The organism is Micromonospora sp. NPDC050784 (assembly GCF_044456765.1).
In the GTDB taxonomy this organism is placed as follows: Bacteria; Actinomycetota; Actinomycetes; order Mycobacteriales; family Micromonosporaceae; genus Micromonospora; species Micromonospora foliorum.
This window is the reverse complement of record NZ_JBITGG010000022.1, coordinates 1-112,599: the sequence shown is the minus strand read 5'-3', so window position 1 is coordinate 112,599 and position 112,599 is coordinate 1. Positions and strand designations below refer to the sequence as shown.

Sequence of the window (112,599 nt, the reverse complement as noted above, 5' to 3'; positions counted from 1 at the left end):
GGTCCGCGGCGACCCGCATCAGCGCGTCCGCGATGAGGGTGCGTCGCTCCTGGTGATCGACCTTCTTGGGCATGGCCTCGATCGTTTCACAGTGGGTGGCCCGGACAACTCCGCCAGCGGCGGCGGTTACCGGCTGACGGTGTGGGCCACGGGAGTGCCCCGCGCGCTGCGCAACAGGCCGTCCGGGTCGTCGGCGTACAGTCGCAGCTCGTTCATCGGCGTCGACCCGGTCTTCGGCAGGTCGAAGGTCAGCGGCCGGCGTAGCAGGACGTCGATGCTGGTCTGGCTGCCGACCGCGATGGACACCACCCGCCGGTCGCCCTCCTGCTCGACCTGCACCGATTTGCTCGACGGCAGCGAACGGTAGCGCTTGCGCAGGGCCTCGACGTCCGTCCACGGGATCCAGATGTCGATGCCCCAGCTGAGCCGCACCCGCAGGCCCCGGTCGCCCACGACGTGGGGATGGATCGTCATGCTGGCGAACAGGCCGATCATCCAGAGCAGACCCCAGATGCCGAGGCCCAGCACGATCCAGCGGGCCGGCCGCCACGGCACCACGTGGGTGACCACGATGTCGAAGATCGGGATCTCCACGACCGACAGGCCGATGAAGATGCCCAGGATCGGCTTGACCACGCCGAGGTAGCCGAACGGCTCGTCGCCGGGATCCAGCGGCAGTGGGCGGCGGCGGGCCCACACGTACAGGCTGCGCCACGTCGCGGCCTCGGCCTCGGCCGCCCGACGCAGCAGCGGGCCCACCCGCGCCCTGGTCGGCGTCCTGGTGTCGGTCATGGTCGTCCTCTCGCTCGGGGGGCCGACGGTCAGTGCAGCGTGACGGTTCCGGCGCCGCCGTCCACGGTGACGAGCTGGCCCGTGGCGATGGTCCGGGTGGCGTCCGGCACGCAGATGACGGCGGGAATGCCGTACTCACGGGCCACCGTCGGGCCGTGCGCCATGATCGCGCCGGTCTCGGTGACCAGCGCCGCCGCGGTGAGGAACAGCGGGGTCCAGCCGGGGTCGGTGGTCGCGGCCACCAGGACGTCGCCGGGCTCGACGTGGGCGGTGGCCGGGTCGTGGACGACCCGGGCGGGGCCGGTCACCCGGCCCGCCGACGCACCCACGCCGGCGAGCGTCCCGTCGCCGGACGGCGCCGCCGACAGGACCGCCTCGACATCGGTGCCGTCGGAGAGCAGCGCCACCGGCACCGTCCGACGCCGCAGCTCGCGGCGGTGCACCGCCCGTCGGGCGGTGACGGTGTCGCGCAGATCAACACCCTGGTGTACGGCGGTGTGCACCTCGTCGAGGGTCAGGAACATGATGTCGTCGGGCTGGTCCAGCAACCCGGCTCCGTGCAGGTCGGCGCCGATGAGCAACAGCTGGCGGCGCGTCTCCCGCAGCGGGTACAGCCCGGCGAACTTGCCGGCCTCGCGCAGGCCGGCCAACGAACGCGCCCGGCCCAACAGGAAACCGGCCACCCTGCCGCGCACCGGCCGCCGACGGCGCGCTCGGGCGACCAGCTCGCGCAGCGCTGTCTCCGCCGCCGACGCGGCCCGCTGGAAGCGCTGGTCGGGGTCCTGCTGCGGATCGGTGACCCGCAGGTAGTTGGCGACCGCGGCGAAGACCGGCGTGGGGTCCTCCGCCCAGCGCGGCACCCCGAGGTCGACTTCGGCGACGCCCCGGTGACCGTAGACGTCCAGGAAGGCCGCCATGCCGATGTCGGGCAGCGTGCCGCGTAGGTAGCGCGCCGCCAACTCGGTCGGTGGGGTGTCGAGGAGGAGCTGGCGGTGCTCGCCCACGCCCTGGGCGAGCCGCCACAGGGCCAGGTCCATCTCGATGGTGACGTTGTGCGGCATGCCGCCCAGCACGGTGTGGATCTCGTCCGGGCCGGCGACACCCTTGAGGAGGGCGGTCGGCAGCGCGGCGGCGAGCATCCCGGCGACGATCGGCCACATGATCGCGTCGGCGCTGTCGTCGGCGTCGGCGTCCTGGGCCTGCACGAAGCGCAGCCGGTCGGCGGCGCTACGCAGGTCGGCGGGGGCGGCTGAGCGTACTCTCAGCTGCTCGATCGCCTCGAACATCCGGGTCCGCGCGGCCTCGGGACGGGCCAGCGCCCGCAGGATCCCCACCACCGCGCGGCCGGCCGTCCGCAGCGACGCGGCCCCCGATGCCCCGCCGCGCCGGGCGCCGCCGCTGGTCGGGGCGAACCGGGGATCCGCCAGCACGTGCTGCATCACCGCCTGGGCGCGCGGCCCGAAGTCGACCGCCAGGAGCTTCACCAGTCGCTTGCGGGACGACCGGTCGCGCGCGAGGTCGGTCAGGTCGCCGTAGAGGCGACCACCGATGTCGACGATCTCGACCCGCACACCGAGCGCGGCGAGCATGGCGGCGATCTGTGTCCGCAGGGTCGACATGCCCATCGGGGTGACCGGTTGCAGCATGCCCTGGACGTGCCCGAACTCCAGGTAGACGCGGGGGAGGGGCTTCCCGCTGCGCGGTGGGGCGGGGAACAGGCTGGTGATCGGCCGGGACTGGAGGAGCCACAGCACGTCGTCCGCGTCGATCGCCCACTCGACATCCTGTGGGCAGCCGAAGTGGGCCTGCAACCGCTCGCCGGTCGCGTGGAGGCGGGCCAGCTGCGCGGAGGTGAGGCATCCGGCGTCGGTACGCGGGACATCGTCGAGGACGTAGTGGTCGACGGCCGTCGCGCCGTCCACCACTGACGTGCCCAGGCCGGGTGCGGCGTCGACGGCCATCTCGTCGCGGCGCCCGGTCAGCGGGTTCGCGGTGAACAGCACCCCCGCCACCGCGGGTGTGACCATGCGCTGCACGACGACGGCCATCCGCACCGCCCGGTGGTCGATCTGGCGGGCGTCGCGGTACGCGGTCGCGCGGTCGCTGTGCAGCGAAGCCCAGCACTTCTCGATGGCGGCGATCAGCTCGACAGAGCCGGTGACGTTGAGGACGGTGTCCTGCTGTCCGGCGAAGCTCGCGTCCGGCAGGTCCTCGGCCGTGGCGCTGGAGCGGACCGCCACCGGGCCCGCGCCGAGCCGCTCGTACGCGGCGACGACCTCGGCGCTGGGGATGACGCCGAGCCGGTGCGCCTCGGTGGTGACGCAGAAACCGTCGGGGACCTGCTCGCCGTGCCGGATCAGCTCGCCCAGCCCGGCCGCCTTGCCGCCGACCAGGGCGGTCATGGCGGCGGTCACCTCGGACAACGCGATCACGTGCATGGCAACCCACTCTCTTTGCAATACAACTGCATTGGATTATGACCGTACCTCCTTCACGATGCGACTGCAATGTCACCGCTGCGGGGTGCGACCTCGGGGCCGGGGTGTTGCCGGGATCTGCCATGCTCGGGCCGGTGACGACCGGCCGCCCGACCACAGCCCGTTCCCACCGCCGCCCTCGAAGCCGAGCCATCCGCGTCGTCCTCGCGCTCGTCGCGGTGGCGGCCGTTTTGGGCATCGCGGTGGTCGTGGTGCCGCTGCTGCGACCGGCGGGGCCGCGCCCGCTCTTCCAGATGCCGGTGACCTGCGGCGAGACGTGGCAGCTCAGCACCTACCCCGGTCACGACGACTACGACGTGGACTTCTTCCCGACCGAGGGCGAGACGTGGGGGCGGCCGGTGCTCGCCTCGGCCGCCGGCACGGTCACCGTGGCGGGCATCAACGGGTCGCTGGGCGGCCGCACCCCGGAGAATCCGGACGGTCCACGGGGGCGCGGCGGCGGCTACTGGGTGAAGATCGACCACGGTGGCAAGTGGGAGACGCAGTACCTGCACATGCTCGAACCGCCGCTGGTCACGGTCGGCCAGAAGGTCGCCCAGGGTGACCAGATCGGGCGGCTCGGCAGCACCGGCAACTCCGGCGCGCCGCACCTGCACTACGAGCAGCGCCGCGGCTGGGAGAAGGTCGAGACCCACTTCGACGGTACGCCGTCGGGCATCACCACCGACGAACGCGAACAGATCCTCCGGCGGGTGAGCAACAACTGCCCGGCTGTCTCCTGAGGACCGCAGCAGTTTGCCCGGCGCGGCTCGGGGGCACTGATTGGGGGGACAGTTCAGACGCAGGGAGGAGCCGGCCATGGCCAAGGGTGATGTCGACACGTACCACGAGGACGGGCAGTGGAAGAACAAGCCGGAGGGCCACGAGCGGGCCAGCAGCACGCATGACGTGAAGGCCGACGCGCAGGCCCAGGGTCGCGAGATGGCGGCCGACCGCGGCGTCGAACACGTGATCAAGAAGCAGGACGGCACGATCGGGGAGAAGAACACCTACCCCCGCAGCCGTGACCCGCGGGACATCGAGGGCTGACAGTCTTCCGCGGACTGACCTCCTCGGCCGCGCGCCGACGAGGTCAGTCCGCGTCAGCCCACGCGGCGACCTGGCGTGAATGGTGTCCGTTGTCGTCGGGCGAGATACCAGCCGACCAGCACGAGCAGCACCAGCAGTGCCACGATGCCGGTCGCGTAGGCGAGCCAGACGGCTCTCGGGGACTTCTCCACCGCCATCGGCGCCGCAACGGGCAGGGTGATACGCCCCTCCGCCTTCCGTTCCACCAGCCCACTGGCGAGAAGCACCTGCACGTCCCAGACGCCCGCGGGCAGGGCCTGGTTGACCGCGATGCGGACCTTGCCGCTCTGGCCCGGCAGGATCGTCACGCCGTTGGTGACCTTGAACGGCCCGGCCTCGACCGCTCCCTTGCTCAACATGAGACGTCCGGTCATGTCCAGCGCCCGTTCGCCCGTGTTGGTGACGATCGCGGTGACCACCGGAAAGTCACCGATTCCGCGCTCGGCTGCCAGTTCGCCGATGCGGAAGTCCGTTGGCGGCTCGCCGCCCGGCCCGACGTCGAGGTAGACGCGGATACCCACTCGGTGAACCTGCACCACGTTGCCGCTCTGCTTCGACCCGCTGGTCACCTGCGCCCAGATGGCGGCGTACCGCTCGCCCTTGGAGGCCTTCTCCGGGACGGCGATGTCCACCTCGACCGAGTCGCGTTCGCCCGGCGCGAGCTCGATGGCGGCCGTCTTCAGCTTGATCCAGCCGCTGAGTTCGTTGCCCGTGCGGTCATCGGGCACGGTGAAGGCGTCGTTCTCGACCGAGGCCGCTCCGGCGTAGAGCTCGATCTTCTGCGTTGCCGGGGAATCGTTGCGCACCTCGACCCGGCGGCTGATCGTCGCGCCTGGCTTGAGGTGGTCGATGATGTAGACCCGGGCGCGGGGATCCTCGGCCCGGGCGGCGGGGATGTCCAGCAGTCGGAGATTGATCGCGGCGGGATCGTCCCCAGGTTCGTATCGCTGCTCCCGCGCGGCAACGGCTGGTGCCGCCGACGCCCCGACCGCTACGAGAGCGACCGAGGCCAGCAGCACCAGCCGGCCGAGCGGCTCAGACCACCGAATGTGTCACCGTCCCGGTGTAGGTGCCCTCGACGGTGCCATCCGGAATGTTCACCTGGAGCGTGGGGTTCCAGCTCGCGAAGTTGTTGCCGGTACCACCCGTGTGGCTGAACGCGGTACGCGGCACATTGATGATCACGGCCTGGGCTGCGGTCGGCTGCCCCGGCGTGAAGGTGCCGGAGCCGGCCGTCCCGGTCGCAGGGCCCGACCAGTACAGGACGTTGATGGCCGGGATCGTCTCCCCGGAGCTGCCGCCGCCGGTCACGAAGTCCGTCGAGACGACAGTGGCGGTCCAGTTCGGGGTGAGCGATCCCCGTTGGTCCAGCACGGTGACCGGGCCCAGTTGGCCGGAGACGGTGGTGCCCTCCACGCCGTTTCCGATGTTCGCCGTCGCGGGCACCGTGATCGAGAGACCACCGGCGGCGTTGACGGTAAGAGTCACGATCGTGTCGCCCGTAGTGTCCGCGGCGGCCGGCCCGGCGAGGGTCACGGCTGCGGCGATACCGGCCAGGCCGGCGGCGAGAAGTTTCCTTCGCATCAAGTCTCCTTCGTCCTGACATCCCCCGTGGGACGCACTGATGAGACTATCCGCGCGAACAACCGTATATCGGACGAAAAGGTCTTATCCCACCCAAGTGGGACACGGTTGCCTGGTCAGGCGGGGACCACGTACGGGAACTGTGCGGCGCGGGCCGCTTTGGTCACCTCCGGGGTGAGCCCGGAGGTCGTGCCAGTGTTCAACACGAGGGAGAACATCACCTCGGGCGCGTTGTCGGCCATCGTGCGGCCATTGCGGACCGCGAAGCCGAAGTTCGCGGCCGTGCCGACCTTGTAGGACAGCAGGTCGGGGTAGAGCTGTCGGGCGACGTTCCAGCCGTACGCCTGCGGGTCCGGCGCGGTGCCGTTCGCCTTGACCACCCCGGCGACCGCGTTCGCGATCTCATCGCCGCCTTCGGTGAGGTCGTTGCTGGGGTGCCGGAAGTTGGCGGGGTCCGAGAAATCGGTGTCGTGGGGCCAGAAGATCGGCCACATCATCGGGTGGCCGGCGCGGTTGATCTGGCGCCAACCGCCGGCGTCGGTGGCCAGCATGGTGCGACACCACACGCCGATCTCGGTGCCGTCGCGCAGCAGTGGCTCGTCGTGGGAGACCTCGAGGACGATCGACTCGACGGTGGTGCCGGCGAAGCTGTTCTTGGCCTGGTCGACCCGCCACGCCGAGCGGTCCACCCGCGAACCGTTCTTGACCGCGCCGTTGATGGTGGCGAGTTCGTCGAGGTCGATGAAGAAGGGGTCGGTGATACGGCCGGCCCAGATCCGGACGTTGCCGCCGGTGGTCACCTCGCCGGTTCGCCCCTCGGCGATGGGGGTGCCCATCGCGGCGTCGTCGCGGGCGTCGGCTCCGGTGAGTTCGTACAGCTGGAGGGCCTGCCGGGCGTCGCCGTCCGGTTCGCCGAAGGCGAACCGGTAGGTGAGGTCCTCCACCTCGGCGCCGTTGATATGAATCTTGATCTCGTAGCGTGCCTCGGCGTGGAAGCCGCGCTTGATGTCGGCCTTGGTCACCGAGCTGTTGACGTCCATGACGAACACCGTGGCCCGGTCACCGTTGAAGACGTACAGGTCGTCGATGTACAACTGTCCGCCCTGGGCGGCCAGCGGGGTATCGAGGTGGTGCGACATGAGCTCACTCCCGGAACTGCCGGATTTTGGACTAATCCGAACATAGTGGTCGTAAGCCCGGGCTCTCCGCCCATCGAGCCAATCCGGCCCGCGGAGGGGAACACGGCGGTGGGCCGCCCGAGTTGTCCTCGGACGGCCCACGCCTTCGTGCCCGTGTCGTCAGATGCGAGACCACTTCTGGTTGGCGGCGCCGAGGCAGTCCCACAGGTGCAGCTTGCCGCCGTTGTTGGGGTTGGCGTCCCGCACGTCCACGCACTTGTTGGCGTTGAGGTTGACCAGGTCGCCAGCGGCGTTGAGGGTGAAGCGCTGCGCGGTGTTGCCATTGCAACTGACCAGGTTGACCTCGGTGCCGTTGGCGGTGCCGGCCCATGCCGGGTCCATGCACTTGCCCATCGCGCGGATGGTTCCGTCGGAGGCGAAGGTCCAACTCTGGGCCGCCGTGGTGTTGCAGTCCCAGATCTGGAGTTTGGCGCCCTCGACCGGGTTGGCGCCGGGGATGTCGATGCAGCGACCGCTCTGCGCGCCCCTGATCCGGTTGGTTCCGGGAGTCGGTTCGCCCCCACCCCCCGAGGTGTAGCTGGACACCCGGACGTAGTCGACGAGCATCTGCTGCGGGAACTGGGTCGAGCCGTCCGGGTAGCCGGGCCAGTTACCACCGACGGCCACGTTGAGGATCATGAAGAACGGGTGGTCGAACACCCAGCGGTTGCCGCCGAGCCGAGCGGGGTCGACCCGGTGGTACTGCACCCCGTCGACGTACCACGTGATGACGTTCGGCTCCCAGTCCACCCGGAAGGTGTGGAAGGTGTCGGCGAGCGGCGCGCCGAGGGTGCGGCTGCCCGTGATGCCGCCGCCACCGGAGTAGCCGGGCCCGTGCACGGTGCCGTAGACGGTGTTGGGCTCCCGGCCGATGTTCTCCATGACGTCGATCTCGCCGGCGTCGGGCCAGCCACCGCCGGTGCCGAGCATCCAGAAGGCCGGCCAGATGCCCTGACCGCGCGGGATCTTGATCCGAGCCTCGAATCGCCCGTACGTCTGGGTGAAGGTCGCCGCCGTCAGCAACCGCGCCGACGTGTACTCGCAGCGCCCGTAGTGGCACTGGTAGTTGGCGGGGTTGTCCCGGCGGGCGGTGATGACCAGGTTGCCCTGGCCGTCGTGGACGGCGTTGCTGGTGCTGTTCGTGTAGTACTGCCGCTCGTTGTTGCCCCAACCGCTACCGCCGATGTCGAACCGCCACTTGCTCTGGTCGACTGGCGTGCCGGCGGGGGAGTTGAACTCGTCCTGCCAACTGATGGGGCCGATGGCGGCCTCGGCCCGGTCGGGATACGCCGGGACGACGAGCGCCGTCGCGGTCGCGACGAGGGCGACCGCCAGGAGTACGAGGGGGCGGAAGCGGAGGCTGGGCCGGGCTGTGAACACGGGAGGCTCCTCAGCTTGGGGGTGGTGGAGGCGGTATACGGGGATAGAGAGCGCTCTCTAAAGCGAAGCATGTCGATATCGTGACTTTCTGTCAAGAGTGTTTCCAATATCACGACCGTCCGTTACCGCCCGATGCTGACCAGTGAGCGGTGAAGCGCCGGCCCGGTCGTCACCAGGGGATCGGTCGATGCCTCCGAGATGGACGGCGCCGACTTGTCGAAGAAGTTCGGCGCCGCCTGAGGGTTACTCGATAGCGGTCGAATCGACCCTTCCTATTGCCGTGGGGCGTCCACGCGGGACAGGATGACGAGGCGTGCCGGAAACTTTCCCGTAACCTGCGCGCTGCTGGTCTCTGTCACAAGGAAGTGGGAGTCAGTCATGAGCGAGGCGTCGACGGCGCTGGGTGTGCGCCTCTACCCGGATCTGGTCGAGCGGGGTGGTCTGGCCCCCGCGCTCATCGAAACCGCTGCCCGGCACGGGCTCGATGTCGGCCGGGTGACCGCACCCGAGCAGGGGCGGGCCCGGTTCACCTGCGCCGAGCTGCACTCCGACGAGGGCGTGGTCTGCGTCGGGCTGGGATCGCAGGCCCGATACTTCATGATTGACCTGCGCGTCTCGGGCGAGGTTCTCGCGCGCGGTGACGTCATGGACCTGGTGCAGGTCGCCCAGGTGGCCGCGGCCTGGCGGGCCGGCCTGACCTTCGCCGAGCTGACCGCCCGGTTCCCGTTCATGGAGGAGATCAAGCACCGCCCGGCGCCGGTGGCCCAGGTCAGCTAGTCGGCGCGGTCGGGCAGGTCAGCAGCGCAGCCGAGGTGGCAGCGGTGACTCGGTACCGACCTCCCGATTGAGGTAGGTCGACTGGGCGAAGTCGACGAAGCGCTCCGCGTCGGTCGCCGTGGAGGCCAATCCGAACGAGACCCGGACCGCGCCGCCCGTCGGCAGACGCAGCGCCGTGAGGTACTGGTCGATCGTGTCGACCCCGGCCAACAGCCGCTGCCGCGTCGACCTCCGGCTGATGCCGAACGCGCCCTCGCCCGCGCCCGGATTGCAGAAACAGCCGGTACGCAGGGAGAAGCCCGCGGCGGCCGCCTCCCGTGCGACGAGCCGCTCGTCGACAAGCGTGCCGTCCGGGTGGCGGAGGTTGAACGTCACCGTCCCACCGCGCCCCGCACCCGTGGTCGGCCCGTACACCTGGACCAGCGGCCCGCCGGTGTCGTGCCGCAGGGTGGCCAGCCGCGCCAGCAGCCACTCGGTGAGCAGGCTGACCCGGGCGTGGACGAGGTCCACGCCGATCGAGTCGAGCCAGCGCAACCCGAACTCCACGTCCGGGATGCTCAGGAAGTTGAGCGTGCCGTCCTCGAAGGCCGACTCGTCGTCCATCGGCCGGTGCCAGTCGCCCTGCACGCTTACCGCGCGGATCGTGCCGCCGGCGAACCACGGACGGCGCAGCCGGGCCAGCGCCGTACGGCGGGCCAACAGCGCGCCGACCCCGGTGGGGTAGCCGAAGAGCTTGTACCAGCTCAGGCAGACGAAATCCGGCCGGACGACGCTGAGGTCCAGTCGGTTCGTCGGCGCGAAGGCGGCAGCGTCGAGCAGCACGTCGTAGCCCCGCTGGTGGGCCAGCTCCACCCAGCCCAGCGGGTGCTGCACCCCGGAGAAGTTGCTCTGCGCCGGAAAGGCGAACAGCCCACGGCGACCGGGCCGACCCCACCGTCGGGCCAGGCTGCCCCGGCCCGCGTCGAGCGCCGCGACCAGCTCCGACTCGGCGACCCGCAGCTCCGGTCCGCTGAGCGGCACGTAACGCACGGACGCGCGGGCCGACCGGGCGTACTCGCGGATGCCGTTGACCGAGTTGTGGTTGTCCCAGGTCAGCACCAGCGGCGCGGCCCGGCCGAAGTCGTACGCCTCGCCGACCAGTCGACAGGCGCCGCTGGCGTTCGGGGTGAAGACGACGGCGTACTCGGCCGGGTCGGCGCGGAAGAAGTCGAGCACCGCGCGTCGCGCCGACTCCACCAGCGAGCCCGCCGCCACACTCGTGGGGTTCTCCGAGTGGGGGTTGCTGTACAGGCCGGCGAGCAGCCGGTCGTGGTGGGCGCGAACCTGGGCCCGGGCCGCCACCCCGGCGCCGGCGTAGTCGAGGTACACCTGCCCGTCGGTGTCCAGGTGTCGGTACTCGGTGGCGCGCAGCTCGTCGATGCGGCCGGTGGCGGCGTACCCCGGCAGCGCCGCGGGCGAGGCGTGCGGCGTCGGGTCAGGACGCACGACGGGGATCCCGTCGGAGCAGGACCACCCAGGCCGCGCCCAGGAAGAGCAGCACGAAACCGCCGAGCACCAGCCAGTCGACCCACACCGGCCGGGAGAAGCTGTCGCCGTACGTGGCCAGCAGCGGCGGCCCGAGCGGAGAGCCGCCGTCGCGCCAGAGCCGCTCCACCCCGGCGGTGTGCCCCAAACCCTCGAACGCCCACCGGTTCGACATCGCGTAGCTGAGCCACTGCCCGCCGACCGCCATGGCCGGCACCGGCAGGATCGCGCCGACGAACAGCACCTGCGGGAAGCAGAGCATCGGCAGCATGAGCGTCGCCTGGGCCGCGTCGGACACGGCCGCCGAGCAGAGCAGACCGAGGGCGAGCGCCGCAGCCGAGGAGAGCAGCAGGGTCGCGTACAGGGCGGCGAAGTCGGCGCCGCCGACCGGCGGCAGCCGGTCCATGCCGCGCAGCACCCCGAGCAGGGCCAGGTCCACCAGGGCCAGCAGCGGCAGCAGCACCGCGACCTTCGCCAACAGGTACGGGAGCAGCCGGACACCGGCCAGCCGCTCCCGGCGCAGGATCGGGAGCTCGGTGCAGATCTGGAGGAGACCGTAGGTCAGCCCGAAGAAGAAGCCGCCGAACGCGATCCAGAACAGGATCATCACGGTCACCGTCGGGCTGGGTCTGGTCGGCTCGAACGCCCCGGGACGGAACAGCAGCGCGAACATGCCGAGCACCATCAGCGGCGAGCCGAGCAGGATCGCCAGGGTCAGCCGGTTGCGGACGACGATCTCCGCGTTGCGCGCGGTGAGGACCGCCCACTGGCGCAGCCGGCCGACGCGCCGGGGCGGCGTCGCGGCGACGTCACAGTCGTCAAAGGCACGAGGCGGCTGCTCAGCCACGCGCCGTTCGGCGAAGCGATCGGGCCACTCGCCGGGTTGCGCCGCCTCGTCGAGCCGGAGGTGCACCTCGACGAGGGACCGCAGGCCGAAGAACTCCCGGGCGGCGGCCGGGGTGCCGGTGAACGCCAGACGGCCCTGCCGGGTCAGCACGACGACCCGGTCGCAGTGGTCCACGTCGGTGACCTGGTGGGTGGTCAGCACGACGGTGGCGCCCGTGTCGGCGAGCGCGCGGAGCACCCGGAGCAGCTCCACGGCGATCGCCGGGTCCAACCCGGAGGTGGGCTCGTCCAGGAAGAACACGCCGGGTCGGGTGAGCAGCTCGACGGCGATGCTGGCGCGTTTGCGTTCACCGCCACTGAGCAGGCCGACCGGCGTGGCGGCCCGGTCGGTGAGTCGCAGCTCGGCGAGCACCTCGGCGACCCGGTCACCGATCTCGGCCGGCCCGGTGGTGGAGGGCAGGCGCAGTCGGGCGGCGTACCGCAGGGTGCGGGCCAGGGGCAGCTCGCGGTGGATGATGTCGTCCTGCGGAACGACGCCGATGGTGCCAGCCGCGGCGGCGCCGTCGTACGTCACGGTGCCCGCCGCCGGTTGCTGCACGCCGGCGAGGATCTCCAGCAGGGTGGTCTTACCGGCGCCGCTGGCACCGATGATCGCGACCAGCTCGCCCGGCGCGACGCTTAGGGAGACGTCGGCCAGGATCTGGCGACCGCTCCGGACGCTCTGGCCCAGCCCCTGAGCGGCGATGCCGACACCGGTACGCGGGGGAGACGTGGTCTGCTCGGTCGTCATGTCGAGTGCTCGATCCGGTCGGGAGTGGTCCGCCTGAATATCGTGCCCCGCCGATGCTACTGAGCGACCGCGCAGTCTGCCCGGAGTGGACGGTCAGCGACCGTCGTCCGTTCAGCCGGTGGTGGTCCGCGCCTGTGCCGGCACCTGGAGGAGGTCCAGGCAGTTGCGCCACAGCGTTTCCAGCTGGGCCGGGTCGTTGAGCAACTTCGCGAGCAGGACCCGCCCCTCGATCTGGGCGACGATCGATCGGGCGGCCTCCCGGCTGTCGACCGCCGGGCCCGCCAGGCCGCGCTCCTTCGCCTCGACGACGACCTGCTCGATGATGCTGATCTGCTCCTCGAAGATCTCCTGGAGCCGACTGCGGATCTCCTCGGCCTGGTTGCTGAGTTCGAGGGCGAGGTTGCCGAACAGGCAGCCCGCGACCACGCCAACTTTCTGCTGGCCGACGCGCTGGACCTCCTCGGTGGCCTCGAACAGGTCCCGGAGCCGCTGGAGCGGGTCGCGCTCGCTGCCGAGCAACTGCTCCCACTGGCGGCGCTGGGTGGCCCAGTGCTCGTCGATGACGGTGCGGGCGAGCGCCTGCTTGGATTCGAAGAAGTAGTAGAAGCTGCCCTTCGGCACGCCCGCCACCGCGCAGATCTCGGCCACGCCGAGCGCGGTGTAGCCGCGCTGCTCGATCAGCGTGGCGGCCGCGTCGAGGATCTTGTTCTTCGCGTCACTGGTCCGACCCATGCCTCGACGATACACGACCGGTCGGCTAGCTTTTAGTAGACCAGTCGTCTAGTGGAAGTGGTTTTCTCATGAACAGCAGTCAGGGACAGAAGGTCGTCGTGATCACCGGTGCCTCCCAGGGCATCGGCGCCGACCTCGTGGACGCCTACCGCAAGCTCGGGTACGGCGTCGTGGCGACCTCACGCTCGATCGGGGCGTCCGACGACCCGGAGATCGTCACGGTCCGGGGTGACATCGCCGAGGCCGACACCGCCGAGCGGGTGGTGCGTGCCGCACTGGATCGCTTCGGGCGGATCGACACCCTGGTGAACAACGCCGGCGTCTTCGTCGCCAAGCCGTTCACCGACTACACCGACGAGGAGTTCGACCTGGTCACCAAGGTCAACCTCGCCGGGTTCTTCCACCTCACCCAGCGCGCCATGCCGCACCTGCTGGCCAGCGGGGCTGGTCACGTCGTCAGCATCACGACCAGCTTCGTCGACCAGCCCAACTCGAACGTCCCGTCGGTGCTCGCCTCCCTTACCAAGGGCGGCCTCAGTTCGGCCACCAAGTCGCTGGCCATCGAGTACGCGGGGCGCGGTGTCCGGGTCAACGCCGTCGCGCCCGGCGTCATCAAGACCCCGATGCACCCGGTCGAGACGCACGAGACGCTCGCGGGCCTGCACCCGGTTGGCCGGATGGGCGAGACCAGCGATGTGGTCGACGCCGTGCTCTACCTCGAGTCGGCGCCGTTCGTCACCGGCGAGATCCTGCACGTCGACGGTGGCCAGAACGCCGGTCACTGACCCGCGGGCCGTCCGCACCGGTGGTGCGGATCCGGTCAGCGGCGGCCGGTGCGACACCCCGCGCGGGGGTAGGTGAGCGATATGGCCACCGCCTCGCGCGCCGATGGAGCACCGGTCGCCGCCAGCCGGCGGCGTGTCTCGGCGGAGCTGCCGGAATCTTGGCCGGCTCGGGCAGGCCGTCGGAATTCGGCCGGCTCGGCGGCTAGGCCGCCGGAACCTCGGCGAAGAACTGCCGCAGGGCGGCGGCGACCAGTGTGGGTGCCGTCATCGTCACGAAGTGCGACTGCCCCGGCCAGACCACGTAACGCGCCGCCGGAATCGTCCTTGCGAGGGTCCTCATCGTGGTGGGCATCGGCTCCCAGGTGTCCGCGCCGGCCAGCAGGAGAGTCGGCACGGCGATAGAGGACCAGCGGGTGATGTCCGTGCTGTCCTGCGCGAGGGCTTCGAGATCGTGCAGCCAGCCGACCGCCGAGCGGCGCGCCTCGACCGGGTCGGGCACCCGGTCGCCCGCGCCGGCGGCCATCGCGGCGACGATCTCGGCCGGAACACGCGTCACGCCGTTCAGGGCCGCTGCCATCGCCGCGGTGTCGTCCCGCTCGAAGGCGGCACGGTACCGGTCGAGCAGCGGCGCGATCTCCGCCCCGGCCGCGAAGAGTGGCGGCTCGAAGATGGCCAGGGAGCGTACGTCGCGCGGGTCGGTCGAGGTGGTGTGCAACGCCAGGGTCGCTCCGTAGGACGCGCCGACGAGGTGAACCGGTCGGCCCGAGGATTTCCGGGCCGCCTCGATGACGGCGAGCAGGTCGGCGGTCTCGCCCTGGAAGGACTTGGTGCCGTCCGGAACGTCGCTGGGACCGTAGCCGCGTCGGGCCGGCAGCCATACCTGGTGGCCGTTGGCGAGGCGCTCCGCGACCGCGGCCCACGAGTGCAGCCCGCCACCTGAGCCGTGCACGAGGACGACGGGGTCTCCGACGCCCAGGCGCCGTACCACCAGGCGAGTCCCGTCGGCCGACTCGACCGACTGATCGTGGTTGCTCACTGCTGCTCCCGTTTCTCGGTTGGCCAGTTACACAACGTGGTGTGCACCGCGTCGAGGATCGACTGCCACGACGCGTCGACAGCGCGGGGATGCCCGAAACCGTCGACTGTTTCGAGGCTCGCGAAGCCGTGGAAGGTGCTGCGGACGAATCGCATCGCGTCGGTCAGGGCCGGTTCGTCGAGCCCGTACCCGCGCAGCATCGCGTAGCTCAGCTCGATCATGCGGAGGTGCCCGGCCGACCGGGTGCCGACCTCGGGCGGCAGTTGAAGCTGGGTCGCCGCGTACTGCCCCGGATGCGTGACGGCGAACGCGCGCCAGGCATCGGCGAACCCGACCAGGGCCTGGCGGCCGGCCCGCCCCGCCACCGCGATCGCGAGCGCGTCGGCGAACGTGGCCGCCGCCCGGACCGCGACGTGCTCGATCAACGCGTCGCGGCTGCGGACGTGCACGTACAGGGCGGCGTCCGAGACCCCGAAGTGCCGGGCGACGGCCGCGACGGTCAACCGGGACAGACCGACCGAGTCCGCCAACTCGGCCGCGGCGGCCGAGACGCGCGCGCTGGTCAGACCCTGCCGTGGCATACCGAACCTTTGCTCAGCTAGGAAAAAACTTAGGAGCCCTAAGATAGCACCGTCGGCTCGGCCACCCGGCCGGGCAGGCATGAACGGCGCAATCGGGGGAAGACCGGCCGCTCCACCACCGAACAGGAGAGCCGGGATGAGAGCCGTCGTCTACACGGACGTCCGGACGGTCGCGGTACGGGAGGTTCCCGACCCGACACTGGAGGCGGAGACCGACGCGCTCGTGCGGATCACCTCCACCGCCCTGTGCGGCACCGACCTGCACATGTACGACGGCCGAACCAGCGCCGAACCCGGCCTGGTGCTCGGTCACGAACCGCTGGGTGTGGTGCAGGAGGTGGGCGCCGCGGTGCAGACCGTCCGGCCGGGCACGCGGGTGGTGGTCCCCACGCACCTGTTCTGCGGGACGTGTGTGATGTGTGCTCGCGGGCTCTCGGCGGCCTGTCTGCGGGCCCGGGCCGAGGGGCCGGGCGCGGCGTACGGGTACGCGGGGATGGGTCCGTACCGGGGTGCGCAGGCCGACCTGCTGCGGGTGCCGTGGGCCGACGCCAACTGCGTCCCCCTGCCCGGTGAGCCGGGGGACGCGTACGAGGACGACTTCGTGCTGCTCGCCGACGCGTTCGTCACCGGCTGGCACGCCGCGGCCACCCTCGCCGAGGTCGAGCCCGGTGACACCGTCGCGGTGTTCGGCGCCGGCACCGTCGGTCTGCTCGGCGCCTACTCGGCGCTGCTGCGAGGTGCCCGGGTGGTGTACTCCGTCGACGGTGTCGACGCCCGACTCGACAAGGCCGGTGAGCTCGGCGCCGTGCCGATCGACTTCCGCCGGGGCGACCCGGTCGAGCAGATCCGCGCCGACCGGGCCCGGACCGGGCTGCCGCTCGGCGAGGAGAAACTGGGCGGAGTCGACAAGGTCATCGACGCGGTCGGGTTCCAGGCCCGCGACCGGGAGCACCCCGACCGGGAGCGTCCGAACCAGGTCATCGCCGACGCGGCCCGGCTGGTCAACGCCGCTGGCGCGATCGCGGTCGCCGGCGTCTTCCCGGACCGGGACCCACACCCCGGCCCCGGCGCGGACGGCCAGGAGAACCTCGTCGCGCCGTGGGGAGCGCTGTTCAGCAAGGGGGTCGCGGTCCGGTTCGGTCGCACCCACGACCGTCGCTACACCGTCCTGCTGCGGGATCTGGTGGTCGCGGGCCGAGCACGCCCCAGCATGATCGTCACCCACCACGGCACCCTGGCCGACGCCCCCGAGCTGTATCGCCACTTCGACCGGCGGGAGCACGGCGTGATCAAGGCGGTGCTGCACCCCAGCTGAGCGGCCTGCCCGTCGCGGGTCCGCCGTGAACTGGGCGGTGCTGTACTCCAGCTGACCGGCCTGTCCGTCGCGGTCCGCCGTGATCAAGGCGTTGCCGCATCCTCAGCTGACGGCCTGGCGCGTCGCGGCGTGCCACCACGAACTGCGCGTAAGGGACGGCAAGGCACTGACCTGGCGTCCGGTGGCCACCGCTACAAGCTGGCGACGGTCGATGCGTCCGACCGGCAGAGGCGTGGGTCACATCAACGGCCCGAGGTTCGTTTTGGCGGCTCGCGTACGACGCCGGGCGGGTGCCCGATCGCCATCGTTCGATGGGCCGGTCTGTGCGCCGCGCCACCGGCGGCACCCTCCCTGCCGTGTCTTGCCTGGTGGGAAAGCTGCGGGTAGCGGCGGGGGTCGATCGGGGCGTTGTCGCAGGTAGGCGTCGGTGCTGCGGCCGGACGGAGGCGCCGGGAGGGGCTGCGGTGGCCGCTGTGGCAGGCGAACACTCTGCCACATCTATATTGCCGGATTGTTACTTTTTCAACAGCCCCTCGCCTTGCGGATGGCCCTCCGCCCGCAATACGTTGCCGTCAACAACAAAACCAAGTGAAGGTTCAACCTTCCGGAGGCAACCGATGACGTTGGCGAGGTGGTACGAGCGATGAGCGACGTGCCCATCCTCCTTGAGATGCGCTCCATCACCAAGGAGTTTCCCGGAGTCAAGGCCCTCTCCGACGTCAACCTGGTGGTTCGCGCCGGCGAGATCCATGCCATCTGCGGCGAGAACGGCGCGGGCAAGTCCACCCTGATGAAGGTGCTCAGCGGGGTGTACCCGCACGGCACCTACGACGGCAAGATCATTTACCAGGGGTCGGAGAGCAAGTTCTCCAACATCCGGGCCAGTGAGAACGCCGGCATCGTGATCATCCACCAGGAGCTCGCGCTCATTCCAGGGATGTCGATCGCCGAGAACATCTTCCTCGGCAACGAACCGCGCAAGCGGGGCGCGATCGACTGGAAGGCCGCGAACCGGATGGCGCTGGACCTGATGGCCCGGGTCGGTCTGGAAGAGGACCCGGACACCCTGATCAAGGACATCGGGGTCGGCAAGCAGCAGCTCGTCGAGATCGCCAAGGCGTTCGCCAAGGACGTGAAGCTGCTCATCCTCGACGAGCCCACCGCGGCTCTCAACGAGGCCGACTCCCGGCACCTGCTGGACCTGCTGCGTGGTTTCCGCTCCCGCGGCATCACCTCGATCATGATCTCGCACAAGCTGAACGAGATCGAGGCGATCGCCGACCAGATCACCATCCTGCGCGACGGCCGGACCGTGGAGACCCTCGACGTCAAGGCGGACGGGGTCGACGAGGACCGGATCGTGCGGGGCATGGTCGGCCGCGAGCTGAGCAGCCGGTTCCCGGACCACACGCCGAAGATCGGTGAGGTCTTCTTCGAGGTCCGCAACTGGAACGTCCGGCACCCGATCTCCGCCGAGCGGCAGGTCTGCAAGAACGAGAGCTTCGTGGTGCGCCGCGGCGAGATCGTCGGCTTCGCCGGTCTCATGGGCGCGGGCCGCACGGAACTCGCGATGAGTGTCTTCGGCCGCTCCTACGGGGTGTACGAGTCGGGCACGATCATCAAGGACGGCAAGGAGATCGTCCTGAAGTCGGTGGCGGATGCCATCGACAACGGGCTCGCGTACGTCAGCGAGGACCGCAAGGCGATCGGCCTCAACCTGCTCGACGACATCAAGACGTCGACGGTCGCCGCCAAGCTGTCCAAGATCTCGCACCACGGCGTCCTGGACGAGGTCGAGGAATACCAGGCGGCTGAGGCGTACCGCAAGGAGTTGCGGACCAAGGCCCCGACGGTCGACGAGAGCGTCTCCAAGCTCTCCGGCGGCAACCAGCAGAAGGTCGTCCTGGCCAAGTGGATGTTCACCGACCCGGACCTGCTGATCCTCGACGAGCCGACGCGCGGCATCGACGTGGGTGCCAAGTACGAGATCTACGGCATCATCCAGCGGCTCGCCGACCAGGGGAAGGGCGTCGTCGTCATCTCCTCGGAGCTGCCTGAGCTGATCGGGCTCTGCGACCGCATCTACACAGTGTTCGAAGGCGCCATCACGGGCGAGATCGCCCGGGCGGACGCCACCCCGGAAAACCTCATGAAGCAGATGACCTCGACGAAGAAGATGGCCACCCGATGAGCCGATTGAAGGACCTTCAGAAGAACCTGTTCGGAGGCACCACCTCCAACGCTCGCCAGTTCGGGATGATCTTCACCCTGGTGGCGATCGTCGTCCTGTTCCAGATCCTGACCGATGGCCTCACCCTGCGGTCGGACAACCTGATCGCGCTGTTCCAGCAGAACTCGTACATTCTGATTCTGGCAATCGGCATGCTCATGGTGATCGTGGCCGGGCACATCGACCTCTCGGTCGGCTCGGTCGCCGCCTTCGCGGGCATCCTGGTCGCCAAGTCGATGACCGAGTGGGACCTTCCCTGGCCCGCTGCCATCGTGTTCGGCCTCGCCATCGGCGCGGCGATCGGCGCCTGGCAGGGCTTCTGGGTGGCCTACATCGGGGTGCCGGCGTTCATCGTCACCCTGGCGGGCATGCTGCTCTTCCGGGGCGGCAACCAGTTCATCGGCAACGCGCAGAGCATCCCGGTGCCGGAGGGCTTCCGGGAGATCGGCTCCGGCTTCCTGCCCGAGTTCGGGCCGAACACCGGCTACAACAACGCCACGCTGCTGCTCGGCCTGGCCGCGGCGGTCGCCGTGGTCTGGCGTGAGATCCAGGCCCGTAAGACCCGCCGGGCCATGGACGCCGACCCGGCGCCCATGTGGATCTCGGTCCTGCGGATGGCCATCATGGTCGGCGTGATCGCCTTCGCGGCGCTGCGCTTCGCCAGCGGTCGCGTCGGCACCAGCTTCCCGATCTCCGGCATCATCCTGCTGGTCCTGGTCATCGCGTACTCCTTCTACACCCGCAACACGGCCGGTGGCCGGCACATCTACGCGGTGGGCGGCAACTCCCGGGCGGCCGAGCTGTCCGGCGTGAAGCTCAAGCGGGTCAACTTCTTCGTCATGATGAACATGTCCGTCCTGGCCGCACTGGCCGGCATGATCTTCGTGGCCCGTTCGGCGGCCTCCGGACCGCAGGACGGCAACGGCTGGGAGCTGGACGCCATCGCCGCGGTCTTCATCGGTGGCGCGGCCGTCGCCGGCGGTATCGGCACCATCAGCGGCTCCATCGTCGGTGGTCTCGTCATGGCCGTGCTCAACAACGGCCTGCAGCTGATGGGCGTCGGCACCGACCGCGTCCAGATCATCAAGGGTCTGGTCCTGTTGCTGGCCGTCGCGATCGACGTCTACAACAAGAGCCAGGGGCGCTTCTCCATCATCGGGAGCCTGATGCGGCCGTTCCGCCGCGAGGACTCCGCCCCACCCGCCTCACCGCCGGACGCGGAGCGCGAGCCCGCCAAGGCAGCGGTGTCCGGCTGACGGCCACCGACCTCTCCACCCGTCTCACACCAAGAAAGGCAAGTCCTCACCATGCGTAAATTCTTCGGCACGTCGGTGGTGGCCATCAGCGCCGCCGCCATGCTGGCCCTCGCCGGCTGCGGTTCCGGCCGCGACGGCGACAGCGGCTCCAACGGCGAGGCGGCCAAGGGCTTCGCGGCCAACTCGCTGATCGGCGTGGCCCTGCCGGCCAAGACCTCGGAGAACTGGGTCCTCGCCGGTGACCTGTTCAGCAACGGCCTCAAGGAGGCCGGTTTCCAGGCTGACGTGCAGTACGCCGGCGCGTCGACCACGGTCGCCGACCAGCAGGCCCAGATCACCGCCATGACCACCAAGGGCGCCAAGGTCATCGTCATCGGCGCGACCGACGCCGCGCAGCTGTCGACCCAGGTCGCCGCGGCGCACGCCGCCGGTGCCAAGGTGATCGCGTACGACCGTCTGATCAAGAACACGCCGGACCTCGACTACTACGTCGCGTTCGACAACTTCAAGGTCGGCCAGCTCCAGGGCCAGGCCCTGCTGGACGGCATGAAGGCCAAGAAGCCGAACGGCCCGTACAACATCGAGCTGTTCTCCGGCTCGCCGGACGACAACAACGCCGGTGTCTTCTTCGACGGCGCGATGAGCGTGCTCAAGCCGGAGATCGACAAGGGCACCGTCGTCGTCGCCTCGGGTCAGAAGGACGTCAAGCAGACCGCCATCCAGGGCTGGAAGGCCGAGGGTGCGCAGGCCCGCATGGACCAGCTGCTGACCTCGACCTACGGCAGCAAGGAGCTGGACGGCGTCCTCTCTCCGAACGACACGCTGGCCCGCGCCATCCTGACCTCGGTCAAGGGTGCTGGCAAGCCGACCCCGATCGTCACCGGTCAGGACTCCGAGGTTGAGTCGGTCAAGTCGATCGTCGCTGGCGAGCAGTACATGACGATCAACAAGGACACCCGCAACCTGGTGAAGGAGACCATCAACATGGTCAAGGCTCTCCAGGCCGGCGACAAGCCGCAGGTGAACGACACCAAGTCCTACAACAACGGCAGCAAGGTCGTCGACACGTACCTGCTCCCGCCGGTCGCCGTCACCAAGGCGAACGCGGCTGAGGCGTACGCCAGCGACCCGAAGCTCGCGCCGCTCACCAAGTAATCAGCGCACGGTAGGTAGTAACGCCGATGGGTCCCGGGTCTCCTCTACCGGGACCCATCGTCGTCCCTGCACCCCCGCACCAACCGGCATCGACCCGGAAGGAGGTCTGACCGTGGCGACACCAGTACGGTCCAGACCAGCCGGCGTCGGCCGCAACGCCGAGTCCCCGCTGCCGCCGGTCCCCGGCGCCAGCCAGGAGGAGATCCGGCGGCAGAACCTCGGCGCTGTGCTGCGCTACGTCCACCTGCACGGACCGACGTCCCGGGCCGAACTGACCAGCCGGCTCGGTCTGAACCGAAGCACCATCGGCGCCCTCGCGGCCGACCTGGTCACCAGCGGTCTGGTCAGCGAGGAGGCACCCACCACGGCCCGCCGCGCCGGCCGGCCCTCACTGGTGGTCAGTCCCCGCTCCGACCGGGTCTACGCACACGCGCTGAGCATCGACGCGGACCGGCTGCGTGCCGCCCGGGTCGGCCTCGGCGGGCAGATCCTCGATCTGCGGGAGATCCCCCGACCCAGCGGCATGTCCGCGATCGACGCCGTCGGGCCCCTCGCCGAACTGGTCCGCGACATGGAACGTTCGGTGGCCGGCGACGCGCTGCTGGTCGGCGGCGCCGCCGCGGTCACCGACACCACCCGCGACCCGGACGGCAGGATCCGGATCGCCAGCATCGACGAGACGCTCGGCGCCGCGTTGGAGGCGGAGTTCAGCTCCGGCCCGGGGTTCGTGGCCGGTGACCTGGCGGACATCGCCGGCCTGGCCGAGCACGTCCGGGGCGTCGCGGCCGGCATCGACGACGTCATCTACCTGCACGGCGACCTGGGCATCAGCGCCGGCATCATCGTCGGTGGACGATTGGTGGTCGGCCACCGGGGCCACAGTGGCAAGGTCGGCCACATGGTCGTCAACCCCAACGGCCTGCCCTGCGGCTGCGGGTCACGCGGCTGCTGGGAGACCGAGATCTCCGAAGCCGCGCTGTTGCGGCACGCCGGCCGTGACCCGAGCGACCGCGCGGCGGTGGCCGAGGTGCTGCGCGCGGCCGCGGACGGCGACCGGACCGCCCGTGCGGCGGTCGAGCAGGTGGCGGACTGGCTCGGCTTCGGCGTGGCGAATCTGGTCAACGTGGTCAACCCGGACGCCGTGGTCTTCGGTGGCTCGCTGCGCGACATCTTCACCGCCGGGGCGGACGTGGTCCGGGACCGGCTGGACACCATGCCACTGCCCGCCTCCCGGGAGCACCTGCGGCTGCGCGCGGCGGCACTCGGCCGCGACGCGGTGCTGATCGGCGCCGCCGAGTTGGCGTTCGACAAACTCCTGGCCGACCCGCTGAACGTCGGCGTCGCGGGCCAGGTCGGGACCGCCGAGCCCGGGTAGCCGCGACTGTCCGCCGGCGCCGCCCGGCTCCGCAAGTGACCCGACATCGGCCGCGACCCCGTGGGCAGACGGCCGTGGTGGCCGTGCAGACCCGAGGTTCGGCTCTCTGGGCCCGGTCGGTGTCGGTGGTCGTCGTTAGGCTCACCGGCGTGGATGTGCACCGACTCGATCGGGCCCAGGCGCGGCGGATCGCCATCCGGGCCCAGCTGCTGGCCGATCCGCACCCGACCGACCTGCTGACCGTGGTCCGCCAGTTGACCCTGGTGCAGATCGACCCGACCGCCGCCGTCGCGCCCAGCGCCGACCTCGTCTGCTGGAGCCGGCTCGGCTCGTCGTACCAGCCCGTTCAGATGCGCGAGGCCCTCGAACGGGACCGGACGCTCTTCGAGCACCAGGCGATGGTGCGACCGATGGACGACCTGGGGCTCTTCCTCGCGGCGATGGCGGCGTCGCCCGGTCATGAGCGCCACCGCGAGTGGCTGCGCACCAACGACTCGTTCCGGCGAAACGTCCTCGACCTGCTCGGCCGCTCCGGTCCGCTGCTCTCCCGAGACATCCCCGACACGAGCGCCGTGCCCTGGCCGTCGTCCGGCTGGACCAACAACCGCAACGTCACCCAGATGCTGGAGTTCCTGGTCCTGCGCGGCGAGGTCGCGATCGCCGGCCGCCAGGGCCGACAGCGGCTCTGGGACGTGGCCGAGCGGGTCTACCCGGCCGACGTGCCCGTCATCGAGCTGGAGCAGGCGCGCCGGCTCCGCAACGAGCGTCGGCTGCGGGCGCTGGGCATCGCCCGCGAGAAGGCGGTGGTCGTGCCCGGCGAGCCGGCTGAGGTCGGCGACGCCGGCGAGCCAGCGATCATCGAGGGCGTCGCGGGGGAGTGGCGGGTGGACCCGGCCGCGCTCGGTCAGCCCTTCACCGGGCGTACGGCGCTGTTGTCGCCGTTCGACCGGCTGGTGCACGACCGGGTCCGTCTCGCCGACCTCTTCGAGTACGAGTACGTGCTGGAGATGTACAAGCCCAAGGCGAGTCGACGGTGGGGCTACTTCGCGCTGCCGATCCTGCACGGCGATCGGCTGGTCGGAAAGGTGGACGCCACGGCCGAGCGCCGGCGCGGCACGCTCACCGTGCACGCCATCCACGAGGACGTGCCCTTCACCCCCGAGGTGACCCGGGCCGTGCACGAGGAGCTGCACGACCTGGCGTCCTGGCTGTCGTTGACCGTCGAGGGTCTGCGCTGACGGGTGATCGCCGAGGCCCCCGCTCCCCGACGAGCACCCGTCACCCGGCTAGGCGATCCGGCGGATCCGGCGCACCGCGAGGTAGAGCAGGAGCACGGCGAGGGCGACGAAGATGCCCGTCTCGATGCTCTGGAACAGCCAGAACCGGTCCGCCGGCTGGTACAGCTGCCAGTTGTACGCGCCCGGTTCGAGACCCAACTCGGCGCCGCAGACCCGACCGTCCGGCCCCTTCCCGCCCGGTGGGCACTGGATCCGGGTGTCCTCCGCGATCATCGTGCCGTCGGGGTTCTTGATGCCCTGGGTGAGGATCCAGTCTCCCCGGCTGATCTCCGGTGGCCCTTCCCCCTCGATCGGGAAGGTCTGGGTGCGGGCCGGCTGGTAGTGCGGTCGGGCCAGGATCTCCACCGCCGCCCGTACGCCGATGAACCCGGCGAGGGTGATGCCCATGGCCGGCAGCATCCGCTTCCAGACGGTGCCGGCGAAGACGCCGAGCGCGACAGCGAAGAGGGTGTAGCCGATCGGGGCGATGCCCTGAAGGTCGAAGACGATCATGCCGAGCCGGCCCTCGTACGCGGCCTGGGTGAGCGGGTCGACCCACCACGACATGCCCAGCCCGTAGACCGCCGCGAGGATCACGACGGCCCCTCCCACCAGCCCGAACTTCACCAGGGCCCAGCGGGTCCGGCCGACGCCCTGGGTCCAGACGAACCGGTGCGTGCCGTGCTCCACCTCGCGGGCGACCAGCGGTGCACCCCAGAACAGGCCGACCAGAGCCGGCAGGGTGATCAGTAGTACGGCCACCAGATTCAGGCTGCTGTACTGGTTGCCGAAGCGGCGGAAGCCCGCGTCGCACGCCTCCCGGGTCGCCGCCGCCACGTTGGTGTCCGCGAGTTGGCGTGCGCAGTCCGCCAGCCCGAGGTCGGAGAAGGTGTGCCGCATCGACAGGCCGATCGGCACCAGCAGGGCGGCCATCGCCGCGAGCCCCAACAGGGTGTAGAACGCCTGCTTGCGGTGTTGCCGCCAGGTCAACCAGATCATGCTGCTACCCCCCACTCGCTGTGACTGGTCTGCGTGGTGCCGTCGGCCAAATAGGCCAGCACGACGTCCTCGAGGCTCACCTCCCGGACCGTCCAGGCCGGATCGGTGACCGGCCCGTCCGTGCGGACCAGCAGGGTGGACTGCCGGTCGGTGTGGCTGGCCCGGACCACTGCGGCGACGCCCCCGATAGCGCCGCCGTCGTGCCGAGGGCCGACCAGTTGGCGGTGCTCGGCGACCAGGTCGTCGACCGCGCCGGTGAGTTGCACCTGGGAGGCGTTCAGCACGATCAGGTAGTCGCAGACCCGTTCCAGGTCGGCCAGCAGGTGCGAGGAGAGCAGGACCGTGGTGCCGGACTCCGCGACGCTGCCCATCAACGACTGGAGGAACTCCCGTCGGGCCAGGGGGTCGAGGCTGGCGACCGGTTCGTCGAGCAGTAGCAGCCGCGGCCGCTTGGCCAGCGCGAGGGCAAGCGCGACCTGGGCCCGTTGCCCGCCGGAGAGCTTGCCGACCGGCTTGTCCGGTGGAATGCCGAGCTGCGCCAGCCGCCGGCGGGCCAACGCCGCGTCCCACCGCTTGTTCAACTTGCCGCCGGCGATGACCAGTTCGGCGGCGGTGAAGTCCCGGTACAGCGGGGTGTCCTGGGCGACGAACCCGATGTCGGCGAGGCCCTCCGTGTCGCCGTACGGGGACCGGCCGAACACCCGGACCGTGCCGGCGTCGGGCTTGAGCAGCCCGACGGCCAGGTGCAGCAGCGTGCTCTTACCCGCGCCGTTCGGCCCGACCAGCGCGGCGATCCGGCCGGCCGGCAGATGCAGCGAGCAGTCCCGCAAGGCCCAGGTGCTGCCGTACCGCTTGCCGAGCCGGTCTGCTTCCAAGACCATGTCCATCCCTTGTCCTCTCGTTCCGCTCACGCGGGCTCCTTCTGTGGGGCGTCGTCGGCGAGGGTGGCGCGCAGCGTCGTCTCCACCAGGGCGATGACGTCCTCGGCCGTGAGGCCGGCGGCTTGCGCCCGGTGTAGCCAGGCGACCAGGTCATCGCGCAGCTCGGCCTGATTCGGCAGGGACGCGCCGGCCAGGGTGCGCTGGACGAAGGTGCCCACCCCGGGTCGGCCGCCGACCAGACCCTCGATCTCCAACTCCCGGTACGCCTTCAGCACCGTGTTCGGGTTGATCGCCAGGGATTGCGCGACGTCCCGGACCTTCGGCAACTGGTCGCCCGGTGTCAGCAGACCCACTCGCAGCGCCTGTTTCACCTGCTGCACGAGCTGCATGTAGGTGTTCACCTTCGACCGGCTGTCCAGTACGAACTCGATCACTCCCGATGATCCTTCCTGTTGTCCTACGACAGTAGGACTAATAGACAGCTTCATCGGTGACCAACCGGCTGTCAAGTCCGGCGCGGCAGGTTCTGCGCACGCCCGGCGCGTCCGGTTCGGCGCGCCGCGGTCCGTCCGGCGTGGTCCTTCCGGCGCGCCGTGCCCTGCGGCGGCGCGGTGGGCCGGCCCTGGTGGCACCGGCAGGCCAGCGGTTGGCACCGACGGGTCAACCCGAGGGGAAGGGACCGGCAGCGATCCGCGTGGAAGGGGAGGTGTTCGATGGTCACCAACGAACTGACGACGTCACGGGCGACTCCGCTGCAGGCCGCTCGCGCCCGGGGCCGCGTACGCGGGCGGTTGATCCTGCTCGGCCCGGCGTTCGTCGCCGCCGTCGCCTACGTCGACCCCGGCAACTTCGCCACCAACTCCGCCGCCGGTGCCCGCTACGGCTACCTGCTGGTCTGGGTCGTGGTGGTGGCCAACCTGATGGCGATGTTGGTGCAGACGCTCACCGCGAAGCTGGGCCTGGCCACCGGGCGCAGCCTGCCCGAGCTGTGCCGGGAGCGCCTACCCCGGCCGGTGAACCGGGTCATGTGGGTGCAGGCCGAGTTGGTCGCCATGGCCACCGACCTGGCCGAGGTGATCGGTGGCGCGGTCGCCCTGTACCTGCTCTTCGGTATCCCCCTGCTGCCCGGCGGGATCATCATCGGCACGGCCGCGTTCGCCGTGCTCGCGCTGCGCTCACGCGGGTACCGCGCCTTCGAGGTCGCCATCGCCGTTCTGCTCGGGGTGATCGTGCTGGCCTTCGCCGCCAACCTGCTCGCCTCCGGATCCGATCCCGGCTCGGCCATGGCCGGTCTGGTGCCGCGCCTGCAGGGCACGGACAGCGTGCTGCTGGCCGCCGGCATCCTCGGTGCGACCGTCATGCCGCACGTCATCTACGTGCACTCGGCCCTCACCCGCGACCGCATTCCCGCCGCCGACGACGCGGAGCGCCGGATCCTGTTCCGGGGTCAGCGCACCGACGTGCTGCTCGCCCTGAGTGCGGCCGGCGCGGTCAACCTCGCCATGCTGCTGATCGCCGCGGCCAGCTTCCGGGGCGGTGGTCCGGGTGGTGCGGACAGCCTGGAAGGGGTGCACGCCGGCCTCGGCCAGACCATCGGGACCGCCGCCGCGTTCGGGTTCGCCGTCGCGTTGCTGGTCTCGGGGCTCGCCTCCACGAGCGTCGGCACCTACGCCGGAGAGGTGATCATGCAGGGCTTCCTGCGGCGGCGGGTTCCGCTGCTGCTGCGTCGGCTGGTGACCCTGCTGCCCGCGCTGGCCGTACTCGGCATCGGCCTCGACCCGACCCGGGCGCTCGTGCTGTCCCAGGTCATCCTCAGCTTCGGCATCCCGTTCGCGCTGATCCCGGTGGTCGCCTTCACCCGCCGGCGCGACCTGATGGGCAACCTCGTCAACCACCCGCTCACCACCGCCGCCGCGTCCCTCGTGGCCGTGCTGGTGGTCGCGCTCAACGCGTTCCTCCTCTGGCAGGTCGTCGCCGGCTAGCCGGCCAGTCAGCGTCGCGGGCCGCGCTGGCTGGCCGGCGCTGCCGGTTGAGCCCGCTGGGCAGCGTCGCGGTCTGAGCCTGTTGGTCCGCGTCGCGGGCTGGGCCTGCTGGTCAGCGCTGCCGGCGGCCCGAGCCGGGCACCACCAAGAGCGTTATACCTGTGAGTCATAAATATGGCTCACAGGTATAACGCCGTTGGGACCATGTCCGGCCAGACACCGCTTGGGTGGCCTGGCGTGGGTGGCCGGGCCTGGCGTGGGTGGCCGTGCCGGCGGGAGTGGCTGTCAGGTGCGGCGCCCCTCGTCGCGAGTCGGGATTTCCTGGCGCTGTTCGAGGGCGTCCGCCGGGTTGGCGTCGGCCGGCAGCGACGTGACCTCCTCGAGCGTGCCCGCCGGGAGGGCGCCCTGCTCGGCCAGGTCGGCCTCGGTCGCCTCCGGTTCCACGTCACCCGACACCCGGTCCGGCGGCCCGACGTCGAACGCGTCCTGTCGTTGCTCAAGGGCGTCCGCCTCCGGCGGAGGGAAAGTGCCGCCCTGTTCGTCCCGGTACGTGCTCATCGGAGCCTCCCACCCGGCGGGTGTCGACATGCCGCCGGGCCGCTGCCTACCCGCCACCGCCGTACTCAGGCCGCCACGCGCCGGTCAGGATCTGGGCAGTCTCCGGGACGGTGCTGCCCCCGCGGCGGCGGAAGCACACCATCCCGGTAGTTGCGCGAATCTGGGGAGGGGCTGGCGTCACGCCCGGCGGCAGTGGCCTGCGACCGGCTCTCGCACCGTGGTGGGTGCCCTGAGGTCGACCGGGGCCGGGCCGCCCGAGCAGGCCAGCGCGCCCACCTGGCCGCCGGCCAGGATGGGCGCCGATGCGGTACCGGTCAGCGCCAGCCGCCCGGCCACCCGCGCCCCCACCAGCGTGACGTGGTCGGTGGTGCCGGTCAGCGTCACCGCGCCGCGTACCTCGGTGTTCAGCAACTCGACGGCGGCGGCGCGGGAGGCCACCAGGTTTCCGGCGATCGCGGAGCCCTGGGCGACCAGGGCGGCGCCGGGCGCGACGGTGACCGGGCCGGTCACGGTGGCCGTGCGCAGGCAGGTGACACCGGCGGTGACGGTCAGCGGGCCGGCGTGTCGGCCGGTGACCACGGTGGTGCAGGCCGGTGGTGGCGGGATCAGCGTGGCCGTGAACGTACGGGCAGGCCCGATGTTGCCGACGGCGTCGATGCCCCGGTACTCGATGCTGTGCCGGCCGTAGCCGGGGGACCGCTCGGCGAACGGGGACACGGACAGGCCGCCCGAGCCGAGGTTGCCGTAGACCAGGCCGTCCACGTCGGTGCCGGTGGCGGTGAACAGGAACGGCGACCGGGCGTCGGTGGGCCAGCCGTAGTAGTTGTGCCACCCGTCGCCGTCGAGCCGGAACTCCGAGGTGACCTGGCCGGTGCCGTCGTCGGTGCCGGTCAGCCCCATGGTGAACGGGCCGTTGTACACGTACTCCGTGGGTCGACCGGGCCGGGTGACGGTGAGCAGCGGCTCGGAGAGCGCGTACGCCACCTCGGGCCGCGTCGCGTCGACCGTCCAGGTGCGGGTCACCGACTTCCCGGTGCCCAGGTCGCTGACCCGGGCGGTCAGCCGGTGGGTGCCCCGCGACAGGCCCAGGGCGCCCAGGTCCACGTCCCGGTCGGTGCCGGTGTCGGCCACCGGCCGGCCGTCGAGCGTCCAGCGCACCCGCGGCGCCCGATCGGTGGGCTGGCTGGTCCGCACGTACACCACGTCGTGCGCACCGACCGGCCGGTCGGTCGCGGTGGACGCGGTGATCGCGACCGGCGCCTCCACCGCGGGGGTACGCAGCGCGGTGTCCACGGTCCACGTGCGGGTCTGGGTCAGCGCCGGTGAGTTGCGGACCGCCGGGTCGCGGACGAACTCCGTCGGGTCGGTCACCGTTGCGGTCACCGTGTGCCGGCCGGGGGAGAGCCGTAGTTTCCGCAGGACCAGGTGGCGGGCGTTGCCGGTGCGCGGCACCGCCCTGCCGTCCACCGACCACGTCACGGTCAGCGCGTGGCTCACCGGGTGCAGGGTGTCCACCCAGAGCAGACGGTCCGCGCCGACCGCCGCACCGGTGGCCGTACCGCCCTGCACGATGCCGACCCGGGCGGCGATCCGTTCGGTCATCCGCTCCCGGCCGACCTGGTCGAAGTAGAAGCCCAACGACTTCATCATCGAGTGTCGGCTCGGTCGCCACACCCCGCGCTGGAGGTACAGGCCGCCCTCGTAGCGGCCGATCGTCCCGCCCGCCTCGCTCGGCTCGCCCAGCCAGCGCCACCACTTGGCCCGGGTGTCGCGCATCTGCCGCTCGGTCAGCACGGTGTGGTGCACCGAGTCGGGTTCCGGCCCGCTGTAGGTGTCGCCGGGCACCCCGCGGCCGTAGTAGTCGTACTCGTCCTGCAAGCCACCGAGCGAGTGCCCCAGCTCGTGCGGGCTGATCAGCGCGGAGAGCGCGTTGCCGCCGGAGGCGGTGGCGTTGCTGCCGCCGGCCCCACCGTACGTGCCGCTGTTGGCCAGCGCGATCAGCTGCCGGTTGCCGGGGTTGGTGCCGACGGCCAGGTCGGCGTACGCGTTCGCGGCGGTGCCGTCGACCGTGAGCAGGCGTTGCACGCTCGCCGGGTTGCAACCACCCCAGAAGCCCATGCCCAGCGCGGTGTCGCGTCGCGGCGCGGACAGGCCGGGGTCGCAGTCCACCCCGGACTCCGCCGAGACGATCTCGACGGCGTAGACGTTGAAGTAGCTGCGGTAGGACTTGAACGGCTCGATCGTCCACAGGGTGTTGAGGTGCCGGTCCACGTGTGCTCGGAAGGTGGGCTGGTCGGCCTCGGTGTAACCGTCGCCCAGCAGCACCAGGTTGAACCGCGTCGCCGGGTCACCGGTGACCTGAATCGGCACCACGGTGGCGCCGGCCACCGGGGCGGCGGCCGGTGTGGCGGTGGCCGGTGTGGCGACCGTCAGTCCCGCCGCGACGAGCGCCGCGACGCACAACCCCGCTCTGATCCGCACCCTGCGCCCCTTCCCTGTGCCGGTCGGCCTGGTGTTGCCGGGCGGCGGGCCCGACGGGGGCGCCGTCGTCCGGGTCTGCCGCGACCGTGGACATCTCGGACCGTACCGGTCTGCGGACCGACAGGTAACCCTCGAGGCTCCTCGGTGGACGCCGAGGCCCGTCAAAGCGGGACCGCTCGGCGCAGGCAGCACGGCGTTCGGCTCGCGTCCGTGCCGGAATCGGTCCAGCCACTCCGGCCATCGCTCATCATCAATGAATCTGTCCGGTTGTGGACGTCGTTTTCGGCGGACGGCGTACCACCGACGGTCCCGGACGACAGTCGAGGAGAGGGATCAACCATGCGATGGAACGCACGACGGGCCGCCGCCGGGGCCTTCGGGCTCGTCCTCGGCGCCGTGCTGGCGCTGGCCCAGGTCGCACCCGCCGAGGCCGAGTCGAACGGTGGCGTACGCGTGATGCCACTCGGCGACTCGATCACCGACGGCTTTAACGTGCCCGGCGGGTACCGGATCAACCTGTGGCAGCGGCTGGCCGCCGGTGGCTACACAGTCGACTTCGTCGGCTCGGGGTTCAACGGGCCGGCCAGCCTCGGTGACCACGACCACGAGGGCCACTCCGGCTGGCGCATCGACCAGCTCGACGCGAACATCGTCACCTGGCTGCGGGCCACCGACCCGCGTACGGTGCTGCTGCACATCGGCACCAATGACGTGAACCAGAACTACAACCTCGCCAGCGCTCCGGCCCGGCTCTCCGGTCTCATCGACAAGATCAGGTCGACGGCTCCGGGCGCGGATGTCTTCGTCGCCACCATCACCCCGGAGTCCGACCCGAACCTGGAGGCCCGGGTGCAGGCGTACAACGCGGCGATCCCCGGGATCGTGGCGCAGAAGGGCAGCCAGGTGCACCTGGTCGACATGCACGCCGCGCTCACCACCGCCGACCTCGCCGACGGCGTCCACCCCAACGCCGGCGGGTACGACAAGATGGCGGCCCGCTGGTACGCCGCGCTGCAGTCGGTGCCCGGCAGCCTCGTTCCGGCGGGCGGACCGCCGGTGGGCACCGCCGTCGGCCTGGTCAACCCCGCCTCCGGGCGTTGCCTGGACGTGAACGGCGCCAGCACCACCGCCGGCGCCGCCACGATCATCTGGGACTGCCACGGGGGCGCCAACCAGCGCTGGACCCGCACCGCCGTCGGGGAGCTGCGGGTCTACGGCGATCGGTGCCTGGACGTGAACGGCGGGGCCAGCGCCGACGGCACGAGGGTGCAGATCTGGACCTGCAACGGCACCGCCGCGCAGCGCTTCACGTTCCGCACCGACGGCACGATCGTGCTGACCTCCGCCGGCAAGTGCGTGAGCGTGACGTCGGCCGGCACGGCCAACGGCACGACCACGCAGCTCGGGACGTGCAACGGCAGCGGCGCGCAGCGCTGGTCCGTCCGCTAGCGAACGCCCAGGGCCGGTCCACGTCGTACCCGACGGGGCCGGCCCCGGGCGGGCCGGGACCGGTCCGACGGCGGTCAGTCGACCGGCGTCTCGGGTGTGGGGCCCCGGCGGGCTCCGACGGCCAGCCCCAGCGCCAGCAGCACGCACACCGCGCCGACCACGAAGAGCAGCGAGGCGGCCGGCTGGCCCAGCCACTCCCAGTACGGGTGCCAGGCCGGGTGTGGCTCGCCGAGGTGGTGGTGCAGCAGCTGCGGTGCGGCCAGCGACACCGGCAGCCACCACAGCACCACGGCCACCCCGGCCAGGACGTTCACCGTGCCGCGTCGACGGCGTCCCTCGGTGCGTCGGCTGGCCCAGCCGAAGACCACCCAACCGGCCACCGCGCCCAGCACCGTGCCGAGCACTCCGGCGGGGACCACCAGGGGCGGCGGCGCGCGGTGCAGCTCGACCGAGAGGTAGGAGGCGTCGACGGCTGTCTGCGAGGAGATCGAGGCGTTCAGGATGGTGTCGCCACGGCGGGCGGTCAGCGCGGTGGTGGTGATCGCCCGCGGGGTGGCGCACATCTTGTCCGCGCAGCTGACGCCCCCGGACACCTGTGGGTCGTACACCCGCCAGCCGGCATCGGCCAGGCGCTCCCGGGCCACCGTGACGATCTGCTCGGCGGGCACCGGTGGCGCGCCGAGGGCGGTGGCGCCGGTGGCGCCCTCCTGATACTCCCCGCCGTCACCGAGCAACAGGGTCTTGACGGTGCCCAGGCGCAGCGCGTGCCCGTAGACGACGAAGAGCGCCGGCGGAGTGTCGATCTCGTCGAGGTCGTGGCCGGGAAAGACCTCGGTCAGGACGGCGGCGGCCTCGGCCCGGTCGGGTTGCGGTCGGGACGTCTCCCAGGCGGCCCGGCTGGCCAACGCGCCGGTGAAGAGGCCACAGATGACCGCTACGAGCGGCACCCACACCACGGCGGCGCCACCGGCGGGGCGGCCGAGGCGGCGCAGCAGCCGCCGTCCGGACGGGTCGGCCGGCGCGGTGTCGCTCTCCGACATGGTCACCCTCCAGCTCCAGAATCAGGCCGAGCGACAGTACATCGACCTGGGGCCCGGGCGCGTCCCCCCGATGACCGCCGCCGTTGGCCGCGATCGGCCAGGATGGGCGGGTGGCCGGTCACGGCCGCGACGAGGAGGGTGGGCGATGCGGGTACGCGGACGGTTGACCTGGGGGCGGCGTGCTCGTGCGGGGGCGGTGCTGACCGCGTTGCTGGCCGGCGTGGTGCCGTCGGCAGTGGCGCTGGTGCCGGGCGCCGCCACGGCGGGCGCGGCGGCGGGGACGCCCGTCTGCCAGGTGCGCGACGACCGGCTGCGCGAGATCTCCGGCATGGTCGCCACCGACGACGGGTACGTGGTGATCAACGACGGGGCCGATGACGAGGCCCGCCGTCGGATCTTCTTCCTCAACCAGCGCTGCGCGGTGGTGCGGACCGTCTCCTTCCCGTCCCGGCCCCGCGACACCGAGGACCTGGCCATCGGCCGGGACGGCACCATCTGGGTCGCCGACATCGGCGACAACGACCGCTCCCGGCCGACGGTCGGCGTGTGGCGGCTCGCGCCGGGGGCGAAGCAGCCGGTGCTGCACCGGATGAGCTATCCGGACCGTCCGCACGACGCCGAGGCGCTGCTGCTCGACGCGTCCGGTCGGCCGCTGATCGTCACCAAGGGCGGCAGTGGCACCGTCTTCCTGTACGCGCCGGCCACCGCGCTGCGGCCGGACGCGACGACGCCGCTGACCGCGCTCGGTCAGGTGACCCTGCCGTCGACCACGACCAGCAACCCGTTCTCGTTCCTGGGGCGCGGGGTGATCACCGGCGCGGCGAACGCACCGGACGGACGGCGGGTGGTGCTGCGCAGCTACGCCGACGCCTTCGAGTACGACGTGCCCGACGGCGACGTGGTCCGCGCGTTGACCACCGGCACCCCGCGGACCACCCCGTTGCCGGACGAGCCCCAGGGCGAGTCGATCACCTACAGCCGAGACGGCCGCTCGTTGCTCACCGTCTCCGAGTCCGCCGATCAACCAGCCGGCACCCGCTCGACGATCCTGCGCTACCCGGCCACGGCCACCACGGCCACCTCCGCGGCCCCGACGGAGTCCGTCGACCCGGTGGCGTCCACGGCGGTCCGTCCGGCCGCCGGGCAGGTCGGCGGCGGGGGTGGGCGGACGTGGCCGCTGGCGGTCGGCGCCGGGACACTGCTGGTCCTGATCGGGCTGGCCGGCGTACTGCGGTGGAGGCACACCGCGCGCCGGTGAGCGGACCGGGCCTGCGGCAGGATGGGGGGATGCCCGTCCTGTCCACGTTGCGCCATCCGATCATCGCCGCCCCGATGGCCGGCGGACCGTCCACGCCCGCGCTGGTGGCCGCCGTGTCCGCAGCGGGTGGGCTGGGCTTCCTCGCCGCCGGGATGATCGACACCGGCCGGCTGGTCGCCGACGTCGCCGACGTCCGCGCGCGTACCGATCGGCCGTTCGGTGTCAACCTCTTCCTGCCCGATCCCGGCGGCGTCGACGAGGCCGCCATCCAGGCGTACGCCGAACGGCTCGGCCCGCAGGCCGCGCGGCGCGGGGTGAGCCTGGGCGAGCCGGTGGGCGGCGACGACGCGTACCCGGAGAAGCTGGCCGCGCTGCTCGCGGACCCGGTCCCGGTGGTGTCCTTCGTGTTCGGGCTGCCCGACCGGGCGGCGGTGACCGCCCTGCGCGAGCGGGGCACCGAGGTGTGGGCCACCGTCACCCGCCCGGACGCCGCGACCGCCGCCGCCGACCTGGGCGTGGACGCGGTGGTGGTGCAGGGCACCGAGGCCGGTGGGCATCGCGGCGGGCTACCGGACGACGACGACTACGGGCTGTTGCCGCTGCTGCGGCTGACCGCCGCCCGCTGTGACCGGCCACTGGTGGCCGCGGGTGGCCTCGTCGACGGCCCTTCGGTGGCCGCCGTGCTGGCTGCCGGCGCCGCCGCCGCGCAACTCGGCACGGCCTTCCTGCGCTGCCCGGAGGCGGGCAGCTCGCCGATGCACCGGGCGGCGGTGGCCAGTGCCACGCCTACCGCGTTGACCCGGTCGTACACCGGTAAGCGGGCCCGTGGCGTGGCCAACGACTTCCTGCGCCAGCACGACGCGGTGGCACCGCGCGGTTACCCCCAGGTGCTGCACCTGACGCGTCCGCTGCTCGCCGCCGCCCGGCGGGACGAAGACGCGTCGGTGGCCAACCTGTGGGCCGGGCAGGCGCACCCGCTGGCTCGGGACCTGCCTGCGGCGCAGGTGGTCGCCGAGGTGAGTGCCGGCGCCCGGGCCGCGCTGGCCACAGTGGCCGAGCGGTCCAGCCGCTGGGGTTGAGCAAGACGCCGGCAACCGGCTCGGGCGGGTGGGACAGGCCGGCCGGGCAACCCGTTAGAGTCTCGCCGTGATCGAGATCGGTGCGCAGGTCGAGCTGTCCCACCCGGCTGAGCGGGTCTGGCGCGCCCTGACCGATCGGGAGTTGCTCGGCCGGTGGTTCGCCGAGGCCGAGATGGTCGAGGGCGTACCGGACCGGATGCTGCTGCACACGGGCGGCCTGCCCGGCTTCGAGGCCGACGTCGAGGTCGAGGTGACCGAACGGCAGGAGCCGGACCTGCTCGTGCTGGCCTGCGACGAGGCCGGCCGGCTCAGCGAGCTGACCTGCACGGTCACCGCCACGAAACAGGGCTGCCGGCTGGAGCTACGGGAGGCCAGCACGCACGGCGCGTGGTCCGCCGAGCAGCACGAGCCGCGCGAGCAACAGCTGCGGCAGGCGTTGACCGTACGGCTGCCGGCCATCCTCGACTGGATCGCCTTCCAGCAGGTCGACCTGCGCCGCGCCGACGGTGGGATGACCACGGAACTGCCGCTGATCGGCGTACGCGGCGGGGCCGGCCGTAACCCCCGACGGCGTCGCACGCTGGTGGCCGTGGTCGCGGGGGCCGTGCTGGTGGCGGGGACGGCGGCATGGGTGACGTTGCCGCCCGACGCGAAGCCGGCCGCCGCGCCTGCGCCGACAGCGACCGCGTCGCCGACCGTGACGGCCGGCCGGGCCACCGCCACGCCCACGGCGATCCCCTCGACGCGCCCCACGCGGACCACCGCGTCGGCCTCCACCCGCCCGAGCCGGACCCCGTCGGCGAAGCCCTCGCGGACGCCCGTGTCGGCCGCGCCGCCCCCGCCGCCGGCGCCCATGGTGGCCCGCTACGAGACCGACTCCAGCCGCCTGTTCGGCTACACCGGCGAGATCGTGGTCGGCAACCCCGGCGGCGCACCGGTGGCGGACTGGGCCGTGGTGGTCACCCTCGCCGAGGGCACCACCGTCGACGACGTCGACGGCGCGAACTGGCGACAGGACGGACGGGCGATCACCTTCACCGGCGCCGCCGTGGCCGCCGGGGGATCCCGGACGATCAGCTTCGACGTCCGCGACAGCCGGCCGAAGGCCCGGGAACCGGAGAGCTGCACGATCGGCGGGCAACCCTGCGCGGGCCTCTGACTAGGCTTCCGGCATGGCACTGCTGCACAGGGCGACCCTGCGCCCCACGAAGTTGGACCTGCTCGCGACCTGGCTGCCCGACCGACAGTGGTTCGCCGGACCGGCCGGCGTCGAGGTGGTGAGCCGGGGCGCCTACCGCTTCGACGACCCGGCCGGCGAGGTCGGCATCGAGACGATGCTTGTCGCTGCCGCCGACGGGCCGGTCCACCATGTTCCGCTCACCTACCGTGCCGCGCCCCTCGACGGTGCGGAGAGCTGGCTGGTCGGCACCACCGAGCACTCGGTGCTCGGCCGACGCTGGGTGTACGACGGCTGCGTCGACCCGGTGTACGCCGCCGCGCTCGCCCACGCCATCCTCACCGGCAGCGGCCAGGCCGAGCAGTACTTCGAGGTCGACGGCCGACGCGAGGTGCGGGAGCCTACGGTGACGGTCGTCGTCGACACCGCCGCCGACGCCCCGGTACCGGCCGTCGGCGCGGTGCGCCGGGTGGTCGACGAGGACCGCACGCTCATCGACACCGACACCGTCGAGCTGGTCGTCGTACGCCGGCCGGGGGCCGGGGTCGCCGGGTCGGCCGGGGGCACCCTGAGCGGCAGGTGGGACGGTCAGCCGACGACCGTGCCGCTGGCGTACGCCAGGCCGCGCTGATCTGTGCACGGTGGGCGGCCCGATCGCTCGGGCCGCCCACCGCTCTCACCACTGCGCCGGAGGCGGGGGCGGCGACACGGGGGGCCGGTCGTCGCAGGTGATGGTGTTGGGCAGCAGCCACGGCGCGAGCCACCCGCCGTCGTTGCCACCGAGGTCGGTCAGGGTGAACTCCGAACCGGCCGGGGTGAAGTGGAACGAACCGCAGTTGTTGACGCCGACCGCACCCACGTTGCGGGCGTCCACGTTGGCGAACGAGGCGGACCCGGCCGCGCGGGCGCTGACCACCGAGGTGCCGGTGCCATCGACGCGGACGTCCCGGAACCGCACGTCGGAGATCGAGTAGAGATCCTTCACCGGCCAGTCGCTGACCAGCATGATCGCGTTGTACGTGTTGTCCAGGTACGCGTCGCCGGTCACCTCGATGGGCGCCTCGATGCTGCGATCCAGGGCGAAGACCCAGATCGCGCCCAGCCCGATGTTCCAGTTCAGCTCGTACGTGCCGGCACGGGCGGTGGTGTTGTTGGTGAACCGCAGGTGCCCGGTGAACGGCTCGGCGCCGAAGCGGGCCCCGGCGTGCAGGCCGCTGCCCTCGCGGACCGGGTCGGCGACCAGGTTGTGCGAGACGGTGGTGTCGGTGCCGCCGTAGATGGCGATGCCGTTGGCCAGGGTCGGTGACTGCACGGTGTTGTGGTCGAACGTGTTCCGCGCGTTGGCCGTCTTCTCCGACCACATCGCCAGGCCGTCGTCGCCGGTGTTGCGGACGAAGTTGTGCGCCACGAGGGAGTCGGTCACGCCGGTGTGGAAGTTGAGCGCGTCGGCGATCTGGTCGACGATGACGTTGTTGGTGACCCGGACGTTGCGCATCGGGCCGTCGAACCACAGACCCGCCTTGGTGTGGTGCAGGTAGAGCCCGTCGATTGTGGAGTCGGTCATCGCCCCACCGACCGCGTTGACCTGGTCGGTGTCGATGCGCTCCCGCACGTCGCCCTCGATGGCGAAGCCGGAGAGGTGCACGTTGCGGCTGCCGCCGTCGGCGGCGTCCCGACCGTAGAACCCGACCCCGGTGTGCACCGAGCCGTCCGGCGCGGGGGTCGGCAGGGCGACCTCGCGGCCCTTGATGATGGTGTACCAGTTGCCGGCGCCCTTGATGGTCACGTCGTCGACGTTGATGTGCCGGTTGACCTGGTAGGTGCCCGGCGGGATGTACACCGTGAGGTGGGCGCGCCGAGCGAAGGCGATGGCCCGGTCCAACGCGTCGGCGGAGTCCCGCCGGCCGGTGGGGTCCGCGCCGAAGGCGAGCACGTTCGCCGCGAGCAGCCGGACGTGCGGCGGCGCGACCAGCTCGGAGTCGAGCAGGTCGATGACGGTCCAGGCGGCGGCGCTACCGGGCGGCGCGGTGAGCCGGACCTTGTCGCCGGCCCGGTAGGTACGCCCGAGCAGCAGCCGCTGCTCGTCGTAGAAGTGGGTGGGCCGGAACGGCTTGTCGATGCTCGGGTACGGCGTGGTGGCCGACGGCACGCACTGGCACTCGGTGATCCACCAGTCCGGGTGCAGCAGCCCGGCCTGCGGGTCGTTCGTGAACGGGTACTGGTTGTAGAGCCACGAGTACTGCGAGGTGAGCGTCATGGTGCGCAGGTGCTTGCCGTTGACCGCGACCCGCAGCGGGGCGGTGATCCCGCCACCCTGCGGGGCGTCCGGGATGCTGTACCGCACGGTGATCCCGTTCGCCGCGCTGGGCAGGACGAACTCCACGTACTCCCCGGGGGTGAGCCGGACCGCCCGGCGGCCGGAGGCCTCCGCGGGCAGCGTGTAGGCGGACCGGTCGGGCCCGATGATCTCGCCGTTGGTGCGGGCGTTCTCCGCTTCCTGCTCGAGGAAGTCGACGTCCGCGCCACGTCCGGCGACCAGCGCCGGATCGAGGGCGGCCCGGGTGACCACCGGCTGCGCGCCAGCTGACGCGTGTGGACTGGCGGCGGCCACGGTGGGCGCGGCGACCAGCACGGTGAGACCGGCCGCGAGTGCGACGGCGGTGCCGCTTCGCCGGCTGGGGCGTCCCCGCGCCGGCATGAGGCTGCGAAACATCGGTGACCCTCCTGGGTGGGTGGTGGTGGAGGTCCGCCCGGCGCTCCCCCGACGCCCGACATTGATCGCCATGATGCAGCACCAGACATGGCACTGCAAGACGACTATCGAACAACGAAAATAAACGACTATCAGGCCGCAAGAAATGGACGGTCGTCGAGTTGAGGTGTCGCGCGTCGCCCGCCCCGACCAGCTCATGCCGGGCGTAGGCTGGTCCGCGTGGATCAAGAAGACCGGATCGCCCTCTTCCTCGACTACGAGAACCTCGCGTTGGGCGCGCGCGACCATCGCGGCGGCGCGGCCTTCGACTTCCGGCCCATCGCCGACGCGCTGGCCGAACGAGGTCGGGTGGTGGTCCGCCGGGCGTACGCCGACTGGTCCTACTTCGACGAGGACCGCCGGATGCTCACCCGGTCCCACGTCGAGCTGATCGAGATCCCGCAGCGGATGGGTGCGTCCCGCAAGAACGCCGCCGACATCAAGATGGCCGTCGACGCCATCGAGTTGGCGTTCGAACGCGAGTACATCTCCACCTTCGTCATCTGTAGCGGTGACAGCGACTTCACCCCGCTGGTGCACAAGCTGCGGGAGCTGAACAAGCGGGTCATCGGCGTCGGGGTCGAGGGGTCCACCTCGGGGCTGCTTCCCCCGGCGTGCGACGAGTTCCTCTACTACGACCGGCTGGAGGGCGTGGACATCCCGCCGGCCCGTGGCCGGCGTGCTCGTCCCAGCACCCGGCAGGCCGGCGCGGAGCAGCGCCCACCGGAGCCGGAGCGGGAGCACGAGCCGGAGGTGGACCGCCGGCCGGCGGGGGAGGAGCCCGGCCGCGACGTCGACGCCCTCGCCGTGCTGGTCGCCCAGTCGGTCGCCGGGTTGCAGGGCAGCGCCAACGGTGAGGTCACCGCCTCCCGGCTCAAGCGCACCCTGCTGCGCAAGGACCCGACCTTCAGCGAGTCCGACTACGGCTTCCGCACCTTCGGCGAACTGCTGCGCCACCTCGCCGAGCGCAACGTGATCGAGTTGGCCGAGGGCCCGGCGAAGGGTGACCCCGAGGTCTCGCTGCCCGAGCACGGCGACCGGGAGGTGGCGTTCGGCCTGCTCCGGGGTGTCGTGGCGGACCTGGGCAGCGGCGGCAACCCGGTGGCGTTGTCCGGGTTGAAGAACCAGGTCCGCCGGGCCCGCCCGGACTTCAGCGAGAAGAAGCTCGGCTACCGCAGCTTCCTGCAGTTCTGCAAGGCCGCCGCCACCGCCGGCGTCCTGGACCTGCGCTGGAGCCCCGAAGCCGACGACTACCTGCTGACCACCCAGGGCTGACCGCCCCGCCCTTCTCGCGTTGATCAAGAGGTTGGCGTCATCGGGAACGCCATTCGTGACGCGAACCTCTTGGTCAACACAGAACGGGGTGGGGTTGCGGGTGGAGGGGGTGGGGTTCCTGATTCGCAAGTCAGGAGCGGGAGAACCGCCCGTTATGGTTTCGAACCGTCAACGGTTGGCCCGAAATGCGCCTGGATTGTCGTCCTTGCCCCGGTCCGGGCATACCTGCGCCGTACCCTCGGCGCGGGAATTGCTATACGGTCGGCGAATGAAGGTGGAGGAGCATTGGTGGAACGGAGACACGACCCCGCGCGGGCGCCGGGACGTGTACATCCGTACTGACGGGCAGGGTTGGGAGGTCCGCGCCCAGATCGGTGGGGCGTCGGGTCGTGAGCGGGTGCAGCAGTGCCCAAGCCGGGCCTCGGCGGCCATCCTCGCCGACGCCTGGCGCGGGACCCACCCATCCTGGCGTGAGCTGAAGCAGCGCTGATCCGGCACCGGGCCGGGTCGGCAACGCTCCCGGGCTCCAGCCCGGCGCGCCCGCCGACCGGCCCGGCGCTCGGTACCCCGGTCCGCCGAAAGCGCCCAGCGGTTCACCCCCGACCGCGTTCAGCCCACAGGTCACCGCCTCTGCAGCATGACGGACGCTACGTCTGCCAGAAGGGCCAACGCCCAATCCAGTTGCGGGCAGTTGTCGCACCCTTGGCACTCACGGCAGCCGCCGGCTCGCCACGGCCTGTCGAGACCCCGGATCCAGTGCGCATCCAGCACCCGTGCCTGCTCATCACCAGTGATCACGTGATGAGAAACAGGTCTCCAGAGGCGATTCAGCTACTTTTCATCACTCGATCAAGAGACAGCGGCAGAGCCTCCGTGTCTCTGCCCTCAGGTCGGGTACACGTGCGTTTGCCGGTCGCGCCCGATGGAGGTCGCCCATGTCCCAGGGTCCCGACGAGGAGAACCCCAGGATCGACGAGGAGGTCCGGGAGGCGGAACGTCGGCTCGCCGACTTCGCCACATCGTCGGACGAGGCGCGGACCGACGATGACGCCCTGACCGACGACGACGCCCGGGTGCCGGACGACGCGCCCTCCGAGCAGGACGCCGACTAGGGCCGCCCGAACCGGACCGCGTGATCCACTCGACTCTCGTGCAATCGGGTGGTCGGGGGCGGTCCGACACCGCGACGTCACGGAAGCCCAGTCGACTAACGTGCTGACCGCCCAACAGGGCCTGCCCGGCAGTCATGCCGGACAGGCCCTGGCGCCGGTCAGCGCTTGAGGGTGAAGGTGAAGTCGCCGGAGAGCTTGCCGCTCAACCGGACTCCCGAAACGATGTTCCCCTCCGTGATCTGTCGGTCGACCTCGCCCCGCGAAAGACCGCAACCCTCGGCGATCAGTCGGGTCGGCCGGACCGGGATCCGCGCCGCGTTGCGGACCGCGACGTCGATCACGTCGAGGTCCAGGTGCTCCGATCCGCCGGTGTCGAGACGCCAGGCGTCGGTCCAGTCCAGGGCGAACCGGTTTCGGTGCTGAACGCCCGGATCCCGGAGCAGTTCGGCGGTCAGGCCCGGGTCGTTGGCATGGAGCCGGTCCAGCAGTTCGGATGGGATGGAGCGCACCGTCATCCGGTCCAGGACGGTGAGCTTCGCCGTCTCCCCGCACTCGGTGCAGAGCGCGAGAAGCCAGACGTCGAGGAGCTTGTGGTTGGCGTTGACACGGAACTTGCCGCTCGCCCGAAGGCGTTGGGACGGGCACCCGTGGCAACGGCGGTCAATGATGGGCAGGCAGGTGGGCACGACGGCCCAATTTTTGAGCACAGAAGTACACCGGTCTCAGTGAGAAGTCCGCAGCAAAAAGGAGCGCGGCGCAGCTGCGCGACGCGCGACAGATCAGCTCTCGGGAGGTCTCACAGGGTGTACAACGGCACGTCCTTGCCTAGACGACCACGTTGCGCAGCACGGTAACGGCGCACGGCGGCGCCGCTCCACTGGTTTTCGCGTACGCGGCGGCCCGGCTGGCGGGAGGTGCCGACCGGTCGGGTGTCAGGCCCCGGTCAGGCGGTCGGGACCGGCAGCACCACGCCCTCGGCCGCCGACCGGTGTGCCAGCTCGATCAACTCGACGGTGTGCACCGAGTCCCGGGGATCCACCGGCATCGGGGCGCCGTCGCGCAGCGCGGCCGCCACCTGGGCGTAGAAGCTCTGGTACGCGCCGGGCTCGGTCGGCACCGGCCGCAGGTCACCGTCGACGCCGAGCAGGCCGTAGCGGTCCGGCGGGACCTCGCCCCAGCCCGGCTGGTCCGGTCGGCCGCCATCGTGCAGCGCCGCCTCCTGCACGTCCAGCCCGTAGCTGGTGTAGCCGGCCCGGTCGCCCAGCACCCGCAGGCGCGGCCCCAGTTGGGCGGTCACCGCACCCATCCACAGGTGCGAGTGGACCCCGCTGGCGTGGGTCAACGCCACGAAGGCGTCGTCGTCGACGGCCGCGCCCGCGCGGCGACGGTCCACCTCCGCGTACACGCGGTCGACCCGGCCGAACAGCTGCACCGCCTGGTCGACGAGGTGGGCGCCGAGGTCGAAGAGGGCGCCGCCGGCCTCCTCCGGACCGGCAAGCTCGCGCCAGCCCGGCTTGATCGTCGGACGGAACCGCTCGAACCGGGACTCGAAACGCAGCACCTGCCCCAACTCGCCCTGCTCGACCAGGCGGCGGACGGTCAGGAAGTCGCCGTCCCAGCGCCGGTTCTGAAAGACCGTCAGCGGCACCCCACGCTCGGTCGCCTCGTCGATCAGCACGCGGCCCTCCGCGGCGGTCGGGGAGAGGGGCTTGTCGACGACGACCGGCAGGCCGGCGGCGATCGCCGCGCGCGCCATCGGCACGTGCTGCCGGTTCGGCGTCGCCACCACGACCAGGTCCAGGGCGTCCGGGGTACGCCACAGCTCGTCGGCGTCGTCGACCAGGCGGGCGTCCGGGAAGTGCTGTCGCGCCTGCTCGCGCCGCTGCGGGTCACGGGTCACGATGGCGTCGAGCCGCAGCCCGGGGGTCGCGGCGATCAGCGGCGCGTGGAACACCCGGCCCGCCAGCCCGTACCCCAGCAGACCAACCCGCAGCGCCTTCGCCATGCCGTGCCCCCGTCTCCCTGGTCCGCGCCCTGACCTGGCGTCGGTACCGCTGGGAAGAATCTACGCCCGGGGCGGCCGGGCCCGATCTCGGCCCGTCAGCTCACCGGGTCGGCGCGCAGGTAGGTGAGGACCGCGAGCACGCGACGGTTGGTGTCGTCGCTGGGTGGCAGGTCGAGCTTCAGCAGGATGTTGCCGACGTGCTTGCCGACCGCCGCCTCGCTGACGTGCAGCCGGCCGGCGATCGAGGCGTTGGACCGACCCTCCGCGAGCAGCGCCAACACCTCGCGTTCCCGGGCGGACAGCGCGGCGAGCGGGTCGCGGGGGCGGTGCAGCAGCTGCCGGACCACGTCCGGGTCGATGGCGGTCCCGCCGCCGGCCACCCGCCGCAGAGTGTCGACGAACTCGGTGACCTCGGCGACCCGGTCCTTGAGCAGGTAGCCCACTCGTTGGCCGTCGCCGCTGTCCAGCAGCGCCGCCGCGTACCCGGTCTGCACGTACTGGCTGAGCACCACGACCGGGAGGTGAGGTCGCTCGGCGCGCAGCGCGACCGCCGCGCGCAGCCCGTCGTCGCGACGGCCCGGCGGCATCCGGATGTCGGTCAGCACCAGGTCCGGTTGGTGGTCGCGAGCCGCCGCCAGCAGTTCGGGCGCGGAGCCGACCGCCGCGCACACCGTGAAGTCGAAGCGGGTCAGCAGCGCGACCAGGCCCTCCCGCAGCAGCACCTCGTCCTCGGCGAGCACCACCCGGGTCACCGACGACATGGCAGCTCCACCCGGACCAGGGTAGGCCCGCCGGGTGGGCTGGACAGCAGCAGCCGGCCGTCCACGGCGGCGACCCGGTCGGCGAGCCCGGTCAGGCCGGTGCCCCGGCCCGGGTCGGCGCCGCCGTGGCCGTCGTCGGTCACCTCGACGACGAGGTCACCGCCGGCCCGGCTGAGGCGTACGTCGGCGCGGGTCGCCCGGGCGTGCCGGGCCACGTTGCCGAGCGCCTCGGAGACCACGAAGTAGGCGGTGGTCTCCACGATCTCCGGCAGCTCGTCGTGCGGGTCGGCGTGCACGGTGACCGGGATGGTGGCGGCGTCGGCCAGCTCGCGTACGGCGCCGGCCAGACCGAGGTCGGTGAGGCTCTGCGGGCGGATGCCGTGCACCAACTGCCGCAGCATCACCATCAGGCCCCGGGCCTGGTCGTGCGCCACGGCGAGGGGTCGGGAGGCGGGGGAATCCTCGGGTACGTCCAGCCGGGCCAGCCCCAGTTGCAGGGTGAGGCTGGTCAGCCGGGGCTGCGCGCCGTCGTGCAGGTCGCGCTCGATGCGGCGGCGTTCGGCCTCGTACGCGCCGACCAGTCGGGTGCGGGAGCGGCTGACCTCGCGCAGCGCCGCCGCGTCCATCGGCCAGGCCAGTGCCCACCGGGCCACGGCGGCCTGGACGGCGGCGAGCAGACCGGTGGCGTAGCAGAGCACCGGGATCAGCAGCACCCCCACGATCGCGTACGGAATGGCCTCTCCGGTGCTGTCGATCGGCTGCCAGATCACCACCGGCTGGTTGGCGTCGCCGGCCAGCCAGGGGCTGGAGATCATCCCGAGGTCGAGCAGCACCAGCACCAGGAACACCCAGTACGCGACCGGCGTGAACCCGCCCAGCCAGAACAGGTACGCCACCTCCCGCCAGCCGGCGAGGGTTCGGTACCGGGCGGCCAGGCCCGGCCACGGCGACGCGGGCAGCGGCCGGCCGTCCACCAGCCCGAGCCGCCACCGCTCGACGGCGGCGACCGGGAAACTCACGATCGGCGCGAGCGCCAGCAGGGCGAGGCTGCCGACCCCCAGGAACAGCATGAGCGGGATGCCCGGCGGCCGGTCGTGCAGCAACAGCCCGTTGGCGGCGGCCAGCAGGGGCGCGACGATGACGAGCAGCCCGACGCCGAGGACACCGGCGATCGGCACGGTGGTCACCAGGTAGGCCAGCGCGCGCCAGGGCCATGCGGAGATCAGCCAGCGGCGGCGGCGCAGAGCCTCGGCCAGGTGCGAAGGGTGTTCCGTGGTCATGCAGCAGACGCTAATCGCGGGCGACCCGGCGCCCCAGCCGTCCACATCCACTCTTCGGGGTATGCCCAGCACTACCGGCGATCGGGTGTGCGGGGTGGGTAATCGGGAAGAACGAGCCGTCACGCGGCCCGCGTGACCTGTGTTGGCGGCGGCTGGAGAGACATGGGTGCCAGAACCTTCGTGGTGGTCGGCGGGACCAGCGGTCTCGGCCTCGCGGTGGCCCGACTGCTCGTCGACGAGCATCACGTCGTGGTGTTCGGCAACGTGCCGGCCGAGGTCGCCGCCGTGACCGATGAGCTGGGTTGCGACGGCGCCGTCTGCGACGTCTCCTCCTACGAGCAGGTCCGCGACGGGTTCGCCGAGGTGGTCGAGCGCTACGGCACGATCGACGGGGTGGCGGCCTGCGCCTCGATGTGGGCGGGCGGCGAGCTCGGGGACCTGTCGGTGGAGCACATCCGCCGGGCCGTGGAGATCAACGTCCTGGGCATCACGTACCTGTTGCGGGAGGCGGTGCAGCACCTGCACCGGCAGGGCCACGGGAACGTCGTGTACATCGGCGCGCTGGCGCTGGCGGCCCCCCGGCCCGGCATTCCCGTCTACCGGGCCACCAAGAGCTACGGCAACAGCCTGGTCGACTCGCTGGCCGAGGCCCAGCACAGCAACCGGGTCAAGGTGATGCAACTGCACCCCGGGCCGATGCCGACGCGCCTGCAGGAACGGGTGGGCGCCGAGTTCCTGGACGAGGTGTACGCCATGCCCGAACAGGTCGCCACCGAGGTCGTCCGGCTGCTGCTGCTCGAACCCGACGACCTTTACGTCTCCGGTGAGCGCGTGCTGCGCGCGGACGGGCGGTGGTGACGGCCGCAGCCGGACCCGCCGACCGTCCGGCCTCGGCCTGGGCACCGCTGCGTACGGCGGTCTACCGCAACCTGTGGCTGGCCCTGCTCGCCGCCAACATCGGCACCTGGATGCAGACCGTCGGCGCGCAGTGGCTGCTGATCAACCACTCCAACGCCTCGACCCTTGTCGCGTTGGTGCAGACCGCCAGTCTGCTGCCGGTGCTGCTGCTGGCGTTGCCCGCCGGGGTGCTGGCCGACAGCTTCGACCGCCGGCACCTGCTGATCGCCGTGCAGCTGTTCCTGGTGGCGGTGGCGGTGGCGTTGACGCTGCTCACTGTGACCGGCCGGATGCCGCCGGCGCTGCTGCTCACCCTCACCTTCGCGTTCGGGGTCGGGCAGGCGCTGACCCTGCCGGCCTGGGCGGCGGTGATCCCGGAACTGGTGCCGCAGGACCAGCTGCGCTCGGCGTCCGCACTCGGTTCGATAAGCGTGAACGTGGCCAGGGCGGTCGGGCCCGCGGTGGCCGGCGTGCTGATCGCCCGTACCGGCGTCGCCCCGGTCTTCGGCATCAACGCCGTCGCCTTCGGGGTCTTCGCGTACGCGCTGTGGCGCTGGCGGCCCGGCAACGCCCGCGCGGTCGAGGTGCCCGAGCGGTTCGCCGCCGCGTTGCGCGCCGGCAGCCGCTACGTACGCCACTCGCCGACCGTACGCCGGCTGTTGCGCCGTGCGTTGGTCTTCGTGGTCCCGGCCAGCGCGCTGTGGGCGTTGCTGCCGTTGGTCGCGAACCGGCGGCTGGGGCTGGGCTCCGGCGGGTACGGGGTGCTGCTGGCCGCCCTCGGCGTGGGCGCCATCGCGGGTGGCGTGCTGCTGGCCGTGATCCGGACCCGGCTGTCGGCCAACCAGCTCCTGCTGATCGCCGGGGCGCTGTTCACCGTGGCGCTGACCGTGGTGGGCACCGTGCGGGTGGTGCCGCTGGTGCTTCTTGCCCTGCTGCCCGCCGGGATGGCCTGGGTGACGGTGCTGGCCAACGTCAACGCCGAGATGCAGCTCTTCCTGCCCAGTTGGGTACGGGCCCGGGGCCTGGCCGTCTACCAGGTGTGCTTCGCCGGTGGGCAGGCGGTCGGCGCGCTGCTCTGGGGGTTGGTGGCCGACATGGTCGGGCTGGCGCCGGCGTACCTGGCGGCGGCGGTGCTGATGTTTGCCGGCACCGTGACGAGTCGGATCTGGCCGTTGCCGGACCTGCGGTCGGTGAACCGGGAACCGGCGGCCTACTGGCCACAACTGCACCTGGCCCACGAGCCGGACCCGGGGGTGGGGCCGGTGCTGGTGACGGTGCAGTACACGGTCCGGCCGGAGCGGACCCAACGGTTCCTGGCGGCGATGGACCTGGTGCGTGGGGCACGGCAGCGGACCGGCGCGATGCGCTGGGGGCTGTTCCGTCCGGCCGAGACGGTGGACCGGTTCGTCGAGGTGTACCTGGTGCCCTCCTGGGACGAGCACCTACGCCAGCACGGTGGCCGGTTGACAGGTGAGGACCGCGCGGCCGAGCAACGGGCCCGGGAGCTGACCGACGGGGAGCCGGAGGTCCGACACCTGGTGCCCGCCGCCGCCGGTCCGACGCTGTCGGACGAACGCGAGGCGCTGTGACCTACGCCTCGGGGCGACCACCCGGGGGCCGGCGCCTGCGCGCGGGCGTACGGCGTACGGCCGCGTTGTTAGGATGGCCGCACCATGGCGAACGAGCGCAAGGCGACCGCGGACCCGGCCCGCAGCCTGGCCCTTCTCTGGCGCACCCGGGAGCCGACCAGCCGCAGCGCCGGTCCGGCGCTCAGCGTCGACCGGATCGTCCGGGCCGCGATCGACATCGCCGACGCCGAGGGGCTCGACGCGCTGACCATGCGCCGGGTCGGTGAGGCGTTGGGGGTCGGCACGATGTCGGTCTACACCTACGTGCCGGGCAAGGCCGAACTCGTCGCCGTCATGGTCGACACCGCGTACGGCGAGATGCCGCGCCCGGCCGTCGGGGGCGACTGGCGTACCCGGCTGGAGCGGATCGCCCGCGACAACCTGGCGCTCTACCAGCGGCATCCCTGGATGCTGCGGGCCGAGACGACCCGTCCGGTGCTCGGCCCGCACCTGATGGCGAAGTACGACTACGAGCTCCGCGCGATCGTCGACATCGGGCTCACCGACGTCGAGGTCGACGCGGTGCTCACCCTCGTGCTGGGCCACGTGAAGAGCGCCGCGCGGGCCGCCTCCGAGGTGGTCGACCTGGAGCGCGAGACCGGCATGACCGACGGCCAGTGGTGGCAGTCGCACGCGCCGTGGCTGGAGACGTTCATGGCGGCCGACGCCTACCCGACCGCCTCCCGGGTCGGCACCGCGGCCGGCCAGCAGCACGGCGCCGCGTACGGCCCGGAGTACGCGTTCGAGTTCGGGTTGCAACGCGTCCTCGACGGGATCTCGGTGGTGGTCGCCGAGCGGGCGGCCGACCGGTAGCCGGCCGGTCGGGGGCCGGCGAAGCTAGCGTGGCACTGCCCCGCGGCCCAGCCGGGCGAGCGAGCGCGCCGACGGGCTGCCCGGCTCGGCGTGATAGACGACAAGCGACTGGGTGGTGCCGCTGATCGTGAGCTTCTCGTAGCGCAGCGCCAACTCGCCCAGCTCCGGGTGCTGGAACACCCGCACCCCACCGCCCGCGCGGACGGTGACGTCGTGCCGGGCCCACAACCGCCGAAACCGCTCGCTGCCGGCGGTCAGCTCCGCCACCAGTTCGACCAGGCGGGGGTCATCCACCTCGGGGCCGACCTGTGCGCGCAGGCCAGCCACCGCGTTGGCCGCGACCGCCGTCAGAGCCGGGTAGAGCGCCGGGACGCCCGGGTCCAGGAAGACCGCGCGCAGCAGGTTCACCCCGGCGGTGAAGATCGGCGCCAGCGCGGTCGCGGCGGGGTTGGCGAAGAGCACGTCCAGGTGTCGACCGTGCACGAAGGCGGGCGTCTCGGCCCACGAACCGACCAACTGGCGGATGCCCACCGGCACCCGCTCCGACGGTCGCGCCGCACGGCGGGAGGGCACCGGCCGGGCCAGGCCGTGCAGGTGTGCCGCGGCGTCCGCGTCCAGCCTCAGCGCGCGGGCCAGGGCCTCGATCACCTGCGTCGACGGGTGCCGGTCGCGCCCCTGCTCCAACCGGAGGTAGTAGTCGGCGCTGATGCCGGCGAGCAGGGCGGCCTCCTCGCGCCGCAGGCCGGGCACCCGCCGACGGCCGTGCGCCGGCAACCCGACGTCACCCGGCCCGATCTGCTCGCGCCGGGCACGCAGGTATTCGCCGAGCGGGCCGGCCGTGCTCACCCGCCCATCGTAGGAGCCGCCACCGACCGCCAGCCTGGTCCTGCCACTACCAGGAAAAACAGGGAACCGGCTAGCCCCTGCCACCGGGGTGACAGTGTCGGGGTAAGCGTGACCGAGAGACGGGACAGTAATGACAGAGCGCATCACGACCCCCTTCGGCTTCGCCTCGACCGCCGACGAGGTCATCGCCGGGGTCGACCTGACCGGCAAGCGGGCGATCGTCACCGGCGGCGCCGCCGGTATCGGTGTGGAGACCGCCCGTTCGCTCGCCGCCGCCGGCGCCGAGGTCGTGCTCGGGGTCCGCCGGGTCGCGGCGGGTGAGCAGGCCGCCGCCGACATCGCGGCCAGCATCGGCGCGGAGCGGGTCACCGTCCGCGCGCTGGACCTGGCCGACCAGACGTCGGTACGCCAGTTCGTCGCCGGCTGGGACCAGCCGCTGCACATCCTGGTCAACAACGCGGGGATCATGGCGCTGCCCGAGCTCGAGCGCACCGCTGAGGGCTGGGAGATGCAGTTCGCCACCAACTTCATGGGGCACTTCGCGTTGACCGTAGGCCTGCACGACGCCCTCGCCGCGGCCGGCGGCGCCCGGGTGGTGTCGGTCAGTTCCAGCGGCAACCTCTTCTCCCCGGTGATCTTCGACGACCTGCACTTCGCGTTCCGGCCGTACGACCCGCTGCTGGCCTACGGGCAGTCGAAGAGCGCCGAAGCCCTGCTCGCCGTGGAAGCCACCCGCCGCTGGGCCAACGAGGGCATCCACGCCAACGCGCTGAACCCGGGCGCGATCGCCACCGGGTTGCAGAAGCACACCGGTGGGCTGAAGTCGCCCAGGGAGATGCACAAGACCCCGCAGCAGGGGGCCGCCACCTCGGTGCTACTCGCGGCCTCCCCGTTGCTGGACGGCGTCGGTGGTCGCTACTTCGAGGACTGCGCCGAGGCCCCGATAGTCACCGAGCGCCCCGCCGACTACACCGGAGTGGCGGCGTATGCCGTCGACCCAGACAACGCCGAGCGGCTCTGGGACGTGGCGACGGACCTGATCTCCCAGGGCGTCACCAAGGGCCGCTGACGACGACGGCCGGGCTCGGCGGAACCCGCCCGGGCCTGGGCGTCCGGGTGGTACGACTGGGGCGGCAGGTGACGTCCGGAAGGGGGGCGATGAGGAACGAGCTCCCCGAGCGGCTGCTCCTCCGTCGGGAGAATCCTCGCCGGACGTCGTTCCTGGAGCTCTTCGTCGACCTGGGATTCATCTTCGCGCTGACCCGGCTGTCCCGGGCGCTGCTCGACGATCCCAGCCTCAACGGCGGCCTACAGGTGTCGCTGATGTTGGCGGCGCTCTGGTGGGTATGGTTCGTGACCGCCTGGTCGGCGGACTGGTTCGACCCGAGGGCCCCGCTGATCGTCGCCCTGCTGCTGTGGGTGATGTTCGGGGGCCTCCTGATGGCCGCGGCCGTACCCAGCACGTTCGACGGGCACGCCATGGTGTTCGCCATCGCCTACGTGTCCATCCACCTGGGCAGGGCGGCAATCCTGATCCCCGCCCTGCGGGGGCATCCGCTGCAACTGCGGAGCCTGCGGGTGGCGGTCTGGTTCGCGATCTCCGGCGTGCTGTGGGTGGTCGGTGCGGCCGTCGCCCCGGCCCGGGAGGTGCTCTGGGCGCTCGCTCTGGTGCTGGAGTACTCCGTGGCACGGCTGCGCTGGCCGTTTCCGGGGCTCGGGCGTGGCACCTGGCCGGAATTCCAGGTCAACGGCAGCCACCTCTCCGAGCGGTACCAACAGATCTTCATCATTGCCCTGGGTGAGCTGATCCTGATCTCCGGCGTCGCCTACAGCAATTCCGGCCTGGACCGGGAGAGCACGGTGGCCTTCGCCCTGGCGTTCGTGACCGCGGTGGCCCTCGCCCGGCTCTATCTGGTGCCCGCCGGCGCTCGGCTGGGCGCCAGAATCGAGGCGGAGGGTCCGCCCGGCAGCAGGTTGGCCCTCCTGGCGGGCTATCTGCACCTCGTCATGATCGCCGGTGTGCTGGCCACGTCTGTCGCCATGGAGATGACGATCGACGATCCGGGGGCGCACGACGCGGGACAGTTGACCGTGGGCGTCATCGGCCCCGCGCTGTTCCTGACCGCCCGGATCTGCCTCGCGGCGGTGGTGGACGGCGGCCGGCCCTTGGCGCGCCTGATCGGTGTTCCGGCCATCATCGTGGGCGGGTTGGCAACCAGCAAGCTTTCCCAGGTCAGCAACAGCGCCGCCGTCGCCGGGGTGTTGCTGCTGATCGTCCTGGTCGACGCGATGCCGGGACTACGGCGATTCGCCCGACAGCTCGGCGGCGACGACGCCTCCGACCAGCGGCGGCATGGGTAGCGGCCCGATGCCCGAGGGAAAGCCGGACCACGGCGACCATCCGCCACGCCATGGCGTGGTGGAGTTGCGGGTGCACGGCGTGTCCGGCGCGAAACCAGCAGCCGTCCTCGACCAGGCGCAGGTCCGGCAGGTCGCCGGCGACGACAGTGGGGGCTTCCACCGCGCCGACCGGTCGGACGGCACCGACACGGACGGGGTGACGCTTGAGGCGTACCGCTGGGGTGACCTGCCGTCGGGCACGATGATCCGGACCCTCTCCATGGTCCTCCTGCTGCCGTTCATGTTCAGCAACGTGGCGGTGTGGATGCGGCCCACGGGTCGGCGCAGCGCCGCCGGGGTCACCGTGCTGTGTCGGCTCCTCGCGCTCAACCTCACCGTGCTGTACGTGGTGTCCATCGCCGGAGTCGTCCTCGACCTGCTCGCCTGGCAGTGTCTCGGCGCGATCCGGTGCCGCGCCCCTTTCGACACGATGCTCGGGCTCGACGGCCGCAACGTCGGGCAGCGGCTGGCCGTGCTGGCGCTCCTGCCGATCGCCGCCCTCGCGTTCCTCCGACTTGTCGGCGCCCGCCGGTCCGGCCCGGCCGGCACCGCGCTGTGGGCCGTGGAACCGCTGGTGCAGCGGCTGCGAGCGATCCACGTCGCGGCCGCGCTCGCCGTACTCGATCTCGTGCTGCTCCTGGCCCGTCGCGCCGGTGGCGCGACGTTCGGGACGGCGCTGCTGCTGTGGCTCAGCGTGGCGGTGCTGCTGGCCTGCGTCGGCCTGCTCGCCGCTCCGGGGCTGATCGACCGGGCCGCGACCGCGCGAACGGCCGAGCGGACCGCCCGCACCACCGGCGTCGTGGCCGTCGGCCTGAGCGTGGCGACCCTCGTCATCATCGCGCGCGACGAGCGTGGCTGGCAGTCGTCGGTCGGGCTTCCCGGCTACGGCGGGATCGCGGCCGGGGCGCTGCTCGGTCAGATGATGCTGCTGGTGCTGCTCAGCGTGCTGGTGTTGTGGGACCGCGTTCGTGCGGGCAGTCGTTCCCTGCTGTGGGGTGGACTGGGCGCGGCGGTCATCGCCGCGTTCGCGGTCGGCGTGGCCGGCGGGCTCTCCGCCGGTCTCGTCTACCAGGCGGGGGAGTTGCTCGGCGGCTACCCCAGCGACGGTGGGCCGCCCCGGGCGTACCGCTGGACGCTTCTGGCCTTCTTCCTGCACGTGGTCGCGGCGGCGCTGCTGTGCGGCGCCCTTACTTTCCTGTCGCGGCGACGCCGGTGGCGTGCGGCGGCAGCGATCACCCGTCGCGACTTCCCGGTCGTGCCGCCAGAGGCGACCGGGCAGCTGCGGCTGGCGACGAAGACCATCGCCCGGGCACGGTTCACCGAGTGGTTGGGACTGCTGGCAACCACGTACGCGGTACTCGCCGTGATCGGACTGGCCACGAGTCTGCTGGGGCTCACCGGTCGCGAACCGCAGGACCTGGCGCGGCAGGTGCTCGGGCTGCCGGCCCGAGCCGTCGAGATGGGGCTCACGGGGGGCACGTACCTGCTCGCCGTGTTGCTCCTCGTGCTGGTGTCCGGTGGCGTGTTCGCCTACCGGACCGCGTGGTTCCGCCGGCACGTCGGCATCCTGTGGGACCTGGGCACCTTCTGGCCCCGAGCCGCACACCCGTTCGCACCCCCGAGCTACGCCGACCGTGCGGTACCGGAGTTGGCCGACCGGATCATCCAACTGACCGAGCGACACAGCATGGTGCTGCTCAGCGGGCACAGCCACGGGTCCGCGCTGCTCGCTCTCACGGTGCTGCGGCTGCCCCCGCACGTCCGCCGGCGGGTCGCGCTGCTCACCTACGGGTCACCGCTGGACCGCCTGTACGCCCGGCTCTTCCCGGCCTACCTCAACGACGAGGTATTGCGTGCGGTGGGGGAGCGCGTCGAGTGGCGGTGGCTCAACCTCTGGCGGGACACCGACCCGGTCGGTGGCTGGGTCTTCGCCGCACACCGGCCCGGAGATCCACCCCCGGACCCTGCCGATCCAGCGCTTCGGGTGGACCGGCGGTTGCGGGACCCACCGGACCTGCTGTCGGCACCGGGAGAGCAATCGGCGCAGCCGCCGCTGCGGGGGCACCATCCGGGTGAAACCGACCCGGCGTTCCGGGCGGCGGTGCGCGAACTGGCCGAACGCCTCCGTGGCCCGAACTGAGTCGCCGATGCAACCGGTCAGCGGTCCTCCGCCAGCCGCTCCGACTCCGCGACGACCGAGCGGATCTTGCGACCCGGCCGCCACCACCACCGCTGACACCCAGTGTCGAATATCTTGCCGACGGTGATCAATGATGGGGCCGGGTCGCCGATCGATCAACGGTTGAGCAGGTTGCGCAGTGCCCGGAGCACCTCGGCCGGCGCCTCCTCCGCCATGAAGTGTCCGCAGGTGACCGTCTGGTGCTCCAGGTCCGGCGCCCAGGCCCGCCACACCGCGGCCGCGTCGTAGCCCAGCGCCGCGCCCCAGTCCTGCTGGAGCACCGTCACCGGCATCCGCAGCTGGTTGCCGGCGGCCCGGTCAGCGGCGTCGTGGGTCACGTCGATCCCGGCGGACGCCCGATAGTCGGCGACGATCGAGGGAACGGCGTCGCGGGACGCGCGCAGGTACGCGGCCCGCACGTCCGCCGGCAGGGCCTCCGGATCGCGGGTCCAGACGTCCAGGAAGTGACCGAAGAAGGCGTCCGGGCTGCCGGCGATCAGCTCCTCGGGCAGGCCGGGCGGCTGCGCCATCAGGTACAGGTGAAACGCCACGGCGGCGCTGACGCCGTGCAGCACGTCCCACATGTCCAGGGTGGGTAGCACGTCGAGCAGGGCGAGCTGGCTGATCGCCGCCGGATGGTCGAGGCCGGCGCGGAACGCGACCAGGGCACCCCGGTCGTGCCCGGCCAACGCGAACCGGTCGTGGCCGAGCGCGTCGGCCAGCGCCACGATGTCGGCGGCCATGGTGCGCTTGGCGTACCCGGTGCCGTCGGTGTCGAGGGGCTTGTCGCTGTCGCCGTAGCCGCGCAGGTCGGGGCAGATGACCGTGTGGTCGGCGGCCAGGTCGGCCGCGACGTGCCGCCACATGAGGTGGGTCTGCGGAAAACCGTGCAACAGCACGATCGCCGGCCCGGAACCGCCCACGGCGGCGTTCAGCGTCACACCGTCGGCGACGGTGACGCGTCGGTAGTCGAATCCGTTGATCCTGGGGTCCACGGGGAACCTTCCTGGTGAGCAGTGCCGGCGGGGGCCGTTTCCCTCGCCGTCGTGACTCGTCGAGCCTGCCCGGCGGTGATCAGTACCCGGTCAGCGTCGGATCAGTGCCGGCCGGGCCACGGCCTAGATTGGTGCCATGACCAGGCAGCTGACGGCGCCCGTCGCGGTGACCTTCGGCGTACTCGGGCCGGTGATCGCCGCGACCGAGCGCGGCCCGGTCGCCCTGCGGGGACACCGGCAGCGCCTGGTGCTGGGCCGGTTGTTGATCGCCCGCGGTCGGGTGGTGCCGGTGGATCGTCTCGTCGACGACCTGTGGGAGGTCGCACCGGACGGCGCGGTGGGCGCGATCCGAACCTTCGTCGCGGACCTGCGCCGCGCCCTGGAGCCCGATCGACCACCCCGGCAGCCACCCCGGATCCTGGTCACCGAGCCGCCCGGGTACGTGCTGAAGGCCGCCCCGGACGCGGTGGACGCCGGACAGTTCGAGGCGGCCGTCGGGGAGGCGGCCCGGCTGCTGGCGGCGGGACGTCCCGCGCCGGCCCTGGCCGCGCTGGACGCGGCGCTCGGGCTCTGGCGCGGACCCGCGTACGCCGACTGCGCCAACGAGTCCTGGGCGGTCGCGGAGATCAACCGGTTGGACGAGCTGCGGATGCTCGCCGTCGAGCGGCGGGCGGAGGCGCTCCTGGCGGTGGGCCGACCGGACGAGGCCGCCGCGGACCTGCCGGCACACCTGGCCAGCTATCCGCTGCGGGAGGACGCCTGGCGGCTGCTCGCGGTGGCCCGGTACCGCGCCGGCCGGCAGGGCGACGCGCTCGCCGCGCTGCGGGAGGCCCGTCAGGTCCTGGTGACCGAGCTGGGCGTGGACCCGGGGCCCGAGCTGCGACGGCTGGAGGCGGACATCCTGGCCCAGGCGCCGCACCTCACCCCGTCCCACGACCGGGCCGCCACCCCCGGCCTCGGCGAACCCGTTCGACAGGTCGGGGCGGGGCAGCGCCCGTTCGTCGGCCGGGACGCGGAGCTGGCGCGGCTGCGGCGCGCCGCCGAGGACGCGTCCCGACGCCACCAGCCCACGCTCGCCCTGCTCAGCGGCGACCCGGGCGCGGGCAAGACAGCGCTGGCCGAGGCCCTGACCCGGCGGCTCGCCGCCGACGGCTGGACCACGGCGTGGGGACGCAGCCCGGAGTACGAGGGCGCCCCGCCAGCGTGGCCCTGGACCCAGATCACCGACGCGCTCGCCGGGCCGGGCGCCGCGGTCGTCACCGAATCGGAAGGCGTCCCGGCTGACGGTTCGGCCGACCCGGCCGCGGTGCGGTTTCGCCGGCACCGTGCGGTGGCGTCGCTGATCTCGGCGGTCGCCGACCGGGGGCCGGTCCTGCTGGTCCTCGACGACCTGCACCGCGCCGACGGTGACACCCTGGACCTGTTGACCGCACTGCTCACCGGCCCGCAGCCGGCCAGCGGGCCGGTGCTGGTCCTCGGCACCTACCGGGCCACCGAGATCAGCCCGGAGCTGACCGCCACCCTGGCCCGCGCCGCCGGGCTGGAGCCGGTCCGGGAGTATCTCGCCGGCCTGCCCGCGTCGGCGACCGGTGAGCTGGCCGGCGCCATCGTCGGGGCGGAACTGGACCCGGCCACCGCCCGGTCGATCCACCGGCGCAGCGGCGGTAACCCGTTCTTCGTCCGCGAACTGGCCCAGCTGTACGCGGGTGCGGGGGAGGCGGGGCTGGCCGCCGTGCCGCCCGGGGTACGCGATGTGATCCGGCACCGGTTGGCGCAGCTGCCCGCCGCGACCCGTACCGTGTTGCGGCAGGCGGCCGTGCTCGGCCGGGACCTCGACCCGGACGTGCTGGGCGCGTTGGCCGGTGACCCGACGGCGGCACTGGACGCCGTGGACCGCGCACTGGCGGCCGGGTTCCTCACCGAGCGGGAGTCCGACGGGCGGCTGCGCTTCACCCACATCCTGGTCCGCGACACGCTCTACGCCGACCTGTCCGCGCCGCGCCGCGCCGCCTGGCACGCGGCCGTCGCCGAGGTGCTGCGACAGCGGGAACCCGTCGAGCCGGCGGCCCTCGCGTACCACCTGCTGCGCGCCGGTGGGCCCGCCGCCGCCGCCCAGGCGTCGACGTACGCCCGGGTGGCGGCCGAGCGGGCCGAGCGGGGCGGCAACCCCCACGAGGCGGCCCGCCTGTGGGGCCAGGCGATCGACGCGTACGACCGCGCCGGCGGGGACGAGCCGCGCGGGCGGGTGGCCGCGCTACTCGGTCTGGGGCGGGCGCTGGCCGTGACGGGCCGGCTGGCCGAGGCGCGGCGACGGCGAGCCGAGGCGATCACCGCCGCCGAGTCCACCGACGACCCGGTGCTGATCCAGGAGGCGCTGGCGGGCTTCGACGTGCCCGCCAGCTGGACGCGCAACGACGACGAGCTGCTCTCCGGGCACATCGTCCGAGCCGCCGAACACGCCCTGACCGCGCTCGGCCCGAGCCGCTCGGCGCAGCGCAGCCGGCTGCTGAGCACCCTCGCACTGGAACTGCGCGGCAGCACCACCGATCGTGGCCGCGGCGCCGCCGAGGAGGCCGAGACGATCGCCCGCGACATCGGCGATCCCGGGCTGCTGGCCTTCGCGCTCAACGCCCGCTTCATGCACGCGTTCCACCGCGTCGGTCTGGCCTCCGCACGGGCCCGCATCGGCGTCGACCTGGTCGACCTGGCCGCCCGGCACCACCTGGTGACCTTCGAGGTGCTCGGCCACCTCGTCCTGGTCCAGGCCAACTGCGCGCTGGCCGACCGGCCCGGCGCCGACGCGCACGCACGCGCCGCCGACCGCCTCGCCGAACGGTACGAGCTGCCGTTGGTCGGCGTCTTCACCCGGTGGTACGCCGCACTGCGCCTGGCACTCGACGGCGACTCGGCCGCAGCGGGGCAGGCGTACCGCTTGGCCGCCGACCGGGTGAGCGCCGACGGCATGCCGGGGCTGACCCAGGGGCTGCTTCCGCTGGCCCTGCTCGGCCTGCGGCTGGCTGACACCATCGGCGTCGACCGGCCGACCCTCGGGCCCGGCACCGCCGGCCGGCTGCTCACCGGGCTCGGCGCGCACGGCTGGGCGGACCTGGACTGGGGTCCGCACGAACCATGGGTCCTACCGTTGCTGCTGCTCGCCGCCGACGACCGGGACGCCGCCGCGGCCGCCCTGCGGGCTCTTCCCGAGGGGCCGCACGATCTGCTGCGCGAGGTACGGCTCTGCCTCGTCGGTCGGGCGGCGCGTGCCCTCGACGACCGGGCCACGATGACCCGGGTCCACGCCGAACTGCTGCCGGCCGCCGACGAGCTGACCGCGGGCAGCGGGGTGCTCACCGCTGGCCCGGTGGCCGGGCACCTCGCCGACCTGGCCGCCGCGCTGGGCCGTGCCGAGGAGGCGGCCGAACACCGTCGTACGGCCCGTGCGGTGACCGCCCGCGCCCGCGCCATTGGCTGACCCCGCACCCGCGGCCACGGCGACTTGCCGGTTTCCACCGGAACCCACCGGCGGGTGCGGTCAGATGGAACCACCGGCGCGTCCACCGTCGCCATGGTCCGAAGGGGGGTACGCGTGGAGGGGCTCATCCTGATCGTGACGCTCGGCGTCACCGTCCTCGTCGGCACCACTCTCGGCGGTCGGTACCGGGTCGCCCCGCCGGTCCTGCTCATCGCGTTCGGCGTGCTGCTCGGGCTCACGCCGCCGCTGTCCAAGGTCACCCTGGAACCGGAGCTCGTCCTGCTGATCTTCCTGCCGGCGATCCTGTACCGGGAGAGCCTCACCATCAGCCTGCGGGAGATCCGGGCCAACCTGCCGGTGATCGGGCTGCTCGCCGTGGTGCTGGTGGTGCTCACCATGGTCACGGTGTCGTTCGCCGCGCAGGCGTTCGGGGTGAACCCCGCCGCCGCCTGGGTGCTCGGCGCGGTCCTCGCGCCGACCGACGCCGCCGCGGTCACCGGCCTGGCCAAGCGGCTGCCCCGGAAGCTGCTCACCACCCTGCACGCGGAGAGCCTGATCAACGACGGCACCGCGCTGGTGGTCTTCGCGGTCACGGTGGGTCTGTTGAGCGAGAGCGCCAAGCCGGGCGTGCTGGGCATCGGCGAGGAGTTCGTCGGCGCCAGCGTCGGCGGTGTGGTCGCCGGTCTGCTGGTGGGGGCGGCCGTGGTGCTGATCCGCAAGCGGCTCGACGATCCGCTGCGCGAGGGCGCGCTCAGCGTGCTGACACCGTTCGGCGCCTTCCTGCTCGCCGACTCGGTGCACGCCAGCGGCGTGCTGGCGGTGGTGGTCGCCGGCCTGGTGCTGGCCTACGCCGGCCCACGGGTGATCCGCGCCCGGTCCAGGGTGCTGGCGTACGCCTTCTGGGACCTGTCCACCTTCCTGATCAACGGCGGGTTGTTCGTCCTGCTCGGCACGCAGATCCCCCGCGCGGTGCGGAACATCACCAGCACCTCGCCGCAGCGCGCTCTGCTGATCGTGCTGGTGGTCACAGTGGTCGTGATCGGCACCCGCCTGCTCTTCGTCTACCTGACGGCGCAGTCGGCGCGGCTGCGGCGCCGCCGGATGATGGACCCGAGCCAGGGGCCGTCCGCCTGGCGGGTGGGGACCGTCGCCGGCTGGTCCGGTTTCCGGGGCGCGGTGTCGCTCGCCGCCGCCCTGGCCGTCCCGACGGTGATGGTCAACGGTCGACCGGTGGTCGAACGCGATCTGATCATCTTCGTCACCGCGCTGGTGATCGTGCTGATCATGCTGCTCCAGGGCACCACCCTGCCGTTGGTCGTCCGCTGGGCCGGGCTGAGCGGTGACCCGGAACGCGTCGACGAGGCCCGGAACGCCCGGCGGCGGGCCACCGAGGTGGGCTTGGCCGCTCTTCCCCAGGTCGCCGCCGAGGTCGGTGCCCAGGATGACGCGGTGCGTCGGCTGGAGGCCGAGTACCAGCGGCACCTGGAGGACCTCAACGAGAGGTGTGGGAACACCGCCGAGGAACGCCGGTTGGAACGCCGACTGCGCCTCGGCGTCCTCGCCCACAAGAGGCGGGAGGTCACCCGGCTGCGCGACAACCGGGAGATCGACGACCTGGTGCTGCAGGAACTCCAGGCCGCGCTGGACAACGAGGAGATCCGGCTGCTGGGGCGCGGGCCCAACGAGTGACCGTCGGTAATCGTCCGGCCCGGGCGCGGCTCAGCGCACCTGGTCTCGGCGCACCTGGTCTCGGCGGACCTGGTCTCGGCGCACCTGTTTTCAGAGCACCTGGTCGAGGAACCGGCGAAGCCGCGGATGCTCGGCCCGCTCGAAGATCGCCTCAGGTGGGCCGGCCTCCAGCACCACGCCCCGGTCCATGAAGGCGACGGTGTCGGCGACCTGCCGGGCGAAGCCCATCTCGTGGGTCACCACCACCATGGTCATCCCGGCGGCGGACAGGTCGGCCATCACCCCGAGGACGCCCTTGACCAACTCCGGGTCAAGCGCCGAGGTCGCCTCGTCGAAGAGCATCACCTCGGGCCGCAGCGCCAGCGCGCGGGCGATCGCCACCCGCTGCTGCTGACCACCGGAGAGCTGCGCCGGTCGAGAGTTCGCCTTGCCGGCCAGCCCCACCAGCTCCAACTGGGCCCGGGCGACAGTCTCCGCCTCGTCCGCAGCGAGCTTGCGCAGCCGGCGCAGCGCCAGCGTGACGTTGCGCAGCACGCTCATGTGCGGAAAGAGGTTGAACTGCTGGAAGACCATGCCCACCCGCTGCCGCAGCGCGTCCGGGTCGTCGCCCAGCACGCTGCGCCCGTCCAGCAGCACGTCGCCCCGGTCCGGTTCGATCAGGCGGTTGATGGTGCGCAGCAGGGTGGACTTGCCCGACCCGGACGGGCCGATGACGCAGGCCGTCGCGCCCCGCGGCACCGAGAGGTCGACGCCGCGCAGCACCCGGTTCGGTCCGAAGGCGAGGTGCACGTCGCGTACGTCGAGGCTGACCGAGGTCGTCGTGGCGGTGGTCATCGCCGGTCTCCTTCCGTCACGGCGTACGACGCGGTGTCGTCGTCCTCTTCGGTCGACGCGGTGGCCGGCCGACCATTGCGCAGCCGCCTGTCGATCCAGTTGACGACGTGCGTCAGCGGGACGGTCAGCGCCAGGTAGCAGAGCCCCGCCAACAGCAGCGCGGACTCGTTGCCGGTGGTGGCCGCGTAGTCCTGCCCGATCCGGAACAGCTCCCGCTGGCTGGCCACCAGGCCGAGGAAGTAGACCAGGCTGGAGTCCTTGATCAGCGCGATGAGCTGGTTCACCCAGGCCGGCAGCACCCGCCGGATGCCCTGCGGGATGATCACCAGCCGCATCGCGTCGGCCCAGGAGAAGCCGAGGGCCCGGGCGCCCTCCAACTGGGCGGCCTCCACCGACTGGATGCCCGAACGGAAGATCTCCCCGATGTACGCGGCGGCGATGAGCGACAGCGCCAGGATGCCCAACGGGTAGGGATCGGGCCCCCAGACCTGCATGCCCAGCGGGGCCAGCCCGACGCCGATCAGCAGGATCGTCGCCGCGGCCGGCAGCCCCCGGAACACGTCGGTGTAGACCCGCGCCGGCCAGCGCAACCAGCGGCTGCGGGAGATCCCGGCGACGGCCAGCAGCAGGCCCAGGACCGAGCCGAGCAGGGCGGCGGAGACCGCCAGGATCAGCGTGTTGGGCAACCCGACGGTCAGCATCTCGGGCAGCGCCTCGCGCATCGCGTCCCAGTCGAAGAAGGTCTCCCACAGGGTGCTCAACGGATCCATCGGTCGCTCCTCCTACCGCCCCGCTCGCTCGTCACCGGTTCAGGACGCGGCCGACGCGGACGCGGACGCCGACGCCGACGCCGACGCCGACGCCGACGCCGACGCGGACGCGGACGGGACCGGCACCGTGCCGCTGCCCGGGGTGAAGTCCGCCGGGATCGGCCGGCCCGGGTAGTACTGCGCCTGCAACCGGCTCCAGGTGCCATCGGCGATGACCTCGTCGAGACCCTTGTTCAGCGCCTCGCGCAGCTTGTCGCTGCCCTTGGCCACGGCGTAGGCGGTCGGTGCCGGGCTGAGCTGCTTGGCCGCCACGGTGATCTTGCCGTTGCTGTCGGTGGCCGACTTCTCGCCGATCTCCGCCGGGGCGATCCAGGCGTCGGCGGTGCCCGCCTTGAGCTGGTTGATCGCGCCGTTGTAGTCCGGCACCCGCACCGGGTTGAGCTGCTTGCCGGTGGCGTAGTCGTCCTGGACGGTGCCCTGCACCACCACGACCCGCTTGCCGGCGAGCTGGTCGAAGCTGGTGATCGGCGAGCCGGCCGGGACGTCCAGGCCGAAGTAGCCGAAGTCGTAGCCGTTGCCGAAGTCGACGGTCTTCTTGCGTGCCTCGGTGATGGTGATCGAGGAGCTGCCGACGTCGAACTTGTGGTTGTTGACCTGGCTGAGCAGCGCGGAGAAGTCGGTGCCGACGAACTCGACGGTGAGGCCGAGCTTGCCGGCCACGGCGGTCAGCAGGTCGTTGTCGAAGCCGGTGAATTTTCCGTCCTTGAGGTACACGTTCGGCGGGGCGTCGGTCAGTGTGCCGGCGCGCAGCACGCCCGGCTGGGCCAGGCCGTACGGGTTGGCGGTGGCGTCGGACGAGCTGTCGTCGCCGCAGGCGGTGAGGGCGGTGGCGGCCAGGATCGTGGCCGCGCCCAGGGCGGCGGCGCGGGTCAGGGCAGGAAGGAATCGCACGGGCGTCTCCGAAGGGTGGTGTCTCGGCGCGCACGGGCGTGCGCCACCGACGGAACGCCCGAGGGCGTACCGGTGGAAAGGGTTTCGGGAAGGGCTGTGCTAGAGCGCGGTGCCGCGACGACAGGCGGCGCTGCACATTCGCATCATGTCCACGTGCCGTCGCCGGGTCAGGGCAGGCGAGGGTCGACCGGTGCGGGAGTCCGCGACGTCGGTCGGTGGGGCGGTGCTGAGGATGCGCATGGTTCTCCCGGGTCTGTGCTGACCTGGGTGCCAGGCCACGCTTGCACCGACGTCGTGCCGGTGCCTGGTCTTCACCCGGGGCACCCCACCGCGGAGGAGGGTTGCCGGCCAGCGAGCCGGGGCTTCGCGCTGGCACTCATGACCTGCGCCGAGGCTAGCAGCACCAACGGGTGGGTCGTCCAGTCGTTATGACCACGCTCACCGTGCGCGACGAGCTGCCCGCCCGCACGTCAGCCGGCGTGCACATGCGGTCGACGGTGCGGGTCGGGCTCCTGGCGGCGCAGGATCTCCCGGGTCACCGAGGCGATGGCGCCCTGCCCGAACGCGAGGTAGCGCAGGAAGTTGCGAACCGGGCCGCCCTCGGACCACTCGAAGTAGATGTGGGGGCGCCGACGGCTGCGGTCGCGGATCTCCAGCAGCAGGGCGGCGAGCGCGGTGGGCACCGACGAGCTGGCCAGGCTGAGCACCGGGAAGCGGCCGTCGACCACGCTGCCGCGGACCAGCAGCCCGGTCTCGAAGTCGGACGGGTCGGTGACCTTGACCTCGACGAAGATGACGTCGCCGTCGCCGGGGAAGTCGTTGTCCGCCATGGTCTGCGCCAGCTTGGCGTGGTACTCCGCCGCGTCACGCCGGTCGGGTTCGTGCGCGATGAGACGGATCCGTCGTCCGGCGCGTTCGTCGATCAGCCGGGCCGCGGTCGGGTCCAGCTCGACGTGGTCGACGCGCAGCTCGTAGGCCCGCATCAGCCGGGACAGCACCGACACCAGGATGATCCCGCCGATGAAACAGGCCGCGATCTTGACGCCGTCCGGACGCTCCACCACGTTCGCCAGCGTGGTGTAGACGAAGATCACCGCGATGACTCCGAACGCGATGGTGCGGCCGCGCTGACGCTGCCGTCGCACGGCGAGCGTCACCGCCGTCGCCGCTGAGGTGATCAACACCAGGACCCCGGTGGCGTACGCGCCGCCCTGCGCGTCGACGCTGGCCTCGAAGACGATCGTGATCAGGAACGCCACGGCGGTGAAGACCAGCACCAGCGGCCGGACGGCTCGCGCCCAGGTCGGCGCCATACCGTACCGGGGCAGATAGCGCGGCACGAGGTTGAGCAGACCGGCCATCGCCGATGCCCCGGCGAACCAGAGGATTCCGATGGTGGACAGGTCGTAGACGGTGCCGAACACCTCGCCGAGGTGGGCGTGCGCCAGGTAGGCCAGCGCCCGCCCGTTCGCCGGCCCACCCGGCTGGAAGGCCTCCGGTGGGATGAGCACGGTGGTCGTCACGCTGCTGGTGATCAAAAAGACGCTCATGATCACTGCTGCGGTGGTGAGCAGCCGGCGCGCGCCACGGATCCGCCCCAGCGGTCGGGCCTCCGAGTCCTGCGGGTCACCTCGTACGCTCGGCATGACCGCCACCCCGGTCTCGAAGCCGGACAGGCCCAACGCCAGCTTCGGGAAGACCAGCAGCGACAGCCCGACCACCAACCACGGGTCGCCGTGCCCGGTGGTCAGCATGGTGGTCCAGTCGCCGACCGCGCTCGGATGCGTCACCACCCGCCACAGCGCGTCGGCCACCACCACCGCGTTCAGCGTCAGGTAGATCGCGACCAGGACGACGGCGATCCCGATGGCCTGGGTGAATCCCTTGAGGAACACCGCGCCCAGCAGCGACACGAGCAGCAGCGTGACCAGCACCTCGTGCCCCTTGAGCCCGCTCGGCCAGAACGGGTTCTCGTCGATGTGCGCCGTCGCGTCGGCGGCCGAGAGGGTGATGGTGATGATGAAGTCGGTGGCCGCGAAACCGAGCAGCACCAGCACCAGCAGCTTGCCCGGCCAGTAGTTCAGCAGGCGTACCAGCATCGCGATGGAGCCCTCACCGTGCGGGCTCTCCACCGCCACCCGCCGGTAGACCGGCAGCGCCCCCAGCAGGGTCACCAGCACCAGCACCAGGGTCGCCACCGGTGAGAGCGCCCCGGCGGCCAGCGCCGCGATGCCCGGTTGGTAACCCAGCGTGGAGAAGTAGTCGACCCCGGTCAGGCACATCACCTTCCACCACGGGTGGTGCCGGTGCTCCGGCGGGCGCCCGTGCGGCCCCGGGTGCTGCACGGCCTGGTCCGAGCCGGCGTCGAGCAGCCACCCCCGCAACCGGCCGGCGCGTCTGTCGACAGTCACCGGCGCGTCCCCCGTCATCCCGCCCACGGTCACCGTGAGTATCCGCCCGTCGGGCCGCCCCCGTCCGCCGGTGCGCGGAACCCAGCCAAGGCCACGGCGGGTTTCAGGGCCCGGGACAGGGGGGAAGCAGCGCCCCGGGCTGGACCGGACGGCACCGGGGGAGGAGACAGGGCATGGTCGGCGGCCGTCGCTTCCGCCCGGGTGGTGGCTTTGGCCGCCAACTCGACGAGTACGAGACGAGGGTCGGTGTGCCGCCCCCCGCGGAGTCGCCCGCCACGCCCCACGGCGGTCTCGTGGACAGCGCGGTCTACCTCCGAGGGCACCGGTTCGCATCACCGTCCGGCCTCGCCGAGACGTACCGCTGCCTCCAGGAGCAGGACGGCGCGATGGCCTGGATCGGGTTGTACCGGCCCGACATCGAGCAGATCACGTCGCTGGCCCGCGAGTTTCGGCTACACGACCTGGCGGTCGAGGACGCGATCAACGCCCACCAGCGGCCCAAGCTGGAGCGGTACGCGCACACCCTGTTCGTGGTGCTGCGGGCCGCCAGCTACGACGACCTCCGGGAGGAGGTCGAGTTCTCCGAGCTGCACCTGTTCATCGGACCGGGCTTCGTGATCACCGTCCGACACGGTGAGGCGCCCGACCTGGCCGCGGTGCGGCGGCGGCTGGAGACCGAGCCGCAGATGCTGGCCCGGGGCCCGGAGGCGGTCCTGTACGCGATCCTCGACCAGGTCGTCGACGGGTACGCGCCGGTGGTGGCCGGACTGGAGAACGACATCGACGAGATCGAGACTGAGGTGTTCGGCGGCGACCCGAACGCCAGCCGGCGGATCTACGGGCTCAGCCGCGAGGTCATCCAGTTCCAGCGGGCCGCCCGCCCCCTGCTCAGCGTGCTCGACGCGCTGGCCGACGGCGCCGGCAGTGCCAGGGAGGACGAGGAACTGCGCCGTTACCTGCGCGACGTGACCGACCACCTGACCCAGGTGGTGGAGCGGGTGGACGGGTTCCGGCACCTGTTGCAGAACATCCTCACCGTCAACGCCACCCTCGTCTCGCAGCAGCAGAACGAGGAGATGCGCAGCCTCACCGCGGCCAGCTACAGCCAGAACGAGGAGCTGAAGAAGGTCTCCTCCTGGGCGGCGATCCTCTTCGCTCCCACGCTCATCGGCACCGTGTACGGCATGAACTTCGTCCACATGCCGGAGCTGAACTGGCGCTTCGGCTATCTCTTCGCGCTGCTGTTGATGCTGCTGGTCTGCGGCACCCTCTACGTGATCTTCAAGCGGCGCGGCTGGCTCTGAGCCGTGCGGCCGGAGTTCACTCGATGCCGCGCAGGATGTGCCGTTCGTCCTCGACGTCGTCGTCGCCGGCACCGATTCGGCCGAGCAGCACGGCGGCCGCCCAGATCGTCAGTGGCGTGGCCGCCCCGGTCATCCCGCCGCCGGTCCGGTCGTCCCGGGTCTGGCTCCGCTCCGTGCGCGGTGGCCTGCGCTGAGCCTGCATGGGCCCTGCCTCTCCTCGTCGAAGCCGCCGCGGGTGGCGCGGGGTGACCCCGCGCCACACCGGCCGGGCGAAACCGCCTGTGAGCAGCCCGCCACCGGTACGGCAGCCACTCGAACCTTCCCACGCCCGGCCGCATCCGCACCGCTTGTTTTCGGGTTTCCGACTGCCGCCCGCCAAACCGGACATTACGCGTCGACGGTCGAGTCACGGTCAAGGCAGCGGGTGGGCGATGCCGCGGGCGTGGTCGGTGAGCGCCGCGCCGACCACGGTCGCGGCCAGCGGTAACACCTCCAGACAGCGGCGCACCGCGGCGGCCATCAGCGTGTTCGGCACCCGCATGGAGAGCGTGCAGTGCGGCACCCAACGCCCCGGCTGGTAGTGCTCGGCGAGGGGGATGCCGGCGGCGGCGAGCCGGTCGTGGACCAGCCGGTGGTGCGCCAGCAACTCCGGGGTGGGCGCCGGGCCGAGCCAGAGCACCCGACCGACGAACTGGCCGGCGTGCTGGAAGTCGAGTCGCAGTGGTGCGGCCACCACCGTCCCCTGTAGCGCCTCGGCGACCTGCTCCGGGTCGAAACGGGGGGCCACCGCGAGCGAGACGTGCGGACGGTGGCGCTGCTCCAGCAGCGAGCGCATGCTCTGCACACCCTCGGCCTCCAGCGCGTCCCAGAGCACCCGGATCCGGCGGGTGGCGTCCGGGTCCAGGTACAACTCCACCGCGGCGACCATTTGATCACCGTAGCGGCCGAGGTTTGCGCGCCCGGTTCCGGCGGTACCTGTTGGGGGAACCGACCAGGAAGGCGCACCCATGGATGTGAGTGACCTGCTGACCGAGGCGTACGACCGACTGCCCGACCTCGTCCGCGCGGCCGTCGACGGCCTCAGCCCTGAGCAACTGCGCCAGCAGCCCGGGCCGGGCGCCAACTCGATCGGCTGGCTGGTCTGGCACCTCACCCGGGTGCAGGACCACCACGTCGCCGACCTCCTCGACGCCGACCAGATCTGGGTGAGCGGCGACTGGGCGGGTCGGTTCGGGCTCGCCGCCGACCCCGACGACACCGGCTACGGGCACTCGCCAGCTCAGGTCGCGGCGGTGCGGCCGGAGAGCGCGCAGGCGCTGGTCGACTACTACGAGGCGGTCGCGGCGCGTACCGGAAGCTTCCTGGCCGGCCTGGGCCCGGCGGACCTGGACCGCGTGGTCGACGAGGCGTGGGACCCACCGGTCACCCTCGGAGTCCGGTTGGTCAGCGTCGTCGACGACGACCTGCAACACGTGGGCCAGGCCGCCTACGTGCGCGGCCTGATCGAGGCCGGCTGACGCCGCCCCCTCACCCCATGGTCTTGGCGCCGTCGATCGACTCCCTCAGGATGTCGGCGTGCCCGGCGTGCTGGGCCGTCTCGGCGATGACGTGCAGCAGCACCCGGCGGACCGTCCAACTCGCCCCCGGCTCGAACCAGGGCGCCTGCGGCAGCGGGTGCGCCGCGTCCAGGTCGAGAGTGGCGACCAACTCGTCGGTCTGGCCGGCCACCTGCTGGAACTGCTCGACCAACCCGGCGAGGGTCTCGCCCGGTGCCATCTGGAACTGACCGACCCAGTCGACCTCCTCGCGGCCCATCGCCTCGGCGCCGCCCACCGCGAAGAGCATCCACCGGTGCTCGACGCCGGCCACGTGCTTGATCAGGCCGCCGAGGCAGAGGCCGCTGACCGTGGGGCGGCTGGCCGCCTGCTCGTCGGTGAGCCCGTCGACGGTCTGCAAGAGGAAACCGCGGTGCCTGCGGAGCGCCTGCAGGAGGTCCGTGCGCTCACCGGTGAGCTGCTCGGTGCTGCTGGTCATGCCGCCACCCTTCGTTGATGTCCACCCGGTGCCACCGTAGGGCGAGGCGCCGACAGTTTCCGGGCACGACACCGGGTCGACGCAAGACCCGCCAGCGGTTGCCGATCCGCGCCGATGGCGGTCAACTGAATGACATGGGTGTGATTAAGGTGGGCACGTCGTCCTGGGCGGACCAGTCCCTGCTGCGCTCCGGGTGGTACCCACGCTCGGCCAGCACACCGGCCCGTCGGCTGGGCTTCTACGCCAGCCAGTTCCCGTTGGTCGAGGTGGACACGTCCTACTACGCCATTCCGGTGCCGGAGACGACCCAGGGCTGGGTGGACGCCACACCTGACGACTTCACCTTCGACGTCAAGGCGTTCAGCCTCTTCACCGGGCACCCGACGCCGGTCTCCGTGCTGCCCCGGGACCTGCGTCCGGCCGCCGGCCCGAGCCGGATCCGCCGCCGTGACCTGCCGGAGCCGGCGTACGACGAGCTGTGGGCCCGGTTCCGCGCGGCCCTCGACCCGATCGCGGCGGCCGGCAAGCTCGGGGTGGTGATGTTGCAGTTCCCCCCGTGGCTGGTGCGCAGCCCCGCGGCCGAACGCCGGATCGTCGAGCTGGCGCAGCGCTGCCGACCGTGGCGGGTCGCTGTGGAGCTGCGGCACGGCTCCTGGTTGGACGACGACGCCGCCGCGGACACTCTGGACCTGCTCCGCGCCCACGACCTGTCCCTGGTCTGCGTCGACATGCCACAGGGGCACCCGTCGTCGGTGCCGCCGATCCTGACCAGGACGGCGGAGCCGGCGGTCGTCCGCTTCCACGGTCACAGCGACGCCTGGGGTGAGGGCGACAAGCAGGAGAAGTTCCGGTACGCGTACGCCGAGGACGAGCTCCGGCACTGGGCCGGACTGCTGGCCGAGTTCGCCGGTCTCCCCGACGATCTGCACGTGCTGTTCAACAACTGCTGCGCCGGGCAGGCCCAGCGCGACGCCACCCGGCTGGCGCAACTGCTCGCCGAGACGTTTGTCGCCGACCAGGCCGTCCCGGCGACCGGCTGACCGCCGCACGAGCCACCCGGTCGGGCGCGGGTCCGCTCAGGACCGTCGTCCCCGACTGCGGAGGGCGTCCTGGGTCGACTCGCCGATGTCCGCGTCGTCGGGGAAGCTCCGGCCGCTGGGGGCGGGATCGGGTGGGGCACCCGGTCCGGCCATCGTCGTACGGGTCGGCTCGACCGAGCCGAAGCCGTGTCGTCCGGCCGGGTCGGACCGGCCCGCCGGGGCACCCGCGCGCCGCTCTCCGCGCCGTCCCTCGGGCACCGCGGTCTCCTCGCTGCCCTCGTCCATCGGTGAGTCGTCGTCCGTGCCCCAGGGCGCGTCGGCGTCGAAGCCGTCGCTGGTGCCCCACGGCTTGGTCGCCTCCGGCTCCAGCCGGTCGTTGTCACCGCTGCGTCCCTTGTGCGCCGTCATGGCCACCCCGCTCGTCGGTCCGCCGCTACCGGCGGATGATGTGCCGTCCTCGGGCCGGGACCGCCCGCCCGAGGGCGGCGCTCGACATGTCGCCGGCACGCCGCCGCGCGCGCGGGACCCGTCGTCGCTCCGGTGCGCGCGTAGGGCCGGCCAGCGCCCCGCCGTCGAGGTGGCGGCGGGACGCCGGCCGGCCCGACGTTTCAGCGTCCGGCCATCGCCATCGGCCGCTTGCCGTTGCTCATTCCCGCCATCTTGATGAGGCTCTTCGAGGCACCCTTCATCCCACCGGTGCGACCGAGCATCCCGCGGAACACCTGGCCGGGCTTCTGCTGCTCACCCATGTACGCGGTGACCACGACCAGGGTTCCGGTCAGCGCCGGAATGGCCCACTGGAGCAGCTTCATCTGCCGCTGTGACGAGGCCACACTGGCCGGAGTCTGGTGGTTCGGCTCGGTGGCGCCGCTCACCGACGGGCCGCCGGCCTTCTCCAGCCGCATACCGATCAACCGGCTGTAGCCGGTGACCGCCAGCGCGCCGATGGTCAACGCGGTCTTGATCGCGCTGACCCGGGCGACGCCGGACTGGGCCGCCACCCGTGGGCTCTCGGTCACCAGCTCGCCGACGGCGCCGGCCAGGTGGGCGCCGATCGCGGCCGCGTTGACCGGGGTCCACTTGGACCATCCGGCCGAGGCGACCGGGAGCCGCTGGGTCGAGTCGCTGATTTTCGCCGCTGCGCCGTTGACGCCGAAGGCACCCATGAGGGAGCCGCCAAACCAGGCCGCCAGGCCCAGATCGTGCATCGAGCGCAGTGCGGTGTGCCGTTCGGACATGTGATCCCCTTCCGCCGTGTCGGGCGGTGCGGCTTACCCGCCGGTCGGGCGGCTAACCCCGCCCCGGGTGGACCGATCCGCGCCCTGGTGGGCAGCTAGGGGACACCCGTGCCGTCGGCGGGTCGACCTCGCCCGGGCAGGAGTCGTTCGCCCGGTGGCGGGTACATCCCGAGCGACGCCGACGAGAGGGAAACGCGATGTCACAGCCGGACGAGAGCCGGGAGAAGACCCCCAAAACAGACGCGGTGCTCATGCACCCCGACAACGACCCACACCGCAACACGTCCGAGGTCGCGCCCCGCAAGGAGCACGCGGAGATCCAGGTGGAGCGGGACGGTGAACTGGTGCCGCTGGACCAGGACGAGTAGCCGGCCGCCCCCCGCCGACCGGAGGAGTACGGCTCAGCGGGGCGGCAGGTCGCCGGCGAAACCGGCGATCCGCCGCGCCAGCGGGTCGCTGGCGCGGACCCAGGTGAAGTGGTCCAACGCGGCCCCGGCCTGCGCCACCGTGTACCGCTCCCGGGTCACCGGCGCGCCACCGAGCTTCGCGCAGAGGTGGTCCATGGTCTCGTGCGGGGTGAACTGGTCGTCGTCCACACTGACGGCCAGCACCGGGGTCCGTACCGCCTGGACCGCCGCCTCGGTGTCCGTACCGTCGAGGCGGGGGAACCGGCCGGTCCTCGCGGTGTACGCCCAGTCGCGGATCACGCCGCGCGCCTGCCGACCACCGAAGCCCCAGCCCGGCCAGACCCTGAGCAGCGCCGCCGTCGCGGCGATCCCCTGGGTGTAGGGCAGCACGCCGAGGCCGCGACGGCCCGGGTAGGTCCGCCAGTACGGGATGCCGACCGCGATCAGCGCCAACCCGTCCACCTCGTCGTCGCCGTGCAGGGCGAGGTGCAGCAGCGCGGCCTGCCCGCCGAGCGAGTGCCCGAGGAGCAGTCGGGTGCGTCCGTCCAGTCGTGGTTTGAGGGCGGCCAGGACGGCGCCGACGTCGCCGGCCAGGTCGGCGTAGCCGTGCCGGTCCGCTCGACTCGGCGCGGGCGTGCTGGCCCCGGTGCCGCGCAGGTCGGCCACGACCACGGCCAACCCGGAGGCGCGCAGCGCGGCGGCGAAGGGCCGGTAGTACCGGGCCCGGACGCCCATCGCGGGCCAGATCACGACCACCGGCGCGCCCGCCATCCCGGCGGGCTCCGGATAGACCTGCACACCCAGCCGGCCACCGTCGACGTCGACGAACTCCTGCGCGTACTCCGGATCCCCGTTCACCGGCCCAGCCTACGGCCTGACGTTACCGGCGGGTAGCAGCAGACCGCAGGGTCGACGACCGTGGTGTGCGGTTGTGCCGCGCTCGCCGAACGCGACGGAAGGCCCCGCCGGGTGGCGGGGCCCTCCGAAGGACGCTGCGGTCAGGAGACCGAGATCGCCCCGTTGCTGGCGCGGACGCAGGCCACCGAACGGGCACTGGTGGAGGCTGCTCCGCTCAGGCACTGGCCGAGCACCTGGTGCCCGGTGGCGTTCGGGTGCCACGACTCCTGGCAGGTCTGGAAGTAGGTGACGCAGGTGTTGGCGATCCGCTGGATGGCGATCTTGTCCTTGCCGGCGAGGCTGGTGACGAAGGTGCCGGTCGCGCCGTCCTGGAGCCGGATCGGAGTGGCCAGCGCGCCGCTCGGGCTGCTGGTCTGCTCGCAGAGCCGGGCACCGTTGAAGGCCTGCTGCACGTTCAGGTACACCAGGTCGTCGGCCGGGAACTCGGCGGCCAGGGTGTCCCTGGTGGACTGCACGATGCTGCCCAGACCCTGGGAGAATCGGTGCCCCGGCGCCAGGCTGGCCCGGTGGATGGGGCAACCGGCCGCGTACCGCTCGGCACCCAGGTCCCGGAACTTGTCCCGGGTGTCGTCCCGGCTGTCCTCCTCGTGGAACTGCTGGTTCAGGTCCAGCGGCAGCGGGTTCGTGTAGTCCTGGAACACCACCCGGTGCTGACCGTCCGCGTCCACCTGGTCGAGGGTGGTCAGGATCTGGCGTACGGCCGCAGTGGTCTCCGCGGTCGCGGCGCTGAGCTGCGCGGCGGTGGCCAGGTCGGCGTCGCTGCACGGCTTCTGCTCCACCGGCCCGTTCAGGTACGCCCAGAACTCCCACCAGCCCGTCCAGGCGTCGGCGATGAACCGGTTGGCGCACTTCTCCGCGACGCTGCCGAAGGTGAACGAGCTGTTGTTGGAGCCGAGGCCGACAAGCACCAGGTCGATGTCCTGGGTCTGCGCGACGGCACGAAGCTGGTCCAGCTGCGCGGCCACCGTACGACCGTTGGTCCGCGCCTGGGAGGCGTTGGCGATGTCGTGTGGCTGGCCACCGGAGCAGGCCAGGTTGAACCGGTTCTGGATGCCCGGCAGGTTGGCCTGGTTGAGCGAGGCGTTCGCCGAACGGTGACAGAAGAAGGCGTTGTTGTTCGCCGCCGTCCAACCGGGGAAGCCCTGGCTGACGCCGTTGACGTCGACCACCGGGGTGTACGCCCCGGCGCCCTCGCCACTGATGAAGCTGTCCCCGAGCGCCACCGCGGCGGTGGGCAACGCGGCGGACGCGGGTGCGGGCAGCGCGACGGCGGTCGACAACGCGGCCATGGCGATCGTTAGTCCCGCGGCGAGCGCGGTACGCCGGAACCTGGGCATGGGGCCCCCATCCATCGAAAGATGAAAGATTCTCTGAGAGCGCGATCAGATCACCCCCGTGCGACGGGCGTCAATGGCCCGTAACAGATTCGTTCGACGAAAGACACGCGTGCGTAGGCATCACGGCCTACGCGTCGAGATTGGACCCGCGCTCCGGGTCGCCGACCAACCCGCGCCCCTCGGGCGCAGGGAATCAGGGAGTCAGGGAGTCAGCGACCGGTCGGGCCGCCGCGGCGGTTCAGCACGGCCGCGCCCACGGCGTTCAGACCGACACCCCAGATCAGGAGTACGCACAGCCACTGCACCCACCGCAGCGCGCTCATCTCACCCGAGAGCAGGTTGCGCACGCCGCCCAACGGGGTGAGCCACGCCTGCGCCGGGCGGAGGGCGTCCACGGCGCCCAGCAGCGCGAACAGGCCCAGCGGCAGGATGATCGTGGCCAGGAACGCCACCACCACCGAGCGCAGCAACAGGCCCAGCCCGGTGCCCACCAGGCCGGCGACGATCTGCACCAGCACACCGCCCACCGCGACCGTCCCGGCGAACCGCCACGGCTCGTCGGCGACCTCGGCCGGGGTGAGCGCCAGCGTCGCGGCGCAGATCAGCACACCGACCACGCCGATGACGACCGCCGGCAGCCCCACCGCGAGCACGGTGGGCAGAATCGGGCCGCGGACGGGCGCCCGGCGCAGGTCACGCACCAGCAGGATGCCGAAGAGTGGGGTCGCGACCGACATCAGGCTCTGCACAGTGTCCGAGAGTTCGGCGAAGGTCAGGTCGGCGGGAGCCGCCGCCACCAGAGCCACGGCCGCCAGCGCCCCTGCCGCCAGGGTGCCCACCAGCAACCACCGTCGGGCCCACGTGCCGAGGGAGCGCCGCAGGGCGTCGCGAATCGTTCCGTCCATCTCGACCGCCTCCTGATCTTCTCGACCCGGACGGCGTGCACCCCGCGCGCAAACCGGCCGCGATCATGGGTCAGCGTACCGGTGGCGGTGTCATTGCGTGGTCCCGTGATCACCCGCAGGCTGTTCGTTGGCTCACGTCCGGAGGGCCGCGCGCGGCGGGTCGCGCGGGGCCTCCGGGAGTTGTCCTAGCCTCGGGCTAGGCTCGCTGCGGCGCGCCACGCCGGCTGATGTCGCCGGTGACCGGCAGCACACCGCCGAGACCGGGGAGTACGACCAGTTGACCGCAGAGCCTGACACCCTGTACGGGGCCGATGACCTCACCCACCTTGAGGGGCTGGACGCTGTCCGCAAGCGGCCCGGCATGTACATCGGTTCCACCGACAGCCGTGGCGTGGGTCACCTCGTCAACGAGATCCTCGACAACTCCACCGACGAGGGTGTCGCCGGTCACGCCAGCCACGTCGAGGTGATCCTGCACCCGGACGGCTCGGTGCAGGTTGACGACGACGGCCGGGGCATCCCCACCGACGTGCATGCCAAGTCCGGCATCTCCGGTGTCGAGCTGGTGCTGACCCGGCTGCACGCCGGCGGCAAGTTCGGCGGTTCCGGCTACAAGACCTCCGGCGGTCTGCACGGCGTCGGCGCGTCGGCGGTCAACGCGCTGTCCCGCCGCTTCGACGTGACCGTCCGCCGGGCCGGCAAGACCCACGCGATGTCGTTCCGGCACGGCGTCCCGGGCATCTTCGACGGCGACGGGCCGGACGCCCCCTTCACCGCCGGCCCCGGGCTCCAGGTGATCGGCGCCATGAAGCGCGGCCAACGCACCGGCACCTCGATCCGGTGGTGGCACGACGCCCGCTACTTCGAGACCGGCGCGGCGCTCGACGTCGACGCCGTCCGGATGAAGCTGCGCAACACCGCGTTCCTGGTCCCGGGCGTGACCTACCTGCTTCGCGACCTGACCGGCGAGGCGCCCGTCGAGGAGCGGTTCCACTACCCCAACGGGCTCAGCGACATGGTGGAGTTCCTCGCCCCGGCCGGCGACCGGCCGGTCTCCGGCACCCTGCTGGTCAACGGCGAGGGCACCTACCGGGAGAACGCCGCCGACGCCAACGGCGTCATGCAGTCCAACGTGCAGCGGCGCGCCGAGGTCGAGGTGGCTTTCCGGTGGGGCACCGGCTACGAGCGCACCGTCGAGTGCTTCACCAACACCATCCGCAACGCGCACGGCGGCACCCACCGCAAGGGCTTCGAGCGGGCCCTCGTCCGCTCGCTCGCCGACGCGATCCGCAACACCCGCGGTCTGCTCAAGGCCAAGGAGGAGCCGCCCACCCTGGACGACGTCCTGGAGGGGATGACCGCGGTGGTGCACGTGCGGATCCCCGAGCCGCAGTTCACCTCGCAGACCAAGGACGAGCTCTCCACCACCGGCATCACCAAGGTTCTGCAGTCCCTGGTCGACGCGCACATCAAGGCCTGGCTGGAGGACCGGCGCACCAAGGCCGAGGCGCGCACCGTCCTGCAGAAGATCGTCGACGCCGCCCGGGTGCGACTCACCCAGAAGCAACAGAAGGACGCCGCCCGGCGCAAGACCGCCCTGGAGGGCGCGTCCATGCCGCCGAAGCTTGTCGACTGCCGGGCCACCGGCATCGACCGCAGCGAGCTGTTCATCGTCGAGGGTGACAGCGCACTGGGGACGAGCCGGATGGCCCGTTCCTCGGAATACCAGGCGCTGCTGCCGATCCGGGGCAAGATCCTCAACGTGCAGAAGGCCAACCTCCAGCAGGTTCTGGACAATGCCGAGTGCGCGGCCATCGTGCAGGTCCTCGGCGCCGGCTCGGGGCGTACCTTCGACCTCGCCGCGCTGCGCTACGGCCGCGTCCTGATCATGGCCGACGCCGACGTGGACGGCGCCCACATCCGTACGCTGCTGATCACCCTGTTCGCCCGGTACATGCGTCCGCTGATCGAGGCCGGTCGGCTCTACGCCGCGATGCCGCCCCTGCACAAGATCACGACCAAGGGGCGCAACCCGCAGACCGTCTACACCTACACCCAGGCCGAGATGGAGACGACGGTCCGCAAGTTGGAGAAGGCCGGCAAGCAGATCGTCACGCCCATCCCACGGTTCAAGGGTCTCGGTGAGATGGACGCCGACGAGTTGTGGGACACCACGATGAACCCGGCCACCCGCGCCGTCCGCCGGATCACCCTCGACGACGTCGACGCCGCCGAACGCATCCTCGAACTGCTGATGGGCGAGAAGGTCGAGCCGCGCCGCAACTGGCTCATCGACTCGGCCGACCGGGTCGACCGGGATGCGATCGACGCATGAGCGAGCGAGTTCGGTGCAGCGTCCGTTCCGTTCCAGTGGAGAGCTGAGTCATGGCACGCCGTAAGGAAAACAAGGTCGACCTCTCCTCGTTCGACCAGGCCGGCGCGCGGGTCTTCGACAACCCGCTGGTCACCGAGGTCTCCGACTCCTACCTGGAGTACGCGTTCTCGGTCATCCACTCCCGTGCCCTGCCCGACGCCCGCGACGGCCTCAAGCCCGTGCACCGGCGCATCCTCTGGTCGATGTACGAGCAGGGCTACCGCCCCGACCGTGGGCATGTAAAGTCTGCCCGAATTGTCGGGGATACGATGGGAAAGTACCATCCGCACGGCGACACCGCGATCTACGACGCCATGGTCCGCCTCGCTCAGGACTTCTCCCTCAACGTGCCGCTCATCGACGGGCACGGCAACTTCGGCAGCCCCGACGACGGCCCGGCCGCCTCGCGCTACACCGAGGCCCGGATGTCCCGGGAGGCGATGCTGCTCGTCGGTGAGCTGGGCGAGGACACCGTCGATGTCGAGCCCAACTACGACGGGTCGCTGACCCAGCCGACCGTGCTGCCGGCCGCGTTCCCCAACCTGCTGGTCAACGGCGCCTCCGGGATCGCGGTCGGCATGGCCACCAACATGATCCCGCACAACCTGGCGGAGGTCGTCTCCGCGGCCCGCTGGCTGATCAACCACCCGGACGCCACTCTGGACAAACTCATGGAGTTCGTCCCCGGCCCCGACCTGCCCACCGGTGGGGTGCTGCTCGGCCTGGACGAGGTGCGCCGGGCGTACGAGACCGGGCGTGGCGTGGTGCGCATGCGCGGCAAGGTGGAGATCGGCCCGATCGAGGGCAGCCGGGGTCGTCAGGCGATCACAGTGGTCGAGCTGCCCTACGGCGTCGGCGCGGAGAAGGTCATCGCCGCGATCACCAACGAGGTCACCAAGACCAAGCGGCTGACCGGCATCGCCGACGTCAAGGACCTCACCGACCGGGAGAGCGGCACCCGGCTCGTCGTCGAGTGCAAGGTCGGCGTCAACCCGCAGGCGCTGCTCGCCGACCTCTACCGGCTGACCCCGCTGGAGCAGTCGTTCGGTGTCAACAATCTCGTCCTGGTCGACGGGCAGCCGCGCACGCTGGGCCTCAAGGCGCTGCTGGAGGTCTTCCTGGCCCACCGCTACGAGGTGGTCACCCGGCGCACCTCGTACCGCCGGCGCAAGCGTCAGGAGCGGCTGCACCTGGTCGACGGTCTGCTGATCGCGCTGCTGGACATCGACGAGGTGGTCCGGCTGATCCGGGGCAGCGACGACGCGCAGGCCGCGAAGGACGGGCTGATGAGCCGGTTCGGCCTCTCCGACATCCAGGCCACGTACATCCTGGACACTCCGTTGCGCCGGCTGACCAAGTTCGACCGCATCGAGCTGGAGGCCGAGCAGGAACGGCTGCGCGCCGAGATCGCAGAGCTGAGCAAGATCCTCGACGACGAGCGGGTGCTCAAGAAGGTGGTCTCCGACGAGCTGGCGGCCGTGGTCAAGCAGTTCGGCACGGAACGTCGTACGACGCTTGTCGACGGTGACCTGAAGGAGGTGCTGGCCGCCTCCGCGCCGGCCGGCCCCCTCGAAGTCGCCGACGACCCGTGCCAGGTGATCCTCTCCGCGACCGGGCTGGTCGCCCGGACCGCGGCCGAGTCGGAAGAGAGCTCCGAGGGGCGCCGACGCAACGGCCGGGTCAAGCACGACACGGTACGCGCGATCGTGCACTCCACCGCCCGTGGTCGGGTGCTGCTGTTGACCAGCGCCGGCCGGGCGTTCAAGGTCGATGTCCTGCCGCTGCCGGTGCTACCCGAGCAGGCGGGCACGGTGTCACTGCGGGGCGGGATGTCCGCGGCCGAGTTGGTGCCGTTGGCGGCGGGGGAGACCGTCGTCGGCCTGGCCCCGCTCGGCGGGCAGGCGGAGGGCTCACCAGGGTTGGCGTTGGGCACCCGACTGGGCGCGGTGAAGATCTGCGTGCCGGAGTGGCCGGTGCGTTCCGACGAGTTCGAGGTGATCGGTCTGCGCGACGGTGACGAGGTCGTCGGGGCGACCTGGCTGACCGACGGCACCGAGACGCTGACCTTCGTCACCTCGGAGGCGTCGCTGTTGCGCTTCCCCGCCGGGTTGGTCCGGCCGCAGGGCCTCAAGGGCGGCGGTATGGCCGGCATCAACCTGCCGGCCGGGGCGCGGGTGGCGTTCTTCGGTGCGGTGCGCACCGACGACCCGGGGCATGGCGAGCCGATGGTGGTGACCTCCACCGGCGCGACGGTCAAGGTGACGCCGTTCAAGGCGTACCCGGCGAAGGGCCGGGCGACCGGCGGCGTGCGCGCGCACCGCTTCCTCAAGGGTGAGACGGACGTGGCCGTTGCCTGGGTGGGCCCGCGACCGGTCGGCGCGACCGCCACCGGCGACCCGGTGGAGTTGCCCGCGGCGGACCCCCGCCGCGACGGCAGCGGCTTCGCGGTGATGCTCGGCCCAACGGTCGTAGGCCACCTGATCGAACGCGACTAACCCCGCCGCGTTGTCGCGACGTGCGCCCGGGCGTGCCCGGCGTGCGCGCTCGGGGTGCCCGGCGTGCGCGCTCGGGGTGCCCGGTCTCAAGATCCGCACAACTTCGGGGAAGTTGCTGCTTCCGGAATGCCGCAGGCAGCACTTTCCCTGAAGTAGTGCGGATCTTGTCGGCCGGGCCGCCGCATGATCGTGCTCGATCCTGGAGATAGTGGTTTCATCGACGCAGGGATGCCACTCGATCCTGGATCGAGCACGATCATGGGGAGTGGAGCGTCCGTCGGCGCGGTATGGTGGGGCCCTCTGTTGTCGGTGAGGGTCTGGGTGCGCCGCTAAGCACCCCTCAACATGATTTCTTCTCTGTCCGGCGGAGTCGCCGGCGCGGCGTGAGCGCCGCCATCCGGGTCCGGCCGAGGCGTGAGCTGCGCGCCGCCCGCCGTCCCCGTCCACACCGCTGTTGGGGTCACCTTGTCGCCGCCCCACTCTGGCCGATGCACGGCGCGAACCTGGGCACCCTGTTGCGTACGTGCGACGCGGTCGGTGCCTGCCTCGCCGTGCCTCCGTTCCGCTGGGTGGATGAGGCGGTGGCCCGGGGCAACACGTTGCGCCGGCCGGGCTGCATCCACCGGGTCGGCAGTCCGTTGGGCTGGCTGGCCGCCGAACGGGCGGCCGGCACGCGGATCCTCGGGGTGGAGTTGGCCGACGAGGCCGTCCGGCTCGGTGATCTGCCTGCCGCTCGGGGCCGCACCGTGGTGCTCCTGGGACACGAGGCGACCGGCATTCCACCAGAGGCGCTCGACCAGCTGGACGCGGCGGTGGAGATCCCCATGGTCGGCCATGGCCACAGCCTGAACGTCGCGGTAGCCGGCTCCCTGGTCCTCTACAAACTAGCCGGCCTCCTCTAGCCCGCGCCCCGCCCCCGCCCCGCCCGGCCTCGCCCCGCCCGGCCTCGCCGCGCCCCGCCCCCGCCCCGCCGATCTTGCACTTCCTGCACGGAGAATGCGCCTCAAAAGGGGCATATAGGCGTCCGAAAGTGCAAGATCGGCGGGGACGCGGGGCCGGGGCTCGCGGGGCGGGCGCGCGGGGCGGGCGGGGCGAGGGCGCGCGGGGCGAGGGCGAGGTGGGGTTTGGGTTAGGCGACGTTGTGGGGGCGGAACTGGACGCTCACCCGGGGGCCCACCGGGCGGGTGGTCTTGGGGATGGCGTGTTCCCAGGTGCGTTGGCAGGAGCCGCCCATCACGATCAGGTCGCCGTGGCCCACCGGGAAGCGCAGGCTCTCGCCGCCGCCGCGTGGGCGTAGCAGCAGTGGTCGGGGTGCTCCGAAGGAGACGATCGCGACGATCGTGTCGGTGTGCGCCGAGCGGCCGATGGTGTCGCCGTGCCAGGCCACGCTGTCGCGCCCGGAGCGGTAGAGGCACATGCCGGCGGTGACGAAGGGCTCGCCCAACTCGGGCGCGTAGTGCTCGGTCAGCGCGGCCCGCGCGGCGGTGAGCACGGGGTGGGGGAGTTGCCTAGCGCCGTCGTACCAGCAGAGCAGGCGGGGCACGTCGACCTCGGCGTCGTACATGCTGCGCCGTTCGGCACGCCAGGGCACCTCGGTGAGCAGGGTGTCGAGGACCGTGTCGGAGCCGCGCACCCAGCCGGGGAGGTGGTCGACCCAGGCGCCCCGGCTGAGCTGGTGCCGGCGGATCTGGCCGGGCAGCGGCCCCAGGGCCGGCCCGGCGTCGGCCAGGTCGAGCATCGACGGCTGGTAGGCGGCAGGCGTCATGCAGCCACCCTAGCAGCACTTTCGTACACCCGTGCTAGCGGTGAACCGTGCCGGTCCTCTGCTACCCGGGAAGATCGTGCTCGATCCTGGATGCAGTGGTCTCCCGCGCGGTTCGAGGGGACTACTTCCAGGATCGAGCGTGACCTTGAGCTGTTGCGGTCAGCCGGTGACGGCGGCCGGGCGTACGGCGTCGAACACCGCGTCCACGACCCGCGCTCGGCCCCGCCCGTCGACGGTGGACCAGGCGCGTGCGCCGAGCGCGGCGCGCCGCTGGGGGGAGCTGAGCAGCCCGTGCAGGGTCCGCGCCGCCGTCGCGCGGGCGGCTCGGCCGGCGACGCCGCCGGCGGTCAGCTCCGGCAGCTCGCCGAGGCCGGCGACCAGGCCGTGCCGCACCACCCGGGTGTACGACTCACGTTGGTTGTCGACCACGCAGACCAGTGCGCTGGGTGCGCCGAGGCAGCAGAGTTCCCAGGTTGACGTGCCGGCGGCGCTGACCACCAGGTCCGCTTCGGCGATCAGCGCCGGTAGCGAGGTGGTGGGCGGGACCGGTCGGATGATCTGCCCCCGGCCGGGGGTGACGTCTTCGACTTCCGCCTCGATCTCGGGTCGCCCGACGATGACCGTGAGGTCCATCGGGTGACCGGTGGCCACCAGCACCCGGGTCAGGACCGGGGCGGCGCCGACCGCGTCGGTGCCGCCGAAGAAGGCCAGCACCCGGGGGCGGCTGACCGCCGTGGCGGGCGGGACGACCGGCGGCCGGGCGTTGATCACGGTGTCGCGCAGCAGGGCGTACCCGCTCCCGGCGAGCAGCCGCCCGGGCAACCCCGCCCCGGCACCCTGCCCCGGTAGCGTCGCTGCCTCGACCAGCCCGGGCAGCTCCGCCCCGGCACCCTGCCCCGGCAGCTCCGCTGCCCCAGCAAGTCCGGGCAGCTCCGCTGCCTCGGCCAGCCCGGGCAGCTCTGCCCCGAAGTTCTGGTCGAGGTAGAGGTCCGCGACCTGGCCCCGGCTGTCGCCGTCGATGATGGCGAGGGTGTACACGCCGGCGGCCCGCAGGGCGCCCGCCCCGGCGGGGTCCAGTTCGTAGGAGTCGAGGACCAGCACGTCCAGGGCGTGTCGGCGGGCCGCTTCGACCAGTTCGGCCGCCGAGTCCGGGCCGGGCAGCAGCGGGATGCCCCGCGCGGCCAGCTCCGCGGTGGCCCAGTCGAGCCGTTCGACGGTGCCGAAGACGGTGACGTCGGCGCCCCGGGCGAGGAACTCCTCGGCGAGCGCCAGGCAGCGGACGAGGTGGCCGACGCCGCGCCGTGGCCCGGCGTCGCAGCGCAACCCGACCCTCAGGGCGCTCAGGACTCCTCCAGCTGCTTCTGTCGTACGTCGGCGTTGAGCGCGCGCAGCCGGGGCTGACCGTCGAGCCAGTCGGCGAGTTTGGCCAGCGGCACGCTGACGTCACCGAAGTGGTCGATGATCGCGCTGACCACCGCCCAGTCCTGCTCGGTGTCGAGGGTCAGCCGCAGCGCGGAGCGGTCCGGGGTGAGCGTCACCCCGAGCACCCGGAACAGCTCCGGGTGGGTGTACGCGTACGAGGTGACGTGCACCCGGTGGTGGTCGGTGGCGAGCCGGCCCAGGGTGCGCAGCGTCTCCGCTCGGATGATCTCGACGTCCAGCCCCCGGGGCAGGGTCCGGGCGATCGACGTGCTCGCGTAGTCCAGCCCGGGAGCCGCCCGGTACACCGACGCGACCAGGGTGATGATCTCCGGGTCGAGCAGCGGGCAGTCGGCGGTGAACCGCATGACGGCGTCCCCCGGGTGCGCCGCGAGGGCGCCCACGAACCGGTCCAGCACGTCGTCGACCGGTCCGCGGTGGCAGGGCACGTCCAGCCGCGCGCACTCGGCGACCACCGCGTCGTCGACCGTGTCGGTGCTGGTGGCGACCACCAGGTCGGCCAGGACGCCGCTGTCGCGGGCGGCGCGTACGACCCGGCCGAGTACGGAACGTCCGGCGAGCGGGCGGAGCACCTTGCCGGGCAGCCGGGACGAACCCATGCGCGCCTGCACGATGCCGACGATCCGTGGCCCGACGTCGGCTACGGACACCCCGGGCGTCGGTACGGCGGTCACTGCTGTTCCTCCTGCTTGGGGGCGAGCACCGCGGTGGCCCGGCGTTTGGCGGCGCGGGCGCCCCGCTTGGCCAGTCGGGCCGGGGTGATGGCGAGCCGGCCCACCCGGTAGCTGATCGACCCGCTGAGCAGGCCGATCGTGGTCTCGGCCCGGCGTAGCGCCCGTTCCCGCGAGGTGAGCAGCTCCTCGGTCCACGCGGTCAGCGCGGCCAGTCGGGTGAGTTCCTCGCGTTGGCGCAGCCACGCCTCGCGTAGTTGCTGGTAGCTGTGCCCGCCGACCGGCGGGTCGGTCGGCGCGACGGCGTGCAGTTCGGCGGCGAGGTCGACCCTGCCGCCGGCGTCCAGCCCGTGCAGCGCGGCGGCGATGGCCGCCTCGGCCTCGACCGCCTCGCTGACGGTCGCGCGGTCGAGGTTGTGGCCGGCGAGTCCGCCGAGCACCACGGTCAGGCCGGCGACGTCGAGGGTGGACGACCACGGGTGGGCGTACCCGCCGGTGAGCAGGCCCGCGGCGAAGCGCCACAGCCCGCGGGCGAGCACCACGTCGGCGGGCAGCGTGCCGGTGGCCCGCCAGCTGGGGTCGAGCACCGCGTACCGCTCGCCGTCGACCACCACGTTGTCGGTGCCGGCCAGCGCCGCCGCGCCGGCGACCCGGCCGTCGGTGTCGGCCTGGTCGGCGAGCCAGCCGGCGTACCCGTGCAGCAGCGCGCGCAGGGTGGCCAGGTCGCGGCGCAGGGCCGCGTCGAGCAGCAGGGTACGCAGCAGCCGGCCGGACGGCACCGGCCCGGACAGCGCCTCCGCGTCCCGGTACGCGGCCTCGCGGCTGGCGAACGGGGCGCCGGCCGGCGTCGTCGCCTCGGCGGCGGGGGTGAGCCCCCAGCGCCAGCCGGACGGGCCGTGCAGTACCTCCAGCACGCCGATCCCTGGGCGACCGGTCTGCACGAGCGCCACAGGCAGGTCCGGGTCGGCGGTCGGCGTGGCCGGGTCCGTGGGGTCGGCGGGCCGGTGGGCGAGCGTCAGCCAGCCCGGTGCGAGGTCGGCGGCGCGCCCGGCGTGCAGCGCGTCGACCGCCAGCCGGGCCGGGTCCTGGAGCACGGTGGCGCTGGTGAAACCCCCGGCGCAGGCGCCGTGCAGCACCGCGTCGAACAGGCCGGAGCCCGCGTCCCGGTCGAGGTGGTCGGCGTCCAGCAGCGCCGTCGGGGTGTTGACACCGGGGTACGCGGCCCAGCACGCGGCCGGCCGCAGCCCCGCCACGTCGAGCCGCTCGCGCAGCTGGTCCCGGTTGGCCGGGTGGGCGCGGTCCAGCACGCCGCCGATCACCCAGGCGGAGTCCTCCCGGCTGGCGTACCAGGGGGTGGTGTCGACCAGCCGGTGCAGGCCCAGCGGGTTGTCCAGGCGCAGCAGCAACGCGCCACCCGGTCGCACCGCGGCGACGAGTCGTGCCAGCACGCCGTTCCAGCCGAGCCGGCTGCCCTCCACCGACTCCACCGGGTCCAGCCCGGCGGCCGCGATCACCACGTCGTACGTCTCGTCGTCGGGCAGCCCGGCTGGGCCACCCACCACCACGCGGGCGGCCCGGGGCGCCAGCGCCACCGCGTCCGGGTGGCTGCGCAGCAGACAGGTCACCTCGGCGTGGGCGAGCTGGTCGAGCAGCGCCGGGTCGTGTGGACCGGCCAGCAGGACCCGGGCGCCGGACGGCACCAGCCGGGCGGCCAGCGCGGCGAGCGGCCCACCGTCGGCCAGCCGTTCCTGCGGCAGGTCCGACCAGGCCAGCATCTCGCCGCCCGGCAGGGTGATCCGGTCGGCGGGTGCCGTCTCAGTCGTCACGGTCTTCCTCTTCCTCCTGGAGGTTCGCCCAGCCGAGCAGCTCGCGGAGCTCAGCCGGCGTGCAGCGGTGGTCGGTACCCAGCTCGGCGCGGGCGATCTCGACCGCGGTGGGCAGGTCGACCGTGGTGCCGTGCAGTTGCGGCCACTGCCGCCGGATCCGGGCGGTGCCGCCGAAGGTCGGGTCCTCGTTGGACAGGATCATCGGGTCGCCGTAGACCGCCGGCTCGCACCCCGCCGCGATGCCGTAGAAGATCGCGCTGGTCAGTCGATTGGATGCTACCCGGCGGTGACGCCGCAGCTCGGTGAGCTGCCGGTCGAGGAACTCCGGGTCGGTGTCCTTCCACCAGTGTCCCCGGTAGCCGTGGCAGATCACCCGGAACCCGGCGCGCTCGTAGAGCCGGCGCACGTTGCGCATCCGGTACTCGTGCCAGTAGAGGCAGACGGTGACCGGGCCGGGCTCGGTGTCCTGGATGAGGGCGATCAGTTTGCGGTGGTCGCCCTTGACGTGTTGCCCCTCCCAGCCGTGGAACGGGTACCAGATGGTGCCCTCCCGCTCCTCGGCCGGTGGTTCCTCGGGTCGCATGGCCAGCAGGTAGCTGAACGGCGCGCCGATGACGACGACGTTGCGTCGCCCCACCGACCAGGCCCGGCGGCGGGTCTGCTCGGACCAGAGCAGGCTGGGGGTGCGCTCGGCGTACGGGTGCCCGGGGGCCAGGCCGTCACCGATGTTCCAGCCGTGCTGCACGTACCCGTTGATCCGTGGTGGGTGCCGGTCACCGAGGCCGGCGTAGCGGGCCAGCACGTGCGCGTGGCCGTAGAAGTGGTTGGCGTGGTGCATCAGGTTCCCATCAGGCGGCGGGACGCACCGAGCCGACCCGCAGCGCGGCGGTCAGCGCGTCGATGACGCGGTCCTGGTCGGCGTCGCTGAGCCCCGGGTAGAGCGGCAGCGACAGCTGTTGGGAGTAGAACGACTCGGCCACCGGGCAGGACCCGCGCCGGTACCCCAGGTCGGCGAAGGCCGGGTGCCAGTGCACCGGGATGTAGTTGACCTGGACCCCGATGCCGGCGGCGCGCATCCGGTCGTACACCTCGCGGCGACGACCGTCGAGCACCCGGATCGGGTAGAGGTGCCAGGCCGGGTCGGCCCACGACTTGCGGGTCGGCAGCAGTACGCCGTCCAGGTCGGCCAGCGCCTCGTCGTAGCGGGCGACCAGGGCACTGCGGCGGGCCGTGAACTCGCCGAGTCGACGCAGTTGGCTGCGGCCCAGGGCGCAGAGCACGTCGGGCAGCCGGTAGTTCAGCCCGAACTCGTGCACCTCCTGGTGCCAGCCACCCTCGTCCGGAAACCGCAGCTCGTCGCGGTCGCGGACCACGCCGACGCCACGGAACCGGCGGGCACGCTTCAGGATCTCCGGGTCCAGCGCCGCGACGCCGCCACCCTCGGCGGTGGTCAGGTTCTTCGTGGGGAAGAACGAGAACGTGGTCAGGTCGGCGAGCGAACCGACCGGCCGGCCGTGGTACGTCCCGCCGATCGAGTGCGCCGCGTCGGCGAGGAGCAGCGCGTCGCTGCCCTCGACCGACTTGCGCAGCGCGTCGTAGTCGGCGGGGTGGCCGGCGTAGTCGACCGCGGCGACGACCTTCGTCCGCGAGGTGACCGCGGCGGCGGCCGCCGCCGGGTCGAGGCAGAACGTCTCGTCGTCGACGTCGGCGAACACGATCTTCGCGCCGAGGGCGACCGCGCTGCTGGCGGTCGCCACGAACGTCATCGGCGGGACGACCACCTCGTCGCCCGGTCCCACCCCGGCCGCCGCGTACGCCACGTGCAGCGCGGCGGTGCCGTTGGAGACGGCGGCGACACCGACTCCGCCGGTCCACCGGGCGAGGTCGGCCTCGAAGGCGTCGACCTGGGGACCGGTGGTGAGCCAGTCGCCGCGCAGGACGTCGGCGACGGCCGCGATGTCGTCCTCGTTGATCGACTGCCGGCCGTACGGGAGCATCCCCGTCATCCGTTGATGCCGAGCATGTCGCGCAACTGCTCGACGGTGAGCCACTCGTCGTTGGTGTCCGACTGGTAGGCGAAGCCGTCCGGCACCGGGTCGCAGCCCACCGGAGCCTGGTAGCCCCAGGTGGCGATGGTCGGCTGGACGATGAATCGGCCGTCGGCGCGCAGCGTCCGCCGGCTGTCGTCGGGCGCGATCATCTCCTCGTGCAGCTTCTCGCCCGGCCGGATCCCGATCTCGTGCGTGGTGGCGTCCGGGGCCACCGCCTCGACCAGGTCGAGGATGCGCATGCTCGGGATACGCGGCACGAACAGCTCGCCGCCCTGCATCTGGTCGAACGAGTCCATGACGAATTGCACGGCCTGGTCGAGGGTGATCCAGAAGCGGGTCATCCGCTTGTCGGTGATCGGCAGGCTCTTGCCCTCGGCGGCCAGCCGGCGGAACAGCGGGACGACCGAGCCGCGGCTGCCCACCACGTTGCCGTAGCGCACCACGGCGAAGCGGGTGGGGTGCTGGGCGGCGTAGTGGTTGGCCGAGACGAACAGCTTGTCGCCGACCAGCTTCGTCGCGCCGTACAGGTTGATCGGGCTGGACGCCTTGTCCGTGGAGAGCGCGATGACCTTCTTGACGCCGGCCTCGATCGCCGCGTCGACGACGTGCTGCGAGCCGGTGATGTTGGTGGCGATGTACTCCGACGGGTTGTACTCCGCGGTGTCCACCTGCTTCAGCGCGGCGGCGTGCACCACGTGGTCCACGCCGTGCATCGCCCGGGTGAGGCGGTGCCGGTCCCGGATGTCGCCGATGAACCAGCGCAGCCGCGGGTCGTCGCCGAGTTGCTGGCGCAGCTCGTACTGCTTGAGCTCGTCGCGGGAGAACACCACCACGCGGGCGGGGTCGGCCTCGTTGAGGATGTGCCGGAGGAACGTCCTGCCGAAGGAACCAGTTCCCCCGGTGATCAGAATGGACGATCCATTCAACTCACTCAATGTGGTGCTCCCGTGTTCGTGGATGAACGAGCGGCCCTGGGCCGGCCGACCGGGGTGACACGCTAGCCATGGCGGGTTAACTCCCCGGCGCTCGCGGGTGAACCGCAACCCCTGCTCCCGTGAATGCCGGACACCGCGTAGGCGAACACTTCCGACCGTCCGGGATGTGGGCTGACCTGGCCGGATCGGGCCGTTACAGTGACCGCGCGAACGACCGGCGGCCCTGCGCGCAGCCGAGTTCCGCGTTCACCTGACATCCACACCAGCTCGGCGCGAGCGGGCCACCCGGGCGTCACCGACGCCGGCCGACGAGCCCGTCGGATCGGCGCGGGCCCGGTCCGGCCGGCAATTCTGGAGGCGTTGATGGCACCCGGTAGTGACGTGATCGAACGGCCGGTGGCGGTGGCCGAGACGCCGAGTGACCCGCCCGCCCGGCGTTGGCTGGTGCCGCTGCTGCTGGTCGTCGGTTGGGTGCTCAGCGTGGCCTGGCGGATGTGGTGGTCCCGGCACATCGTGCTGCCGATCGCGCACACCGACGAGGACAGCTACCTGAACACCGCCCGCGCGCTGGCCGGCGGCCCGGGGGGCTTCAGCAGCGAGAACGACCTGCTGCGCCGGGTCGGCTACCCGATGCTGATCTCGCCGGCGTTCCTCGGGGACCGGGACTTCACCGACAGCTACCGGATCGTCCAGCTGATCAACGCGATGGTGAACTCGGCGCTGCTGCCGCTGGCGTACCTCTTCGGTCGCCGGGTGTTCCAGCTGCGCCGCTCGTACGCGCTGCTCGGCGCGGTCGTGGCGGCGACCCTGCCGGCCACCGCCTTCTACGCGGGTGTCGCCATGATCGACGCGGTGATGGCGCCGCTCGTGGTCGCCTGGCTGCTCGCCGTGCACCGCTGGATCGCCCGGCCCGGCCCGCTCGCGGCCGCCACCGTCGGCCTGCTGGTGGGTGGGTTCCACCTGCTGCACTCCCGCGGGCTGGTGATCGTGGCCGTGCACGCCGGGCTGGTTCTGCTGCTGTTCGTCCGCCGTCGGATCAGCCCGCCCGTGGTGCTCGCGGCGCTGCTGCCGGTGCTCGCCATGGCGCTCGTCAACGCGGCCGCCATCCGCTACCTCGGCGGCAAGGTCTACCTGCTCGGCAGCACCCCGGACGGCGGCACGTTCGAGGCGATCGCCTCCGCCCGGGGTGTGGTCCGGGTCGGTGCGGCGGTCACCACCCAGCTCTGGTACCTCGTGGTGATCACGTTCGGGTTGGCCGGGGTGGCCTGGGCCGGCGCCGTGCGCGAGCTGTGGCGTCCACGGCACGGCGACGCGGTCCGCTGGACGATGGGCGTGGCGCTGGTGGTGACCGTCGGGGTGGCCGGCGGCGCGTCGGTGATCCTGTCCGGCATCACCGGCAAGCCGCTGGACGCGATCTACGGCCGCTACGTGCAGATGCTGGCGCCGTTCTGGCTGCTGGTCGGGCTGGGGGTGTTGTTCACCACCGAGTGGCGGGTGGTGCTGCGCCGGGTGGCCGTCGCGGTGGCGCTGCTGGTCGGCGGCGGCGCGCTGGTCGCCGCCCGACTCGCGTACGTGGCCAGCCAGGGCCACGAGCTGCGCTACGGCGGTTTCAGCGCGCCGGACCTGGTGGCGTTGACCGGTGGCCTGCGGGAGCTGCGACCGGTGGTCGGGTCCCTGGTCGGCATCGCCGGCTGCGTGCTGCTCGTCGCCACGGTCCGGGTGCCCCGCCTGCGGCTGCCGATCCTCGGCGCCCTCGTCGTGGTCAACCTCGTCACGATGCAGGTGATCGACCAACGGATCGTGCGACCGACCGCGGCGAGCACCGCGCCGACGCCCCGGGTGGCGGACGTCGGCGTACGCCCCGGCGAGCGGGTCTGGGCCTCGACCGGCGTGCACTACGTCCTCCGGTTCAACCTCAGCCACCAGGTGACCTGGACCGACGTGCGGTGGTTCGGCGTCAAGCAGCCGCCGGCGGCGGCGCAGGTGGTGTTCGCCCGCTGGGCACCCGGGCAGGCCGACGACTGGGACGGCACCGCGTACGGCTTCGTCCGACTCGGCGGCAACCCGGAGCAGCACTGGGCGGCCTGGCGGCGGGCCTGAACCGCCACGCCCCGGTGGGCACCGCTATTCGTGAACGGCGGATGTCCACCGGGAGCACGGTCGGTTAATGGTTCCGGTCCATTACGGGAAAGTGTCCGACAATCAGCGCTGGCGGCGGTCCGCCCGAGCCAGGGAAATCGGGATGACGGTGATTTCCCGGCCGTCGGACAGCTCCTGTCGCGGGGTGCCCTCGACGAATCGGAAACGTCGGTTCATCTGCCGTACGACGGTATTGTGGCCGAGCACCTCGCCGTCGAGCCGGTCCAGGTGCAGCCCGTCGAAGGCGTACTCGACGGCCTCCCGCATGACCCCCAGCCAGGCGGGCAGGGTCTCGCCCCGTCCGTCCAGCCCGTCGGCGTCCAGATAGAAGCCCCACGCGCCGGTGCGGGGGCCATCCAATCGCAGGTCGAAGAAGGTGACCACCCCGCAGGGCACCTCGTCGCGGACGTACACCAGAACCCGCCGGGACGGGTCGTCGCGGACCGCCGACCACCACCGGGCGTGTTCCTCGGCGGTGATCTCGTGACTGGTCTTGCTGACCTGTCGATTGGTTTCCTGATTACGCCAGGACAACATCAGATGAACGTCGTCCGCCGTCGCTTCGCGCAGCACCTGCGTCTCGCTTTCCTAGCCGTTCACGTCGGGTTGAGGCACCTTACCCGGGCCTACCGGGAAATCAGATATCCATTCGTTGGGTTGTAGACTGCGGCGCATGAACGAATTGAGTCGCGCGCAGATCCGCGACCTCATGGCTCAGGTGCTGAAGAACCAGGACAAGGAGCTGCCCGCGGACGACGCGGCGCAGTTGCGGGAGATCGGCTTCCGGTCGCTCGACTTCTCCGAGCTGGCCCTGCGGGTGGAGGACGAGACGGGGGAGGAGCTCAACTTCGACGCCCCCGGGCTGCGTCGCATCGCCACCGTCGGGGACGTCCTCGACTTCCTCGTCGAGCTTCAACACCAGTGACCGTCGCGACGTCGCGCCAATCTGCCCCCGCGCACCCGGAGCCGGCCGGTGTCGACAACCGGCTCGTCGTCGGTGGCGCCGCGCTGACCTGGCGTTCGCTGCCGACGCCCACCCTGCCCGACCCGGCGGCGGTGCTCGCCCACTCGGCCGTGCACGCGCTCACCGCGGCGCGGCAGCACGCCGTGCACGGCACCGAGCTGTTGCTCAGCACCGCGAGTCGGGTCGACGAGGTGCTGCGCACCGAGCTGCTGGAGGCCGGGTTCACCGTCAGCGTCCTCGACGACGACGGCGTGCACCCGAGCGCACCGGCCCGACCGCGCGTCGCCGAGCCCGGTCGGCTCTGGCTGTTGACCTCGGGCTCCACCGGGCGGCCGAAGCGGGTCGGGCACACCCTCGACACGCTGACCACCGTGCGGGCCTACCAGCCCGACCGGACCTGGCTCTGCCCGTACGCCCCCGGCACGTACGCCTGGTGGCAGGTGGTCACGCTGTCGCTGACCCAGCCCGGCCAGCACGTGGTGGTGGTCGAGCCCGACGAGTTGGACGACTGGCCCTCGGTCGCGGCCGCGCACGGGGTCGACGCGGCCTCCGGTACCCCGACGTTCTGGCGCCGCACCCTCTACCGCGACGCCGACGCGCTGGCCCGGGTGCCGCTGCGCCAGGTCACCCTCGGCGGGGAGCCGGTGGACCAGGCGATCCTGGACCAGCTGCGGGAGGTCTTCCCGGCGGCCCGGATCTCCTGGATCTACGCGTCCTCCGAGGTGGGGGCGTCCATTGTGGTGCACGACGGGCGGGCCGGGTTCCCGGCCGAGTGGCTGGACCGGGAGACCCCGGGCCGACCGACGCTCTTCGTCCGCGACGACGAGTTGGTCGTCACCTCCCCGTACCACGGGGCCGGTCTCGCCGGCCCGGTCCGCACCGGTGACCGGGTGCAGGTGCTCGACGGCCGGGTGCTGATCACCGGCCGACTGGACTCCGACGAGATCAACGTCGGTGGCAACAAGGTCTCCGCCGGCGTGGTCCGCGGCGTGCTGGCCGGGCACCCGGCGGTGGCCTGGGCCCGGGTGACCGGCCGCCGCGCCCCGGTGCTCGGGCGGATGGTGGTCGCCGAGGTGGTCCTGGCCCCCACCGACCCGGCCACCGTCGACAGTGGTGTGCCGGACGAGGCGGCGCTGGTCCGCTGGTGCGCCGACCGGCTTCCCGAACACGCGGTGCCGCGCCGCATTCGCGTCCTGAGCGACATTCCCGTCAAGGAGACCCTGAAGAGCGATGTCTGAGCCCGCCGACACCCAGCTCGTTCCGCCCAGCTCCGTGGTCCTCGTCTCCGGCGGTTCCCGCGGCCTGGGCCTGGCCATCGTCACCGACCTGCTCGACGCGGGCGTACGCGTGGCCGCGTTCGCCCGCACCATCACCCCGGAGTTGGAGAAGCTCGCCGTCGAGCACCCCGACCGGTTGCACGTCGGCTCGGTGGACGTCACCGACCTGCGCGCCGCACAGAGCTTCGTCCGCGAGGTGGAGCAGCGCCTCGGCCCGATCGACGGCATCGTCAACAACGCCGCCATGGGGCAGGACTCCCTGCACGCGCACACCGCCACCGAGGACATCGCCCGGATCATCGAGACCAACCTGACGGCCCCGCTACAGCTGACCCGGCTGGTGATCCGCCGGATGCTCGCCAAGGGGCTGCGCGGGCGGATCGTCAACATCACCTCGATCTGCGGGCAGCGCGGTTTCCCCGGCCTCGTCGCGTACTCGGCCACCAAGGGCGGCATGGACGCCGCCACCCGCTCGCTCGCCCGCGAGCTGGGCGGCCGGATGCTGGTCAACTCGGTCGCGCCCGGCTTCTTCGCCTCGGAGATGTCCGCCGTGCTCGGTCCGACCCAGCTCGACCAGATCGTGCGCCGCACCCCGACCGGTCATCTGACCGAGCCGGTGGAGGTCACGCCGGTCGTGCGGATGCTGCTGCGCGAACACACCAACATCAACGGCCAGGTCATCGTGGTGGACGGTGCCGCCTCCATCTGACCTGCGGCCGGCTGTCCTCCCGGTGCAACCAGCGCGGCACGGCGTCGCCGCCGTGCCGCGTCCGGTGCCGGGGCTGCTCGCCGCCGCCGAGCGGCACCTACGCATCGGGTCGCCGACCGCGATGGCCGACGCGGTGACCCGCAGTCACCTCGACGACGGCCGGTGCGTCGGCTGGTACGGCCCACCGGCGCCCGGCTGGCGGGTGGCCATCGACGCGGAGCGCGCCGACGCCCCGGTGCCCCCGGCGCTGGCCCGCCGGTTCGGCGCGGGCGACTTCTGGGCCCGGTGGACCCGGGCCGAGTGCTGCTGCAAGCTGGCCGACGTGCCGGTGGCGGTCTGGTGGCGGCGCCACGGCCTGGGTACGCCGGCCGACGGATCGGCGGTCTGGCGGACCCTCGCGGTGGCCGACCTGGTGGTCACCGTCGGCTTCGCCCCCATCGACCGGGCCGCCGCAGTCGGCGGCTGCTCCCGGTAGAGCCGCCCCCCGCCCCCGCCCCCCGCCCCCGCCCCCCGCCCCGCGCCCCCCGGTCGATCATGGAGTTGTGGTGCTTCACAAAGCAGGCACCGGGGGTCTAAACGGCCACCACAAGTCCATGATCGACACGGCTGGCCCGGGCGGGGGTGGGGCGGTGCGCGTACCGGTCAGATCAGGTCCCAGCTCAGGGGGGTGCCTCGGGGGACGTCGGTGGTGAAGGTGCGGCCCAGGACCCGGTCGATCTCCACGGGGGCCAGCCCGCCGGCCGGCCGGATCGAGCGGACGTTGTGCGCGGTCACCGGGTCGCCGGCCCGGACGTCCTCGACCACGAAGAGCGAGCGGCGGAACCGCAGCCCCTCCCGCTCGGCGGGGGTGGGGCCGATCGCGGTGCCGCCCAGCGCCGCGTACGCCCGGCCGGACTCGGCGACCAGGGCCGTGAGTTCCGCCGGGTTCAGGGAGAAGTCCGAGTCCACGCCGCCGTCGGCCCGGTCCAGCGTCACGTGCTTCTCGATGAAGCAGGCGCCGAGCGCCACCGAGGCGACCGCCACCCCGATGCCGGGCGTGTGGTCGGAGAGCCCGACCGGCACGTCGAACGCACCGGCCAGCACCGGCAGCCGGCGCAGGTTGCTGTCGGCCGGCGGCGCCGGGTAGGACGCGGTGCAGGCCAGCAGGACGATGCCCGCCGCGCCGCCGTCCCGGGCGGTGCGCACGGCGGCGTCGATCTCGGCGACCGTCGCCATTCCGGTGGAGATCACCATCGGCTTGCCGGTGCTGGCCACCAGCCGGATCAGCGGCAGGTCGACCAGCTCCGACGAAGCGATCTTGTACGCGGGCGCGTCCAGCGACTCCAGCAGCTCCACGGCTGTCGCGTCGAACGGCGACGAGAAGACGGTCAGGCCACGCTCGCGGGCCCGCTCGAAGATCGGCGCGTGCCACTCGTACGGGGTGTGCGCGCGCTCGTAGAGGCGGTACAGGTTCTCCCCGCCCCACAGCTCGTGCCCGCTGGAGATCCGGAACGCCGGGGTGTCGACGTCGATGGTGATCGTGTCCGGCCGGTACGTCTGCAGCTTGAGCGCGTGCGCCCCGCTCTCGGCCACCGCGTCGACGATGGCCAGCGCCCGGTTCAGGTCGCCGTTGTGGTTACCGGACATCTCGGCGACCACGAACGGTCGCTCCCCGGCACCGACCGCGTGCGGTCCGATCTTGATTGTCGCCGTCATTCCGACCTCTGCTCAGGTACGCCCGCACCGGGGTGCGGTGGTGCTGTCGTCGTCCACCCGGCGGGCGGACGACCTGGAAAACCAGGGCGCCGGGAGCCGCCCCGGCCCCCGGCGTGCTCTGCGGTGCGGTCGATCACGGCAGCCAGCCACCGGCCAGCGCGTCGCGTCGCTCCGGCGCGAGCCCACCGTCACTCGCCGGCGCGGCGTCCGCCGCTCGGCCCGCGTCCTCGTCGGCGGCGGGCGAACCACCGTCGGCGCCGGCCGCCGGGCCGGGCCGACGCAGGCGACCGGCGACCCGGTGGGCCTGGCGCAGTGCCGAGTACGCCAACCAGTCACCCCGCCCGACGAGGCGGTGCTTGAGCCCGGCCACGCCCGGGGGGAGCGGGTAGCCGCCGGTGGGCAGGTACCGACGGTAGTGCGCGGCGGCCCGGTGGAAGAAGTCGCGCCGCAGGTGGGGGTGCAGCCGGCCGTCGTTGCCCACCACCACCAGGTAGTGGCTGATCATCAGCTCGAAGAGTTCGGCCTGCAACCGCTCGTCCGGGTGCTTCCGGGTGACCCAGTCCAGCAGCCGCTCGTACTGGTCGAAGGCGTCGAAGTGCCGGCCGCTGCGGGTGGAGGTGATCGCGCCCTGGCGGCCCTGGCGGTACAGGTAGCAGACCCGGTCCAGCACGGAGATCTTCTCGGCCCCGATCAGCAGGGGGTGGCTGAACGGGATGTCCTCGTACCAGCCGGGGAAGAACCGCAGCTCCAGCTCGTCCATGAAGTCCCGGCGGACCACCTTGTTCCAGGCGGTGTGCTGCACCCGCAGCAGTTGCGGCTGGTCGGCCAGCCGGGTGACGCCGGGAATTCCGTGCAGCAGCGGGCTGCTCGCGTCGACCTCGCGCCGGCCGTCCTCGTGCACCCGCAGGTGGTCGAGCATCAGCACGTCGGGCTGGTGCTGGCGCAGCCGGTCCAGCACGGCCGCGATGGTGCCCGGCGGCAACCAGTCGTCGCTGTCGACGAACCAGACGTACCGGCCGGTGGCCACGTCGAGCCCGGCGTTGCGGGCCAGCCCCAGACCCACGTTGCTGCTCAGGTGCACGACGCGGACGCCGTCGCGGCCGACCGCGTACGAGTCGAGCATCGTGCCGCAGCCGTCGGGGGAGGCGTCGTCGACGGCGATCAGCTCGACCGCGTCCGATTCGCCGGCCGGGATGTCGGCCCGGATCGACTCGAGGCACTGGTACAGGTACGCCTCGACGCCGTACACGGGCACGACGATGCTCAGCAGCGGTGCGTGCGTCGGCTCATTGACCACGTCCGCCACCTTCGACGACCCGGGTGGCCGGCCCCGGAACCTGACGTTGCCGCCGATGGTGGAATCTCTGAACTCCCGCCCAGCAGAAGGTTAACGCCGACCGGCGGGTGGTTCCCCGGTCCGGGGAACGCGGGCTCGTGGGGCGGGTGGGACGCGTCCGGTTCACCCGGGAGTGACCCGGTAGGGTGCCTCGGTGCGGCCCTGCCGGGTCGTCGCGGGCGTCGCCGTCGCGCCGTCCGACGCCGCGCCGAGGAGGATACGACCGTGCTGGTGACCCTGCCGAGCGTCGGGATCCCGGCATGACGAGCGTCGCCGCGGTGTCGGCCGCCCGGCCCGCACCCGCACCGGCCCGGCTGCCCTCGCTGACCGGGCTGCGGTGGATCGCCGCCCTGCTGGTCTTCGGCTTTCACGCCGGCACCATGCGGATCATCGCCGAGCCGGACTACAAGGCCGTGGTCGACGCGCTGTTCACCCTGGGCCTCTCCGGGGTGCAGTTCTTCTTCATCCTCAGCGGTTTCGTGCTGGTCTGGTCGGCCCGTCCGGGCGACTCCCGGCGTACTTTTTGGCGGCGACGGATCGCCAAGATCTACCCCAACCACCTGGTGCTGTGGGCGGCGACGCTGGCGGTCGCGGCGTGGTTCGCCGACCCGGTCCTACCGGCGGCGGCGCTGGAGAACCTGCTGCTGTTGCAGGCGTGGGACCCCCGGCCGGGCTGGTTCTACAGCATCAACACCGTCAGCTGGTCGCTCTCCTGCGAGTTCTTCTTCTACCTCTGTCTGCCGCTGGCCCTGCCGCTGCTGCGCCGGGCCCGGCCGAAGGTGCTCTGGACGCTGATCGTCGCGCTGCCGCTGCTGATCCTCGCGCTCTGGCCGGCGCAGGAGTTGGTGCCGGAGGTGAGTCGGTGGTGGTTCACCCAGATCTTCCCGCCGGTACGGTCGCTGGAGTTCTGGTTGGGCGCGGTGGCGGCCGAGTTGATGCGCCGGGGGCTCTGGCGCGGCCCCGGTCTGACCGTGGCCAGCGGGATCTTCCTGGTCACCTGGGTGGCGGCCGCGCAGTGGATCCGCGCCGAGCTGTGGACCACGCTGCTCGCGGTCGCGTACCTGTTGGTGATCGCCGCCGCCGCGGACGCGGACGTGCGGGGTCGGCGCTCGCCGTGGCGGTCCCGGCCGCTGGTCTGGCTCGGTGAGGTCTCGTTCGCCTTCTATCTGGTGCACGTGCTGGTGATGACGAGCGTGTTGCGCTGGAGCGGAACCTGGGGGATCGGCTTCGCGGGCTGGCGCGGCCCGGCCGTGGTGCTCGGCTTCCTGGTGACGAACCTGATCCTCGCGGGGCTGCTGCACCGCTTCGTCGAGACCCCGATGATGCGCCGGCTCGCGCCGCGCCGTGCGGCCCGTCCGGCACCCGTCCCCCGACAGCGCACCGTCGGCGACGACGCCGCCCGAGACCCCGCGAGCAGCACCCGAGCCGAGGCCCGCGGGGCCGCCGAGGAGGTCGGTCAGGCCGGCGGTCGATCAACGTACGTCGACAGGCGCTGACAGCGTCCACCCTGGTCAGACGGGGGCGGCGCGGCGTGCTCCGACACGCCCGTGGTCGGTGCGCCCGGGTCGGCGCGACGGTAGCGTGGGGACGTGCTTCCGGTTGCGTTCACCTGTCCGCTGTGGTGGGTGGCGCGCTGGGCGACGCGGGTGCTGACCAGCCTCGCCGTCGTCGCGGCCCTGGCGCTCGGCGCAGGCCCGGCCACGGCCGCCGCGTCGACGCCCAGCCCGGTGCCAACGCCGAGCGCGGTGCCGGCCTCCGTCGCTGCCGTGCCGCCAGCCGCCTCCTATCGGCACGCCGGGGCGCACGGTGCGGCGCGCCCGGCTGCGGCGATACCGCCGGAGGCCGCCGAGGAGTCGGTGCCGGCCTGGTCGGTCGACACGCCGGTGGCGCTCCCCGGCGATCAGGGCACCGTCACGGCCGGCCCGCTGCCGGTCCGCGTGGCCGGGTCTGACCGGCTGCCCCTCGTCGACGGTGCGAGCGGTCGGGCCTCCCGGGCCCCACCCGGGCGCTGAGCCACCGGGACGACCGTCCCGTCTCCGCGCCCTGTCGACCCACCCGCTTCCCACCCCGCCGGCCCGTGGCCCACCGTGGCCCGCTGCCGGCGCGGCTCCCATCGCACTGCTCTCTCCCCGAGGTGCCGACCATGGAGACCGTCGTCTTCTACCAGTTCGTGACCGAGGTGCCGCGGGCCGCCGCCATCTGGTCGACGCTGTTCCTGCTGACCCTGGGCCTGCTCACCGTGCTGGCCGCCCGCCCGGAACAGGACCGGCCCACGGACGATCCGCCCCCGGCCGCGCCCACCGCCCGGGAGTTGGCCGCCGCCGAGGCCGTCGACAGTCGCCGCTACGCCGAGGAGGTGGCCGTCGCCGCGGCCGGCGCGGCCACCACCGCCCGGCGGCGACGTGCCGCCTGGCTGGCCGCTCAGGATCAGCTGGAGCGGGCCTGGATCGGGTACGACGAGGCGGACACCGTCGCGCGTCGTTTCGCGGGCGCCGGGGCGCTGCCCACCCCGCAGACCCCGCACACCCCCGCCGAGTACGCCGCCCGGGAACGCTATCTGCACCGCGCGGCGATGGCGGCGTACTGGCGGGGCGACCTGAGCATGGCGCAGCTCGGCGACGTGTTCGGGCACCGGCGTGGCTGGGATCCCCGGCGGCACCCGGTCGAGCAGGAGGTGCTGGTCAGCCGGGTGGTCCGGGATGCGCGGCTGGCCGACTACCGGGTGGCCGCCGACCGTGAGCGGGCCGCCTGGCGCGACGCGGAGTTGGCCGCCGAGTCGGCTCGTACCCTCGCCGAGGAGGCGTACACGGCGGCAGCCCGGCTGCGCCCGACCCCGGTGCCCGCTCGCCGGACGGTGGCCGGGGCGATGCGTCCCGCCGTCGTGGCACGGTGGCGCCCGGCCCGGGCGGGTTGAGCCCGATCCGTGATGTGAGGCCGGTCACGCAATAGCGAAATCGGACGGTCGGCGCGATCGACGGCATTGTTCCCGCGATTATGGCCGCGTTCTTCGCGGCCTGTCCGGTTGTCGCCCGCAGGCGTCGCCGTAACCGGTTGTCCCATCGAGTCACATCATCGGCAATACGCGCAGAAATTGTCGCGCCAATTGGGGTTTACGCAGGTGAACCTGGCTTGGCAGGGCGTGGAGCGACCAGTAGTGTCGTCCCGTCCGGTGCGGTAACCGATCGCAAGACGCGACGCCGCATCGACCCGCTCAATCGTGATCAACGAACCGGGGACCCATCAGTAAGTCCGGGGTGAATCCGCGAGCCACGGCCCGCGGTAGGGCGATCTTCCCGCCCGAATCCGTCAGCTAACCCGGTAGGCGGTGTCGGAAGGAGTCCCATCCTCGTGCAGCACCTTTCCACCCCTCGGTTGTTCCCTCGCCTCCACGGCGCGGCGGTGCCCCCGCTCACTCGTCCAGTGACGGTGAGCTGACCCCCCGGGTCATCGCCTTCCCCGCCCGGCCACGCCGGGCGTTCCCCTGAGCGGTTCACCATCCGCGGACCACGGTCCGTGCGTTGGCGCCTGCCCGGATACCGGTCCGGCCCCGGTGTGCCGCTCTCCCCCCGATCCGTGGAGGACCCCGTGAAGCACACCCTGCAGCGTCAGCTCCGCCGCCTCGCCACCGAGCGTCCGTACCAGATCGTCGCCGCCTCCGCCGCGGCCCTCGCGATCGCCACCACCACCGGCGCCCTGCTCACCACTGCCGACGACGCCCCGGCCGGCCAGCGCACCGCGACCACTGTCGCCGAGATGCGCAGCGACGTCGCCGCCTCCCGCGGCGAGGCTCGGGACGCGTCCCCCTCGGCCAGCGCCGCGCCGACCACGGCCGCCCCGGCCACCAGCGCCCCCGCCGCCAAGGCCAGCAGCAACCCGGACCTGACCCGGAAGCCGGAGCGCCCGAAGCCCCCGGCGACCAAGGTGCTCGACTACGACTACGAGGCGCAGAACACCTACTACAACTGCGGCCCGGCGGCCACCCGGAACGCGCTCAGCGCCGCCGGCATCGACCGCACCCAGGAGGAGCTCGGCGCCGAGCTGGGCACCACCGAGATGGGCACGAACTCGGCCGAGGACACCACCCGGGTGCTCAACGCCGAGGTGAAGGGCTCCCCGTACCGGACCCGGATGTTCCCCGGCGCGCCCAGCCCGGCGCAGATGGACCGCCTCCAGGCCGACGTGGTGAACGCCATCACCGACGGCCGGGGTGTGGTGGCCAACGTCGTCGGGGACGCCACCGACACCGACGGCGGCTGGCACTCCTACGGCGGCGGGCACTACATCGCCGTCGTGGGCTACAAGGACAACGGTCGTACCGTACGGATCGCCGACTCGGCGAACCCGGCCGACCCGTCGTACTGGATCACCACCATCGACCTGGCCAACTGGATCACCAGCCGGGGCTACTCCGCCTGACCCGGGCACCCTGACCGCCGCGGGCGCCGTCTCCCACAAGGGGCCGGCGCCCGCGGCGTTTGTCCGCGCGGTCCGTCGTACGCCGTCATCGACGGCTCTCGTACCGGGCCGTGAACCGTGGGAGACTGCGGCCGTGGTGGAGACATCGGGTGGTCACGCCGGCCGTAGGCCGGTCCTGCTGCTGCTGCACGGCATGGGGGCGACCGGGGACGTGTGGTTGCCCTGGGCGCCGTACCTTGAGCAGCATTGGCCCGGGCGGTGGCTGGCACCGGACCTCGCCGGCCACGGCTGGGCGCCGCCGCTGCCGTCGTACTCCTTCGCGGGTTTCGCCCAGCGGATCGCGCAGGCCCTCGCCCCCGACGACCGGTTGGTCGTGCTCGGGCACTCACTGGGTGGGGTGGTTGGCCTGGCGCTGGCCGCCCGCGACGCCGGGACGCCTGTGGACGCGGTGGTCGGGCTGGGCATCAAGGCGCTCTGGTCACCCGCGGAGCTGACCCGCGCCGCCGAGGTCGCCGCCCGCCCGGTGAGCTGGTTCGCCAGCCGCACCGAGGCGGCACGCCGCTACCTGCGCGTCGCCGGACTGGTCGGCCTGGTCCCGCCGGACCACCCGGTGGTGGACGCCGGGCTGCGTCAGGTCGACGGCCGGTGGCGCCTCGCCATGGACCCGGCCGCCTTCGCCGTCGGCGAGCCCGACCTGGCCGCGCTGCTGGCGGCGACCGACGTTCCGGTGGTGCTGGCGCGCGGCGAGAACGACCCGATGGTCACCGACGAACAGCTCAAGGAGTACGGGGTGCCGGTGGCCACGCTGCCCGGTCTCGGGCACAACGCGCACGTGGAGGACCCGGCGGCGGTGTTGGCGCTGCTCGACCCGTACCGCTGAGCGGGGCTACGCCGGTGTGGACGCGGTCAGGGTCTCGGCCGGTGCCAGCTCCCGGCGGGCGGCGGTCAGGAACGCCTCGGCGTACGACTCGGCCGGGAAGTCACCCAGGTAGCGGCGGCGGGTGGCCCAGCGGGCCTCGGCCAGCGGGTCGGTGTCCAGCAGCGCGGTCAGCACCTCGTCCACGTTGGACATGTCCCGGCGCAGCACGTAACCCGACCCGGCCAGCGGGAACCGCTCCACGAACCGGTCGCCCTCGTCGCCCATGTCGGTGACCGCGTACGGCTTTCCGGAGTAGAGGAAGTCGGAGATCACGCCGGACACGTCGGAGACCAGCGCGTCGGCGGAGTTGACGCACTCGGTCAGGCTCAGCTCCCGAGCCGCCGCGCCGACCACGTGCGGACGGCCGGTGCGGGCCCGATCGGCGACGAGCAACTCGGTCAGGCGGCCCAACTGGCGGGCCGATGCCGGGTTCTGCGTGGTGTACGGGTGGGCCCGCAGGATCACCGTCGCGCCGCGCTCCAGCAGTCGGCGCAGCAGCCCTTCGGCCACCGGCAGCGAGCAGTAGTTGGCGTCGGCGTGGTGCCCGGTCCAGGTCGGGGTGTACAGCACCGTCGGGTGCGCCAACCCTCGCGCGGGCTCCGGGCGTACCTCGATCGACTCGACCTGTGGGCGACCCACCACCACGAACTTGTCCGCCGGGATCTGCACCCCGGCGCGGGCGTACCTGTCGATCGCCGCCTGCCCGGCCACGAAGATCCGGTCGAAGATCCCCGAAACCGGGTTGGCGCTCGGCGCCTTGTCGCTGTCGCCGTGGTGCAGCTGAATGTGGGTGAGCTGGGTGAAGCGGACGCAGTGGCTGTTCTTCGCCCCGTGGTTGACGTAGAACGCCGCTCGCAGGCTCGGCACCAACGCCTCGTCCATCGCCCCCAGGGTGGGGCAGTAGACCACCGGCGCGTCGGTGGCCGCCGCGATCGGGGCCAGGAACTCCGGCTCGCGCAGCACGACCAGGAACGGCCGGCCGATCCGTTCCAGGTACGGCAGCCACATGGTGACCTGGTATTCCGAGCCGGGGGGCGCGGAGAAGTAGAGCAGGAACTCCGGCTGGTGCCGGCGCAGCGCGGCGGCCACCGCCCCGCCACCGGCCCGTGGCCGGAACCGCCGCCGGGCCAGGTCCAGTGCGACCGCACCGGCGCCCGCGCCGACCAGCAGGCTGGCGGCCAGCGCCACACCGGCCGGCAGGGCGAGAGCGGCGGCGAGCGCCAGCGCGGCGAGCAGCCCGAGCAGGGCCGTGCCGAGCTGGCCGGCGATCAGCGGCGTCCAGGCGCGTACCGGCAGGTTGGCCGCCCGGATCTCCAGGCTGCCGGCGGTGCGCAGCGGCCCCACCAGCAGCACCAGCCCCAGCAGGACCAGCCCGGTGGCGACCAGCGCGAGGTTGAGCCCGTCATCCAACCGCCGGGAGTAGCCGACCAGAACCGCGGCGGCGACCAACGCGGTCTCCGCCACCAGGTCGGCGCTGGGCCGGATCCGCTGCTCGGCGGCAGCCGCGGCCAGCGCGGCCACGGCCAGCGCCAGCCCCCAGCCGGTGGCGCCGGTGAGCGCCAGCACGACAAAGGCCAGCACGGCCAACCCGGTGGTCAGGCACCGGGCGGCCAGCTTTCGGACCAGGTCGCCGCGCATGTCGCTCCGTTCGTGGTTCCGTAGGCGTCGGCGTCAGTTCGCGGACGTCGCGCCGGCCGACGTCTCGACCCGACCCGACCCGGCCTGGGCCGGCACGCTCGGCGTGGGCCCGTCACCGGGTGCCCGGCGTACGTCGATCACCTGACCGGTCAGGTCGGAGATCAGCACGTCCAGCGACGACTGGGCGACGGCCTCCGCGGCGAGCAGGGTGTGCTCCGGCTCCTCGCCGAAGGCCCGCGTCCGCATCGGGGTGGCGGTGCGCTCCGGGTTGATGCAGTTGACGCGGACGCCGACGTCGGCCCACTCGTCGGCGAGCGCCTGGGTGAGGTTGACCAGGGCGGCCTTGGTGGCCGAGTAGAGGGCGTAGCGGGCCCGGCCCCGGGTGTAGGAGCTGGAGGTGTAGAGCAGCAGCTGACCCTTGGTCTGCTGGAGGTACGGGAGGGCCTGGCGGGCGATGGTCACCGGGCCGACGAAGTTGACCTGGAGCAGCCGGTCCATGGTCTCCTCGTCCATCTCGGCGAGGGCGCCCTTCTCCAGGATGCCGGCGGTGACCACCACGTGGTCGATCCGGCCGGTGGCCTCGAAGGCGGTCGTCAGCGCGGCCGCGACGTCCTCGGCCCGCTCCACGTGGGTGCCGGTGCTGGAACGGCTGAACGGGAAGACCTGGGCGCCGTAGCGCCGGGCCAGCTCGGTCAACTCGTGGCCGATGCCGTAGCTGCCGCCGAACACCACGATGGTGCGGCCGGTCAGCTCCTCGCTGTAGCTGCGGTGGTCGGTCAACCGGGGCGCCTGCGCCGCGGCGAGCTGGAAGAGCTTGTCCGCCAGGTGCACGTCGACCGGGTGGGTGACCTTGATGTTCTCGTCCGAACCGTCGATCACCTTGATCGGGGTGCCGGGGAGGTAGCGCAGCACCACGCCGCAGTCGTCGGTGGCGGCGAAGTCCGGGTCGTCCTCGGCGATCCGGTACGCCGCACGGATCGTGGGGGAGCGGAACGCCTGCGGGGTCTGGCCCCGGCGCAGCCGGGAGCGCACCGGGATGTCGGTGATGCAGTCGTTGTCGTCGACCTGGATGATCGTGTCCGCGGAGGGGATGGCCACGTCCACGGCGGCGTAGGTCCAGAGCGCGTTGACGCACTCGCGCACGATCCGGCCGCTGAGCAGTGGGCGCACCGCGTCGTGGAAGAGGATGTTGCAGTCTTCCGGGCCGACCGCGTCCAGGGCGATCCGGGTGGTGGCGTTGCGGGTGTCACCGCCCTCGATCACCTTGGTGACCTTGCGCAGGCCGGCCTTCTCGACGATCTGCTGGGCGTCCTCGACGTGGCCGGTGGCCATCAGCACGATGATCTCGTCGATCTCCGGTGCCGCCTCGAAGACCGCCAGGGTGTGCTCGATGATCGGCTTACCGGCGATCTTCAGCAGCTGCTTCGGGATGCCGAGGCCCAGCCGCGTCCCGGTGCCTCCGGCCAGAACCACCGCCACTGTCCGCGAGGGCCGCCACGGCGTCTGGGTCTCCGCTTCGGCGTCCGGGCCAGTGGTCTGGTCCTGCGTCATTGCCGGATCCTCACTCTCAGGGATGCGTTAACGGAAGGTTCCGCCCGAGCGGCGACGGAATGAACCTTAACGCGCGGACCGCGTCGCCCCAACGCGGGCGACGCGGTCCTCAGGTGCCGTGTCGATGCCGAACGTTCGCCGGAACTCTACTTGCTGTTCGCGTACGCCTCGTACGCCCGGATGACCTCGTCGGTGGGCCCATCCATCCGGATGACGCCCGATTCCAGCCAGATCGTCCGTTCGCAGGTGTCCCGTACGGAGGAGAGCTGGTGGCTGACCAGGAACACCGTCCCCGCGCCCTCCCGCAGCTCCCGTACCCGCTGCTCGCTGCGCTTACGGAAGCCCTTGTCGCCGGTGGCGAGCGCCTCGTCGATGAGCAGCACGTCGTGCTTCTTGGCGGCGGCGATGGAGAACCGCAGCCGGGCCGCCATGCCGGACGAGTACGTCCGCATCGGCAGGCTGGCGAAGTCACCCCGCTCGTTGATCCCGGAGAAGTCGATGATCCCCGCGGCCTGCTTGGCCACGTCATCGGGGTGCATGCCCATGGCCAGGCAGCCGAGGACGACGTTGCGCTCCCCGGAGAGGTCGTTGAGCAGGGCGGCGTTGACGCCCAGCAGCGACGGCTGCCCCTGGGTGTGGATGGCGCCCCGGTTGACCGGCAGCAGGCCGGCGATGGCGCGCAGGATGGTGGACTTGCCGGAGCCGTTGCTGCCGATCAGCCCGATCGCCTCGCCCCGGTACGCGGTGAAGGAGACGCCCTTGACCGCGTGCACCTCCCGGACGTTCGGCGCGTGGGTGCGCTTGACCAGCCGGCGCAGCGCGGCCACCGGCGTGGTGCCACCGGCAGCGCCCTGGTGCACGCGGTAGATGATGTGCGCGTCGTCCACGACCACGGTCGGGATGCGCTCCTGCGTGCGGGTCATCGTCGCGCTCGCCTCGGGGGCGGCGTCGAAGTGCTCAACCACGGCCGTACTCCTGTTCGCCGCGCCAGAAGTAGATGAAACCGCCGATGCCGGCCACCAGCGCCCAACCGGCGCCGACCAGCCAGAGCTGGGTCAGCGACTCGTTGAGCAGCGGTGCCTCCTCGAGCAGCGTGTACCGCGCAAGCTCGATGTAGACCAGCAGCGGGTTGTACTGCACAAGCGTCGTCGCCCAACCGGGCAGCCGCTCGAAGAGGCTGACGCTGTAGAGGACACCGGAGCCGTACATCCAGGTGCGCATGATGAACGGCATGACCTGCTTCAGGTCGCTCGACTTGGAGCCGAGCCGGGCCACCAGCAGCACCACGCCGGCGTTGAACACGGCCTGCAGCAGCAGCGCCGGCACCAGCAGCAACCACTCCCAGGTGAGCGGCTCGCCGGTGACCAGCACGATGCCGATCAGCACCACCATCGAGGCCAGCAGTTGCTGGAACTGCGTCATCGTCGTCGACAGCGGCAGGCTGGCCCGGGGGAAGTGCAGCGCCCGGATCAGCCCCAGGTTGCTGCTGATCGACTGGGTGCCGGCCAGGACCGCGCTCTGGGTGAAGTTGAAGATGAACAACCCGGTGGTCAGGTAGGCGATGAAGTTCGGGATGCTGTTCTGTGCCAGCACCACCCCGAAGATCAGGTAGTAGACCGCCGCGTTGGTGAGCGGGGTGAGCACCTGCCAGAGCTGACCCAGCTTGGCGTTGCTGTACGAGGCGACGAGCTTGGCGTTGGCGTACGCGGCGATGAAGTGCCGGTAGGCCCATAGTCGGCGGCTGTACTCGACGAGGGTGGGGCGCTCACCGGCGACCCGTAGCCCGTGCCGAGCGGCCAGCTGCGCCTGGGTCAGGCCCGTGTCGGGGTCGACCAGCGCGGTGGTGGCCATGGAAATGGCGCTCCGATCTTTCGTGCAGACGGGGGTTGCTCGCGACGATCGAATCCTAGTGGGAAATTTGCGCGGGGCGCCGCCTCGTCGCTGCGAGGACAGTAGTCCGAAACACGTCGGGACGCAACCGTACCGTCGTTGCGCTACGCTGTCCTGCGTGACCTGCGATAAGAGCGCTCGATGACGACCGAGAAGAGGCGGGCCCCGGCCGGCGCGGCGGTGCTGCGCGACGAGATCACCACGGCGATCCGCCGCGCGCTGATGCAGGAGCTGGCCGCGGTCGGCTACGGCCGACTCTCCATCGAGGCGGTGGCCCGGCGGGCCGGCGTCAGCAAGACGGCGATCTACCGACGGTGGAGCTCGAAGCTCGACCTGGTGCTGGAGATCGTCGCCGCCGCGGCACACGGCAAGCTCCCCGCACTGGACACCGGCACGCTGCGCGGTGATCTCGCACTGCTGTTCCAGGCGGTGGCCCACGCGCTCCGGCACCCACTGGCGTCGCAGATCATCCCGGACCTGCTGGCCGAGGCCGCCCGCAACCCCAGCATCGACGCGACCCTGCGTCAGGTGCTGCACACCCGGCAGCAGGAGATCGGCGGTCGCCTGGTCACCCGTGCCGTGCAGCGTGGCGAACTGCCCGCCGACACCGACCTCGACGCCGCCATCGACCTCATCGTGGGTCCGCTCTACTGGCGGCTCGCCATCGCCCGGCTCCCGCTCACCGACGGTTACCTCGACAACCTGGTCGAATCCGTGGCGGCCGGGCTCGGCGCCGACAGCGTGCTGCCGCGTCCCCGGGCGGCTCCGATCTCGGGCTGACCAGCCCTCGACACACGGCCGCCGGCAGCAGCGGTCTCCCTGTCCGATTCCGCTACGCTGCCCCCTTGACACCCGGCCGTCACCGTGCCGATGCCCCTCATCCGCCTGACGAGTAAGGACGCCCGTGGCCAACGTCGACAGCATCGCCGTAGCGCCCGCCGAACCGGATCCGACGCCGCGGACCGGGCAGGCACCCCGGCCCGCCAACGAACGCGCCGGGCTGTCCCGGGTACGCGCGCTGGTGGCCGTCGCCCCGGCGGTGCTCACCGATGGCGCCGTGATCGCGTTCGCGCTCTTCACCGTGCTCTACCACCTGGCCTTCCTGGGCGACCTGCGTCCGTCGGTGACCTTCCGGATCTGGCTGCTGGCCTGTGTGGTGCTCGCGGTCGTGGCCGTGCTGCGCGCCCGCCGCCGCGCCCCAGCCGACAGCGCGCCAGCCGACAGCGCCCCAGCCGACAGCGCCCCGGCCGCTCAGGATGAACCCGTTGGCGCACGCCCCGCCGTCGACCGCCGCCTGCTGGTCGGGGTTCTGGTCGCCGCCGCCGTGGCCGCCGTCTCCGCCGGTGTGGCCGGCACCGACGTCAACCTCTCCTGGTGGATCCCGGCGGTGGCCGGCCTGCTCGCGGCCGTCGGCGGGCTCCTGCTGGTACGCCAGGCCTGGCTGAGCGGCCCGACGTCCACCCCGGCAGCGCCGGCGCCCACCCCGGCGCAGTCGGCGTACGCGCTTGTCGTCTCGGTCCTGGTCGGCATCTCCTCGTTCTTCCTGGCCCGCAACACCCCGGACGACGTCTACTACGTCGGCAAGTCGGTGTGGATCGCCGAGCGTGACCTGATCCCGCTCAACGACTTCCTGTTCTCCGAGAACGTGCTGCCGGCCATGGGCTCGCAGCCGCCCATCCCGTCGATCGAGGTCTTCGACGGCGCGTTCGCCAATGTCGTCGGCATCCACGCCAGCTCGGCCCTCTGGTACGTGCTGCTGCCGATCATGGCGGTGCTCGCGGCGCTGGCGCTGTGGCGGTTGACGCACCGGTGGGCCCCGCGTCGTCCGCTGCTCGCCTTCACCGTGGCGATCGCGTACCTCTACCTCGTCGCCGGCGGGGACGCCGCACTGGGCACGTTCCACCTTCCCCGGCTGCACGAGGGCAAGGGCATGTTCGTCTCGGCGGTCATCCCGCTGATGTGGCTCTACCTGACCGAGTGGTTCGACAACCGGTCGCGGCGCAGCCTGCTGCTCATCGTGGCGCTCTCGATCACCGCGATCGGCCTCACCAACACCGCGGCGATCATCCTGCCGATGCTTGTCGGCGCCGCCGGCTTCGCCATGCTGCTGGTCGGCCGGTGGAAGGCGGCCGTCGTCGCGGCGGTCGCCGCCCTCGCGTACCCGATCGGCTCGCTGGTGGTCTCCCGGCTGGTGCTCGGCGGGATGAGCGCGACCGGGGCGGACGACGCCTTCTTCGACGCGGCGTACACCTACAAGCGGACCCTGCTGTTCGGTGTGGTCGGGGTGATCAGCGGTCTCGCGCTGTGGTGCGGGGCGTTGCTCGCCCGTCGGCGTACGCCCGCGCTGCTCGCCGCCGGCGCCGCCCTGGCGTTGAGCGTGTTGTTCGTGCCCGGCGTGCTGGAGGTGCTGAGCGCGTTGAGTGGCATCTCGGTGGTGCTCTGGCGCGTGCCGTGGCTGCTCGCCCTGCCGACGCTCATCGGTCTGCTCTGCACCGTACGCGTGCCGGCGCCGACCCCGGCGCTGCGTCGGGCGGCGTCCGGTGGGATCGCGGTGCTGCTGGTCGCCTCGTTCGCGCTGTTCGCCACCCCGATGTGGTCGCCGAAGAGCTGGGTCGACGTGCACGACCGTCCCACCTGGAAGCTTCCGCAGCAGCGTCAGGCGATCGCGTTCTGGATCAAGGACTTGGACCGTCCGCAGGGCCTGCTGCTCGCCCCGAAGACGATCATGCGCACGACGCCGATCGTCACCAGCGAGGTCCGGGTTGTCCTACCTCGCGACTTCTATCTCGTCGAGTACGACCTCAACTCCCAGTTCGCCAAGGACCGACTGCTGCTCGCCGACTTCGCCGACGGCACCGCCAGCCCGACCTCGGCCGAGCTGAAGCCGGCACTGGACCGCCTGGACGTGGGCACCATCTGCGTCTACAACGGCAACCAGTACGCCCGCGACACCGCGCCGCAGCTGGGCTACCAGGAGTTCGCCAAGCGCAAGGCACCCGGCGCGGTGACCTGCTTCCGGCGGGCCGGCTGAGCGCTGCACCCGCACCGAGCGCCCGACCCCGGGATGGGGTCGGGCGCGCCCCGGTGCGGAACTTTGCCCGAAATGGTGCCGGATACCCGAGCGACACCGAGCTGTCCCCTCGCGTTAAGGTCGCAGTCACACGCAGCCGGCCGCGATTGAGCCGCTGTGCGACGGGGGAGTGACGTCGGTCCATCACGGGCACCGCCCGCAACGAAATCTCGTAGGGAGCGAACTCGTTTGTTCGGCACGTTGACAGGACGCCTCGGAGTGGCCGCCCAGAGTGCGCTACTGGTCCTGGCCTACCTGGTCATGCTCGTCGGTGGCGTATTCGGTTGGATCGGCCTGTTCGCCGTCGCCGGGTTGGCCGCCATCATCGGCGAGTTCGCCGTCGCCCGCTGGTCACCGCCGTCGCAGCTGCTGTTGGAGAAGGTGGGCCTGCACTGGTCGTACCGACAGCTGACCCGCGACCTCGCCGCCGTGTTGCTGGTCGCCGCCGAGGTGCGGCTCAGCGACGGCGAACTGACCCTGCTGCTCGTGCTGCCGGCCGCGGTGTGGGTCGTGTCGGTCTTCGCCGGTGCGCTCTCCACCATGATCGAGCGTCGTAACCCGCTCTCCGCCATGGTGCGCAACATCGAGCTGGGTCCACTGTCCAGCGCCCCCCAGCCGCCCGCCTGGGCGGCGGCGGTCGCCGGTGACCGGATGCCCCTGCTCAACCTGCTGCTGGTGCCGGCCGGCGTGGCCGCCGCGGTGCAGCACGACCCGACGCCGTTCTTCGTGGCCGGCGCGGTGGCGGTCGTGGCGACCGGTGTGGTGGGCGCCATCATCGCGCTGACCTGGCTACGGGGCCGGGGCGCGGGGCAGGGCCCGCTGCTGCCGGCGGTCCAGCGTTGGCTGGACAACTACCGGCCCGAGGTGGCGCTCTACTTCGCCGGGCCGGCCAAGGACGTCTACCAGGCGAACATGTGGCTCGCCCCGACCGAGGCGCTGCAACAGCGCGCGGTGGTGCTGATGCGCAGCCGGGACGCGTTCCTGGAGCTGGCCGACACCCGACTGCCGGTGATCTGCGTACCGGCCGGGGTCGACTTCATGAACCTCGACCTCGGCGGCATCCGCGCGGCGCTCTACTCCGCCAACGTCGGCGCGAACATCCACATGCTGCGCGAGCCGGGCACCAAGCACGTCTTCGTCGGGCACGGCGACAGCGACAAGCAGGCCAGCGTCAACCCCTACAGCAAGGTGTACGACGAGGTCTGGGTCGCCGGCCTGGCCGGCCGGGAGCGCTACGCGCGGGCCGGCGTGGGGGTGCTCGACTCGGACATCGTCGAGATCGGCCGGCCGCAGCTCGCCGGGGTGCACACCTTCGGCGCCGAGTCGGTGGACCGGCCGTTCACCGTGCTCTACGCGCCCACCTGGGAGGGTTGGCTCGACGACGACCCGTACCACACCTCGCTGGTGCTGATGGGTGAGCGGATCGTCAAGGGACTGCTCGCCACGAATCCCCGCGTCCGCCTGATCTACAAGCCGCACCCGCTCACCGGGTCGCGGTCCAGGGCGGCGAAGGTCGTGCACGACCGGATCGTCACGGCGATCCGTGCGGCCGGCGGCGACCCGGACGCGTCCTCGCTGGACGGCACCGCGCACCTGGTGGTCACCGGCCGCACGCCGGCGCTGTTCGACTGCTTCAACCAGACCGACCTGCTGATCAGCGACGTGTCCAGTGTGGTCTCCGACTTCGTGCAGAGCCAGCGGCCGTACGTGGTGGCCAACCCGGGCGGCCTGTCGGAGGACGACTTCCGCCGTGAGTACCCGACGGCTCGGGCCGCGTACCTGCTCTCCAAGGACTGCGGCGAGCTGGAGAAGATCGTGACGGTCACGCGGGCCGGTGACGACCCGCTGACCGAGGCCCGCCGGGAGCTGAAGACCTACCTGCTCGGCCCCGCCGAGGCGAACCCGATGGACCGGTTCCAGCAGGAGATCGACCGGCTCTGCCACTGAGCCCCGTCCGCACGGCAGCGGGGCCCGCCCCCCCCCGGGGGGGCCGGGGCGGCCCGGGGCCCCCCCCCCCCCCCGGGGGGGGCCGGGGGGGGCCCCCCCCGGCGGCCCCCCCGGCGGCGGCCGGCAGGTGCCCCCGCCAACCCCCCGCCCCCCCC

The 112,599-nt window shown here is 72.1% G+C and carries 98 protein-coding genes and 2 riboswitches (1 of these 100 only partly in view); of the genes, 47 read left to right on the top strand and 51 right to left on the bottom strand.

Features of this window, described 5'->3' with window-relative positions; all coding sequences use genetic code 11:
- The 3 genes in view from ACIBD9_RS26300 to ACIBD9_RS26290 are tightly spaced (at most 53 nt apart) and all read right to left on the bottom strand, a layout consistent with a single transcriptional unit that may run on beyond the window.
- Positions 1-73, bottom strand: partial view of a TetR/AcrR family transcriptional regulator gene (locus ACIBD9_RS26300; RefSeq protein WP_396721681.1) — the start only. 494 nt of this gene lie to the left of the window's left edge; 73 of the gene's 567 nt are visible here — the first part of the coding sequence; it begins with the start codon at positions 71-73; its stop codon lies off the left edge, out of view.
- Positions 74-126: 53 nt separating this feature from the next.
- On the bottom strand, positions 127-792 hold the full coding sequence (locus tag ACIBD9_RS26295) for a hypothetical protein (protein WP_396721679.1): 666 nt from the start codon (positions 790-792) through the stop codon (positions 127-129).
- A 29-nt stretch (positions 793-821) separates the two neighbouring features.
- A complete protein-coding gene (locus tag ACIBD9_RS26290; RefSeq protein ID WP_396721678.1) occupies positions 822-3,230 on the bottom strand; it encodes a PEP/pyruvate-binding domain-containing protein in 2,409 nt (802 codons plus the stop codon).
- A gap of 122 nt (positions 3,231-3,352) precedes the next feature.
- Between ACIBD9_RS26290 and ACIBD9_RS26285 the strand changes: the two genes are divergently transcribed.
- Positions 3,353-4,012: a M23 family metallopeptidase gene (locus ACIBD9_RS26285; RefSeq protein ID WP_396721677.1), complete on the top strand. Its 660-nt coding sequence runs from the start codon at positions 3,353-3,355 to the stop codon at positions 4,010-4,012.
- A gap of 76 nt (positions 4,013-4,088) precedes the next feature.
- Entirely contained in the window at positions 4,089-4,319 is a 231-nt protein-coding gene (locus ACIBD9_RS26280; protein WP_210784040.1) for a DUF2188 domain-containing protein, read from the top strand.
- Between the two features lie 53 nt (positions 4,320-4,372).
- Here the strand turns inward: ACIBD9_RS26280 and ACIBD9_RS26275 are convergent, their stop codons facing one another.
- From ACIBD9_RS26275 to ACIBD9_RS26260, 4 genes are all read right to left on the bottom strand, one after another.
- Complete coding sequence (locus ACIBD9_RS26275; protein ID WP_396721675.1) at positions 4,373-5,377, bottom strand: hypothetical protein; 1,005 nt, start codon at positions 5,375-5,377, stop codon at positions 4,373-4,375.
- A gap of 16 nt (positions 5,378-5,393) precedes the next feature.
- Positions 5,394-5,942: a hypothetical protein gene (locus ACIBD9_RS26270; RefSeq protein WP_396721673.1), complete on the bottom strand. Its 549-nt coding sequence runs from the start codon at positions 5,940-5,942 to the stop codon at positions 5,394-5,396.
- Positions 5,943-6,058: 116 nt separating this feature from the next.
- On the bottom strand, positions 6,059-7,081 hold the full coding sequence (locus tag ACIBD9_RS26265; protein WP_396721671.1) for a DUF4331 family protein: 1,023 nt from the start codon (positions 7,079-7,081) through the stop codon (positions 6,059-6,061).
- Positions 7,082-7,240: 159 nt separating this feature from the next.
- Positions 7,241-8,500 carry a glycoside hydrolase family 16 protein gene (locus tag ACIBD9_RS26260; RefSeq protein ID WP_238658047.1) on the bottom strand — a complete coding sequence of 420 codons (1,260 nt, stop codon included), beginning with the start codon at positions 8,498-8,500 and terminating at the stop codon, positions 7,241-7,243.
- 378 nt (positions 8,501-8,878) lie between these two features.
- Here ACIBD9_RS26260 and ACIBD9_RS26255 point away from each other — a divergent pair, with 378 nt between their 5' ends.
- A complete protein-coding gene (locus ACIBD9_RS26255; RefSeq protein ID WP_112585399.1) occupies positions 8,879-9,277 on the top strand; it encodes a hypothetical protein in 399 nt (132 codons plus the stop codon).
- Positions 9,278-9,295: 18 nt separating this feature from the next.
- On the opposite strand, the gene ACIBD9_RS26250 is transcribed toward ACIBD9_RS26255, so the two are convergent.
- The 3 genes from ACIBD9_RS26250 to ACIBD9_RS26240 all read right to left on the bottom strand — a co-directional run bounded on the left by ACIBD9_RS26250 (position 9,296) and on the right by ACIBD9_RS26240 (position 13,169).
- Complete coding sequence (locus ACIBD9_RS26250; protein ID WP_396721669.1) at positions 9,296-10,762, bottom strand: aminotransferase class V-fold PLP-dependent enzyme; 1,467 nt, start codon at positions 10,760-10,762, stop codon at positions 9,296-9,298.
- Complete coding sequence (locus tag ACIBD9_RS26245) at positions 10,752-12,437, bottom strand: ATP-binding cassette domain-containing protein (protein WP_396721667.1); 1,686 nt, start codon at positions 12,435-12,437, stop codon at positions 10,752-10,754. The genes ACIBD9_RS26250 and ACIBD9_RS26245 overlap by 11 nt, the downstream gene beginning before the upstream one ends.
- Positions 12,438-12,548: 111 nt before the next feature.
- Positions 12,549-13,169 (bottom strand): TetR family transcriptional regulator C-terminal domain-containing protein, encoded by a 621-nt coding sequence (locus ACIBD9_RS26240; RefSeq protein ID WP_396721665.1) that lies wholly within the window; start codon positions 13,167-13,169, stop codon positions 12,549-12,551.
- Positions 13,170-13,237: 68 nt separating this feature from the next.
- Between ACIBD9_RS26240 and ACIBD9_RS26235 the strand changes: the two genes are divergently transcribed.
- Complete coding sequence (locus tag ACIBD9_RS26235) at positions 13,238-13,954, top strand: SDR family NAD(P)-dependent oxidoreductase (RefSeq protein ID WP_396721663.1); 717 nt, start codon at positions 13,238-13,240, stop codon at positions 13,952-13,954.
- 202 nt (positions 13,955-14,156) lie between these two features.
- Here the strand turns inward: ACIBD9_RS26235 and ACIBD9_RS26230 are convergent, their stop codons facing one another.
- Together ACIBD9_RS26230 and ACIBD9_RS26225 are read right to left on the bottom strand one after the other, a co-directional pair.
- Positions 14,157-14,990 carry an alpha/beta fold hydrolase gene (locus ACIBD9_RS26230; RefSeq protein ID WP_396721661.1) on the bottom strand — a complete coding sequence of 278 codons (834 nt, stop codon included), beginning with the start codon at positions 14,988-14,990 and terminating at the stop codon, positions 14,157-14,159.
- Positions 14,987-15,571 carry a TetR/AcrR family transcriptional regulator gene (locus tag ACIBD9_RS26225; RefSeq protein ID WP_396721659.1) on the bottom strand — a complete coding sequence of 195 codons (585 nt, stop codon included), beginning with the start codon at positions 15,569-15,571 and terminating at the stop codon, positions 14,987-14,989. Before ACIBD9_RS26225 ends, ACIBD9_RS26230 begins: the two co-directional genes overlap by 4 nt.
- Before the next feature lie 136 nt (positions 15,572-15,707).
- Between ACIBD9_RS26225 and ACIBD9_RS26220 the strand changes: the two genes are divergently transcribed.
- The 6 genes from ACIBD9_RS26220 to ACIBD9_RS26195 all read left to right on the top strand — a co-directional run bounded on the left by ACIBD9_RS26220 (position 15,708) and on the right by ACIBD9_RS26195 (position 24,140).
- Positions 15,708-16,886, top strand: coding sequence for a glutathione-independent formaldehyde dehydrogenase (locus ACIBD9_RS26220; RefSeq protein ID WP_396721657.1), 1,179 nt, complete (start codon positions 15,708-15,710; stop codon positions 16,884-16,886).
- Positions 16,887-17,529: 643 nt separating this feature from the next.
- Positions 17,530-19,077 carry a multiple monosaccharide ABC transporter ATP-binding protein gene (gene mmsA / locus ACIBD9_RS26215; protein ID WP_396721656.1) on the top strand — a complete coding sequence of 516 codons (1,548 nt, stop codon included), beginning with the start codon at positions 17,530-17,532 and terminating at the stop codon, positions 19,075-19,077.
- Positions 19,074-20,372, top strand: coding sequence for a multiple monosaccharide ABC transporter permease (gene mmsB, locus ACIBD9_RS26210; protein ID WP_387176760.1), 1,299 nt, complete (start codon positions 19,074-19,076; stop codon positions 20,370-20,372). Before mmsA ends, mmsB begins: the two co-directional genes overlap by 4 nt.
- A 51-nt stretch (positions 20,373-20,423) precedes the next feature.
- Complete coding sequence (locus tag ACIBD9_RS26205; RefSeq protein WP_396721654.1) at positions 20,424-21,527, top strand: substrate-binding domain-containing protein; 1,104 nt, start codon at positions 20,424-20,426, stop codon at positions 21,525-21,527.
- Between the two features lie 112 nt (positions 21,528-21,639).
- Positions 21,640-22,902: an ROK family protein gene (locus ACIBD9_RS26200; RefSeq protein WP_396721652.1), complete on the top strand. Its 1,263-nt coding sequence runs from the start codon at positions 21,640-21,642 to the stop codon at positions 22,900-22,902.
- Between the two features lie 149 nt (positions 22,903-23,051).
- Entirely contained in the window at positions 23,052-24,140 is a 1,089-nt protein-coding gene (locus ACIBD9_RS26195) for a DNA glycosylase AlkZ-like family protein (protein ID WP_396721651.1), read from the top strand.
- Positions 24,141-24,188: 48 nt separating this feature from the next.
- Here ACIBD9_RS26195 and ACIBD9_RS26190 read toward each other — a convergent pair whose 3' ends face one another.
- Genes ACIBD9_RS26190 through ACIBD9_RS26180 form a run of 3 tightly spaced genes read right to left on the bottom strand, consistent with a single transcriptional unit; the run spans position 24,189 to position 26,493 of the window.
- Positions 24,189-25,178: an ABC transporter permease gene (locus tag ACIBD9_RS26190; RefSeq protein ID WP_396721649.1), complete on the bottom strand. Its 990-nt coding sequence runs from the start codon at positions 25,176-25,178 to the stop codon at positions 24,189-24,191.
- Positions 25,175-26,065 (bottom strand): ABC transporter ATP-binding protein, encoded by an 891-nt coding sequence (locus ACIBD9_RS26185; RefSeq protein ID WP_396721647.1) that lies wholly within the window; start codon positions 26,063-26,065, stop codon positions 25,175-25,177. The genes ACIBD9_RS26190 and ACIBD9_RS26185 overlap by 4 nt, the downstream gene beginning before the upstream one ends.
- A 20-nt stretch (positions 26,066-26,085) precedes the next feature.
- The gene (locus ACIBD9_RS26180; protein ID WP_030335957.1) at positions 26,086-26,493 is read right to left on the bottom strand and encodes a GntR family transcriptional regulator; all 408 of its coding nucleotides are present in this window, start codon (positions 26,491-26,493) and stop codon (positions 26,086-26,088) included.
- A 279-nt stretch (positions 26,494-26,772) separates the two neighbouring features.
- Here ACIBD9_RS26180 and ACIBD9_RS26175 point away from each other — a divergent pair, with 279 nt between their 5' ends.
- The gene (locus tag ACIBD9_RS26175; RefSeq protein ID WP_396721646.1) at positions 26,773-28,041 is read left to right on the top strand and encodes an Nramp family divalent metal transporter; all 1,269 of its coding nucleotides are present in this window, start codon (positions 26,773-26,775) and stop codon (positions 28,039-28,041) included.
- Between the two features lie 285 nt (positions 28,042-28,326).
- Here ACIBD9_RS26175 and ACIBD9_RS26170 read toward each other — a convergent pair whose 3' ends face one another.
- Both ACIBD9_RS26170 and ACIBD9_RS26165 read right to left on the bottom strand, forming a co-directional pair.
- Positions 28,327-28,599 carry a hypothetical protein gene (locus tag ACIBD9_RS26170; protein ID WP_396721645.1) on the bottom strand — a complete coding sequence of 91 codons (273 nt, stop codon included), beginning with the start codon at positions 28,597-28,599 and terminating at the stop codon, positions 28,327-28,329.
- A 177-nt stretch (positions 28,600-28,776) separates the two neighbouring features.
- Positions 28,777-31,080, bottom strand: coding sequence for a M64 family metallopeptidase (locus tag ACIBD9_RS26165; protein ID WP_396721643.1), 2,304 nt, complete (start codon positions 31,078-31,080; stop codon positions 28,777-28,779).
- A gap of 339 nt (positions 31,081-31,419) precedes the next feature.
- Here ACIBD9_RS26165 and ACIBD9_RS26160 point away from each other — a divergent pair, with 339 nt between their 5' ends.
- On the top strand, positions 31,420-32,529 hold the full coding sequence (locus ACIBD9_RS26160) for a ricin-type beta-trefoil lectin domain protein (protein ID WP_396721642.1): 1,110 nt from the start codon (positions 31,420-31,422) through the stop codon (positions 32,527-32,529).
- Between the two features lie 74 nt (positions 32,530-32,603).
- On the opposite strand, the gene ACIBD9_RS26155 is transcribed toward ACIBD9_RS26160, so the two are convergent.
- Positions 32,604-33,569: a hypothetical protein gene (locus tag ACIBD9_RS26155; protein WP_396721640.1), complete on the bottom strand. Its 966-nt coding sequence runs from the start codon at positions 33,567-33,569 to the stop codon at positions 32,604-32,606.
- Positions 33,570-33,714: 145 nt separating this feature from the next.
- Between ACIBD9_RS26155 and ACIBD9_RS26150 the strand changes: the two genes are divergently transcribed.
- The 4 genes from ACIBD9_RS26150 to ACIBD9_RS26135 all read left to right on the top strand — a co-directional run bounded on the left by ACIBD9_RS26150 (position 33,715) and on the right by ACIBD9_RS26135 (position 37,714).
- Positions 33,715-34,827: a hypothetical protein gene (locus tag ACIBD9_RS26150; RefSeq protein ID WP_396721639.1), complete on the top strand. Its 1,113-nt coding sequence runs from the start codon at positions 33,715-33,717 to the stop codon at positions 34,825-34,827.
- Positions 34,828-34,856: 29 nt separating this feature from the next.
- Positions 34,857-35,906 carry an NAD(P)H-dependent flavin oxidoreductase gene (locus ACIBD9_RS26145; RefSeq protein WP_396721638.1) on the top strand — a complete coding sequence of 350 codons (1,050 nt, stop codon included), beginning with the start codon at positions 34,857-34,859 and terminating at the stop codon, positions 35,904-35,906.
- A gap of 67 nt (positions 35,907-35,973) precedes the next feature.
- The gene (locus ACIBD9_RS26140) at positions 35,974-37,065 is read left to right on the top strand and encodes an SRPBCC domain-containing protein (RefSeq protein ID WP_396721637.1); all 1,092 of its coding nucleotides are present in this window, start codon (positions 35,974-35,976) and stop codon (positions 37,063-37,065) included.
- 13 nt (positions 37,066-37,078) lie between these two features.
- Complete coding sequence (locus tag ACIBD9_RS26135) at positions 37,079-37,714, top strand: hypothetical protein (RefSeq protein WP_396721636.1); 636 nt, start codon at positions 37,079-37,081, stop codon at positions 37,712-37,714.
- Between the two features lie 45 nt (positions 37,715-37,759).
- On the opposite strand, the gene ACIBD9_RS26130 is transcribed toward ACIBD9_RS26135, so the two are convergent.
- Complete coding sequence (locus ACIBD9_RS26130) at positions 37,760-39,796, bottom strand: glycosyl hydrolase family 28-related protein (protein WP_396721635.1); 2,037 nt, start codon at positions 39,794-39,796, stop codon at positions 37,760-37,762.
- Positions 39,797-40,015: 219 nt separating this feature from the next.
- On the opposite strand from ACIBD9_RS26130, the gene ACIBD9_RS26125 reads away from it, so the two are divergent.
- From ACIBD9_RS26125 to ACIBD9_RS26115, 3 genes are all read left to right on the top strand, one after another.
- The gene (locus ACIBD9_RS26125) at positions 40,016-41,110 is read left to right on the top strand and encodes an NYN domain-containing protein (protein ID WP_396721633.1); all 1,095 of its coding nucleotides are present in this window, start codon (positions 40,016-40,018) and stop codon (positions 41,108-41,110) included.
- Between the two features lie 268 nt (positions 41,111-41,378).
- The gene (locus ACIBD9_RS26120; protein ID WP_030335934.1) at positions 41,379-41,600 is read left to right on the top strand and encodes a hypothetical protein; all 222 of its coding nucleotides are present in this window, start codon (positions 41,379-41,381) and stop codon (positions 41,598-41,600) included.
- A gap of 445 nt (positions 41,601-42,045) precedes the next feature.
- Positions 42,046-42,222, top strand: coding sequence for a hypothetical protein (locus ACIBD9_RS26115; RefSeq protein WP_396721631.1), 177 nt, complete (start codon positions 42,046-42,048; stop codon positions 42,220-42,222).
- Between the two features lie 158 nt (positions 42,223-42,380).
- Here the strand turns inward: ACIBD9_RS26115 and ACIBD9_RS26110 are convergent, their stop codons facing one another.
- From ACIBD9_RS26110 to ACIBD9_RS26095, 4 genes are all read right to left on the bottom strand, one after another.
- Positions 42,381-42,929, bottom strand: a complete 549-nt coding sequence (locus tag ACIBD9_RS26110) for a DUF1062 domain-containing protein (protein ID WP_396721629.1) — start codon at positions 42,927-42,929, stop codon at positions 42,381-42,383.
- 236 nt (positions 42,930-43,165) lie between these two features.
- Positions 43,166-44,227 carry a Gfo/Idh/MocA family oxidoreductase gene (locus ACIBD9_RS26105; protein ID WP_396721627.1) on the bottom strand — a complete coding sequence of 354 codons (1,062 nt, stop codon included), beginning with the start codon at positions 44,225-44,227 and terminating at the stop codon, positions 43,166-43,168.
- Positions 44,228-44,322: 95 nt separating this feature from the next.
- Complete coding sequence (locus ACIBD9_RS26100; protein ID WP_396721626.1) at positions 44,323-44,988, bottom strand: response regulator; 666 nt, start codon at positions 44,986-44,988, stop codon at positions 44,323-44,325.
- Positions 44,976-46,268, bottom strand: a complete 1,293-nt coding sequence (locus ACIBD9_RS26095; protein ID WP_396721624.1) for a sensor domain-containing protein — start codon at positions 46,266-46,268, stop codon at positions 44,976-44,978. The genes ACIBD9_RS26100 and ACIBD9_RS26095 overlap by 13 nt, the downstream gene beginning before the upstream one ends.
- Before the next feature lie 162 nt (positions 46,269-46,430).
- On the opposite strand from ACIBD9_RS26095, the gene ACIBD9_RS26090 reads away from it, so the two are divergent.
- The 3 genes from ACIBD9_RS26090 to ACIBD9_RS26080 all read left to right on the top strand — a co-directional run bounded on the left by ACIBD9_RS26090 (position 46,431) and on the right by ACIBD9_RS26080 (position 49,606).
- On the top strand, positions 46,431-47,126 hold the full coding sequence (locus ACIBD9_RS26090; protein WP_396721622.1) for an SDR family NAD(P)-dependent oxidoreductase: 696 nt from the start codon (positions 46,431-46,433) through the stop codon (positions 47,124-47,126).
- Entirely contained in the window at positions 47,120-48,754 is a 1,635-nt protein-coding gene (locus ACIBD9_RS26085; protein WP_396721621.1) for an MFS transporter, read from the top strand. Before ACIBD9_RS26090 ends, ACIBD9_RS26085 begins: the two co-directional genes overlap by 7 nt.
- 84 nt (positions 48,755-48,838) lie before the next feature.
- A complete protein-coding gene (locus ACIBD9_RS26080) occupies positions 48,839-49,606 on the top strand; it encodes a TetR/AcrR family transcriptional regulator (RefSeq protein WP_396721619.1) in 768 nt (255 codons plus the stop codon).
- Between the two features lie 24 nt (positions 49,607-49,630).
- On the opposite strand, the gene ACIBD9_RS26075 is transcribed toward ACIBD9_RS26080, so the two are convergent.
- Positions 49,631-50,452 (bottom strand): helix-turn-helix transcriptional regulator, encoded by an 822-nt coding sequence (locus ACIBD9_RS26075; protein ID WP_396721617.1) that lies wholly within the window; start codon positions 50,450-50,452, stop codon positions 49,631-49,633.
- A 130-nt stretch (positions 50,453-50,582) separates the two neighbouring features.
- On the opposite strand from ACIBD9_RS26075, the gene ACIBD9_RS26070 reads away from it, so the two are divergent.
- The 3 genes from ACIBD9_RS26070 to ACIBD9_RS26060 all read left to right on the top strand — a co-directional run bounded on the left by ACIBD9_RS26070 (position 50,583) and on the right by ACIBD9_RS26060 (position 54,992).
- Positions 50,583-51,521 (top strand): SDR family NAD(P)-dependent oxidoreductase, encoded by a 939-nt coding sequence (locus ACIBD9_RS26070; protein WP_396721615.1) that lies wholly within the window; start codon positions 50,583-50,585, stop codon positions 51,519-51,521.
- 89 nt (positions 51,522-51,610) lie between these two features.
- Positions 51,611-52,813, top strand: a complete 1,203-nt coding sequence (locus tag ACIBD9_RS26065; protein ID WP_396721614.1) for a low temperature requirement protein A — start codon at positions 51,611-51,613, stop codon at positions 52,811-52,813.
- Positions 52,814-52,820: 7 nt separating this feature from the next.
- Positions 52,821-54,992 carry a hypothetical protein gene (locus tag ACIBD9_RS26060; protein ID WP_396721612.1) on the top strand — a complete coding sequence of 724 codons (2,172 nt, stop codon included), beginning with the start codon at positions 52,821-52,823 and terminating at the stop codon, positions 54,990-54,992.
- A 155-nt stretch (positions 54,993-55,147) separates the two neighbouring features.
- Here ACIBD9_RS26060 and ACIBD9_RS26055 read toward each other — a convergent pair whose 3' ends face one another.
- Positions 55,148-56,026 (bottom strand): alpha/beta fold hydrolase, encoded by an 879-nt coding sequence (locus ACIBD9_RS26055; RefSeq protein WP_396721611.1) that lies wholly within the window; start codon positions 56,024-56,026, stop codon positions 55,148-55,150.
- A gap of 136 nt (positions 56,027-56,162) precedes the next feature.
- Between ACIBD9_RS26055 and ACIBD9_RS26050 the strand changes: the two genes are divergently transcribed.
- The gene (locus ACIBD9_RS26050) at positions 56,163-59,498 is read left to right on the top strand and encodes a BTAD domain-containing putative transcriptional regulator (RefSeq protein ID WP_396721610.1); all 3,336 of its coding nucleotides are present in this window, start codon (positions 56,163-56,165) and stop codon (positions 59,496-59,498) included.
- 114 nt (positions 59,499-59,612) lie between these two features.
- Positions 59,613-61,187, top strand: coding sequence for a Na+/H+ antiporter (locus ACIBD9_RS26045; RefSeq protein ID WP_396721609.1), 1,575 nt, complete (start codon positions 59,613-59,615; stop codon positions 61,185-61,187).
- A 90-nt stretch (positions 61,188-61,277) separates the two neighbouring features.
- On the opposite strand, the gene ACIBD9_RS26040 is transcribed toward ACIBD9_RS26045, so the two are convergent.
- From ACIBD9_RS26040 to ACIBD9_RS26025, 4 genes are all read right to left on the bottom strand, one after another.
- The gene (locus tag ACIBD9_RS26040) at positions 61,278-62,021 is read right to left on the bottom strand and encodes an amino acid ABC transporter ATP-binding protein (RefSeq protein ID WP_396721607.1); all 744 of its coding nucleotides are present in this window, start codon (positions 62,019-62,021) and stop codon (positions 61,278-61,280) included.
- Positions 62,018-62,791: an amino acid ABC transporter permease gene (locus ACIBD9_RS26035; RefSeq protein WP_396721606.1), complete on the bottom strand. Its 774-nt coding sequence runs from the start codon at positions 62,789-62,791 to the stop codon at positions 62,018-62,020. Before ACIBD9_RS26035 ends, ACIBD9_RS26040 begins: the two co-directional genes overlap by 4 nt.
- Before the next feature lie 39 nt (positions 62,792-62,830).
- A complete protein-coding gene (locus tag ACIBD9_RS26030; protein WP_396721604.1) occupies positions 62,831-63,742 on the bottom strand; it encodes an ABC transporter substrate-binding protein in 912 nt (303 codons plus the stop codon).
- Positions 63,743-64,014: 272 nt separating this feature from the next.
- Positions 64,015-64,126, bottom strand: a riboswitch (SAM riboswitch).
- An 86-nt stretch (positions 64,127-64,212) separates the two neighbouring features.
- The gene (locus tag ACIBD9_RS26025) at positions 64,213-66,171 is read right to left on the bottom strand and encodes an amino acid transporter (RefSeq protein ID WP_396721602.1); all 1,959 of its coding nucleotides are present in this window, start codon (positions 66,169-66,171) and stop codon (positions 64,213-64,215) included.
- 155 nt (positions 66,172-66,326) lie between these two features.
- Here ACIBD9_RS26025 and corA point away from each other — a divergent pair, with 155 nt between their 5' ends.
- Positions 66,327-67,457: a magnesium/cobalt transporter CorA gene (gene corA, locus ACIBD9_RS26020; protein WP_396721601.1), complete on the top strand. Its 1,131-nt coding sequence runs from the start codon at positions 66,327-66,329 to the stop codon at positions 67,455-67,457.
- Positions 67,458-67,473: 16 nt separating this feature from the next.
- Here the strand turns inward: corA and ACIBD9_RS26015 are convergent, their stop codons facing one another.
- Positions 67,474-67,659: a hypothetical protein gene (locus ACIBD9_RS26015; RefSeq protein ID WP_091401337.1), complete on the bottom strand. Its 186-nt coding sequence runs from the start codon at positions 67,657-67,659 to the stop codon at positions 67,474-67,476.
- 210 nt (positions 67,660-67,869) lie between these two features.
- Positions 67,870-68,385, bottom strand: coding sequence for a 2'-5' RNA ligase family protein (locus ACIBD9_RS26010; protein WP_238659128.1), 516 nt, complete (start codon positions 68,383-68,385; stop codon positions 67,870-67,872).
- A 79-nt stretch (positions 68,386-68,464) separates the two neighbouring features.
- Between ACIBD9_RS26010 and ACIBD9_RS26005 the strand changes: the two genes are divergently transcribed.
- Positions 68,465-68,974 carry a DUF664 domain-containing protein gene (locus ACIBD9_RS26005; RefSeq protein ID WP_396721600.1) on the top strand — a complete coding sequence of 170 codons (510 nt, stop codon included), beginning with the start codon at positions 68,465-68,467 and terminating at the stop codon, positions 68,972-68,974.
- Positions 68,975-68,984: 10 nt separating this feature from the next.
- Here ACIBD9_RS26005 and ACIBD9_RS26000 read toward each other — a convergent pair whose 3' ends face one another.
- Complete coding sequence (locus ACIBD9_RS26000) at positions 68,985-69,491, bottom strand: DinB family protein (protein ID WP_396721598.1); 507 nt, start codon at positions 69,489-69,491, stop codon at positions 68,985-68,987.
- 134 nt (positions 69,492-69,625) lie between these two features.
- Between ACIBD9_RS26000 and ACIBD9_RS25995 the strand changes: the two genes are divergently transcribed.
- On the top strand, positions 69,626-70,531 hold the full coding sequence (locus ACIBD9_RS25995) for a DUF72 domain-containing protein (RefSeq protein ID WP_396721596.1): 906 nt from the start codon (positions 69,626-69,628) through the stop codon (positions 70,529-70,531).
- A gap of 36 nt (positions 70,532-70,567) precedes the next feature.
- Here the strand turns inward: ACIBD9_RS25995 and ACIBD9_RS25990 are convergent, their stop codons facing one another.
- Positions 70,568-70,939 (bottom strand): hypothetical protein, encoded by a 372-nt coding sequence (locus ACIBD9_RS25990; RefSeq protein ID WP_357182197.1) that lies wholly within the window; start codon positions 70,937-70,939, stop codon positions 70,568-70,570.
- Between the two features lie 200 nt (positions 70,940-71,139).
- Positions 71,140-71,769 carry a hypothetical protein gene (locus ACIBD9_RS25985; protein WP_387176678.1) on the bottom strand — a complete coding sequence of 210 codons (630 nt, stop codon included), beginning with the start codon at positions 71,767-71,769 and terminating at the stop codon, positions 71,140-71,142.
- A gap of 197 nt (positions 71,770-71,966) precedes the next feature.
- Between ACIBD9_RS25985 and ACIBD9_RS25980 the strand changes: the two genes are divergently transcribed.
- The gene (locus ACIBD9_RS25980; protein WP_238659120.1) at positions 71,967-72,137 is read left to right on the top strand and encodes a hypothetical protein; all 171 of its coding nucleotides are present in this window, start codon (positions 71,967-71,969) and stop codon (positions 72,135-72,137) included.
- Positions 72,138-72,170: 33 nt separating this feature from the next.
- On the opposite strand, the gene ACIBD9_RS25975 is transcribed toward ACIBD9_RS25980, so the two are convergent.
- From ACIBD9_RS25975 to ACIBD9_RS25965, 3 genes are all read right to left on the bottom strand, one after another.
- Positions 72,171-73,034: an alpha/beta fold hydrolase gene (locus tag ACIBD9_RS25975; protein ID WP_396721594.1), complete on the bottom strand. Its 864-nt coding sequence runs from the start codon at positions 73,032-73,034 to the stop codon at positions 72,171-72,173.
- A 140-nt stretch (positions 73,035-73,174) separates the two neighbouring features.
- Positions 73,175-74,431 carry a hypothetical protein gene (locus ACIBD9_RS25970; protein WP_396721592.1) on the bottom strand — a complete coding sequence of 419 codons (1,257 nt, stop codon included), beginning with the start codon at positions 74,429-74,431 and terminating at the stop codon, positions 73,175-73,177.
- 209 nt (positions 74,432-74,640) lie between these two features.
- Entirely contained in the window at positions 74,641-75,336 is a 696-nt protein-coding gene (locus tag ACIBD9_RS25965; protein WP_396721591.1) for a hypothetical protein, read from the bottom strand.
- A gap of 277 nt (positions 75,337-75,613) precedes the next feature.
- Here ACIBD9_RS25965 and ACIBD9_RS25960 point away from each other — a divergent pair, with 277 nt between their 5' ends.
- From ACIBD9_RS25960 to ACIBD9_RS25950, 3 genes are all read left to right on the top strand, one after another.
- Positions 75,614-77,671, top strand: a complete 2,058-nt coding sequence (locus tag ACIBD9_RS25960; protein ID WP_396721590.1) for a type IIA DNA topoisomerase subunit B — start codon at positions 75,614-75,616, stop codon at positions 77,669-77,671.
- A 50-nt stretch (positions 77,672-77,721) separates the two neighbouring features.
- Entirely contained in the window at positions 77,722-80,205 is a 2,484-nt protein-coding gene (locus tag ACIBD9_RS25955) for a DNA topoisomerase (ATP-hydrolyzing) subunit A (RefSeq protein WP_396721588.1), read from the top strand.
- A 383-nt stretch (positions 80,206-80,588) separates the two neighbouring features.
- A complete protein-coding gene (locus tag ACIBD9_RS25950; RefSeq protein ID WP_366630115.1) occupies positions 80,589-81,107 on the top strand; it encodes a TrmH family RNA methyltransferase in 519 nt (172 codons plus the stop codon).
- Between the two features lie 227 nt (positions 81,108-81,334).
- On the opposite strand, the gene ACIBD9_RS25945 is transcribed toward ACIBD9_RS25950, so the two are convergent.
- The 7 genes from ACIBD9_RS25945 to pseB form a co-directional block, all read right to left on the bottom strand.
- Entirely contained in the window at positions 81,335-81,970 is a 636-nt protein-coding gene (locus tag ACIBD9_RS25945; protein ID WP_396721586.1) for an alpha-ketoglutarate-dependent dioxygenase AlkB, read from the bottom strand.
- Positions 81,971-82,129: 159 nt separating this feature from the next.
- The gene (locus ACIBD9_RS25940; protein ID WP_396721701.1) at positions 82,130-83,314 is read right to left on the bottom strand and encodes a PseG/SpsG family protein; all 1,185 of its coding nucleotides are present in this window, start codon (positions 83,312-83,314) and stop codon (positions 82,130-82,132) included.
- Positions 83,311-84,060, bottom strand: coding sequence for a cytidylyltransferase domain-containing protein (locus ACIBD9_RS25935; RefSeq protein WP_396721699.1), 750 nt, complete (start codon positions 84,058-84,060; stop codon positions 83,311-83,313). Before ACIBD9_RS25935 ends, ACIBD9_RS25940 begins: the two co-directional genes overlap by 4 nt.
- A 20-nt stretch (positions 84,061-84,080) precedes the next feature.
- Positions 84,081-85,907, bottom strand: coding sequence for a class I SAM-dependent methyltransferase (locus ACIBD9_RS25930; RefSeq protein WP_396721585.1), 1,827 nt, complete (start codon positions 85,905-85,907; stop codon positions 84,081-84,083).
- On the bottom strand, positions 85,897-86,745 hold the full coding sequence (locus ACIBD9_RS25925) for a hypothetical protein (protein WP_112585517.1): 849 nt from the start codon (positions 86,743-86,745) through the stop codon (positions 85,897-85,899). Before ACIBD9_RS25925 ends, ACIBD9_RS25930 begins: the two co-directional genes overlap by 11 nt.
- 10 nt (positions 86,746-86,755) lie before the next feature.
- Entirely contained in the window at positions 86,756-87,913 is a 1,158-nt protein-coding gene (locus tag ACIBD9_RS25920) for a DegT/DnrJ/EryC1/StrS family aminotransferase (RefSeq protein WP_396721583.1), read from the bottom strand.
- Positions 87,910-88,893: a UDP-N-acetylglucosamine 4,6-dehydratase (inverting) gene (pseB, locus tag ACIBD9_RS25915; protein WP_387176811.1), complete on the bottom strand. Its 984-nt coding sequence runs from the start codon at positions 88,891-88,893 to the stop codon at positions 87,910-87,912. Before pseB ends, ACIBD9_RS25920 begins: the two co-directional genes overlap by 4 nt.
- 363 nt (positions 88,894-89,256) lie before the next feature.
- Between pseB and ACIBD9_RS25910 the strand changes: the two genes are divergently transcribed.
- Positions 89,257-90,993, top strand: a complete 1,737-nt coding sequence (locus ACIBD9_RS25910) for an ArnT family glycosyltransferase (RefSeq protein ID WP_396721581.1) — start codon at positions 89,257-89,259, stop codon at positions 90,991-90,993.
- A gap of 102 nt (positions 90,994-91,095) precedes the next feature.
- On the opposite strand, the gene ACIBD9_RS25905 is transcribed toward ACIBD9_RS25910, so the two are convergent.
- Positions 91,096-91,605, bottom strand: a complete 510-nt coding sequence (locus ACIBD9_RS25905; RefSeq protein ID WP_387176814.1) for a GNAT family N-acetyltransferase — start codon at positions 91,603-91,605, stop codon at positions 91,096-91,098.
- Positions 91,606-91,705: 100 nt separating this feature from the next.
- Between ACIBD9_RS25905 and ACIBD9_RS25900 the strand changes: the two genes are divergently transcribed.
- From ACIBD9_RS25900 to ACIBD9_RS25885, 4 genes are read left to right on the top strand one after another with little or no spacing between them, the layout of a single operon-like run.
- Positions 91,706-91,957, top strand: coding sequence for an acyl carrier protein (locus tag ACIBD9_RS25900; protein WP_091401397.1), 252 nt, complete (start codon positions 91,706-91,708; stop codon positions 91,955-91,957).
- Positions 91,954-93,234: an AMP-binding protein gene (locus tag ACIBD9_RS25895; protein WP_396721578.1), complete on the top strand. Its 1,281-nt coding sequence runs from the start codon at positions 91,954-91,956 to the stop codon at positions 93,232-93,234. The genes ACIBD9_RS25900 and ACIBD9_RS25895 overlap by 4 nt, the downstream gene beginning before the upstream one ends.
- Positions 93,227-93,982, top strand: a complete 756-nt coding sequence (locus ACIBD9_RS25890; RefSeq protein WP_396721576.1) for an SDR family NAD(P)-dependent oxidoreductase — start codon at positions 93,227-93,229, stop codon at positions 93,980-93,982. The genes ACIBD9_RS25895 and ACIBD9_RS25890 overlap by 8 nt, the downstream gene beginning before the upstream one ends.
- Positions 93,966-94,457, top strand: coding sequence for a hypothetical protein (locus ACIBD9_RS25885; protein ID WP_396721575.1), 492 nt, complete (start codon positions 93,966-93,968; stop codon positions 94,455-94,457). Before ACIBD9_RS25890 ends, ACIBD9_RS25885 begins: the two co-directional genes overlap by 17 nt.
- A 167-nt stretch (positions 94,458-94,624) precedes the next feature.
- Here ACIBD9_RS25885 and pseI read toward each other — a convergent pair whose 3' ends face one another.
- Both pseI and ACIBD9_RS25875 read right to left on the bottom strand, forming a co-directional pair.
- Positions 94,625-95,677 (bottom strand): pseudaminic acid synthase, encoded by a 1,053-nt coding sequence (gene pseI, locus ACIBD9_RS25880; RefSeq protein ID WP_238662062.1) that lies wholly within the window; start codon positions 95,675-95,677, stop codon positions 94,625-94,627.
- A 133-nt stretch (positions 95,678-95,810) separates the two neighbouring features.
- Positions 95,811-96,974 (bottom strand): glycosyltransferase family 2 protein, encoded by a 1,164-nt coding sequence (locus ACIBD9_RS25875; RefSeq protein ID WP_396721573.1) that lies wholly within the window; start codon positions 96,972-96,974, stop codon positions 95,811-95,813.
- Between the two features lie 299 nt (positions 96,975-97,273).
- On the opposite strand from ACIBD9_RS25875, the gene ACIBD9_RS25870 reads away from it, so the two are divergent.
- The 5 genes from ACIBD9_RS25870 to ACIBD9_RS25850 all read left to right on the top strand — a co-directional run bounded on the left by ACIBD9_RS25870 (position 97,274) and on the right by ACIBD9_RS25850 (position 102,309).
- Positions 97,274-98,509 (top strand): acyltransferase family protein, encoded by a 1,236-nt coding sequence (locus ACIBD9_RS25870; RefSeq protein ID WP_396721571.1) that lies wholly within the window; start codon positions 97,274-97,276, stop codon positions 98,507-98,509.
- 93 nt (positions 98,510-98,602) lie between these two features.
- Positions 98,603-99,025 (top strand): hypothetical protein, encoded by a 423-nt coding sequence (locus ACIBD9_RS25865; RefSeq protein ID WP_396721569.1) that lies wholly within the window; start codon positions 98,603-98,605, stop codon positions 99,023-99,025.
- Positions 99,026-99,156: 131 nt separating this feature from the next.
- Complete coding sequence (locus ACIBD9_RS25860) at positions 99,157-99,927, top strand: hypothetical protein (RefSeq protein ID WP_396721567.1); 771 nt, start codon at positions 99,157-99,159, stop codon at positions 99,925-99,927.
- Positions 99,928-100,211: 284 nt separating this feature from the next.
- Positions 100,212-100,353, top strand: a riboswitch (cyclic di-AMP (ydaO/yuaA leader).
- A 233-nt stretch (positions 100,354-100,586) separates the two neighbouring features.
- Positions 100,587-101,429, top strand: a complete 843-nt coding sequence (locus tag ACIBD9_RS25855) for a C39 family peptidase (protein WP_396721565.1) — start codon at positions 100,587-100,589, stop codon at positions 101,427-101,429.
- Between the two features lie 133 nt (positions 101,430-101,562).
- A complete protein-coding gene (locus ACIBD9_RS25850) occupies positions 101,563-102,309 on the top strand; it encodes an alpha/beta fold hydrolase (RefSeq protein ID WP_396721564.1) in 747 nt (248 codons plus the stop codon).
- 6 nt (positions 102,310-102,315) lie between these two features.
- Here the strand turns inward: ACIBD9_RS25850 and ACIBD9_RS25845 are convergent, their stop codons facing one another.
- From ACIBD9_RS25845 to ACIBD9_RS25830, 4 genes are all read right to left on the bottom strand, one after another.
- A complete protein-coding gene (locus ACIBD9_RS25845; RefSeq protein WP_396721562.1) occupies positions 102,316-103,986 on the bottom strand; it encodes a CDP-glycerol glycerophosphotransferase family protein in 1,671 nt (556 codons plus the stop codon).
- A gap of 33 nt (positions 103,987-104,019) precedes the next feature.
- Positions 104,020-105,537, bottom strand: coding sequence for a D-ribitol-5-phosphate cytidylyltransferase (locus ACIBD9_RS25840; RefSeq protein WP_396721560.1), 1,518 nt, complete (start codon positions 105,535-105,537; stop codon positions 104,020-104,022).
- 146 nt (positions 105,538-105,683) lie between these two features.
- On the bottom strand, positions 105,684-106,460 hold the full coding sequence (locus ACIBD9_RS25835) for an ABC transporter ATP-binding protein (protein ID WP_238657093.1): 777 nt from the start codon (positions 106,458-106,460) through the stop codon (positions 105,684-105,686).
- A 34-nt stretch (positions 106,461-106,494) separates the two neighbouring features.
- Positions 106,495-107,388 carry an ABC transporter permease gene (locus ACIBD9_RS25830; protein ID WP_396721558.1) on the bottom strand — a complete coding sequence of 298 codons (894 nt, stop codon included), beginning with the start codon at positions 107,386-107,388 and terminating at the stop codon, positions 106,495-106,497.
- Between the two features lie 180 nt (positions 107,389-107,568).
- Here ACIBD9_RS25830 and ACIBD9_RS25825 point away from each other — a divergent pair, with 180 nt between their 5' ends.
- The 3 genes from ACIBD9_RS25825 to ACIBD9_RS25815 all read left to right on the top strand — a co-directional run bounded on the left by ACIBD9_RS25825 (position 107,569) and on the right by ACIBD9_RS25815 (position 112,444).
- Positions 107,569-108,207, top strand: a complete 639-nt coding sequence (locus tag ACIBD9_RS25825; RefSeq protein WP_387176827.1) for a TetR/AcrR family transcriptional regulator — start codon at positions 107,569-107,571, stop codon at positions 108,205-108,207.
- A gap of 124 nt (positions 108,208-108,331) precedes the next feature.
- Entirely contained in the window at positions 108,332-110,458 is a 2,127-nt protein-coding gene (locus ACIBD9_RS25820; RefSeq protein ID WP_396721557.1) for a DUF6077 domain-containing protein, read from the top strand.
- 228 nt (positions 110,459-110,686) lie between these two features.
- Positions 110,687-112,444 carry a CDP-glycerol glycerophosphotransferase family protein gene (locus tag ACIBD9_RS25815; protein WP_396721555.1) on the top strand — a complete coding sequence of 586 codons (1,758 nt, stop codon included), beginning with the start codon at positions 110,687-110,689 and terminating at the stop codon, positions 112,442-112,444.
- The last annotated feature ends 155 nt before the right edge of the window (positions 112,445-112,599 follow it).

Excerpts from the sequence above, each read along its gene's own strand:
- ACIBD9_RS26255 (WP_112585399.1), top strand. The coding sequence starts at position 8,879 with ATGAGCGAGGCGTCGACGGCGCTGGGTGTGCGCCTCTACCCGGATCTG.
- ACIBD9_RS25870 (WP_396721571.1), top strand. The coding sequence starts at position 97,274 with ATGACGAGCGTCGCCGCGGTGTCGGCCGCCCGGCCCGCACCCGCACCG.
- ACIBD9_RS25830 (WP_396721558.1), bottom strand. The coding sequence starts at position 107,388 with ATGGCCACCACCGCGCTGGTCGACCCCGACACGGGCCTGACCCAGGCG.
- ACIBD9_RS26290 (WP_396721678.1), bottom strand. The coding sequence starts at position 3,230 with ATGCACGTGATCGCGTTGTCCGAGGTGACCGCCGCCATGACCGCCCTG.
- ACIBD9_RS25835 (WP_238657093.1), bottom strand. The coding sequence starts at position 106,460 with ATGACCCGCACGCAGGAGCGCATCCCGACCGTGGTCGTGGACGACGCG.
- ACIBD9_RS26270 (WP_396721673.1), bottom strand. The coding sequence starts at position 5,942 with ATGCGAAGGAAACTTCTCGCCGCCGGCCTGGCCGGTATCGCCGCAGCC.
- ACIBD9_RS26070 (WP_396721615.1), top strand. The coding sequence starts at position 50,583 with ATGACAGAGCGCATCACGACCCCCTTCGGCTTCGCCTCGACCGCCGAC.
- ACIBD9_RS26170 (WP_396721645.1), bottom strand. The coding sequence starts at position 28,599 with ATGAGCACGTACCGGGACGAACAGGGCGGCACTTTCCCTCCGCCGGAG.
- ACIBD9_RS26135 (WP_396721636.1), top strand. The coding sequence starts at position 37,079 with ATGGCACTGCTGCACAGGGCGACCCTGCGCCCCACGAAGTTGGACCTG.
- ACIBD9_RS26240 (WP_396721665.1), bottom strand. The coding sequence starts at position 13,169 with ATGGGTCGGACCAGTGACGCGAAGAACAAGATCCTCGACGCGGCCGCC.
- ACIBD9_RS26225 (WP_396721659.1), bottom strand. The coding sequence starts at position 15,571 with ATGCCACGGCAGGGTCTGACCAGCGCGCGCGTCTCGGCCGCCGCGGCC.
- ACIBD9_RS26145 (WP_396721638.1), top strand. The coding sequence starts at position 34,857 with ATGCCCGTCCTGTCCACGTTGCGCCATCCGATCATCGCCGCCCCGATG.
- ACIBD9_RS26090 (WP_396721622.1), top strand. The coding sequence starts at position 46,431 with ATGGGTGCCAGAACCTTCGTGGTGGTCGGCGGGACCAGCGGTCTCGGC.
- ACIBD9_RS26040 (WP_396721607.1), bottom strand. The coding sequence starts at position 62,021 with ATGACCACCGCCACGACGACCTCGGTCAGCCTCGACGTACGCGACGTG.
- ACIBD9_RS26265 (WP_396721671.1), bottom strand. The coding sequence starts at position 7,081 with ATGTCGCACCACCTCGATACCCCGCTGGCCGCCCAGGGCGGACAGTTG.
- ACIBD9_RS26115 (WP_396721631.1), top strand. The coding sequence starts at position 42,046 with ATGTCCCAGGGTCCCGACGAGGAGAACCCCAGGATCGACGAGGAGGTC.
- ACIBD9_RS25900 (WP_091401397.1), top strand. The coding sequence starts at position 91,706 with ATGAACGAATTGAGTCGCGCGCAGATCCGCGACCTCATGGCTCAGGTG.
- ACIBD9_RS25985 (WP_387176678.1), bottom strand. The coding sequence starts at position 71,769 with ATGTCCGAACGGCACACCGCACTGCGCTCGATGCACGATCTGGGCCTG.
- ACIBD9_RS25925 (WP_112585517.1), bottom strand. The coding sequence starts at position 86,745 with ATGCACCACGCCAACCACTTCTACGGCCACGCGCACGTGCTGGCCCGC.
- ACIBD9_RS25860 (WP_396721567.1), top strand. The coding sequence starts at position 99,157 with ATGGAGACCGTCGTCTTCTACCAGTTCGTGACCGAGGTGCCGCGGGCC.
- ACIBD9_RS26100 (WP_396721626.1), bottom strand. The coding sequence starts at position 44,988 with ATGTCGTCGGTGACCCGGGTGGTGCTCGCCGAGGACGAGGTGCTGCTG.
- ACIBD9_RS26060 (WP_396721612.1), top strand. The coding sequence starts at position 52,821 with ATGCCCGAGGGAAAGCCGGACCACGGCGACCATCCGCCACGCCATGGC.
- ACIBD9_RS25840 (WP_396721560.1), bottom strand. The coding sequence starts at position 105,537 with ATGACGCAGGACCAGACCACTGGCCCGGACGCCGAAGCGGAGACCCAG.
- ACIBD9_RS26190 (WP_396721649.1), bottom strand. The coding sequence starts at position 25,178 with ATGATCTGGTTGACCTGGCGGCAACACCGCAAGCAGGCGTTCTACACC.
- ACIBD9_RS26235 (WP_396721663.1), top strand. The coding sequence starts at position 13,238 with ATGAACAGCAGTCAGGGACAGAAGGTCGTCGTGATCACCGGTGCCTCC.
- ACIBD9_RS25945 (WP_396721586.1), bottom strand. The coding sequence starts at position 81,970 with ATGACGCCTGCCGCCTACCAGCCGTCGATGCTCGACCTGGCCGACGCC.
- ACIBD9_RS25920 (WP_396721583.1), bottom strand. The coding sequence starts at position 87,913 with ATGACGGGGATGCTCCCGTACGGCCGGCAGTCGATCAACGAGGACGAC.
- ACIBD9_RS26010 (WP_238659128.1), bottom strand. The coding sequence starts at position 68,385 with ATGGTCGCCGCGGTGGAGTTGTACCTGGACCCGGACGCCACCCGCCGG.
- ACIBD9_RS25845 (WP_396721562.1), bottom strand. The coding sequence starts at position 103,986 with ATGCGCGGCGACCTGGTCCGAAAGCTGGCCGCCCGGTGCCTGACCACC.
- ACIBD9_RS26105 (WP_396721627.1), bottom strand. The coding sequence starts at position 44,227 with ATGGCGAAGGCGCTGCGGGTTGGTCTGCTGGGGTACGGGCTGGCGGGC.
- ACIBD9_RS26080 (WP_396721619.1), top strand. The coding sequence starts at position 48,839 with ATGGCGAACGAGCGCAAGGCGACCGCGGACCCGGCCCGCAGCCTGGCC.
- ACIBD9_RS25970 (WP_396721592.1), bottom strand. The coding sequence starts at position 74,431 with ATGCCCAGGTTCCGGCGTACCGCGCTCGCCGCGGGACTAACGATCGCC.
- pseI (WP_238662062.1), bottom strand. The coding sequence starts at position 95,677 with ATGACGGCGACAATCAAGATCGGACCGCACGCGGTCGGTGCCGGGGAG.
- ACIBD9_RS26295 (WP_396721679.1), bottom strand. The coding sequence starts at position 792 with ATGACCGACACCAGGACGCCGACCAGGGCGCGGGTGGGCCCGCTGCTG.
- ACIBD9_RS25990 (WP_357182197.1), bottom strand. The coding sequence starts at position 70,939 with ATGACGGCGCACAAGGGACGCAGCGGTGACAACGACCGGCTGGAGCCG.
- ACIBD9_RS26285 (WP_396721677.1), top strand. The coding sequence starts at position 3,353 with ATGCTCGGGCCGGTGACGACCGGCCGCCCGACCACAGCCCGTTCCCAC.
- ACIBD9_RS25955 (WP_396721588.1), top strand. The coding sequence starts at position 77,722 with ATGGCACGCCGTAAGGAAAACAAGGTCGACCTCTCCTCGTTCGACCAG.
- ACIBD9_RS26155 (WP_396721640.1), bottom strand. The coding sequence starts at position 33,569 with ATGTCGGAGAGCGACACCGCGCCGGCCGACCCGTCCGGACGGCGGCTG.
- ACIBD9_RS26185 (WP_396721647.1), bottom strand. The coding sequence starts at position 26,065 with ATGGACATGGTCTTGGAAGCAGACCGGCTCGGCAAGCGGTACGGCAGC.
- ACIBD9_RS25890 (WP_396721576.1), top strand. The coding sequence starts at position 93,227 with ATGTCTGAGCCCGCCGACACCCAGCTCGTTCCGCCCAGCTCCGTGGTC.
- ACIBD9_RS26025 (WP_396721602.1), bottom strand. The coding sequence starts at position 66,171 with ATGACGGGGGACGCGCCGGTGACTGTCGACAGACGCGCCGGCCGGTTG.
- ACIBD9_RS25995 (WP_396721596.1), top strand. The coding sequence starts at position 69,626 with ATGGGTGTGATTAAGGTGGGCACGTCGTCCTGGGCGGACCAGTCCCTG.
- ACIBD9_RS26150 (WP_396721639.1), top strand. The coding sequence starts at position 33,715 with ATGCGGGTACGCGGACGGTTGACCTGGGGGCGGCGTGCTCGTGCGGGG.
- mmsB (WP_387176760.1), top strand. The coding sequence starts at position 19,074 with ATGAGCCGATTGAAGGACCTTCAGAAGAACCTGTTCGGAGGCACCACC.
- ACIBD9_RS26160 (WP_396721642.1), top strand. The coding sequence starts at position 31,420 with ATGCGATGGAACGCACGACGGGCCGCCGCCGGGGCCTTCGGGCTCGTC.
- ACIBD9_RS26120 (WP_030335934.1), top strand. The coding sequence starts at position 41,379 with ATGAAGGTGGAGGAGCATTGGTGGAACGGAGACACGACCCCGCGCGGG.
- ACIBD9_RS26130 (WP_396721635.1), bottom strand. The coding sequence starts at position 39,796 with ATGTTTCGCAGCCTCATGCCGGCGCGGGGACGCCCCAGCCGGCGAAGC.
- ACIBD9_RS25965 (WP_396721591.1), bottom strand. The coding sequence starts at position 75,336 with ATGGACGGAACGATTCGCGACGCCCTGCGGCGCTCCCTCGGCACGTGG.
- ACIBD9_RS26280 (WP_210784040.1), top strand. The coding sequence starts at position 4,089 with ATGGCCAAGGGTGATGTCGACACGTACCACGAGGACGGGCAGTGGAAG.
- ACIBD9_RS25825 (WP_387176827.1), top strand. The coding sequence starts at position 107,569 with ATGACGACCGAGAAGAGGCGGGCCCCGGCCGGCGCGGCGGTGCTGCGC.
- ACIBD9_RS26050 (WP_396721610.1), top strand. The coding sequence starts at position 56,163 with ATGACCAGGCAGCTGACGGCGCCCGTCGCGGTGACCTTCGGCGTACTC.
- ACIBD9_RS25980 (WP_238659120.1), top strand. The coding sequence starts at position 71,967 with ATGTCACAGCCGGACGAGAGCCGGGAGAAGACCCCCAAAACAGACGCG.
- corA (WP_396721601.1), top strand. The coding sequence starts at position 66,327 with ATGGTCGGCGGCCGTCGCTTCCGCCCGGGTGGTGGCTTTGGCCGCCAA.
- ACIBD9_RS26015 (WP_091401337.1), bottom strand. The coding sequence starts at position 67,659 with ATGCAGGCTCAGCGCAGGCCACCGCGCACGGAGCGGAGCCAGACCCGG.
- mmsA (WP_396721656.1), top strand. The coding sequence starts at position 17,530 with ATGAGCGACGTGCCCATCCTCCTTGAGATGCGCTCCATCACCAAGGAG.
- ACIBD9_RS26065 (WP_396721614.1), top strand. The coding sequence starts at position 51,611 with ATGAGGAACGAGCTCCCCGAGCGGCTGCTCCTCCGTCGGGAGAATCCT.
- ACIBD9_RS26245 (WP_396721667.1), bottom strand. The coding sequence starts at position 12,437 with ATGACGACCGAGCAGACCACGTCTCCCCCGCGTACCGGTGTCGGCATC.
- ACIBD9_RS26095 (WP_396721624.1), bottom strand. The coding sequence starts at position 46,268 with ATGACCACGGAACACCCTTCGCACCTGGCCGAGGCTCTGCGCCGCCGC.
- ACIBD9_RS26205 (WP_396721654.1), top strand. The coding sequence starts at position 20,424 with ATGCGTAAATTCTTCGGCACGTCGGTGGTGGCCATCAGCGCCGCCGCC.
- ACIBD9_RS26175 (WP_396721646.1), top strand. The coding sequence starts at position 26,773 with ATGGTCACCAACGAACTGACGACGTCACGGGCGACTCCGCTGCAGGCC.
- ACIBD9_RS26220 (WP_396721657.1), top strand. The coding sequence starts at position 15,708 with ATGAGAGCCGTCGTCTACACGGACGTCCGGACGGTCGCGGTACGGGAG.
- ACIBD9_RS25910 (WP_396721581.1), top strand. The coding sequence starts at position 89,257 with ATGGCACCCGGTAGTGACGTGATCGAACGGCCGGTGGCGGTGGCCGAG.
- ACIBD9_RS26000 (WP_396721598.1), bottom strand. The coding sequence starts at position 69,491 with ATGACCAGCAGCACCGAGCAGCTCACCGGTGAGCGCACGGACCTCCTG.
- ACIBD9_RS26035 (WP_396721606.1), bottom strand. The coding sequence starts at position 62,791 with ATGGATCCGTTGAGCACCCTGTGGGAGACCTTCTTCGACTGGGACGCG.
- ACIBD9_RS26005 (WP_396721600.1), top strand. The coding sequence starts at position 68,465 with ATGGATGTGAGTGACCTGCTGACCGAGGCGTACGACCGACTGCCCGAC.